The sequence below is a fragment of the Nocardioides sp. JCM 18999 genome (assembly GCF_055391175.1).
This window is the reverse complement of the sequence record NZ_AP043887.1, coordinates 454,946-567,379: the sequence shown is the minus strand read 5'-3', so window position 1 is coordinate 567,379 and position 112,434 is coordinate 454,946. Positions and strand designations below refer to the sequence as shown.

The following is a 112,434-nucleotide window of genomic DNA, read 5'->3' as shown; positions in this document are numbered from 1 at the left end:
GTCTCGAGGGTGTACTCCCCCTCGACCAGGGCGAGGCCGCCCGCGGTCACGACACCGGCGGCGTCGACGGACCAGTCACCGGACTTGGAGCCCTTGATCGCCAGCTGGACGTCCTTGCCCAGTCGCGGACCCGCGGCGCGGGCGTTGACGTTGAGCTTCTGCTCCACGCCGTACGCCGCCGCCTCGGGTGCGTCGGCATCGAGCAGCCGGACGGCCTTGACGTTGACCTCGTCGGCCACGATCTCGGCGAACCCGGCACCCTCGACCAGCGCGGTGCCGACCAGGGTGAGGCCGCCGAGCGGCAGCCGGTTGCGCAGACGGCGGGCCTTGCGCAGCGACGACGTGGTCGAGCAGACCTCGCGCACCGCGTCCATCGCCGCGACCAGGACGTCGTCGCCGGGCAGCTCCTCGACCTTCGGCAGGTCGGCCAGGTGCACCGACCGGCCGCCCGTCAGCCCGCGCCAGATCTCCTCGGCCACCAGCGGCAGCAGCGGCGCGATCGTCCGGGTGGTCACCTCGAGCACCGTGTACAGCGTGTTGAACGCGTCGCGGTCCTCGCTCCAGAACCGCTCGCGCGAACGCCGGATGTACCAGTTGGTCAGCAGGTCGACGAACTCACCGGTGGCCTCGCAGGCCTCGGCGATGGCGTAGGAGTCCATCGCCGCGGTGTAGGTGCCGACGAACTCGCGGGCCTTGGCCAGGATGTAGCGGTCGAGCTGGTCCTCGCTCGCCGTCGACCACTCGGCCTCGATGCCGGCGGCGTTGGCGTACAGGCTGAAGAAGTACCAGCTGTTCCACAGCGGGATCATCACCTGGCGCACCGAGTCGCGGATGCCCTGCTCGGTGACGACCAGGTTGCCGCCGCGCAGGATCGGGGAGGCCATCAGGAACCAGCGCATCGCGTCGGCGCCGTCGCGGTCGAGGACCTCGGAGACGTCGGGGTAGTTGCGCAGGGACTTGGACATCTTGTTGCCGTCCGAGCCCAGCACGATGCCGTGCGAGATGCAGGACTGGAACGCGGGCCGGTCGAAGAGCGCCGTGGCCAGGATGTGCAGGGTGTAGAACCAGCCGCGGGTCTGGCCGATGTACTCGACGATGAAGTCGGCCGGGAAGTGGTGCTCGAACCACTCGGCGTTCTCGAACGGCACGTGGTTCTGGGCGAACGACATCGACCCGGAGTCGAACCAGACGTCGAGCACGTCGGTGACGCGGCGCATCGTGGACCGACCCGTCGGGTCGTCCGGGTTGGGCCGGGTGAGGTCGTCGATGAACGGGCGGTGCAGGTCGGGCTCGCCGTCCTTGTTCAGCGGCAGCCGACCGAAGTCGCGCTCGATCTCGGCGAACGAGCCGTAGACGTCGATCCGCGGGTAGTCCTCGTCGTCGGACTTCCACACCGGCACCGGGGAGCCCCAGAACCGGTTGCGGGTGATCGACCAGTCGCGGGCGTTGTCGACCCACTTGCCGAACTGGCCGTCCTTGATGTGTTCGGGGGTCCAGGTGATCTCCTGGTTGAGCTCGGCCATCCGCGCCTTGATCGCGGTGACCTCGACGAACCAGCTCGAGACGCCCTTGTAGATCAGCGGCTGGCGGCAGCGCCAGCAGTGCGGGTAGGAGTGCTCGTAGGACTCGTGCCGGACCAGCACGGTGCCGGGCGTGACGGCGCCGCCGGCCTCGCCGCGGGTGACGGCGCGCAGGTCGGCGAGGATCGGCTTGTTGGCGTCGAAGACCAGCTGGCCCTTGTACTCGGCCACCGGCGCGGTGAACTTGCCGTCCTTGCCGACCGGCATCACCGCCTCGATGCCCTCGCGGTCGATGACCTCCTTGTCGACCTCACCGAAGGCGCCGGCGGTGTGCACCAGGCCGGAACCGGAGTCGGTGGTGACGGCGTCGTTGGCCTCGACGACGCGGAAGGCGTTCTCGTGGTCGACGTAGTAGCCGAACGGCGGCGTGTAGGTCAGGCCGAGCAGCTCGGCACCCGGACCGCGCCAGGTGATCGTGGGCTCCTCGGCGTCGGGGAAGAGCTCCTTCTTGTACGCCGGCACCCGGGCCGCGGCCAGGATGTAGCGCTCCGGCGTGCCGGTGGGGGTCGCGGACTCCACGGCGACGTACTCGATCTCCTCGCCGACCATGACGGCGAGGTTGCTCGGCAGGGTCCACGGCGTGGTGGTCCAGATGACCAGCTTCGCGCCGTGGAACTCACCCTCGGTGGTGATGTCGTAGCCGACCGTGACGGCGGGGTCCTGACGCATCTTGTAGACGTCGTCGTCCATCCGCAGCTCGTGGTTCGACAGCGGGGTCTCGTCGTTCCAGCAGTAGGGCAGGACGCGGAAGCCCTCGTAGACGTAGCCCTTGTCGAAGAGCTGCTTGAACGCCCAGATCACCGACTCCATGAACTCGGGGTTCATCGTCTTGTAGTCGTTGTCGAAGTCGACCCAGCGGGCCTGACGGGTGACGTAGTCGCGCCAGACGTCGGTGTACTTGAGCACCGACGAGCGGCAGGCGTCGTTGAAGACGTCGATGCCCATCTCGGCGATCTCGTCGGTGGTGGTGATGCCGAGCTGCTTCATCGCCTCGAGCTCGGCGGGCAGGCCGTGGGTGTCCCAGCCGAAGCGGCGCTCGACGCGCTTGCCCTTCATCGTCTGGTAGCGCGGGACGATGTCCTTGACGTAGCCGGTGAGCAGGTGGCCGTAGTGCGGCAGGCCGTTGGCGAACGGCGGGCCGTCGTAGAAGACGAACTCGTTGGAGCCGTTGTCACCGGCCGGGCGGTTCTCGATCGAGGCCGCGAAGGTCTTGTCGTCCTCCCAGTAGGCGAGGACGCGCTCCTCGATCGCCGGGAAGCGGGGGCTCGCCGGGACGGTGGCGTTCTCGGCGGACTGGTCGGTGCTGACCTTGGGGTAGGTCATGATCGGGCTCCTGCGGTCGTCGTCTGCTCGTGCTCCAATGACACGAGGACGACATCACTGCCGCGGTACCACCCCGCTTGGCCCCTGAAGGGACCCGCTCAAGACTGCTGTGACGGGCTTACCCGTGGGGTTCTACTCACCGGCTGGCCGATCCGGCTTTCTTCCCCAAGCTCGCCGCTGATCACGGCTCAGACGCTGGTGTGCAAAAGTCTAGGTCATGAGCGAGCTCGGGACCTATCGGGAATACCTCGACCACTTCCGCGGGACCCTGGATCGGCAGTGCGCCGACCTGACCCCGGACCAGCTGGCGCGGGCGGCGGTGCCGCCGAGCGACCTCAGTCTGCTCGGTCTGGTGCGCCACATGGCGCGGGTCGAGCACTACTGGTTCCGGATGGTGATCGACGTCCACCTCGACGAGGAGCGGCTGGACGCCGACGACCCGACGGGCGGCTTCCACCGGGTCGAGCCGACCCAGGAGTCCGTGGACGAGGCGTTCGCGCGGTGGCGGACCTGGACGTCGTACGGCGACGAGGCGCTCAGTCGGCTCGAGGCAGTCGATCTCGGGGAGCTGCGCACCGACCGGCACGGCGAGGAGGCCACGCTGCGCGACGTGCTGGTCCACCTGGTCGAGGAGTACGCCCGGCACTGCGGGCACGCCGACCTGCTGCGTGAGGTGGTCGACGGGCGAACGGGGCTGTAGCCGGGTAGGCGCAGACTGGGGGCATGAGTAACGCCTCCCCCGCCGGCTACGGCGGCTACTGGCTGCCACCCGAGGACGATCCGCGGGTCGATCCGCACCCGATCGGCGAGCTGGCGACGTACCGCGGCTACCTGCGCAACTACCGGCTCACGCTCGAGCTCAAGTGCCAGGACCTCACCCCGGAGCTGCTCGCGACGCGGTCGGTGCCGCCGAGCAACCTGTCGTTGATCGGCCTGGTGCGGCACATGGCCTACGTCGAGCACACCTGGTTCCAACGCGCCCTGCAAGGCCGGCTCGACGAACCCCGGCCGTTCACCGACCCCGACGACTCCGACATCGAGTTCACCGGCGCCGTCGGCACGGCGACCTGTGTGACCGAGGCGATGGCGGTGTGGCGCCGCGAGATCCGCCGCGCCGAGGACTGGCTCGAGACCCAGTCGGACGCGTCGATGGGCACGGAGCTGGTCTACAACAGCGACGGCGAGACGACCACGGTCCGCGACATCCTGGTGCACCTGGTCGAGGAGTACGCCCGGCACTGCGGCCACGCGGACCTGCTCCGCGAATGCCTCGACGGCCGCACCGGTCAGTGACTCCCCTAAACTCGGTCCACGTGACTGACGCCGTGACCCCCCGCACCGCCTGGGGCTTCGCCCTGGTGACCTACGCCGCCGACAACTCCGTCCTGGACGCCTGGTTCCCCACGCCGGCTCTCGGCGAGGCTCCTGAGGGCGCCAAGCCGGCCCCGGAGCTGCTCGGGCTGGGTGGTTCGGACGCGGTGCGCCGGGTGGAGAAGCACGTCGAGCTGGTCAGCATCGACCTCGACGCCGCGCCGACGACGACGCAGGACGTCTGGCTGCGCCTGCACCTGCTCTCCCACCGGCTCGTGGCCCCGCACACCGTCAACCTCGACGGCCAGTTCGGCCTGCTCACCAACGTCGCCTGGACGTCGGAGGGTCCGTGCGCCATCGACGGCTTCGAGCTCACCCGCGCCCGGCTCAAGGGCGCCGGCAAGGTCGTGGCGGTCTACGGCGTGGACAAGTTCCCGCGGATGACCGACTACGTGCTGCCCTCCGGCGTGCGGATCGCCGACGCCGACCGGGTCCGCCTCGGCGCGCACCTGGCCGAGGGCACGACGGTCATGCACGAGGGCTTCGTGAACTTCAACGCCGGCACCACCGGCACCTCGATGGTGGAGGGCCGGATCAGCGCCGGGGTCGTGGTCGGCAACGGCTCCGACATCGGTGGCGGCGCCTCGATCATGGGCACCCTGTCCGGGGGCGGCAAGCAGGTCATCTCCATCGGTGAGCGCTGCCTGCTCGGCGCGAACTCGGGTCTGGGCATCAGCCTGGGCAACGACTGCGTGGTCGAGGCCGGCACCTACGTCACCGCCGGCACCAAGGTCACCATGCCCGACGGTTCGACGATCAAGGCTCTGGAGCTCTCCGGCGCCTCCAACGTGCTGTTCCGGCGCAACTCGGTCACCGGCGCCATCGAGGCCGTCGCGTGGCAGGGCGAGGGCATCGTGCTCAACGAGGCCCTGCACGCCAACTAGTCCCGGCCGTCGGTCCGTCGATCAGAGCCATCGCCCGATTCCCGCCGCCGTTGATTAGAACGGCCGGATACCGTCGGGAAGAATGCTTGGGACATTCGCGCAGGAGCACTCTGCGCTCGGGACAGCGTGGAAGAGGTCAGCACCATGAGACGCCTGCTGACCGCCGTGGTGGTGGTCGCCGCCCTGGCGATCGCTGCGACGGTGGCGTGGGACCGCTTCAGCGAGCAGGCCGCCAAGCTCCTCCCCGACGAGTGCATCGCCGCCGTCGGGACCGGTGACGACCAGCTCAAGGCCCGGGTCAACCCGGAGCAGGCCCGCAACGCGTCGCTGATCTCGGCGATCGCCATCAAGCGAGGCCTCCCGGCCCGGGCGGCGACGATCGGCCTGGCGACCGCCTACCAGGAGTCGAAGCTGACCAACATCGACTACGGCGACCGGGACTCGCTCGGACTGTTCCAGCAGCGCCCCTCGCAGGGCTGGGGCTCACGCAAGCAGATCCTCAACCCGACGTACGCGATCAACGCCTTCTACGACGCCCTGGAGAAGGTCGACGGCTACGAGACGATGGAGATCACCGTCGCCGCGCAGAAGGTGCAGCGCAGTGCCTTCCCCGACGCGTACGCCGACCACGAGCCCGGCGCCCGCGCCCTCGCCTCCGCCCTGACCGGACAGAGCCCCGCCGCCTTCTCCTGCCGCTTCCGCTCCGTCGGGACGGGGACGGCGGCCACGACCGCCAAGCGCCTCACGGGCGCCTTCGGCACCAGCGCCGGCACCCCGGTCGTCGCCGGCCGCTCCGTCACGGTCAGCCCGACCGACTCGGAGACCCGCTGGGCGGTGGCCCACTGGGCGGTCGCCCACGCCAACCGCCTCGGCCTGGCCAGCGTCAAGGTCGACGGCCGGATCTGGACCGGCGACGAGGGCTGGGGGAAGGTCTCGACCGGCGACGGTCAGGTCGTGATCACCGTCAAGCAGTCCGAATCGCCGAGTTGAGGGTTGTTGCAGCCGAGTTGAGGGTTGTCACGCCGCAACCCTCAAGTCGACGCCCCGAAGCCTCAAGTCGGCTGCAGGAAGCCTCAAGTCGGCGAGGGGGTCAGAGGCGGGCCACGGCGGCGTCGACCCGCTCGTCGGTCGCGGTGAACGCGATCCGGACGTGCTGGGCTCCAGCCACGCCGTAGAAGGCGCCGGGGGCGGCGAGGATGCCGCGCTCGGCGAGCCAGGCGACCGTGTCCCAGCAGGACTCACCGCCCGCTTCTGAGGTACGCCGTGCCCAGAGGTACAGCGACGCCTCGGAGTGGTCGATCGTGAAGCCGGCGCCCTCGAACGCGGCGCGCAGCTTGGCCCGTCGTGCGCGGTAGCGCTCGGCCTGCTCGGCGGCGTGGGCGTCGTCGTTGAGCGCGGCGACCATGGCCACCTGCTGCGGGCCGGGCATCTGCAGGCCGAGGTTCTTGCGGACGGCGAGCAGCTCGTCGATGACACGCTGGTCGCCGGCGACGAAGGCGCACCGGTAGCCGGCGAGGTTGGAACGCTTGGACAGCGAGTGCACGGCGAGGATGCCGTCGAACGAGCCGCCGCAGACGTCGGGGTGCAGCACCGAGATCGGCTCGGCCTCCCAGGCGCACTCGATGTAGCACTCGTCGGAGATCAGCAGCGTGCCGCGCTCGCGGCACCACTCGACGACCTTCTTCAGGTGCTCGAGCGGCAGCACCTTGCCGGTCGGGTTCGACGGCGAGTTGATCCACAGGATCGCCGGCGTCGCCGGACCGATCGCGGTCAGCGAGTCACTGGCCAGCACGTCCGCGCCGACGAGTGCGGCCGAGACCTCGTACGTCGGGTAGGCGAACTCGGGGTAGACCACCAGGTCGCCCGCGCCGACACCGAGGTGCAGGGGCAGCGACGCGATCAGCTCCTTCGAGCCGATCACCGGCAGCACGGCCGAGGCGGCGAGCCCGGTGACACCGTGGTTGCGCGCCAGCCAGTCGACCGCCGCCTGCCGGACCTCGGGGGTGCCGACGGTGAGCGGGTAGCCCGGTGAGTCGGCGGCCGCGATCAGCGCGTCCTGCACCACCGCGGGCGTCGGGTCGACGGGCGTGCCGACCGAGAGGTCGACGATGCCGTCCGGGTGCGAGCGCGCGGTCGCGGCGTAGGAGGTCAGCTTGTCCCACGGGAAGTCGGGGAGCTGACCGGAGACCTCGAACATCAGCTGAGGATCAGAACGGACTCAGTGGTCCTGGTTCTGCGGCGGAAGAGCCTCGATGAACGCCTGGTCCTTGTCGATGACGCCCATCTTGGTGGCGCCGCCGGGCGAACCCAGGTCGTCGAAGAACTTCACGTTCGCGTCGTAGTACTCCTTCCACTCCGAGGGCGTGTCGTCCTCGTAGTAGATGGCCTCGACGGGGCAGACCGGCTCGCACGCACCGCAGTCGACGCACTCGTCGGGGTGGATGTAGAGCATCCGCTTGCCCTCGTAGATGCAGTCGACGGGGCATTCGTCGACGCAGGCACGGTCCTTGACGTCCACACAGGGCTGGGCAATGACGTAGGTCATGCGACCCAGCCTAATCTGTCTCCATGCCTTCCACGGCCCTGGGTCCACATGTCGTCGGAACCCGTGTCGTGGTGCGGCGCATCGTCCCCGGCGAGCTCGGCCCGACCGGCGGCCCCGCCTTCACCGACGTCCTCGGAGTCTGTACGTCGTGGGCCGACGGCTTCTGCACCGTGCAACCCGCCACGGGGCCAGCGGTGATGATCAACACCGACCTGATCGTGTCGGGCAAACCGGTCCCCGAACGCCCGTCGGTGCGGCACCGGGTCTCGGTGCGCGAGGCCGAGTCCCACGTGGCCCCGCTCTGGCCGACCCTGGTCGCCGCGCCGCTGGGCGAGTGGCTGCTGCGCACCGAGCCGCACCCCACCGGGCGGCTGCTCAAGCGCGCCAACTCCGTCCTTGCCGTGGGTGATCCGGGGATGGACCTGGCAACGGCAACTGTCCGCGTGTGCGAGTTCTACGAGGCACACGAGCGGCGCCCGCTGGCGCAGGTCGAGGTCGGGTCCGAGGTCGAGGCGGGACTTCTCGCAGCCGGATGGTCAGCGCTGGGCCATGGAGACTCCCACTTTCAACTGGGTTCGCTCTCGGGCGTACGCCGGGGTTGTGGAGCCCCACGGTCACATGCTGACCATGGCGCTCCTCAACTGACCACGCGGGACGCGCGCGCCCAGGTGACGATCGGCGATCGGGCGCGAGGTGAAGCGGCGTTCGACCGGGACTGGCTCGGGATCCACAACCTCTGGGTCGACCCGGAGCACCGCCGGACCGGCCTCGCCCGCACCGTTCTCAGCGAGCTCCTCGAGTGGGGTGCCGAGCAGGGCGCTCTCACGGTGTGGCTGCACGTCGAGACCGACAACGCCCCGGCGCTGGCGCTGTACGAGTCGATCGGGTTCCGCACGCACCACTCGATGCGCTACCTGGTCCCTGCGGGAACTTCCCGAGCCGACGGATCGTCGGAGCCAGCGTGAAAGTCACCGATCCCGGCGGTCAGGTCTGGCACGTGCACCGCCGTTGGCTTCCGTGGAACCCGGGGAAGTCGAAGGACCTTGCCCACGAGGTGAACCTGAACCCCCTCAGCATGGTCGAGGGTGCCGACGACCCGGTCGGCTGTCTCGTTCTGCTCGTGATCGGGATCGTGCTGGCCATCCTGGCCCCGCTGATCTTCCTCGTGCTGTTCACCGGCATCGAGTTCCTGGTCCTGCTGGTGATCCTGCCGTTCGCGATCGCGGGTCGCGTCCTGTTCGGTCGCCGCTGGTGGATCCAGATCCGCCGTGGCCGCACGCTTGTGCGCGAGGAGATGGTCGGCGACTGGGCCGCGAGCGGTCGCCGCGTCCGCGAGGCCGCCGAGCAGATCCGGGTGACGCCGCCGGAGCTCCCGCCCTACCCGCTGCCGGTCACGGACGTGACGCCCTAGTTCGGGTGCTTGACCTCGCCCGTGCAGGTGACCTCGTCCTGCGGGATGTAGGTGGTGTGGAAGTTCTCGGTCTTCGCCACCGCTGAGCTGCCGGGCTTGTGGAAGTAGCGCTTCACGTTGATCTGGAAGCCCTTGGCGCCGACGGTGTCCTCGCAGTTGGAGCTGTCGATCTTGCGCTTGGCGAAGTCGGTGTAGGCGTACCGGGCGCCGGTCGAGGTGGTGACGTCCCAGACCTTGGTCGACCACATCGAGACCGTCAGCGCACCCTGGCGCGACCCCGTCGCCGGCGAGAGCGCGGCCTTGATCAGGACGCCGTACGGGGTGTTGTTCTTGAACCGGAGGTCCTTGGCGCCCCACGCGACGGTGGCCTCACGGCCGACCGGGTAGCGCGAGATGTAGAGCGAGTGCGGGTGGTGCTCGACGTCCTGGAGGCCGGCGAAGAACATCGCGTTGAACGTGGTGGTCGCCATCTGGGAGACGCCGCCGCCGAGGTCGGCCTTGAAGACGCCGTCCTGGATGGTCCAGCCCTCGGTGAAGCCGTTGGCACGGGTGCGCTCCCCGACGATGTCGTTGAGGCTGAACGTCTCGCCGGGGGCGAGGACGGTGCCGTCGACGATCTCGGCCGCGCGACCGATGTTGGTGTTGCGGTAGGCGGCGTAGGGGAAGTTCGTGGTGAACCGCGAGACCCGCTCGGTGATCTTCCACGCGGTCGCGTCGGCCGTCGAGATCTTCGGCTCGGCGACCGTCGACTCGATCGTCGCGGTGCGGGCGTCGCCGGACTGGGTGAGCAGCCCCTGGAAGACGGTCTGCGCCTGGACCGGGTCGAAGGTGACGCCGGGCTTGGCCGGGATGACGGTCGGCTTGCCCTTCACCAGGTCGACGGTGGCGTCGACGGGGGCGTCCTTGCGCTCCGCCGTCGCGTCGGTGAGCAGCGCGGTGAAGGCGGCCTTCTTGACCGTCGGGACGAGCTCGCCGTCGGTCGGCTTGAGCGCGATCACGCCGGCGATCTGAGCCGGGCTGAAGGTCACGGGCGAGGCGCCGAACATCAGCGTCACCGAACCCGACATGGCCGGGTTGGCGAAGCTGGTGACGGCCTTCTGGACGTCGCTCTGGTCGATCGCGGGGGCGTCCTCGACCAGCGGCAGCTCGACAGCGCGGTCGTCACCGGTGGCCAGCGCCGCGGTGGTCAGCGCGCTGCGGTAGTCGTCGGCGTCGAGGCCGCGACCAACCACGGCGTCGGTGACGTGCATGCCTTCGGCGTCGAACGTGACGGCGCCGTCGGTGGCCGGCGTGCCGAGCTTGGCGTTGACCTTGGCCAGCGAGTCGGAGAGCGCCGCCGGGTCGACCGTGACCTCGGGGTCGATCGTGGAGCCGCCGGTGTAGTGGTTCCACAGGTCGAGCGGGTTCCAGCTGCGGCCGACCCCGGCCGCCGCGACGGTCGCGTCGACGTCGACGCTGAGCCCGGCCTTGCTGGGGGTGACGGTGGCGCTCTTCGTGCTGCCTGCCGTCCCGGTGGTGATCGTGACGGGCTGGCCCTCGCGCCCGGCGAGGGTCTCCTTGAGGGTGGCGCGCGCCGCCTCCGGGGTGAGGTTGCCGATCTCGACCCCCGCGACCTCGGTGTTGCGCGGGAGCTTGTTGTCGGCGAAGAAGTAGGCCGCGGCCCAGACCCCGCCGATCAGCACGAGCAGACCGACGACGACGGCGATGAAGGCCCCGGCGCCGGAGCGTTCCCGCTTCTCGCCAGATCCGTCCTCCGGGGTCAGAGGGGCGCCGCCGGCCGCCACGGCCGGGCGCTCTGCAGTGTCGTCGGAGAAGAGGTCACCCACCCATCGAGGGTAACGGCGAGGTGGGCGCGTCCCACGAATCCGCGCCGCTCAGAGGCCGGCGAAGAGGTCGGTCTCGAACCCGTCGGCGTCCAGCGGGCCCGCGGTTCCTCCAGCGAGCCGGTAGCACTCCACCGCGAACGCGGAGGCGCCCTGGGCGTTCGTCATCGCGAAGAACGGGCCGTCGGCGGCGATCTGGGTCGGGTAGGCGCGCAGGGCGTCCATCTTGGTCTCGAAGAACTCCGGCGCGTCGATCCGGGCGGTGATGTCGGCGTCCTCCGAGGCGAACCACGGCGCGGGACCGTCGGGATCGATCTCCCCGAACGGCATCTCGACGCCTGCGGCCTTGGCCGAGCGGATGCCCTCGCGCATCAGCGACCACGACATCGTGTTCCAGTAGATCTTCGAGATCTCCCAAGGCTCGCCCAGCTCCCGCTTGTACGTCGGCACCGCAGCGAGCTGGGTGGCGTACATGGCCACCCGGTGGGCCTGGATGTGGTCGGGGTGGCCGTATCCGCCGAACTGGTCGTAGGTGACCAGCACCTGCGGCTGGACCTCGCGGATGATCGCGACCAGTCGGTCGGCGGCCTCGGTCAGGTCGGCCTTGGCGAAGGCGTTGGCGGGGGTGTCGGGGGCAGCGATCGCGTGGCCGTCCTCATGCCAGGCCATCCCGGAGTCGCGGTAGGTGCCGAAGCCTCCGAGGAAGCGGTAGTCGGTCACGCCGAGCGCCGCCATCGCTGCCTCGTACTCGCCGCGACGGTGCTCGCCGAGGGCGTCGTCCCGGTCGGCGGCGAGGTGCTCGAGCTCGGGGACAAGGACCTCGCCGAGCTCCCCCGCGTTGCTGGTCACCACCGTCACGCCGCGACCTTCGGCGACGTACCGGGCCATGGTTGCGCCGTTGCCGATCGATTCGTCGTCGGGGTGGGCGTGGACGAGCAGCAGGCGCTGAGCGGGTCGAGTCACGGGCTCAATCGTGTCAGACCGGGGGTCGCTTGAGTCGCTTCGGTTCGGTCGGCAGGTTGAGCGGCGGCAGGTTCAGCGGCGGCGCCGCCGGCGCCGTGCCGGCATCGAGCCAGCCGTCGTACTCCTCGACCACGAGCTCGAGGACGACGTCGGGGGCGTCGGTGGTCAGGATCCACGGCTGGTCCTCGTCGTCGTCCTCCCCCTGGAAGCGGCCGCGGACGAGGTCGGCCTCCCAGCCCTGCGTCTTCAGCCGCGACCAGGCCGCGCGGGCCTCGTCCTCGTCGAAGAAGACGCCGCGGGGACCGTGTGGGGAACCGTGCGAGGGCTGCGAGCCTGACGACATGCCGGAGGACATGGTGGTGAGATTAGTCCCGTGGCGTTGCACCTCCGTCGGTCCCGGGACCAGGACACCGAGATCGACCGGCTCGCCGCGCGTCTCGACTCCCTCGGTGGCGGCCGGGTCGGCGTCTCCGGGGTGCTGACCGACCTCGATCGGCAGGCGCGGCGCCGGATCCTCGCTCCCGGCTTGGCCGTACGTCGGGCCTGGCAGTGGGACCGCGCGGACCGGGACGATCCCTCCTGGTTCCCGCAGGGGGTCGCGCACTCGTGGCGCACCGGAGCGGTCGACGACATCGGGCCGGGAGTGCTGCTGGTCAGCTGGTACTCCAAGGCCGGCGAGGGATCGCGGATCTCGGTGCTGGACCTGGCCACCGGCCACTACCGGCACGTGCTCCTGGTGGAGGCCGTGGCCGAGGCCGACGGCGGGATGCGACCGGTCCCGGTCCACGCCGGCGGCCTGACCTGGCACGACCGCAAGCTGCACGTCGCCGCCACCCGGCGGGGCCTGCTGACCTTCGACACCGACGACCTGATGGTCGACCCCAGCCTGACGCTGGGCTACCGCTACGTGCTGCCGCTCCGGATCCGGCACGAGGCCGGGGCCGGGACGGACGAGGACGTGCTGCGGCACTCCTTCCTGTCGCTGGACCGCAGCCACGGCCAGGTCGCGCTGCTGGTCGGCGAGTACGGACGCCCCGGCGACATCACCCGGCTGGCCCGGTTCGTGGTCGACGACTCCGGGGAGCTCGTCGTCGGCGACGACGGCTGCGCGGTCCCCGCCGAGCTGGGCGACGGGCTGGTCCAGATGCAGGGCGCGGTGATCATCGACGGCGTCTACTACGTCTCGATCTCCCACGGTCGACGCACGTGGGGCGAGATGGCGGTCGGGCGTCCCGGCGCCTGGCGACGCCGGCGATGGGTGTTGCCGCCGGGACCGGAGGACCTGACGTTCCACCCGCCGACCGACCTGATCTGGTCGGTCTCGGAGCACCCGCGGCGACGGTGGGTGGTCGGGGTCCGGCGCTCCTGGTTCGACTGAGCCTGGTGGCGCTGGCTGGGTCAGCGGGGCAGTCGGGCGAGCTGTCGGCTCTGCGCGACGAGTCGACCGGCGGAGTCCCAGACCTCGCAGTCCTCCTCGAACATGCCGCCGGCGACGTTGCGGGTGGCGTGGTGCAACACCAGCCAGCCCGGAGCGGGGATCGCGCGGACGTGCACGGTGAGCTCGAGCGTCGGGGCCCAGCCCGGCAGGCCGAGGTCGAAGGTGACCGGCGGCAGCAGGTCGCAGATGGTGACCAGCGAGAGGGTGTCGGCCGGGCGGTCGTCGCGGAACCGGAACCAGGCGGTGAACGAACCCTCGCCGCGGTGCTCCCCGACCGTCCAACCGATCTGGTCAGGGTGGAAGCGGAACTCGAACCGGCTGTAGAACGGCACCATCGCCTGGAACTCGGCCGGCGCCAGGTCGCCGCTGATGCACTCCTCCACGGGCGGGATGGAGGGCTGCGTGGCCGTCGTACGGACGTCGGCTCCGGCCGAGAGCTTCGCCAGGTCGCCGAAGGTCGCGAGCGCGGTGATCTTCGGGGCACCGTCCTGGACCAGGTCGGCGGTGACCACCGCGAGCGAGCCGCCGTCGCGGCGGACCGACGTGTGCACGGTGGCCGGCCCGGGGACGCCGGGGCCGAGGTACGAGGCGCTGATCGTGATCGGGTCGGGCTTCGCCGCGCCGAGCTCGGCGCGGATGGCGTTGGCGAGCACGGAGAGCTGGAAGCCGCCGTTGATCCCACCACCGACGGTCCACCCCTGCGGAAGCTCACCGGCGTAGGCGCCCTCACCGAGCGGGGTCAGGGCGACATCACGATCGAACTGCGGCATGTCTCCGATATTACTCATGAGTAACTCTCTGCGGGACGGGACCCCGAGGAGCGCCGACCACTAGCCTCGGTCCGTGACCGAGGAGCCGAAGCATCGCGGACCGCACTCGGTCTACGGGCAGGGGACGGAACCGGACGCCCGCTTCAGCCTGGCCAACGAGCGCACCTTCCTGGCCTGGATCAGGACGAGCCTGGGCCTGATCGCCGGCGCGGTCGCGATGCACTCCCTCGAGGTCCCCGGCACCGTCTGGGTGCGCAGCACCCTGGTCGCCCTGGTGCTGCTCGCTGCCGCCGGGGCGGCGCTCAACGCGGCTCGCCGCTGGGCGGCGACCGAACGCGCGATGCGGGAAGGACTGCCGCTGCCAGGCTTCGGCGAGACCCGGTACATCGCCGCGGGCATCGCCGGACTCGCCCTGGCCCTCATCGTCGCGTTCGCGCTGATCTGACCGATGAGCACCGAGCAGAGGACGCACGCCGCGCAGACCGCGCCCTCCGCTCCGTCTGCCGCGGCCGTCAACGCAGGCGGCCTGATCGAGGCGTTCTGGGCCTACGAGCGCGCGGTGACGTCCCACGACACCGCCGCCCTCGACCGACTCCTCGCTCCCGGGCCGGCCACGCTCGCCGGGGACGCCGACGGCCTGCGGGTGGGGCACGAGCAGATCAGCTCGACCTGGTCAGCAGCGTCGACCGCATCGGTCGCCTCCGCCCCTCAGCGTCAGATCGTGCGGACCCACGTCCAGGCGATCGACGCCGAGCACGCCCTGATCGTGGCGGTCACCGAGCACGCCGGTGGCGGCCGGGGCCAGGAGACCCAGCTGTGGGCGCGGTTGTCGACGCCCGAGGGTCCCGCCTGGAAGCTGACCGCGATCCACACCGCGACGCCGGCACCGGCCCTCGACACCCGGATCTGGCGCACGGTCGGCAGCCCGCTCGTCGCCGGTCGCCCCGGCGGTCCGCTGACCGGGCAGAGCGTGGCGGTCAAGGACGTCCTCGCGGTCTCCGGCCAGCCGATCGGAGCCGGGAACCCCACCTGGCTCGCCTCCGCTCCCCCGCAGCCGCACCACGCCTGGGCCGTCGAGCGTCTCCTCGAGGCCGGCGCCGACGTCGCCGGGATCGCTCGCAGCGACGAGTTCGCCTACTCCCTCGCCGGCACCAACGCGCACTACGGCACCCCGCCGAACCCGAAGGCACCGTTCCGGATCTCCGGCGGGTCGACCTCAGGACCCGCCAGCGCCGTCAGCCTCGGACACGCCAGCATCGGGCTCGGCACCGACACCGCCGGCTCGATCCGGGTGCCGGCGGCCTACCAGGGCCTCTACGGCATCCGGACCACCCACGGCGCGATCCCGGTCGACGGCGTGATGCCGCTCGCGCCCCGGTTCGACACCGTCGGCTGGCTCACCCGCTCGGCCACGATGCTGGCCACGGTCGGCGAGGCCCTGCTGCCGTCGGCTCCCGACGACCATCGCTACGAGGCCACGGACCTGGTCGCCGTACCGGCGTTGGACCGGTTGGCCGTGCCGACCGTCACCACCGCCATCAAGGCATGGCTCAAGGCCGGTACGACGCCGCTGGACTGGTCTCCGGACCTGGCCACCTGGCGCCTCGCCTTCACCACCGTGCAGGCGGCGCAGGCCTGGCGGGTGCACGGCGACTGGCTCGCCGACCGGCTCGACACGCTCGGCCCCGACGTCCGCACCCGCTTCGAGGTGGCGCGGGACCTCTGGCCCCCCGATGTCGAACGGGCCGTCGAGATGGCGGCGTCCGCGTCCGCCGAGATCCGGGACGCCATCGGCGACCGGGTCCTGGTGCTGCCCAGCGCCTCGTCCTCGGCACCGCTCCCGGGCGAGGACATCGAGGTGATCCGGGAGGCGACGCTGCGGTTGAACTGCCTCGCCAGCCTGGGCGGCCTGCCGGCGATCACGATCCCGTTGACCGCCAGCGACGGACTCCCCTGCGGCGTCAGCCTGGTCGCCGCCCCGGGCCGCGACCGCGCGCTCCTGGACCTGGCGCTGCTCCTCACCCGCTGATCGGCAGCGTTACTTTCCCCCGGTTCACCGGGGATCGAGCGTTACTTTCCCCAGGTTCACGCGGCGGTGGGCGTCTCCGACGACGGTGACGGCGCCGATCAGGACACCGGCGAGCAGCAGCCCGGCACCGAGGTGCACCTTGAGCAGCAGCGCGCCGACGGCGGCGCCGACCAGGATCAGGGCCACGGCGGAGAACCGCCGAGCGGAGCCGCCGCCCTTGCCCGAGCCGAGGAACGAGTCGGCCGCGAGGCCGGTCAGGGTCGAGGTGACGACGACCGTGGTGACGTCCTTGACCGCGATGTGGCGGGCGACGGCGGCCTGGAGGCCCATCGCCAGCGACGCTGCGGTCGTGACCGTCACCTGCACCGGGCGGGCCGGGTCGTCACCCACCACGAACAGCACGACGGCGAGCAGCACCATCACCGCGGAGACGACGGCGAACATCGCCGTCGTCACGCCGGTCCAGGCCTCGGTGACCCCACGCAGTGCCCGCCCACCGAGGGCTGCACCGGCCAGGAACCCGAGCAGCGCCAACGCCGGCCCGAGGATGGGCAGCCCACTGCCGGGGACCAGCGCCATGCCGAGGATGACGACGTTGCCGGTCATGTTCCCGGTGAAGACCTTGTCCAGGCCGAGGTAGCCGATCGCGTCGTTGATCCCGGTGGTGAAGGTCAGCACCAGCATCAACCACAGGTGCAGCGTGGCCGCCGGGATCGCGGCGAGTCGGGTCGTCACCCGAGAAGGTTAGAGGCCAACATCTCCGCCGCGGCGGCAAGGTCGTCGACACCCTGGGTCAGCTCGGCCGGGAAGTCGGTGGCCAGGTCGAGCTGGAAACCGAAGAGGGCCGAGTCGATCAGCGTCACGATCCGGGCCGCCCGGTCCGGTGGGGCACCGCAGCGGACGACGTACGCCCGGAGCGCGCGCGCCCAGTGCTCGTTGACCTCGCGGACCAGGGTTCGGTACGGCTCCTGGCCGATCAGCCCGGTCGCGGCCGCCTGCACGTAGATGTCGAGGCAGCGGTGCAGGGCCGGGGCCTGGTAGGCCCGCCAGAGCGCGTTCACCCCGGCGCGCACCCCGTCGGCGGCGGGCAGCGCCTCGACCGCGGCGATGGAGCGTTCCTCGGTCCGGGTCACGACCGCGGCGACCAGCTCGTCCCGCGAGCCGAAGTGGTAGACGAGCATCCGGTCGCTGGTGCCGATCGCCGCCGCCACCGGACGCAGGGTCAACCCGATCAGTCCGTGCTCGAGGACGTGGTCGGTGACCTGGTCGAGCAGCTCGTCACGCCGGGACATGCCCCGAACTGTAGCAAGTGCTACAGTTGTCGAAGAATGTAGCGACCGCTACATCGAGATCGGAAGTGTCACCCATCATGTACGCCGTCCTGCTGCTGTTCAGCGCGATCGGGGTCGAGGTCGCCGCGACCCTCTCCCTGCCCCGCGCCCGCGGGTTCCACGACCCGCTGTGGACCGGGATCGTGCTGGCCGGCTACATCCTGTCGATCTGGCTGCTCACCCTGGTGGTGAAGGAGATGCCCGTCTCGATCGCCTACGCGATCTGGGCAGGCGTCGGCACCGCCGCGACCGCCGTCATCGCGGCGATCTTCATGGGTGAGTCGATGGACTGGATCAAGGCCGTCTGCCTCGGTCTGATCATCATCGGCGTCGTCGGCCTCAACATGTTCGGCGGCGCGCACGCCTGACCGACGGCTCGTCGCGCCGACTCAGGCGATGTCGGCGGCGGCCGCGCGCCCGGCCTGACGCCCGGAGAACAGGCACCCGCCGAGGAACGTCCCCTCGAGCGCGTTGTAGCCCATCATCCCGCCGCCACCGAAGCCGCTGACCTCACCGGCCGCGTAGAGCCCGGGCAGCGGGATCCCGGCGCTGGTCAGGCAGCGCCCGGACAGGTCGGTCTCCAGACCGCCGAGGGTCTTGCGCGAGAGGATGTGCAGCTTCACCGCGATCAACGGGCCGTGCTCGGGGTCGAGGATCCGGTGCGGCTTGGCCACCCGGATCAGCTTGTCGCCGCGGTAGTGCCGGGCGCTGTAGACGGCCGTGAGCTGGGCGTCCTTGGTGTACAGGTTGTCGGTCTCGCGGTCGCGCGCCTCGAGCAGCGTGCGCAGCGAGCCCTCGTCGATCCGCGGTCCCTCGGGCTCACGCGTCGCGAGCTCGTTCATCCCGGCCACCAACTCGGTCAACGTCTCGGCGACGATGAAGTCCTCGCCGTGGTCCATGAACGCCTTGACCGGCGCCTGTCCCTTCCGAGCCCGGTCGATCACCGCGCGCACCGACTTCCCGGTCAGGTCGGGGTTCTGCTCCGAGCCCGAGAGCGCGAACTCCTTGTCGATGATCGACTGGGTCAGCACGAACCAGGAGTAGTCGTAGCCGGTCGAGCGCAGGTGCTTGAGCGTGCCGAGGGTGTCGAAGCCGGGGAAGTACGGCGCCGGCAGGCGGTTCCCCGCGGCGTCGAGCCAGATCGACGACGGCCCGGGCAGGATCCGGATGCCGTGGTTGTCCCAGATCGGGTTCCAGTTCCGGATGCCCTCGACGTAGTGCCACATCCGGTCGCGGTTGATCACCCGAGCCCCGGTGGACTCGGTGATCCCGATCATCCGGCCGTCCACGTGCGCGGGCACACCGGCGACCATCGTCGCCGGCGGCGTCCCGAGCCGCTCGGGCCACGAGGCGCGGACGAGGTCGTGGTTGCCGCCGATCCCACCGCTGGTCACGACCACGGCCGAGGAGCGCAGCTCGAACTCGCCGATCTCGACCCGGCTCGAGGGGTGGCCCCGCTCGATGTCACTGGCTTCCAGTACGGCGCCCCGGACTCCGACCGCGGCTCCGCCCTCGATGATCAGCTCGTCGACGCGGTGCCGGAACGCGAACCGGATCCGGCCGGAGGCGGCGTGCTCACGCACCCGGCGCTCGAACGGCTCGACGATCCCGGGGCCGGTGCCCCAGGTGATGTGGAAGCGGGGCACGGAATTGCCGTGACCGTCGGCGCGACCGTCGCCGCGCTCGGCCCACCCGACGACCGGGAACACCCGGTGGCCCATCTCGCGCAGCCAGGAGCGCTTCTCCCCCGCCGCGAAGTCGACATACGCCTCGGCCCAGCGGCGCGGCCACAGGTCCTCGTCGCGGTCGAACTGGGCCGAGCCCATCCAGTCCTGCAGCGCGAGCTCAGGTGAGTCCTTGATCCCCATCCGGCGCTGCTCGGGCGAGTCGACGAAGAAGAGGCCGCCGAGGCTCCAGAACGCCTGACCGCCGAGGCTCTGCTCGGGCTCCTGGTCGACCAGCAGCACCGAGCGGCCGGCGTCGGCCGCCTCGGCAGCGGCGACCAGACCCGCGAGTCCGTGTCCCACGACGATGATGTCGGCAGCAGCGCTCATGGGCGCGAGCCTACCGGCGAGTAGTGAGACCTGGGCCACACCCCCGCCCGGCGCCCGATCAGCGCCCGATCAGCGTCCGGTCACGGCGCGGTCAGCGCCCGATCGCCTCCTGCATCCCCAGCGTGGCCAGCTGATCGGCGCGTTCGTTGTCCTCGATCCCGGCATGCCCCTTGACCCAGAACCACTCCACCTGGTGCCGCTCGCAGGCCTCCTCGAGCCGCTGCCACAGGTCGACGTTCTTGACCGGCTGCTTGGCCGAGGTCTTCCAGCCGTTGCGCTTCCAGCTGGCCAGCCAGGAGGTGATCCCGTTCCGGACGTAGGAGCTGTCGGTGTAGATGTGCACCACCGCCGGCCGATTGAGCGTCTCCAGCGCCACGATCGGGGCGGTCAGCTCCATCCGGTTGTTGGTGGTGGTGTCGGGCTCACCGCCGTGGAGCTCACGGACGTGGTCGCCGTACCGCAGGACCGCGCCCCACCCGCCCGGACCGGGGTTCGGGGTGCAGCCCCCGTCGGTGTGGATCACGACGATCGGGTCGGAGGACGGGTCGCTCGGGATCTCAGGCACGGGCGTCAGCCTAGGAGGCGAGGCACGGCGGCCCGGAAATCATGGTCAGAAGTCCTCGGCCGGATCGTCGGACTCGGTCGTTCCCCAGCGCCATCGTGGGCGCGGCCCGGTGCGCACGGCGAGCCCGATGAAGATCGCGACCACGAGGGCGACGTACGCCAGGTAGAGCACCGCCCGGGGGCCGTCGTCGGTGAGCCAGAACGCCGGGACGATGACGAGGAGGATCATCACCACCACGGAGGCCCAGCCCTGCCAGGACACGGGCGTGAAACCCCAGCCGTAACGGCGCCGCTTGAACCAGTACGCCGTGCGGTCGCTGGGACCCGGATCGCCCTGTGACACAGCCCCCAACCTAGTCCTCACTGCGATAGGTTGCCGAACATGATCCGTCTGCTGATCGGTTTCGGAATTCAGCTTCTCGCCAACGCGCTCGGTCTGATCGTGGCTGCGAGCCTCCTCGATGACGTGACGATCACGGGCTCGGCGTTCCTCGTCGCCGTGCTGATCTTCACCGTCGTCTACGCGATCGCCCAGCCCTTCTTCACCCAGATGGCGGTCAGCAAGGTGCCGGCGCTGCGCGGCGGCGTCGCCCTGATCGCCACCTTGGTGGGCCTGATCATCACGGCCTGGGTGAGCGACGGGCTCTCGATCTCCGGGGCGTCGACCTGGCTGCTGGCCACGCTCATCGTCTGGGTGATCTCACTCCTCGGCGTGCTGCTGCTGCCGCTGATCCTGGTCAAGAAGCGCGTCGAAGAGAAGCGGTCCTGATCCATGGCTGACGCGAAGCAGCCCGAGGCCACGCCCGAGCAGGTCGAGATCGAGCGGCTCAAGGCCGAGGTCGAGGCCCTGAAGGCGGCCCCTCCGGCTCCGCCGACCGTCGCCCTGCCGACCGCTCGGAAGGGCGGCTGGTGGCGCGGCCCCGTGGTGACGGTGATGATCCTGATCGCCGCGATCCTCGCGCCGCTGTCGGTGGTCTCGAACTGGACCAACGACATGGTTCGCGACACCGATCGGTACGTCGACACCGTCGCTCCGCTCGCGGAGAACCCGGCCGTGCAGAAGGCGATCGCGCGGCGCGTGACCAACGAGATCGTCGATCGGATCAACATCGACGCGGTCACCGACGAAGCCGCTGCGGCACTCGCGGACCGCGGTCTCAACCCGGCGCTGGCCCAGAGCCTCACCCTGCTGGCGGCTCCGCTGTCCGACGGCATCGCGAACTTCATCAACAAGCAGGTCACCAAGGTCGTGCAGAGCGACTCCTTCGCCGACGCCTGGGAAGCGGCCAATCGCGAGGCGCACACCCAGCTCGTCACCGTCCTGACCGGCAAGGACTCCGACACCGTCAAGGTCGACAAGGGCACGGTCACGATCGACCTGGCCGCGATCATCGGCACCGTGCAGCAGACGCTGGTCGACCAGGGCTTCGAGCTGGCGGCGAAGCTTCCGACCGTGCACGCCGAGTTCCCGATCGTGCAGTCCGACGACCTCTCCACGGCCCAGACCGCGGTCCGGTTGCTCAACTCCCTGGCCAAGGTGCTGCCCTGGCTCGTGCTGGCACTCTTCATCGGCGCCATCGCCCTGTCCCGGCGCCGCCACCGGACCGCCGTGGCCGGCGCCCTGGCGATCGCGGCCAGCATGGTGCTGCTCGGCGTGGCTCTCAACATCGGCCGCGGCTACTACCTCGACGCGCTGCCCAGCGACGTCAACCCGAGCGTCGCCGGGATCGCCTTCGACCAGCTGGTGCTCTTCATCCGCCAGGCCCTGCGCGCCGTCCTGTTCCTGGCACTCGTGATCGCGCTGATCGCCTGGCTGACCGGGCCGAGCCCGTCCGCAGCCGGCGTACGCCGGGGAAGCAACTCGGCGCTGGACTCGATCCGCGGTCGACGCGACGATGCCGGGATCAACACCGGAGCGTTCGGCGCCTGGGCGTTCGCCTACCGGGTCCCGATCCGGGTCGGAGTGCTCGGTGCGGCGTTCCTGATCTACCTGCTCGCCGACCACCCCACCGCGGGGCTGGTGATCTGGCTCGCCGTCATCGCCGTCATCGTGCTGCTGGTGGTGGAGCTGATCGCCCGTCCACCCGCCGTTGCCACCGCCTCTTCTGAGGAGCATGCGCCGGAAGGTGTCGCCTGACGCCATCCGGAAGGCCGTCCGCACCGAATACACGGTGGGGAGGCAGCAGCCGCCCCGTCACCGATCGGGACGGACGTCGCCATGCTCACCCTCGCTCTCCTCGGACTCGTCGGAGGACTGATCACGGGGGTCTCGCCGTGCGTGCTCCCGATGCTGCCGATCATCTTCTTCGCCAGCGGCTCGACCGTCGCCACCCCGACCCCCGCAGTGAGGAAGGACGACCGGGAGGTCGCTGAGGCTGCCGCCGGCGGAGGGACCGGCACCCTCGTCGCCGCCCCGGCAGGGTCTACGACGAAGGAGCCTCGCGACCTCCGGCCGTTCCTGATCATCGCCGGCCTGGTGACCAGCTTCAGCCTCTTCACCCTGCTGGGCTCGACGTTGCTCTCCGTCCTCGGCCTGCCCGACGACTTCCTGCGCTGGGCCGGCCTGATCGTCCTCGGCCTCGTCGGTCTGGGGTTGATCTTCCCGCCGCTGGGCCACTGGATCGAGAAGCCGTTCTACCGGCTGCCCAAGGTCAGCAACAGCGATGCCGGTCCTTTCGTCCTCGGTCTCGGGCTCGGCACCCTCTACGTCCCGTGCGCCGGACCGATCCTGGCGGCGATCACCGTGGCCGGGGCGACCGGTGACGTCGGCCTGCGCACGGTGGTGCTGACCGTCTCCTTCGCGATCGGGGCGGCCCTCCCCCTGCTGCTCTTCGCGATGGCCGGATCCAACATCCGCAAGCGGATCGACTCCTACCGGGCACGCGCCACCGGGTTCCGGATCGGCGGCGGGATCGTGATGCTCGTCCTGGCCGTCGCGCTCGCGTTCAACCTGACCGACGTCGTCCAGCGCGCGCTGCCCAACTACACCAGCGGGATCGAGAAGAAGCTCGCCGAGAACGACACCGTCCAGGGCGCGCTGACTCCGTTCGAGACCGCGGAGAACAAGGGCCTGTCGAAGTGCACGCCGGGCGCCGCCGAGCTCGACTCGTGCGGGCAGGCGCCGGCGTTGCGGGGCACGCAGCGCTGGTTCAACACCGACGGTGACGCTCCGGTCAGCCTGGACCAGCTGAGCGGCAAGGTGGTGCTGCTCGACTTCTTCGCCTACTCCTGCATCAACTGCCAGCGCGACCAGCCCTACATCGAGCGCTGGTACGAGACCTACCACTCGCTCGGGCTCGAGGTGATCGGGATCCACTCCCCCGAGTTCGCCTTCGAGAAGGACGCGGGGAACCTGGCCTCGAGCCTGCGCAAGGAGGGGACGACGTACCCCGTCGTGCAGGACAACGACCTGAAGACCTGGACCGCCTACCGCAACCGGTACTGGCCGGCGAAGTACCTGATCGACGGCACCGGCACGGTCCGGGCGATCAAGTTCGGGGAGGGCGGCTACGAGCAGACGGAGTCCTTGATCCGCTCGCTCCTCACCGCCAACCAGCCGGACGTGGCCCTGCCCGCCCCGGTGACCAAGGTCGACGCGGGCCCCGACCTGGCCGGCCTCACCCCGGAGACCTTCCTGGCACCGAACAGGTCCGGGTACGCCGGCACGCCGACGTACCTGAGCCGGACGGCGAGCGACTACACGCTCACCTCGTCCCAGCCGGCCAACACGTTCAGCCTGGGCGGTCGGTGGAAGGTCACCCAGGAGTCGATCACCTCGACCGGCGGCGAGTCGCGCGTCCGACTGCACTACGTCGCGCGCAACGTCTTCCACGTGCTGTCCGGTGAGGGCACCGTGACGATCTCGGTCCTGGGCGAACCCGATCGCACCATCCAGGTCTCGGGGACGCCGAACCTCTATCCGATCGTCGAGGGTGGAACCAGGCGTGAACAGACGGTGACGTTGACCTACAGTCCCGGGATCAGTGCCTTCACGTTCAGCTTCGGCTAGGGCACAGTGAGGCCATGGGAGCCCTGAGCACCGATGACCTCGCCGCCCTCGACGCGTGGTGGCGCGCGTCGAACTACCTCTCCGTCGGGCAGATCTACCTGCTCGACAACGCCCTGCTGGAGCGCGACCTCGTCCCCGACGACGTCAAACCCCGGCTGCTGGGTCACTGGGGCACCACGCCCGGCCTCAACCTGATCTACACCCACCTCAACCGGCTGATCCGCGAGCGCGACGTCGACGCGATCTTCATGGCCGGGCCCGGGCACGGTGGTCCGGCGGTCGTCGCGCAGTCGTGGCTGGAGGGCACCTACTCCGAGATCTACCCCGAGGTCACCTACGACGGCCCCGGCATCCACCGGCTCTTCCGCCAGTTCTCCTTCCCCGGCGGGATCCCGTCGCACGCGGCGCCGGAGACGCCCGGGTCGATCCACGAGGGCGGGGAGCTCGGCTACGTCCTCTCGCACGCGTACGGCGCCGCGCTGGACAACCCCGACCTCGTGGTCGCTGCGGTGGTCGGTGACGGTGAGTTCGAGACCGGACCGCTGGCGACGTCGTGGCACTCGAACAAGTTCCTCGACCCGGTCAACGACGGCGCGGTGCTGCCGATCCTGCACCTCAACGGCTACAAGATCGCCAACCCGACGATCCCGGCGCGGATCCCGCGCGAGGAGCTGCTCAGCCTGCTGCGCGGCTACGGCCACGAGGTCCTCACCGTCGAGGGATCCGATCCGGCCGAGGTGCACCAGCAGATGGCGGCCGCGATGGATGCCGCCCACGACCGGATCCGCGAGATCCAGCGCGACGCCCGGGAGAACGGCGTCCGCGAGCGGCGGCCGTGGCCGATGATCCTGATGGTCACCCCCAAGGGCTGGACCGGGCCGCGCGAGGTCGACGGCAAGCAGGTCGAGGGCACCTGGCGGGCCCACCAGGTGCCGCTGTCGGAGACCCGCAGCAACGACCGGCACCGCGAGCAGCTGCAGGAGTGGTTGGCGTCGTACGTGCCGGGTGACCTGTTCGACGCCGACGGGATCCCGGTGGAGTCGATCCGGGCACTGGCGCCGACCGGCACCCGCCGGATGAGCGCCAACCCGCACGCCAACGGCGGTCTGCTGCGCCGACCGCTGCGACTGCCGGACTTCCGCACCCACGCCGTCGAGGTCCCCTCACCCGGCGCGACGGTGCACGAGGCGACCCGGGTCTTCGGCCAGTACCTGGTCGACGTGGTCCGCGACAACGCGGACAACTTCCGGATCTTCGGCCCCGACGAGACCGCGTCGAACCGGCTCGACGCCGTCTACGAGGTCACCGACAAGGTGTTCCAGGGCGAGATCCTCGACGTCGACGAGCACCTGGCCCGCTCGGGACGGGTGATGGAGATCCTGTCGGAGCACACCTGCCAGGGCTGGGCGGAGGGCTACCTGCTCACCGGGCGGCACGGCGTCTTCAGCTGCTACGAAGCCTTCATCCACCTCGTCGACTCGATGTTCAACCAGCATGCCAAGTGGCTCAAGACCACCCGGGAGATCGGGTGGCGCGCCGACATCTCGAGCCTCAACTACCTGCTCACCAGCCACGTCTGGCGTCAGGACCACAACGGCCTGAGCCACCAGGACCCCGGCTTCATCGACCACGTGGTCAACAAGAAGGCCGAGGTCGTCCGGGTCTACCTGCCGCCGGACACCAACACCCTGCTCTCGACGATGCAGCACTGCCTGGCCTCGAAGCACTACGTGAACGTGGTGGTGAGCGGCAAGCAGCCGGCCTTCGACTGGCTCACCGCCGATCAGGCCGACCTGCACTGCTCGCGCGGGGTCGGGATCTGGGACTGGGCCTCCACCGACGCCGGCGAGCCCGACGTCGTGATCGCCACCGCCGGCGACGTCCCGACCCTCGAGGGCCTGGCCGCGGTCAGCCTGCTGCGCGAGCACCTGCCCCAGCTGAAGATCCGGTTCGTCAACGTCGTCGACCTGATGCGGCTCCAGGACGACAGCGAGCACCCGCACGGGCTGCCCGGCGCCGAGTTCGACGGGATCTTCACCACCGACAAGCCGGTCGTCTTCGCCTACCACGGCTACCCGTGGCTGATCCACCGCCTGACCTACCGCCGCACCAACCACGCCAACCTGCACGTGCGCGGCTACAAGGAGGAGGGCACCACCACGACGCCGTTCGACATGGTGATGATGAACGACCTGGATCGCTACCACCTGGTGATGGACGTGATCGACCGGGTTCCCGGCCTGGGGCCGTCGGCCGCCGGCGTGCGTCAGCTGATGGTCGACACCCGTCGTCGGGCCCGGCAGTGGACCCGCGACCACGGCGAGGACCTGCCCGAGGTGCAGGAGTGGACCTGGAGCGGTACGGCGTCGCGGCACGCGGCCGCGGCGGACACCTCAGCCGACTTCTGAACCGGGCATCCCCAGCAGGGCGGCGGTCCGGCGCGCGATCTCCAGCTCCTCGTCGGTCGGGACGACGAGGAGCTGGACCGTCGAGCCGGGAGCGGAGATCACGCGGGGACCCTGACCGTGGGCGGCGTTGACCTCCGGGTCGACCACGATCCCGAAGCCGTCCAGCCCGGCCAGCGCATCGGCCCGGACCACGACCGCGTTCTCCCCGACCCCACCGGTGAAGACGATCTGGTCGACGCCACCGAGGATCGCGGCGTAGCCGCCGACGTACCTGCGCAGCCGGTGGACGTAGGCGTCGTAGGCCAGCCGGGCCGCCGGGTCCCCGCCGGCGCGGGCGGCGAGCAGGTCCCGCATGTCGTGGCGCCCCGCCAGCCCCTGCAGCCCGGACCGGTGCTGGAGCAGGTCCTCGAGCTCGTCGAGTCCCATCCCACCGCGCAGCAGGTGCAGCAGCACGCCCGGGTCGGTGTCACCGCCGCGGGTGCCCATCACGAGCCCTTCCAGGGGTGTCATCCCCATCGAGGTGTCGACCGGGCGACCGCCGTGGATCGCCGCGACCGAGGCGCCGTTGCCCAGGTGCAGCACGATCTGGCGCAGCTCGGTGGCGGGGACGGACGACCACGACGCCGCGAGCCCCGACACGTAGGCGTGAGAGGTGCCGTGGGCGCCGTACCGGCGCACGCCGTGGCTGACCGCGACCTCGGCATCGATCGCGTAGTGCGCAGCGGCGTCGGGCAGGTCGGCGAAGAAGGCGGTGTCGAAGACGGCCACGTGCGGCAGGTCCGGGAACTCCGCGCGCGCGGCCCGGATCGCGGTCAGGGCGGGCGGGTTGTGCAGCGGCGCGAACCGCGCCAGGTCGTCGATCGCCTCCTCGACGCCCGCATCGATCACCACCGGGTCGACGAACGTCGGCCCACCGTGCACGACCCGGTGGCCGACCGCGGCCAGGTGGCTGCGGTCCAGGCCCGCGGCGTGCAGCCGGGTCTCCAACTCGGCCAAGGCGGCGGCGAATCCGTGCTCGTCGATCCGCTCGACGACACCGGCCAGGTGCCGGGTGCCGTCGGGGTCGACGACCTGGTACTTCAGCGAGGACGACCCGGCGTTGAGCACCAGCACGGCAGGCATTCCCCCACGCTAGCCACCGACCTATCCTCGGTGCCATGGCCATCGCCCGGAATCCGTACGTCGTCCTGGACTGCCCCGACGTCGCCGTCGCGGCCCGGTTCTACGGCGCCCTGCTGGACTGGTCGGTCGAGGTCGACGACGACGGCTCCTGGGCCAACGTCCGCTCCCCCGAGGACCGGATGCGCAAGCTCGCCTTCCAGCGGGTCGAGGACTACCGCGCCCCGGAGTGGCCGGGCCAGGAGCATCCGCAGCAGCTGCACGTCGACGTCTGGGTCGACGACCTCGACACCGCCGAGGCGCAGACCCTCGCGCTCGGAGCGACCAAGCACGACCACCAGCCCGACGGGGCGGCGAGCACGAACTTCCGGGTCTTCCGCGACCCGGCCGGTCACCCGTTCTGCCTCTGCCAGGCCTGAGCTCACTCCTGCGGCGGGAACCCGCCGAGCCGGATCAGGTTGCCGTGCAGGTCGATCAGGTGGAACTCCACGGCACCCCAGGACTCGGACTGCGGGACGCTGAGCGTGGCGGGCTCGGGCACCTCGACCGACGCCCAGGCCGCGTGCTGGGCCAGCGCCTCCTCGGGCGAGCCGAAGCGGAGGTAGCAGGCCACGTCGTTGGTCCACCGGTCCACGGTCGGGTCGTCCCAGAAGTGCAGCTCGATCCCGAGCTCGGGGTGGCGGAGGATGAGGTACTCCTCCCAGCGACCGCGCTCGATGAAGCCGAACCGTGCGTAGAACCCGGTGCTGACGTCGAAATCGGCACTGGGCAGGATCGGGATGGTCTCGATCATCGGCTCATCCGGCGGTCGCGTCGTGGATCTCGCCGACCAGCACCTCGATCGCGTCCTCGAGGAAGAGCAGTCCGCGCACGGTGCCGGTCTCGTCGACGCAGCAGGCGACGTGTGATCCGTGCTGGCGCATCTGGGCCAGCACGTCCTCCAGCTCGGCGTTGACCGAGATCGCAACGAGACGACGTACCCGCTTGTCGGGCAGGGGCTCGGCGAACACCACGTCGTCGAGCTCCATCACGTCCTTCATGTGGACGTAGCCGACCGGGGTGCCGGCGGCGTCGGCGAGCACGTGCCGCGAGTGCCCGTGCCGGACGACCGCCTCCTGGACGTCGAGAGGCGTGGCGTCGGGCGGGAGCAGGTCGACGTCGGACAGCGGCACCAGGATGTCGGCGGCACGACGGTCGGTGAACTCGAAGGCGCCGGTCAACGGCCGGGTCGCCTCCAGCGTCCCCTCGCGTCCTGACTGCTCGACGATGCCGGCGACCTGCTCCCGCGTGTAGGTACTGGTCGCCTCGTCCTTGGGTTCGATCCCGACGAGCCGGACGAGCAGGTTGGCCGAGCCGTTGAGGAACCAGATCGCGGGGCGCAACAGCCGCGAGGTCAGCACCAGCGGCGGCGCCAGGAGCAGCGCGGCCCGGTCGGGCACGGAGAACGCCAGGTTCTTCGGCACCATCTCGCCGAAGACGACGTGCAGGAACGTGACCAGCGCGAGCGCGACCACGAACGCGGTCACGCTGATCGTCTCCGCCGACAGCGAGGTGACCCCCAGCGGGTACTCGAGCAGGTGGTGGATCGCCGGCTCGGAGACGTTGAGGATGAGCAGCGAGCAGATCGTGATCCCGAGCTGACTGGTGGCCAGCATCAGGGTCGCGTGCTCCATCGCCCACAGGGTCGTGGTCGCCGCCCGGCTGCCGGCGGCGGCGCGCGGCTCGATCTGGGAGCGGCGGGCGGAGATGACGGCGAACTCGGCGCCGACGAAGAAGGCGTTGCCCGCCAGCAGGACGACGAGCCAGATCAGCCCGGACCAGTACTCGCTCATGCCTGGCCCCCGATCGCAGCGTCGGTCGTGGTCTCGATCGTGGCGTCAGTGGGGAGGTCGGCCGGGACGAAGCGGATCCGGCTGACCCGCCGCCCCTCGGTGCGTTCGACCCGCAGGACACCGTCGGGCAGCTCGACCTCGTCGCCGATCTCGGGGATCTGGCCGAGGGCGGCCGCCAGATAGCCGGCGACCGTGTCCCAGTCGGGGCTCTCGGGGACCTCGACGCCGGTGCGGTCGCGCAGCTCGTCGGGACGCCAGAGCGCGTCGAAGACGATCGAGCGGCCCCGGCGGGTGAAGGCGACGTGGTAGCGGTCGTGCTCGTCCTCGAGCTCGCCGATGATCTCCTCGACCAGGTCCTCCAGGGTCACCACCCCGGCGGTGCCGCCGTGCTCGTCGGTGACGATGGCGAGCTGCATGCCGCCGCGGCGGAGCAGATCGAGCAGGGCGGGGGCGGCGAGGGTCTCGGGGACGCGGGTGACGTCGGTCATCAGGTCGGCCGCGGTCGTCGTACGACGCTCGGCCAGCGGCACCGCGAAGGCCTGCTTCACGTGGACCAGGCCGACGACCTCGTCCGGACCGGCGCCGACCACCGGCAGCCGTGAGTGCCCGCTGGGCGCGGCGATCGCGATCACGTCGGCCGCGGTGGCGGTCTGTGGCACCGACGTCATCCGGAAGCGCGGCGTCATCACGTCGGCGGCGTCGCGCTCGGCGAACCGGAGGGTCCGGCTGAGCAGGGCTGCGTCGTCGGACTCGAGCACGCCCTCGGAGGCGGAGTGCTGGATCAGGTAGGTGAGCTCATCGGCGCTGCGGGCGCTGCTGAGCTCCTCCTTGGGCTCGATCCCCATCGCACGGATCAGCGCGTTGGCGGTGTTGTTGAGCAGCAGCACCAGCGGCCGGAACGTGGTGGTGAAGGCGGCCTGGAAGGGCACGACCACCTTCGCGGTGGCGAGTGGGACGGCGAGCGCGAGGTTCTTGGGCACGAGCTCGCCGATCACCATCGACACGAGGGTGGCCAGCACCAGGCCCACCACCACCCCGACGGCAGGGACGGCCGAGTCCGGGACGCCGACGGCGGCCAGCGGATCCTCGAGCAGGGAGCTGACCGCCGGTTCGACGAGGTAACCGGTCAGCAGGGTGGTCAGGGTGATCCCCAGCTGGGCGCTGGACAGGTGCGTGGAGGTGATCCGCAGCGCCTTGATCGTGGGGCGGAGCCCCTTCTCCCCGGCAGCGTCCCTGGTTTCGAGCTCGTGCCGGTCGAGGTTGACCAGCGCGAACTCGGAGGCCACGAAGAGGCCCGTTCCCACCGTGAGGACCAGGCCGGCAGCGAGCATGATCCACTCGTTCATCGAACACACCCCCCGACCGTCCTGGTGGGCAGGACTACTGGGCCGGAGGGTCTCGGACTTCGAGGTCGATCATCCATGGTCCCTCGAGGATACCGAGCGGTGGATAGCGAGCCGGACCAGTCAGCCCTTCCTCCAGACGATCCGGGATCCGACCAGGCGCGGGCCGACGAGCCGGTGCTCCAGCCGGGTCGCGTCGCGCAGGAACGGCCGGGACAGGTACTGCCCGAGGATGACGCCCGCCGCCAACGCGATCGCGGTCGCCGCGGCGGAGATCAGCTGAGGGATCCCGTCCTGCCCGTCCGCCAGCAGCGTCAGGCCGCGGTAGATCGCCAGACCGGGCAGGAGCGGCACGATCGCGGGGACGACGACCACCAGCGGGGGCACCCGAAACCGACCGGCGACCGTGTGGCACACAGCACCCACCGCGATCGCGGCTCCCACGGAGGCGAAGGTGGACGCCAGCTCCGCCTGGTGCAGAACCACCCACACCCCCTGGCCGAGGGCGCCGACGAGTGCGACCGCCAGGACGGCGAAGATCGAGGCGTACGACGCGTAGGCGAACGCGGCCGCCGCGACGGCCGCGCCGATCAGCTGAGCCCCCACCGCGGCACTGCCGATCGTCCCCGGGTTGATCGCTCCCAGGTCCTGGCCGAACACCTTGCCCAGGCTGATCCCGGCGCTGACCCCGCCGACGATGCCGGTGGTGGCGAGCAGGGCGTCGAGGAGTCGGGCGCTTGCGGTGACCGGGTACTCGGTGATCGCGTCCTGAGTCGCTCCCATCACGCCGATCCCGGCGAGCAGCATCACGATCCCGGCGGTCACCACCCGCGACGGGTTCACGTCGAGGCCCACGGCGAGCGCGACGGCGGCGACCACTGTGGCCAGAGCGGCACCGGCGACCTGTTGGTAGAACGGCGGCAGCCGGTAGCGCGACATCAGTCGTTGGGTGCGGTGGATCGCGCCGGCGGTGAGGAAGGCGAGCGCGACGACCACGGGGCGACCGCCGAGCATGATCGCGACCCCGGCCCCCATCACGCCCCATCCGATCGTGACCGCCCACCGACTGCGGGGCGGGCCGGTCGACACGACCCGGGCCACCGCATCGCGGGCGTCGTCGCGGGTGATCTCCTTCTGCGCGAGGTCGTGCACGATCCGGTCGACCTGGGTGAGGACGCTGTAGTCCACCTCCCGACGCGTCACCCGGCGGACCTGGATCGTAGTCGGCTCTCCCGCGGTCAACTGCTGCCGCAGGGTGAGGTCGGTGTAGGTGACGTCGGCGGTGACACCGTTGATCCCGCAGGCCCGCGCCACCCCGACCATGGTCGCGACGACGTCGGCGGCACCGGCACCCGAGCACAGCAGGATCTCGCCGACGCGCAGTGCGAGGTCGAACGCCTTGTAGGTGTCGTCGTGCTCGGCCATGACTCGTTCCCGTCAGCTCCCGCCGGACGATCCACCCTGGGCTCCACGAGCCTGCTGAAGGCGCTGGATGGCCTCGTCGATGTCGAGGGCCCAGACGGCGTCACTCGTCGTCCCTGCGGCGATCCGGTCGACCCCCTCCACGGTGCCGCGGACGGCGTCGCGGACCTGGAGGACGCCGGCCTGCTCGTCCTCCTCAGCCGAGGCGGCGAGGGTGGTGAGCCGGTCCTCGAGCGCCACCACGCGGGGCCGGCTGGCCGTCCAGCCCTCAGCGACGCCGGCGAGCGTGGGCATGCCCGCGAGCCCGGGCAGGAGGTCGTGGGCGAGCCAGTCCGTCTCGGAGTCGGCGGCGTTCCGGGCAGCGAGCCAGCGCCCCTTCGCGCTCCGGCGGGTGGCGATGAAGACACCGGCCGCGCTCAGGGCGACGAGGATCGCGCCGAGGAGCCACCAGAGCCAGGTCGGGGCACCCTCGTCCGCGACCGGCGTCGTGTCGTCGTCGACCGGAGGCGCCGGCGTGGGGCTCGGGGTGGGTGTCGGAGTCGGCGTGGGGCTCGGCGTCGGAGTGGGCGTCGGCGTCGGCGTGGGAGTGGGCGTAGGAGTCGGGGTAGGCGTAGGAGTCGGGGTGGGCGTCGGAGTCGGCGTAGGAGTCGGGGTCGGGGTCGGCGTGGGCGTGGGCGTGGGCGTGGGCGTCACGCTCGCCGACTCGCTCGCGGTCTCGGTCGGTCGGGGTGACCGGGTCGGGGTCCGCGTCGGGGAGGGCTTCGGGAGGTTCGCCGTCGGCAACGCGACGCTCGGCGATGCACTCGAGGACGGATCCCGGTCGATCCGATCGCCGTCGCCGCAGCCGGTCATCGCGACCACCAGCGCCAGCGTTCCTGCACCCATCAGGACCTGCCGAACCGACGAATTCATCGGGCCTCCTTCGTTGCGGGGGCGCTCAATGCAGCCCCACCTTGAGCAATGTGACGAGCAGACCGAGACCGGCACCGGCGAGCGCGCTGAGGAGGCGGCCCCTCAGCGACAGTCCACCCCGGACACCGCCGATGTAGCTGTAGGTCGCGAGCAGGGCCACGCTCACCCACAGCGCGATCCAGGCCGAGGTGGCGAGCTCCGCCCCGAAGAGGCGGGTGACCAGGAGCACCAGGAGCGGCACCACCGATGCCGCGGCGAGAGGGATCGTCTCCACGAACGCGTGCCGCAGCGCGATCGTCGGGTGGTGCCCGTAGTTGAGGGACTTCCCGATCGTCATGGCGTGCAGGTGCGCGAGCCAGTAGACCCCGACGGTCGCCACGATGATCAGGCTCAGCTGAGCCGTCGAGTGCACGTGACCCGCGCTGTAGGCGATCGCCGAGGCACAGATCACGGTGCCGGTGATCGCGCCCTCACCGCCCGAGGCCAGGCCGAGGACGTCGGTGCGGGGCATGCGCGCGGGCTCGTGGGCCACGATCAGGGCTCCGATCTAGGAGATGACTGCGACGAGGCCGAGTCCCACGACGCTGAGGACGATCAAGTAGACCAGGATCGGCCAGACCCAGCGCAGATACGCCCCGTACGGGACGCGGGCGATCGCCAGACCACCCATCACGACCGCGGACGTCGGGACGAACAGGTTCATCACGCCCGACGCGCTCTGGAACGCGGTCACGACCAGTTCCGGGCTGACCCCGCTGAACGAGGCGAGCGGGCTCATGATCGGCATCGCCACGGTCGCCAGCCCCGACGTGGACGGGATCAGGAAGGAGAGCGGCAGGAAGAGGATGAACATCACGATCGCGAAGCCGCCCTGGCCGACGTCGCCGAGCGCCTGCTCGGCCCAGTTCAGCACGGTGTCGGTGATCTGGCCGTTGTTCATGATCACCGTGATGCCGCGGGCGATCCCGATGATCAGGGCGACCCCGAGCAGGTCGCGGGCGCCGTCCACGAACGAACCGGTCAGGTCCGTCTCGGAGAGGCCGCCAACGATCCCGATCAGGACGCTGAACAGGATGAACGACGCGGTCATCTCGGGGAACCACCACCACAGCGTGGGGAACGGCAGGTTGAGGTCCTCCCACGGGATGACGCCGTACATCATCACGCCGAAGGCGAGCCCGAACAGGCCGAGGATCACCTTCTGGCGACCCGTCATCGTGACATCGGCCTCGGCCGAACCGGCGCTGAAGTGCGCCTGGTTCGCCTCGCGCATGTCGGCGACGACGGACTTCGACGGGTCCTTCTTCACCCGGTCGGCGTAGCGGAGGACGAAGAAGATGCCACCGGCGAGACCGGCGACGAGGAGGACCAGACGCAGCACGAACCCGTCACTGATCGACGTCCCGGCGAAGCCGGAGGCGATCCCGGTCGCGAACGGGTTGATCGTGGAGCCGAACGTGCCGATGCCGCAGCCGAGCAGCACGACGGCGGCACCGGTCATGGCGTCGTACCCCGCGGCGATCATCACCGCGATGATCAGCGCGTAGAAGGCCAGGCTCTCCTCGGCCATGCCGTAGGTGGTGCCGCCGATCGCGAACACGATCATCAGGATCGGGATCATCCAGCGCTCGCGTCCGGCGAGCTTCTTGACCAGGCTGCCGATGCCGTTCTGGATCGCGCCGGTGCGCATCGTCACGCCGAGGAAGCCGCCGATGATGATGATGAACAACGCGACGTCGATCGCTCCGAAGAGCGTCCCGTCGTTGTAGTAGTTGATGTTGCCGTCGGCGTTCTCGATCCCGTACAGCCCGTTGATCGGCGCCGTGAGGGAGTCGATCAGGATCCGGGCCGGGTGCGAGTCCACCCCGTGGTAGGTCCCGGGGATCGGGCTGCCGTCTCCGTCGACGTCGTAGACGCCGGCGGGCACGATCCAGGTCGCGATCGCCATCAGCACGATCAGCGCGAACAGGATCGTGTACGCCGACGGGAGCCTGAATCCCTTCTTCGGCTCGACCGGCGTCTCCACCGATGAATCAGACATCCGTACCTCCTGAGGGTGAGGCCGTGGCCGTGACCGGTTGGTCCGGATCTCCCCACGGCTCGTCAGCGTTCGGGACCTTGAAACCGATGTATCCGTAGAGCACGTCCAGCAGCGGACTGAGGATGTTGAAGAAGCAGAACGGCAGGTAGGCGATCGTCGAGACGCCGAGCACGCCGGAGATGTAGGCGCCGCAGGTGTTCCACGGCACCAGCACCGAGGTGACCGTGCCCGAGTCCTCCACCGACCGGCTCAGCACCTCGGGGGCCAGACCCCGCTTGGCGAACTCGCCCCGGAACGTCCGGGCGGGTAGCACGTCGGCGACGTACTGGTCCCCGGCGATCACGTTGAGGCCGACCCCGCTGACCACGACGGAGCTGATCAGCGTGCCGCGCGAGTGGGCGGCGGCCACGACCGGCTGCAGCAGGCGTTGCAGGAAGCCGGCGCGCTCCATCACCGCGGCGAAGGAGAGCGCGCCCAGCACCAGCCAGATCGTGGTGAGCATGCTCGACATGCCGCCGCGGGAGAACAGCTCGTCGACGGGTGCAAAACCGGAGTCGCTGACGAACCCGGTCGCCATCGCGGCGTACCCCGCGTGGATCGCGGTGCCGACCGTGCCCAGGCTGGGGTCGTCGACGAAGGCGACCACGGCGTCCCACTGCAGGAACGGCGCGAGCACGGCGGCGAGCAGGGAGGAGCCGAGGATCGACAGGAACGGCGGCATCCGGAGCAGCGCGAGCACCACCAGCGCGAGCAGCGGGAGCAGGCACAGCGCCGAGATGGTGAAGGCCGAGCCCAGCGCCGCCCGCGCCTGCGCGACCGCGTCGCTGGAGTCGCCGGACGCGCTCCGGCCGAGGAAGAAGAAGATGATCAGGCTGACCACGAGGGCCGGCCCGGCGGTCCAGAGCATGTTCCTCACGTGCCGGCCGGTGGTGAGCCCACCGCCGACCAGCTTCGGCACGAGGATGGTCGTCTCCGAGAGCGGCGTCATCTTGTCGCCGAAGTACGCACCGCAGATCACCGCGCCGGCCGCGATCGCCTGGTCCAGGCCCAGCACGGTGCTCATCCCGACGAACGCGACCCCGAGGGTTCCGGCGGTCGTCCACGAGCTGCCGGTGACCATCCCCACCAGCGCGCACACGGCGGCGGCGGTGAAGTAGAACCAGGTCGGGCTGACGAAGCGGATGCCGATGTCGACGACGGTCGGGATGGTGCCCGCCATGTTCCAGGTGCCGATCAGGGCGCCGACCGCGAGCAGGATGAAGACCGCGCTCATCGCCGCCGTCACTCCCGAGACCGCCGCGTCCGCGACGCTCTCGACCGAGTGCCCGTTCTTGAAGGCGACCAGGCTGGCGAAGGCGGCGCTGAGCAGGAGCGCGACCTGGAGCGGGCCGTCGGTCGCACTGACCCCGAACAGGCCGATGGTCAGCGCCAGCAGCCCGATCAGGACGACGATCGGGGCGAGCGAGTCCAGCAGGCTGGGCTCCCGAGGTTCCTTCACCGGGCGACCTGAGCGATCGCACCCGTCTCGTCGCCCCGATGGTGCTCGTCCCCGTGCGCCTTGACCACCAGACCCACCAGGCAGGCGGCCGCGGCGATGATCAGGAGCCAGCGCCCGAGGCCCAGGGTGCTCACAGCGGGTCCCGCTCGATCGGGCAGGTCATGCAGTGCCCGCCACCTCGGCCCTTGCCGAGCTCGAAGCCCTCGATCGTGACGACCTCGATCCCGGCCTCGCGCATCTTCTTGATCGTGTGGGTGTTGCGTTCGTAGGCGACCACCACGCCCGGCTCGAGGGCCACCACGTTGTTGCCGTCGTCCCACTGCTCCCGTTCGGCCTGGTACTGGTCGCCCCCGGTCTCGACGACCCGGAGCTTGTCGACCCCGAGAGCGTCGGCGACGGCCGGCAGGAACCCCGGCTCCTCGGTGACGTGGAACGGTTTCCCGTTGACCCCCGGGCGCAGGCTGATCGCCCGGACGTTGTTCATCACCTTCGGGTACAGGGTGACGGCGTCGCGATCGAGCATGGTGAAGACGGTGTCGAGGTGCATGTGGGCGCGGTCCTTGGTCATCACGACCGCGATCACGCGCTCGGCGGCACCCTTCGCGAACAACGACTGCGCGACCTGCTCGATCATCCGGGCCTGGGAGCGCTCGCTCATCCCGATCAGGACGGTGCCGTTGCCGATCGGCTGGACGTCCCCACCCTCGAGCGAGGACCGGCCGAAGTCCTCGGCCCGGAACCTCTCGTCCTCGCCCAGGGTCGGGTACCAGAACTCGAAGTCGGCCTCGGCGAACATCGGGTGGTGCCGGTAGATGGTGGCGACGTTGAACGCCTCGAGGCGTCGGGCCGGCCAGTACATCGGGTTGATCGAGACGCCGCCGTAGATCCAGCACGAGGAGTCTCGAGTGAAGAGCGTGTTCGGCAGCGGCGGCAGCACGAAGGTGCCCTCGTCGTCGAGCGCGCTGGCGATCACCGACGAGGACTTCAGCGCGCCGACGTCGAGGCCCGACTCGGCGACGGTGAGGCCACCGATGACATGGGTGGCGAGCTGCTCGGGCGCCAGACCGCGGAGCGCGTCGCGGACCTGGTCGACCAGCGAGATGCCGACCGTCATCTCCGAGGCCACCACCTCGATCAGCCGCTCGCGTCCCGCCTCGCTGGCCGCGATGGCTTCGCCCAGCAGGTCCTGGAGCAGGAAGACCTCGACGCCGCGCTCCCGCATCCGGGCCACGAACTGGTCGTGCTCGTACTGGGCGCGCTCGACCCACAGCACGTCGTCGAAGAGCAGGTCGTCGTGGTTGGTCGGGGTGAGTCGCTTGAGGCTCAGATCCGGCCGGTGAACGATCACCTTGCGCAGCTTGCCGACCTCTGAATGCACTCCGAACGTCATCACTCCTCCATCCCGGACACGATCTGGGTGCCCGCCTTCTGTTCGAGAATCTCGGTGATCTGGCTCAGGGAGCCGATCGCTGCCCGGCCCCCGGTCGCCTCGACGAACCGACAGGCCGCCTCGACCTTCGGCCCCATCGAGCCGGCGGCGAACTCGGACCCGCGCAGCTCGGCAGGGGTGACCCGCGCCAGCGCCCGCTGCTCCGGGGTGCCCCAGTCGGCGTAGACCGCGTCCACGTCGGTGAGCATGATGAACAGGTCGGCCTCGACGTGCTGGGCCAGCAGCTGGCTGGCCAGGTCCTTGTCGATCACGGCCTCGACCCCGACGAGCGTGTCCGGGTCGGCGGGATCGAGCATCGTCGGGACGCCACCCCCGCCGGCACAGATCAGCACCACGCCCTGGTCGAGCAGCCAGTGGATGGGTCGGATCTCGAAGATCCGCTGAGGCTCCGGAGACGGCACCACCCGCCGCCAGCTGTCGCCGTCTGCCTTGAAGACCCAGCCCTTCTCGGCGGCCAACCGGTCGGCCTCGGCCCGGTCGTAGATCGGGCCGACGAACTTGGTCGGGTTGCCGAACGCCGGGTCGTTCGGGTCGACCTGCACCATCGTGAGGATGGTGGCCAGCGGCACCTCGCGCGGCAGGACGTTGCCCAGCTCCTGCTCGAGCATGTAGCCGATCATCCCCTGGGTCTGGGCCCCGAGGATGTCGAGCGGATAGGCCTCGACGTCCTTGTACGCCGCCGCCTGGAGCGCGAGCAGCCCGACCTGCGGTCCGTTGCCGTGGGAGAGGACCAGCTCGTGGTTCGCGGCGACCGCGGCCAGAGCCGGAGCCGCCGTACGGATGCTGGCGCGCTGGTTCTCCGCGGTCATCGCCTGACCGCGCTTGAGGAGCGCGTTGCCGCCCAGCGCCACCACGACCCGCATCGGGTCAGTCCCCGAGCGTGGCGACCATGATCGCCTTGATCGTGTGCAGCCGGTTCTCGGCCTGGTCGAAGACGATCGAGTGCTCGGACTCGAAGACCTCGTCGGTGACCTCGAGCGCTTCGAGACCGAACTCCTGGAAGATCTCCTCCCCCACCTTGGTCTCCCGGTTGTGGAAGGCCGGCAGGCAGTGCATGAACTTCACGTTCGGGTTCTTCGTCCGCGCCAGCACGTCGGAGTTGATCTGGTACGGCGTCAGCAGCCGGATCCGCTCGGCCCAGACACTGTGGTCCTCACCCATGGAGACCCACACGTCGGTGTAGAGGTAGTCGGCGCCGGCGACCCCCTCGTCGACGTCCTCGGTCAGCGTCAGCCGGGCACCGGTCTCGGCCGCGATCGCGCGGGCCTGGTCGATCAGCTCGTCGGCGGGCCACAGCTCGCGGGGCGCGCAGAGTCGGACGTCCATGCCGAACTTCACTCCGCCGATCATGAGGGAGTTCCCCATGTTGTTGCGGGCGTCGCCGAGGTAGCAGAACGCGATCTCGCTGAGGTGCTTCTCGGCGTGCTCGGTCATGGTCAGGACGTCGGCCAGGATCTGGGTGGGGTGGAACTCGTCGGTCAGCCCGTTCCACACCGGCACGCCGGCGTACTCCGCGAGGGTCTCCACGTTCGCCTGCGCCGAGCCGCGGTACTCGATCCCGTCGAAGGTCCGGCCCAGCACGCGGGCGGTGTCCTTCATCGACTCCTTGTGGCCGATCTGGGAGCCGCTCGGCTCCAGGTAGGTCACGTGCGCGCCCTGGTCCTTGGCGGCCGCCTCGAACGCGGTGCGGGTGCGGGTCGAGGTCTTCTCGAAGATCAACGCGATCTGCTTGCCGGTCAGGGTGGGCTGCTCGTAGCCGGCGTACTTGGCGGCCTTGAGGTCCGCGGAGAGCTTCAGCAGGAACTTCAGCTCGCCCGGGGTGAAGTCGAGCTCCTTGAGGAAGCTGCGGTTGCGCAGGTTGAACGACATGGGGAGTTCTCCTTGAGGACGTGGATCGCGGGCGGGCGGGTCAGGCGTGGGCGTGCTGGCGTCGGAGCACGAGCTTGATCAGCTCCTCGACCACGATGATCGAGGCGGCGATCCCGACGCAGATGCACCACTGGTCGAAGGTCAGGCCGGTCGTGCCGACGATCCGCTCGAGCAGGTCGAGGCCGGTGACCGCCACGATCGCGATCAACGAGATGCCGTAGAGCTTGAGCTGGCTGGCAGCCGGGATCGCGTCCCGGTCGAAGATGGTGCCGATCTGGTCCCGGCTGAGCAGGGCGCCGAACAGGTGGAAGAAGGCCAACGCGGTGAGCAGCATCGTCGAGGCGACGACGGCGTCGGCCTGGTGGTCGCCGATCTGGTAGGCCGCGAGCGCCCCGATCGTCATCACCGCTCCCTGGATGCACAGCCGGACCCAGTTCGCCGTGGAGAGCACGGGGGCTCCGACCTTGCGCGGGGGCAGCTTCATCAGACCCTGCGCCGGCCGGTCGAAGCCGAGCGCGATCGCGAGCGGCAGGTCGATGACCATGTTGAGCCACAGGATCTGCAGCGGGTTGAGCGGCGAGCCGTTGGCGATGTTGAGGATGCCGGCGCCGATGAACACCGCGATGTAGGCCACCAGGGTGGACATCTGGAAGCGCAGGTACTTGAGCAGGTTGTCGTAGAGAGCCCGTCCGTAGGAGACCGCGCCGACGATGGTGGCGAAGTTGTCGTCGGTGAGCACCATGACCGCGGCTTCCTTGGACACCTCCGTCCCGGTGATCCCCATCGCGACACCGATGTCGGCCTTCTTCAGCGCCGGAGCGTCGTTGACCCCGTCGCCGGTCATCGCGACGACGTTGCCCTTCTCCTGCAGCAGGCGGACCAGGCGCACCTTGTCCTCGGGAGCGACGCGGGCCACGACGCCGATCTCGTCGATCTGCGACAGGAGCTCGGGGTCACTCATCGCGGCGAACTCGGCGCCGGTGATGGCCCGTCCCTCGATGCCCAGCTCGGAGGCGATGGCGGCCGCGGTCGTGGCGTGGTCACCGGTGATCATCCGGACCTGGATCCCGGCCGAGTGGCACTCGGCGATGGCGACCTTGGCCTCGGGTCGCGGCGGGTCGACGATGCCGACCATGGCCAGCAGGGTCAGGTCGGTCACGAGCTCGAAGTTGTTGCCGTCGCGGACCACGTCGGCAGGTGCGAAGTCGCGCTGGGCGACGACCATGACGCGCTCACCCTTGGCGGCGATCTCGTCGTTGGCGGCGACCGCGAGCGGCCGGGTCTCGTCGGTGATCGGGACGATCGTGCCGTCCGGGTGCCGCAGCGAGGCGGACCGGGCGAGCAGCACGTCGGGGGCACCCTTGACGTAGCAGCGCACGACCGGCTGGCCGGAGTCGGAGACGGCGTCGTGGAAGGTCGCCATGAACTTGTAGTCGGAGTCGAACGGCACCTCGGCCACCCGGGGGTGGGCCGCCCGGGTCTCGGTGATGTCGAGCCCGCCCTTGGCGCCGAGGACGATCAGGGCGCCCTCGGTCGGGTCGCCGATCAGGTTCTCCCCGTCGAGCACCGCGTCGGCGCAGAGCACCATCGGGAGCAGGTAGGGGTCGAGGTCGTAGCGCTGGCCGCCGACGTGGCTGATCTGGCCGGCCGTGCTGTAGCCCTCACCGGAGACGGTGTAGCGGTTCTGCCCGGGGATCACGATCTCGCGGGCGGTCATCTTGTTCAGGGTGAGCGTGCCGGTCTTGTCCGAGCAGATCGCCGAGGTCGATCCCAGGGTCTCGACGGCCGGGAGCCGCTTGACGATGGCGTGCCGGGCGGCGATCTCGCGCGTCCCCATCGACAGCAGCGCCGTGACGACCGCGGGGAGACCGGTGGGGATGGCGGCGACGGCGAGCGCGACGCCGGTGATGAACAGGGTGTCGAACGACTCTCCCCGCGCCAGGCCGAGCAGGACCACGATGATCAGGGCGACGCCCGCGATCGAGGCGATGATCTTGGACAACGAGTCGAGCTGCTTCTGCAGCGGCGTCTTGTTGGCGGTGGTGTTGGCGAGCATGTGGGCGATGTGCCCGATCTCCGTGCTCATGCCGGTCGAGGTGACGATCAGCTCACCGCGCCCGCGCGTGACGGAGGTGTTCATGTAGGCCATGCACACCCGGTCGCCCAGCGGCACCTCGTCGCCGAGCACGGGGTCGATCGACTTCCCCACCGGGAGGCTCTCGCCGGTGAGGGCCGCCTCCTCGATCTCGAGCGTGGCAGCGACCACCACCCGAGCGTCGGCGGGAACGCGGTTGCCGGCCTCCACCAGGACGACGTCTCCGGGGACCAGCTCCTCGGCGTCGATCTCGATCGCCACGCCGTCGCGCCGCACCCGGGTGATCGTCTTCATCATCTGGGAGAGCGCCTTGACGCTGTTCTCGGCCTTGGACTCCTGCCGGAGGCCGACGACGGCGTTGAAGACGGTGAGACCGATCAGGACGACGGTCGTGCCAGTGTCACCGGTGACGATCTGGTTGATCACCGCGGCTGCGACGAGCACGAGCTGCATGAAGTCCTCGTACTGGCGGAGGAACGCCCGCCAGCCGGGCTCGTGCTTGCCCTCGGCGAGGCGGTTGTGGCCGTAGGTCTCGAGCCGGGCCGCCGCTTCGGTCGCGGAGAGTCCGCGTTCTGGATCGACGCCCAGGGAGACCGCGAGCTCACCCGCCCCCGACGAGACGGGATCGACCACGCCGCTTCCTGCGAGCTTCGAAGTCTCATTACTGGTCATGCGTTTCCTCCCCGAAGGGGCGCGATCCTCGCCCAAAGCGTCGTTGCTCGTCGATCGTGGAGAGGGGGCGGGTGGTCCGGCCTCACCCCTCGCAGGGTGGGGTTGGCGCTGGGGTCCTAGGACCTCTGACTCAGGCGGGTCATTCCGCTGCGGAGTTTTGGGGCGCCCGGCTACGGTCTGGATCCATCGAATCCCCCCCTTGCGCGGGTGGTGTGAGTCCGCAGAACGCGGTGGGAGCCTCGAATCGTTCTTGAAGTCCTACGCATGAGGGAGTCACCGATGACAGATGTTGGACCGATCGACTACTTGGCCGTGGAGTTCCCCGGCGCCAGGCTGGACGGTGAGGGACTCGCCGAGCTGCTGAACCTCGTCGACGCCGGCATCATCCGGATCCTCGACCTCCGGGTCGCGAAGGTCGAGCTGGACGGGACCTTCACGGCCGTCGCGATCGCCGACCTCGATGGCGACGGAGAGCTGGACCTCGCGGTCTTCTCAGGCATCGAGTCCGGCCTGATCGACGAGGACGACCTCGCCCAGAGCGCGAGCCTGATCGAGCCGGGCAACGCCGTCGGCGTCCTGATCTACGAGAACACGTGGGCCGGGCCGTTCGTCAGCGCGCTGCGGAACAACGGCGCCGAGGTCATCGCCAGCGGGCGCATCCCTGCCGACGAGGTCCTGGCCGCACTTGACGAACTGGAAGCCGGATCTCCGGCGGAATGAGAGGACTGACCCATGGGACTTGTTCGAGGAATGGCACGCACCGCGGTCGTCGCGGGAACGGCGACGGCCGTGTCCAACCGGGTGTCGCGACGCCAAGCCGGACGCTGGGAGCAGCAGTACCAGGCTGAGCAGTACCAGGCCCAGCAGGCCGCGCCGCCGCAGCAGCAGTACGCCCCGCCGCCGCCCGCCCCGGCCGCTCCGGCGGAGGACGACATCATCACCAAGCTGGAGAAGCTCGGCGACCTGCACGCCCGCGGCATCCTGACCGACGAGGAATTCACGGCCCAGAAGGCCGCGCTGCTCGCCTGATCCGGCGCTCGTACCCGAACAGGGGTGGGTCCTGAGGACCCACCCCTGTTCCACGCCCGCAGTTTCGACGATCCACAGTTCGTCCACGAGCGCAGGCCAACCGTTGACAGGGTGTCGTGCCCTTGCCCTAGCATCGATTCTCGCGTAGATCCCCGCCGGCCGCCGTCAGGAGACGGAACCTTGGTAGATCCGAGCAGTCCCTCTTACCCCTCCCGGGGTGGGCACGATTCACCGTTCTTCCGGTCACGCCTCCGGGTGCCCGCGAAGCCGCGGCACTTCGTGGCTCGAGTGCGCCTCAACGACCTCCTCACCAGCCTCTCCGACTATCCCGTCACGGCGTTGGTCGCCCCGGCAGGGGCGGGGAAGACCACCCTCGCCGCGGACTGGCTGCGCCGCCTACCCCGCACCGGTGCCTGGCTCACCCTGGACGAGGCGGACCGCGATCCGCGGCACCTGGTCGAGTCGCTGGCGGCAGTCCTCGACCGGGTCGTGCCCGGCATGGCCGAGGCCGTCGCCTCCGAGCTGACCCTGCTGCCCTCCCCCACCGGAGACGACAGCGTCCACATCCTGGTGAACGTGCTCGAGGATCTGTGGACCGAGCCCGTGATGCTGGTCCTCGACGACGTGCACCGGCTCGACGACGATCCCACTGCTGCTGCGGCGATCGCCGCCTTCGTCGAGCACAAGCCTGACTGGCTGGGCCTCCTGCTGATCAGCCGCCGTCGGCTACCGCTGCCGGTCGACCGGTTGCGCGCGGCCGGCACGTTGGCCGACGTCACGTTCGACGCGCTGAAGTTCACCGAGGCCGAGGCGACCGAGCTGCTCAGCGGCCTCTGCCCCGACGCCAGCCCGCAGGAGCTTCCCGATGTGACGGCCTGGGCTGGCGGGTGGGCCGCGGCGATCCAGCTGGCCGCCCTGGCAGTGCGGTCGCAGCGCGAGGCCCTGCACGGCCCCGATGCCGATCCCCACGAGACCCCGGTCGGCTCGGACGGCATCGTGATCGACTACCTCTGGCACGAGGTGCTGGGAGCTGAGCGCCCTCGGATGGTCGACCTCCTGCTCGACATCGCCGTCGTCGAGGAGGTGAGCTACCCGATCGCCGAAGCCCTGACGCTGCGGGCCGACACCGGCGACCTCCTGGCCGAGGCCGAGAACCGTGGCCTGTTCCTGACCAAGGTCGACGGTGGCTGGTTCGAGATGCACGGGCTGGTGCGCGGGCTCCTGCTCGACGAGTTGCAACGACGCTGGCCCGACCGAGTGCGTCGTCAGCACATCCGCGCAGCCGAATGGTTCGAAGGCGCAGGCGACCAACGCAGCGCCCTGGACCACTGGATGGCGTCCGGCATGTACAGCGACGCCGTACGGATCCTGGCGTCCCTGTCCTCGGAGCTGTTCGAGGCCGGCCAGTCGGAGGTGATCCGGGAGAAGCTGGACGAGATCGCGCCGCACCTCGTCGACGCCGATGCCACCGCCCTGATCGATCTGGCCTGGTGCCAGCTCTTCCTCGACAAGAACACGTTCGAGCTCGCCGTCTCCGCGGCGGAGGACGCCACGGCCGAGGCGGACCGGAGCAACGGACGCCTGATGACGCTGCGCTCGATGTCCGCGCTGATCGGCGGCGACTGGAACGAGTGCGAGCGCTACGCGCGCTCGGCCCTCGAGCTGGTGCAGGAGCCGGCCTGGCTCGACACCCTGGGCCAGTTCGGTTGGTCCCTGGTCGCCCACGGCATCGCGCTCGACGAACGCTGGGACGACGCCAGCCCCGATGTCACCCGGGCGAAGGCGGGCACCAGCCACCACCCGCAGCGCGCCATCGCCCTGGAGGGAACCCGCGCGATCGGCCTGGCCCTGTCGGGCAGCCCGTACGAGGCGCTGCGGACGACGACTGCGGGTCGACAGAGCCTGGCCGCGAGCGGTCTCAGCACGGTGCAGAGCGAGCTGACCCTCGGTGAGGCGGTCGCCGCGCGGGAGCTCGGCGACAAGTCCCAGGCACGCCGGTTGCTCGAGGAGCTGACGCGCCACCCGTCGTACCCCAACCCGTTCATCCAGCTGACGGCCCAGCTGGAGCTGGTGGCGCTGCACCTGTCCAACGGCGAGATCGACGAGGCGGACGGCGTCTTCCACGCCGCGTCCGAGGCCTGCGAGGCGACCCGGGCACGGAGGTCGGCGACCGATCGTCTGGCCCGCTCCGGGGTGATCCTGGAGACCGCCCGCGGTGATCTGGACGCCGCCGAGCGGTGGGCGCGACGGATCGAGGACCCGTTCTGGCGCCCGATCGGCGAGGTGCGGGTGGCCGCGGCCCGGCACGAGCACGGCCAGGCGGCGACCGCGCTCAAGTACGCGAAGCCGCGCTGCGCCCGGCACGAGGTGATCCGCCACCTGATGGCGGCCTCGACGTTGCGGCACGACGATCGTCCGCAGGCGGAGAAGTCGGTCCTGGCCGCCTGCGAGCTCGCCGCCGAGCGCGGGATGCTGGAGACGGTCGGCGCCGAGGGCCGCGAGGTCGCGGACCTCTTCGAGCTCGCCGCCTGGCGGGTCCCCGACGCGTGGATGCAGCGGCTGCGCTTGGTGATCACCAACGCCGAGATCTCCGCCCCCCACCAGCCCGAGTCCCGCTCGGACATCCTCACCGCCCGCGAGCGCGAGGTGCTCCGGCTGCTCCCGAGCCGCCTCACCCTGCACGAGGTCGCCTCGGAGCTCTTCGTCTCGCACAACACGCTCAAGTTCCACCTGCGCGTGATCTACCAGAAGCTCGGCGTGAACAGCCGCGCCGAAGCGGTCGACGCCGCCCGCCGGATCGGCCTCCTCCGCCGCGCCTGACCCTGCCTTCTTTCGCCGAGATGGCCCGTCTGGCCCGCCGAGATGGCCGGAATGGGCCGCCGAGATGGCCCGTCTGGTGCGCCAATGAGACCGGCCCGGCCGCTGCTTCCGCAGCGACCGGGCCGGTCTTCAGCAATCGTCAGGACAGGAGCTTCGCCTTGGCCTGCTGGAACTCGGCCTCGGTGATGCTGCCGCTCTTCTGCAGCTCGGCGAGCTGAGCGATCTCAGCAGCGGTGCTGGTGCCGCCGCCGGAGACGCTCTGGACGTACTGCCGCATCTGGTCGTCACGCCGCTGGGCGTCGCGCACGGCGTGCTCACCCATCTTCTTGCCACGGGCGATCAGGTAGACGAAGACACCGAGGTAGGGCAGGAAGATCACGAAGATCGTCCACAGTGCCTTGCCCCACCCGCCCAGGTCGTCGCTCCGGAAGATGTCGCTGAACACGGTGATGAGCAGCCAGATCCAGATGAAGAACAGGAAGAACCACAACATGGACAGGAAAACATCGCCGGGCGTGTACTCCAGAACCGAAACCATTTACGCCTCCTGAGCGCTTAGTAGTAGCCGGACCTGCTCCCAAAAAGGAGTCCGGCTTCGGCGACCATGCTGCCGGGTGGCGGGTCGGGTGACAACCCCCTTCAACCACCCCTCAGGGGGTAGGGAATGGCGAATTTCGGCCAGGACCTGGGGTTCGGCCCACCCCGGCTAGCCTGCAGGGAGACCGGGATCGGTCCGGAGGCCGCCAGAGGAGTACCGATGAAGCTCAAACAGGCGTGGTTGAGACTGATCGACCGCACCCTGAACAAGGCGACGACTCGTCTCGCTCGGACGGGACACGGGCCGATCTCCCTGGTCCGCCACCGCGGCCGCAAGTCTGGCACGATCTACGAGACCCCGATCATCGTCGCGCCGGTCGACGGCGGGTTCATGTGCGAGCTCACCTACGGCGACCAGGTCGCCTGGTACCGCAACCTCGTCGCGGCCGGCGAGGGTGATCTGTTGTTCCGCGGCACCTGGCACCACATCGAGGCGATCGAGACCGTCTCGGCCGAGGTCGGACGAGCCGCCTTCGCCGGTCCGGCCGGCATCATCCTGGCGGTGCTCCACCGTGAACAGTTCCGCTTCCTGCGCACGCAGGGCTGAGTCACCGCGAGCTACTCGCCGCTCTCCCCGGATCCACCGTGGTCGAGGAAGTGCTCGAGCCGTCGGGTGTCGGCTGGGGTCCACCCTGCGGGAGGGAGGACGGCCGCCCAGCCGTCGACGTACTCGCTGGCGTAGTCGTGCCCGAAGCCTGGAGGTGGACCGAGCTGGTGGATCTGATCGGCGACGGCCTGGACGGCGGAGACGATCGGGAACCACCGCGCCGCCGAGGGAACGTCGTAGCCACGCGGATGGTCCATCCACTCCGGTGGATCCCACAGCGCGTCGAGACCCCAGAACGGAACGGGGTCCGAGGGGTGCTGGAGGTACACCACCCGCGGCTCCGACGACGGTGGGACGGACTGCTGACGTGCTGGATCTCGGTTGAGGAACCGGACGGTCCGGCCTGCATCGAAGACGGGCTGCCAGACCGGCGAACCGCCGTCGCGCTCCGCGGTCACCTGGGACAGGACCGGGTTGCCGTGCTTGCCCCCGACGATCAGCGCTCCGTCGGTGCGTGCGGCGAGGTTGGCCACCGACGACGTGGCGTCGACCGCTCCGAACGGGGCCTCCACCCCGGCCGTACCGAGGCTCTTGCCGAAGATGAGGAGCTTCGGTCGTGAGTCAGCCGGAAGGCGGGACCAGCGCTCGGCGACGGTGCTGAACAGGATCGACCCGGCCTCCTCGGCGAGGCCGGCATCGAGGAACACCGCGAACAGGCTCGGCAGGTAGGAGTACTGGATCCCGACGATGGCGGTGTCCCCTGCGTGGAGCTGTTCCACCGCTTCGGCGGCCTCGGAGATCATCCAGCCCGATCCGGTGGGGATCCACACCACCAGGACGGACCGGTCGAAGCCCCCCGTGCGTTCCAGCTCCCGCACGGCGAGATCCGCGCGGGCCTGGAGCGTGTCGGCGGACCGTACGCCGACGTAGACCCGGACCGGCTCGGTGACGGGGGCAGCGGGTCCGTGGAAGCGTGCGAGGTCCGCGGCCGTGGTCGCCGTGGCAGTGAAGGTGCGACCTGTCCGCCCCAACGTGTTCCACGGGACCAACGACTCCGGGCTCCCCGACACGGCTGCCGAGGTCGGCGGGGTGATCCCGTCCTCGGTGATCTCGTTGTCGGCGCCGTAGTGGGATCCCGCCCAGCCGCTGACCCCGGCCACCAACCCTCCCCCGATCAGGACCATGCCCAGCGCCAGCAGACCGGCCGTGACCACCACGGCAGCGTTGCGGCTCGGAACCCGGCGCGCCACACGGCCGTGCAGGAGCGTGCCGCCGTGGACAGCCAGGCGGACGACGATGACGATCAGCACCGCCACCGCGAGCCCGGTCACCGTCGCCAGGACGGCGTCCCCACCACCGATGCTCGGCATGCCCATCACGTCCAGCTGATCGCGCTGCCACCGCAGCCAGAGCTCAGATCCGCCGAGCAGCGCAGCGATCCAGAGGGCACCCAGAGCAAGCCACGCACGTCGGCGCAGCTGAGGTGAGGGGACCTGGCGCCAGCGAGCGATGACGGCCCCGACAACGCGCCCGATCAGCACCCCGATCGCATAGCCGAGTGCCAGGCAGACACCGCTGACGAGGCTCTGGGTCAGCCACCCCCGCGGGATAAGCGTCGGGGTGAGCGAGGCGAACCAGAACACCAGGCCCGCGGCGGCACCGGACCACGACGGTTGCGCGAGCAGTCGGCTTCGCAGGCCCGGAGCGGTCATCCGGTGCCTCCCACCGCTTTCGCACTGGCCGCGCGACGTTTCGCCAGCTCCCAGGGCCAGGTGAAGGCGAGCGCCCAGATGGTCACGAGCACTCCTCCGGCTGCGAGGAGGTACCAGGGCCAGGGACCGAACCAGTCGAGCGGAGTCGCAGCAGCCGGCGTACGAACGAGGTAGCCGTAGTTGGTGTCCAGGACGAGGTTGAGGTTGTAGACGACGACCGCCCAGACCAGGACGGCCAGCACCGTGGTGCCGAGGTGGCGCCAGGTCGGTCGGTAGCCGAGACCCCAGACCAGGTAGATGGCCGCCCACACGACGAGGATGTGGCGGAGCCAGAACCCGAAGAAGCGAGGATCGGGGAAGGAGTACCCGAGCGACGGCGTGAGCAGTGCCATCAGGGTGAGGGTGAGGCCGACGTAGTAGGTGAAGGCGGACGAGCGCTGACCGCGGGTCCACAGCGCCACCACCGCGGTGTAGTCGGCGACGTCGGAGAGCTGCAACGGCCACGAGCTGCTCGCCGAACGATGCTCGGGGGTCAACCAGAACACCTGCATCACCAGCACGACCGTCAGGTTCACGGCGGCGAAGCAACGCCGGGCGACGAGCTCCCGCGCCGTCCCACGATGGCTGCGTCCCCAGAAGACGACGCCGACCGCGCCCACAGCGGTGATGACCAGCAGCAGCGCGTGCTGGCCTGAGAACGCCTGGAAGCTCTGCTGCGGCAGCAGGAGGTCCACCCGTCAAGGATGCAGCAGCGCTGCCGGGTCAGCCAGAGTCAGGCAGAGTCAGGCCAGGCCGACGAGCCGCAGGTAGCCGTCCCACAACGAGGCACCGGCGAACAGGCCGACCGCGGCACCGCTCAGCAGGAACGGACCGTGCGGCACCCGGGCACCGCGCTGATGGCGCCCGGACGCGATCAGCACCACGCCGACGACCGCTCCGATCACGAACCCCGAGGCCAGGCCGACGAGGCTGGCGCCCCAGCCCAGCCACCCGAGGGCCAGTCCGAGGACCGGGGCCAGGGCGACATCGCCGAGGCCCATGCCCCGGCCGGCGGTGACGAGCCAGATGCCGCCGTACACGGCGAGCCAGATCGCGGTGGAGGCGAGTGCCGTGGGGATCGACTCCGGCCCGCGTACGACGACGTCGACTCCGAGCGCCAGCACGGTGCCGACGGCCGCGGCGCCGGTGACCTTGAAGGGCAGCCGCAGGTGATCGAGGTCGATCATGAAGAGGGCGACGCCAGCGGCCATCACGACCAGCGCCGCCAGCGTGTACGGCGAGGCACCGAATCGCCAGCCGGTCAGCGCGAACAGCAACCCGGTCGTGAGCTCCACCATCGGGTACCGCACGGAGATGGGGGCGTCGCAGTCACGGCAGCCGCCACGCAGCAGCAGCCAGGAGAGGACCGGGACGTTGTCGCGCGGTCGGACCGGGTGGCCGCAGGCCGGGCAGGCCGAGGGAGGCGACACCAAGGACAGTCCGGCGGGCACCCGGTAGACGACGACGTTGAGGAACGAGCCGATCAGCAGCCCGAGCACACCGAGGAGAGCGGGCAGGAACGTCGGAGGCAGGGTGCCGAACGTGCCGACGTAGTCGGCCATCACGGCTCACCCGTGGACTCGAACGCTCGCCACAACGCCTCCATCTCGGCGGAGCCGACCAGGGCGATCAGCTCACGCCGCAGCGTCGAGAAACCTCCGCGCTCGGTAGCGCCGGCCCAGGTCTCGGGCCGAAGCTCGCGGGCGAGCTCCCACCGCAGGTCGACCGACGCCAACCGGTGATCGCCCGCGTGGATCGCAGCCGCGATCAGGTACGCCTCGAAGGTGGCCACGTCGGCCTGGTGGGACATCCGGTCCGCGGCTGTCGCCTCGCCCTCGACGTCCATCACCTCGCCGACACGGAAGCAGTCGGCGGCGGCCTGCCGCAGCTCGGCGACCATCTCCCCCGCCGACTGGGCGCCCGCCCGCTCGGCGCTGATCGGGGTCCCGCCGCGGGTCGCGGTCGGAGCCGTCGAAGTCGTCGGCGCGCAGGCGGCGAGGTGCTCGAGCGAGGGGAGGTGCTCGAACAGCACGTCGTGCACGGACCCGTCGAACGTCGTGACCATCGCCCGACGCGCGGCCTCCACCAGCGCGAGCGGCATGACGTCACCGGTGATGCCGTCGGCGAGCGCCTCCAGCGCGTCGGCGACGGACTCGCCCACGGCCGCCAGCTGCGCGACCGGGTCCGACACCTCGGTGAGGCCGTTCTCCCAGAGCAGCTTCTCGAGGACGTAGACGTCGGCCGCCCACGACGCCAGCTGCGCGCGGCGTACGTCGCCCTCGGCCGCGTACCGCGCAGCCAGCCGGATCATCCGGTCGGAGACGGTCAGCGGTTCCGGCGGCTCGGGCGGACCCGACAGATCGACGTCAGGGGTGAAGGTGGTCATCGCGTGAGCCTCGGACGATCAGTGCGAGCCACGGGACTGGCGGCGCCGCCGTCCGACGGTCGGTTCGGGGGTCGTGGGCGGAGGGACAGGCAGCACGCTGTTGGCCGGCCGACGGGTCAGGGGGTCCGCATCGTCCGGCGACACCCGCGCCGTTCCGTGCTCGGCCACGACCGCGACGGGCTCGTCCAGCCACGCGGCCGCGGCGGCAGCGAGCTGGTCCGCGGACAGCTCGGGGAGCGCAGGCTCCAGCGCGGCTGGTGGTGGACTCGACACCGCGGACGTCGGGACGCGCATCACCGGCACATCGACGACCGGCAGCGCACGCAGACCGGAGAAGACATCGGTGGTCGGGGAGGCCACCGGGTCCAGGGTGCCCTGCTCGTCGGCGCGGTGGCTGGGGCGCAGCCCCGCACCCGACCGCGAACCGCTCAGCGCGTTGTCGGCCGGGAGGATCGGTCGCTCGATCTCGTTCGGCACCCCGAGCCGCTCCACGGCTGCGGCCACGCGGGCGAACGTACGCCGGGGGCTCTCGTCGGCACTGGTGTGCTCGGCCAGGGCGCGAACCACGAGGGACACCTGCCGCAGGTAGTCCGGCGACTGCTCGTTCGGCTCGACCTTCGTCACCGCAGCGGAGGGGGCGATCGCGTCCCGCTCCTCGATGACCTGCTCCAGCGCACGGAGCTGCTCCCGCAGGACTCGCAGCTCAGCCTGGTCCACGCTCTCGGTCACGGCGACGCTCGACTCAGCCACTGTGGGCTCTTCCTGGGCGGGCTGTTCCCTGCGGGACCGACGGGCGAGCCGCCGCCGACCCTTCACGGGTGCCTGCTGAGGCGTCTCCACGGCGGGCTCCGGGTCGGCCGTGGCAACGTCGATCGCCGGCTCAGCCGGAGGTTCAGCTTCGACCTCGAGCTCGGATTCGACCTCGAGCTCGGGCTCGGGCTCGGGCTCGGGCTCGGTCTCGACCACCGCTGCCTCGGACCCGGGCGCGTCCAGCGCCTCGGCAGCCCGCTGCTCCCTGCGGCGGCCGACGGATCGGATCACCAGGAGGAGCAGCAGGAGAACCAGCAGCCCCGCAACCAGGGCAGCCTGTGTGGGTTCCATGGTCACACTCCGTCCATCAGTTCTGCGTGGTCTCGGCGTCGTCGGGGTCCGCGATCGGCGGCATCACGTACATGTGCCCGTCGATCGTGGTGGTGTACTCGCCGCCGTCCTTCTCCGAGCCGGACAGGGTGACCGACGTGATCAGGTAGGCGCGATCCATGTGCTCGAGGTTCTTGAGCAGGGCCGTGGTCTGGTCGTAGGACCCGGTCACCGAGACGGTGACGTCCTGGGTCGCCAGCGTGTTCGACACCGCACCCGCCTCTGCGGTGACGCCGCCGGTGGAGCTGCTGATGATCGGGGGCGTGGGAGCCAGCGTGGTGACACCCTTCGCACCGATCCCTGCGTCCACCGCGGCCTCGGTGACCTGGGCGAAGAGGCCCGGCTGGTCGGCCGTCGGGGGGAACTCGCCCGCGAGGTCGGCCGCCTCCCGACGGGTCTTCTGCAGAGCGGCCTTCTGCTGCTCGAGCTGGCTGAGCTGGCGCTGGAGCGTCGCGTTCTGCTGACGGACGGACTCGATCTGATCCCGGGTGTCCGACAACGAGCTGGTCGCCGGCCCGAGGACGAAGGTCCACCCGAGTCCGATCACAGCGAGCAGGCCGAGCGCTCCCAGGACCTTGCTCGCGGTGGGGCTGTTCAGTTCCATCAGGGAGTCCCTCCCGTCGCGCCGGCCGCCTTGTCCGCGGAGGCACCTGCCGCTGCGGCGGCCGGTGCCGGATCCGGGATCGGGCCGTAGCGACCGCTGAAAACCTTCGGCGAGAGGGCGACGGAACCGCTGAACGTCACTCCCGGAGAGTCACCGGTGGTCGTGGTGGAGATGAAGGGCTCGACGAACAGCTCCCGCTCGGCGAGCGCGGTGACCAGCTTCCCGACCTCGGCGCGGGAGTCCGCGGTGCCCGCGAGCGTCACGCACCCCACCACCAGCTCGGTCTGGAAGGGATCGGGCCCCGGGCAGACCGCGGCGCTGGCACCGCTCAGATCGGCCCCGACGGGAGCGAGGGTGACGGAGATCGACTGGAGCGAGGTGCCGCCCGGGCTGGCCTCGCGCACGCCGTTGAGGACACGGGAGATGTAGACCTCCTGCGCCATCGTCGTGGCCACGGTCCGCTTCTGCGCCTCCACGCCGGCGACGTACGCCTTGATCGCGGTCAGCTCCTGAGCCCGTTCACTGAGACGCGCGGTCTCGGCCTGCTCGGACGCGACGACGTCCTCAGCGGCGTTGATCCGCTGGTGCTGGACGAGCCAGCCGCAGCCGATCAGCACGACGAGCGCGAGAGCGGAGACGGCGAACCCCGTCCGAACCCCGCGAGCGGAGATGTGGTCGAGATCGGTCTGGGAGAGCAGGTTGACCTGGGGCAGGCCGGGCCGCGGGTGGTGGCCGCCACCCCGGCTCTTCATCGTCCCGCTCCTGCGCACAGGCCCGCGGCGATGGTGAGGGCGGACTCGTCGGTCGGGGTCAGCACGGAGCTACGGGATCCCTTCAGGAACGGCTTCACGTCGAGGTGGGTGACGGACGTGCCGAGCCGGCTCTCGAGCAGCTCGCGGAATCCGCCGAGCCGTGATCCGGCGCCGGTGAGGACGATCCGGACGACGTCCGCGTTCCTGTCCACACCCGCCCCGGCCTCGGCGGCCGATCCGCGGAAGAAGTCGAGGGTGGTGCTGATCTCCCCGACCAGCAGGTTCGCCGCGTCGACGACCGCCTTCTGGGCGGGGTGGTCGAGGTCGTCCACCGGACCGGTCGTCGCCTGACGCTGCTCGTCGTCCATCGATGCGTGACCGGGCAGGCCGACGAAGACCTTCGTGCGCTCGGCGTCGTCCCAGCTCCACCCGAACTCGTCCTGGATGGATCGGGTGATCACGCCCCCACCCAGGTCCGGGATGATACGAACGTAGCGTGGCGCGCCGCCGGTGTGCACGACCACGGTGACGACATCGGCCCCGATGTCCACGATCGCCTCGGTCTGCGCATCCGGCTCCAGTCCAGCGGGAGTGCGGGCTCGCACGAGCGCGAACGGCGCCAGGTCGATGCCCTCGGGACGGAGCCCGGCACGACGTACGGCGTCGACGAACGGGTCCACGACCTCACGGGCCGCAGCGACCAGGATGATCCGAACCATCCTGCGCGGGGCTGATCCGCCGTCGGCGACCTCGAACTCCTCGAGCAGGTGGTAGTCGAGGTTGGCGTCGTCGACGGCCATCGGGAGCGCGTCCTGGACCTGGTAGCGCAGCGCCTGGCGGAAGTCGTCCGGCGGCATCCAGTCGAGCACCATCTGGCGCACCAGCACGCTCGAGTTCGCCACCGCGAGGTGGACGTCCTTGGATCCGAACCGGCCGATCGACCAGAGCTCGCGCAGCGCCGCGGTCAGCGCATCGCCGTCGACGACGACGCCTCCGCGGACGACGTCCGGTCCGAGCGGCACCGACGCGAACCGACGCAGGGTCGCCCGGCGTCGACCCCGTACGAGCTCCGCGGCACGGACACCGGTGCTGCCGATGTCGAGACCGACCATGCTGCGTCCCATCGTGTCCTCACGTTGCTCGTCGCGAATCAGTGGTTCGCCAGTTCTTCGGCACCTGGAGGACGCGACTTGACGGCTGGCCCGATTTCCTCGGGATGCGCGCTTCTCGCCTGCCCCCAGGACCTACCCCAGGCCGAGCCCACGCCCTACCCCAGGCCGACCCCAGGCCGACCCCAGAAAGCTGCACTCTTTCGGCGTGTTACGCATGTGACCTGAGTTACTGGTGGTAAAAAAATCGCGCCGCGAGAGGGACCTACGGCCTAGTCGAGAGGATCCACCTGTGACGCTCCAGATCGCGCCCCTACTTCAAGCCGTCGTGGTCAACAACGGATCCGACCTCCATCTCAAGGTCGGAAGCCCGCCGAAGATTCGGATCTCCGGCACGCTGACTCCCCTCGACCTGCCGCCGCTCACGGCCGAGGGCGCGGAGTCCCTGATCCTGGAGACGATGTCGGCCGAGATCCGCCGACGTTACGAGTCGAGCAACGAGGCCGACTACGCCCTCTCGGTCCCCGGGATCGGCCGCTTCCGCACGAACGCGTTCCGCTCCCGTGGAGCGGTCGGCTGCGTGATGCGACTGGTGGGGATGAACGCACCGTCCCTGGAGGAGCTCGGTCTCCCCGACGTCGTACGGCGCCTGGCACTCGAGCCACGCGGACTCGTACTGGTGACGGGCCCGACCGGCTCCGGGAAGAGCACGACCCTGTCCGCCATGGTGGACGCGATCAACGCGACCCGCCCGGTGCACATCCTCACCATCGAGGATCCGATCGAGATCGTGCACCAGGACAAGAAGGCCAGCGTGACCCAGCGCGAGCTCGGGACGGACACGGCGGACTGGACGGTCGCGATGCGTGCGGCGATGCGTCAGGACCCCGACGTGATCCTGATCGGCGAGATGCGCGACGCCGAGACGGTGCGAGCCTGCCTGGCAGCGGCCGAGACCGGCCACTTCGTGATGTCGACCCTGCACACCACCGACGCGACCGAGACGATCAACCGGTTGATCGACTTCTTCCCACCGCACGAGCAGAAGCAGGTCCGGATCAGCCTCGCGACGTCGTTGCGCGGCATCGTCTGCCAGCGCCTGCTCCCCCGCGCCGACGGTGACGGCCGGACCGTGGCGATGGAGATCGCGGTCAACAACCCGCGACTGGCCGAGGCCGTCGCCGATCCGACCAAGACGGACACCATCACCGAGATCATCTCGGCGGGCGACTTCGACGGCGCCCACACCTTCGACCAGCACCTGGTCCGGATGGTCCTGGACGGCACCGTCTCGGTCGCAGACGCCAAGTTGTACAGCTCCAACACCCACGACATGTCAGTGATGCTCAAGCGTGCAGGAATCGCCCCTGTCCTCGTCGACCGGGTCGGCTGAGGAGATCCCATGACTCTCGCCCCGGACTTCGCTCCGCGATCGCGCTCGGCGCTGCGACCTGTCGACTCCGACGTCCATGCGAGCCTCGACCTCGAGCGGCTGCGCGCCTACCGGCGCGAGCTGGAGGCCGAGGAGGACCGGGTCGGCTACTGGCTACGCCTCGTGGGTGCTCACATCACCGTGGTCCAGGCGGAGTCCACGACGGGCAGCCGCCTCACGGTCGACCAGCTCGTCCGCGTGCTCAGCAACACCGGCTTCGGCCAGAGCCGGCAGGCCCTGACCAGCACCCCCGCCACGGATCCCTTGCCGAACCTGCCGATCCTCACCGAGATCTGGGAGATCCCGGTGGACCCCGACGATCCGGAGGGGATGGAGCAAGCGCTGGCCCGGCTGCACGAGGCCGAGGAGCAGCTCCTGCTCTACGCCCGTGCGCTGGACGATCGCATCGGTGACGTCACCAAGGAACTGATCCTTCGCTTCCGGGCGAACCCGTCGGCGGCCCTGTCCGTGATCCCCGAGGAGCGATCGTGATCCAGCACAGCGACCAGCAGACCGTCAACGCCCTCGTCTCCGTCGGGTTGGTGGCTCCCGCCGACCTGGACGAAGCCCGGCGGATCGCCGCCGACTCCGCCCGCAGCACGCTCGAGGTGTTGCTGGAGAACGGCGTCGTCAACCGCAACGACGTCCTTCGTACGGCGGCCGAGAGTGCTGGCCTGGAGTACGTCGACCTGACCGAGTACAGCGTCGACATGGCCGCAGCGGCGCTGCTGCCCGCGGAGTTCGCCCGGCACTCCCACGTGCTCCCCTTGCGGGTGGAGCACGGCGAGCTCGTGGTGGCGGTGACCGTCCGCCATGCCGGCAACATCGAGCTCAAGGACGACCTGAGCCGGATCACCAACTCCAGGGTGCGGTTCGCGATCGCGAACCGCAGCGACATCGACGTCAAGCTCAACCAGGTCTACCGGGCCGAGGGCGAGCTCAACACCCTCACCAGCGACCTGACCGCCGACGAGGAGACGACCGAGGACCTCTCCGGATTCACCGAGGTCTCCGACGAAGCGCCGGTGGTGCGCTTCGTGAACCTGTTGATCAGCCAGGCGATCTCGGACCGCGCCTCCGACATCCACATCGAGCCGACCGAGCGCGACCTGCGGGTGCGGTACCGCATCGACGGCGTGCTCAAGGACGCCCACCACTCGCCGAAGAACATCCAGAACGGCGTCGTGTCGCGGCTCAAGATCATGGCCGACATGAACATCGCCGAGCGCCGCGTCCCGCAGGACGGCCGGCTCTCCGTCAACCACCAGGGCCGCCGCATCGACCTGCGCGTGGCGACGCTGCCGACGGTGTGGGGCGAGAAGGTCGTCGCCCGGATCCTGGACAACTCCACGACCCAGCTCGACCTGAAGGACCTCGGCTTCAGCCCCCGGAACCTGCAGCGCTTCGAGGAGTCGTACACCAAGCCCTACGGGATGATCCTGGCGACGGGACCGACCGGATCCGGCAAGTCGACCACCCTGTACGCGACGCTCAACCAGCTGAACCGCCCCGACGTCAACGTGATCACGGTCGAGGACCCGGTCGAGTACCGGCTCGCCGGGATCAACCAGGTCCAGGTCAACGTCAAGGCGGGACTGACCTTCGCCTCGGCGCTGCGCTCCATCCTCCGGTCGGACCCCGACATCGTCCTGATCGGTGAGATCCGCGACCACGAGACCGCCCAGATCGCTGTGGAGGCGGCCCTGACCGGGCACCTCGTGCTCTCCACCCTGCACACCAACGACGCACCGTCGGCCGCGACCCGTCTGGTCGAGATGGGCATCGAGCCGTTCCTGGTCAGCTCGGCCCTCGACGTGGTCGTCGCCCAACGACTCTGCCGCTCGCTGTGCGAGCGCTGCAAGACCGCCTACCAGCCTGACCCGGAGGACCTGCTCCGGGTCGGCTACCCGTGGTCGGAGGGCGAGCCCCTCCCCACCCTCCACCGGCCGGCCGGGTGCACGACCTGCTCGCAGACCGGCTACCGCGGCCGGCTCGCGCTGCACGAGGTGATGACGATGACGGAGGACATCTCCCGCCTGACGGTCGCGCGTGCCTCGACCGACGACATCGCCCGCACCGCGATCGAGCAGGGCATGACCGAGCTGAAGCAGGACGGCTGGCTGAAGGTCTCGGAAGGGCGCACGTCCATCGAAGAGGTGCTCCGCGTCGTCGCCTGACGAATCCGGATTCAAGTCGACGTCCTCCGCGACCGAAGAACTGGATACCCCCGCTCTCGATCGCGGCCGCCCGGAGGAGAACCAGTGAACGACATCCTGAAGAACGGATTCGGTCTCACGTTCGGCACCGTGCCGGAACTGGCCGTGACCGAGCCGGAACCGGCGGTCTTCGTGGAGCCCGAGGTGCCCGTCGTACCCGTGGCGTCCGTCGCACCGGTGGAGCCCGTCGCGCCGGTGGCGCCCGTCCCGCCGCCCTCGTCGTCGTCCCCGAGCTCGTACTCGTCACCGGTCACGCAGCAGGTCACGCAGCCGGTCGCGCCACCGGTCTCAGCTCCGATCCAGCCGCCGGCGGCGTACGCCGGCGGACCGCAGGAGCTCATCCTCGACGACCTGCTGATCTCGGTGCTGCGACTGAACGGTTCGGACCTGCACCTGACCTCGGGTGCCCCGCCCACCGTCCGCGTCCGCGGCGACATGACGCCCCTGCCGGGCTACGCGGCACTGACCGGTCAGGAGCTGCGCCGCACGCTGTACAACGTGATGACCGAGCGGCAGCGCAAGGTCTTCGAGGAGGAGCTCGAGCTCGACTTCGCGTACGCCGTGCCGGGCCATGCGCGCTTCCGGGTCAACGTCTACCAGCAGCGCGAGAGCATCGGCGCGGTGATGCGCGTGATCCCGTGGGAGATCGTCCCGCTCGCCGACCTCGGCATGCCCGAGGTGATCGAGTCCTTCGCCGACCTGCCGCGCGGTCTCGTCCTCGTCACCGGTCCGACGGGGTCCGGGAAGTCGACCACCCTGGCCGCGATCATCGACCGGATCAACCGTTCCCGCCGCGGGCACATCATGACGGTCGAGGACCCGATCGAGTTCCTCCACACGCACCGCGGCTGCCTGGTCAACCAGCGAGAGGTCGGCGCCGACACCCACGGCTTCCGCTCAGCGCTCAAGCACGCCCTCCGCCAGGACCCGGACGTCATCCTGGTCGGTGAGCTCCGCGACCTCGAGACCATCTCCGTCGCGCTGACCGCCGCCGAGACCGGCCACCTGGTGCTCGCCACGCTGCACACCCAGTCGGCCCAGGACACGATCACCCGCGTCGTCGACGTCTTCCCGCCCGAGCAGCAGCAGCAGATCAGGACCCAGCTGGCCGCCACGCTCCAGGGTGTCGTCTGCCAGACGTTGGTGAAGACCGCCGACGGCGAGGGTCGGACGGCCGCCGTCGAGGTGATGGTCTGCACCACCGGCATCCGAGCGATGATCCGCGACAACAAGCTCCAGCAGATCCAGGGAGCTCTCCAGGCCGGCGCCCGCGAGGGGATGCAGACCCTCAACGCCCACCTCGCCACGTTGGTGAAGACCGGACGGATCGCGTACGCCGCCGGGCTCGAGGCCTGCACGGACCACACCGACTTCGAAACCCTGGCCGGCGGGGTCCCCCGCCGCCCGACGACCGTGACCGAGTGGCAGTGACCCAGTGGCAGTGACCCGGAGGAGACCCTCATGAGCACCACGACCTCGCAGTACGCCTACAAGGTCCGCGACGCCCAGGGAAAGCTGTCCGAGGGCAAGGTCGAGGCTGCCTCGGAGGCCGCTGTCGCCGACAAGCTCCGCGCCATGGGCTACGTCCCGCTCGAGGTCAAGCAGGCCAACGTCGGCATGCAGCGCGAGATCAGCTTCTCGGTCAAGAAGCGGGTCAAGATCAAGGACCTCGCGATCTTCTCCCGTCAGTTCGCCACGATGATCGACGCCGGCCTCACCCTCATCCGCGCCCTGGGCATCCTGGCGGAGCAGTCGGAGAACGAGGCGATGCGCACCGTGCTGCGTGCGGTGAAGCAGGACGTGGAGGCCGGCATGAGCCTGTCCGCCTCCTTCGCGAAGCACCCCGACTCCTTCCCGCCATTGATGATCTCGATGACCCGCGCGGGCGAGGCCGGCGGCTTCCTGGACCGAGCGATGCGTCAGATCGCCGACAACTTCGAGTCCGAGGTCAAGCTGCGCGGCAAGATCAAGGCCGCCCTGACCTACCCGGTCGTGGTGTTCTGCATGGCGATCCTGATGTGCATCGCGATGCTGATCTTCGTCGTCCCGGTCTTCCGCGACATGTTCGCGAACCTGGGCGGACAGCTCCCGCTGCCGACCCGCATCCTGGTGATGCTCTCGGACTCGATGAAGTACCTCATCCCGGCCGCACTCGTCATCGGCATCGCAGGGACCGTGTGGTGGCGCAAGTTCGGCCACACCGAGCAGGTCCGCAACGTCGTCGACCCGGCCAAGCTCCGGCTCCCGGTCTTCGGCAAGCTCTTCCAGAAGCTCGCGCTGACCCGCTTCTCCCGCAACCTCGGCACCCTGTTGTCCTCCGGCGTCCCGATCCTGCAGTCGATCGAGATCGTCTCGGAGACGACCGGCTCGGTGGTGATCTCCCACGCGCTCCGAGAGGTCCAGGAGTCGGTGCGGCGCGGCGAGTCGGTCGCCGCTCCCCTCGCCCAGCACGAGGTCTTCCCGCCGATGGTGGTGCAGATGATCGCCTCCGGCGAAGAGGCCGGCGCAATCGACCAGATGCTGATGAAGGTCGCCGACTTCTACGACAGTGAGGTCGAGGCGATGACCGAGTCGCTGACGGCCCTGATCGAGCCCCTGATGATCGCGTTCCTCGGCTTGGTCGTCGGCTCGATGATCGTCGCCCTGTACATGCCGATCTTCAAGGTCTTCGACATGATCGGCTGATCACCAGCTGATCAACCTCCCCGGGCCGCCGCCGGCTGGTCATCACCGCTAGTACGCCGCGGACCCCTCTCCGTACGCCTTGACGCCCCACGAGGAGCGGACGGGGTCGAGAAAGAACGGCGGCGGCGCGTACCGCAGCCGGGTGTCGTACTCGTAGTCCTTCACGTAGCCCGTCGACACGTTGCCGTTGTTGGACGTGCCGACCGGGCCACGGAACTTCTGCGCGAACGAGCCGAACAGGTGCAGCCCGCCCATGGTGGCGCCGCGGTTGTAGGACTGCACGGTGAAGCTGTGCTGGATCGTCAGGATCGACGCCTGCACGATCGGGTCCTGGAAGACGCTGCCCACGGGTCGGTTCAGGTTGGCCCACCCGTCGCACTGGCCGTTGTCAGTCGAGGTGCACTTCACGGGGTGGTAGATCTGCACCGAGTTCTGCGCGATCAGGCCCATCGAGTCCAGTCCGGTCTTGCCGTCGACATAGGTGGTGTCGCCGGTGATGACGATGTTGTTGTCGGCAGCGAACGTGACCCGGCCGTGCAGGGCACCCTCGAGGTAGAGGGTGCCGTAGCGGCAGTTCGCCTCGGCCAGGCTCTGGTTGATGTCGTTGCTCACGGGGATGCCGTCGCCGATAGCGCCGGTAGCGCACGCTCCTGAGGCCGGAGTGGACTGGGTGGAGGGCACGTCACGGACCATCACCACGTTGTTGTGCGGCAACGGCACGGTCTGCGGCCAGGAGGACTGGTAGTTGCCGCACCCCGTGTTCAGGGCGCTCTTGGACCACGGGCTCCAGACGGTCATCGTCGAGTAGGTGCCGGACGCGTTCGCGTTGAGCTTGATCCGGGTCGGCCCGGTGTACAGGCACCCCGGCGTCGTCGTCTGGGCCGGGTCGACGTTCTTCTTCAGGTCAGCGATGCCGGTGGGCAGAGGGATCTCGGCCCGGTAGGTGATGCCCTTGTCGAACTGGGGTGAGGCCGAGCCGCTCGCGTCGTAGCAGGAGGTCGCCGGCCGGGCTACACCGTTGATCGGCTGGCACGCGGGATCCGAGGTCGAGACCGTGCCCTGGAACCGGGGGCTTCCCGTCATCACCATGGTGTCGTTGGAGTGCACCGGCCCGTTGAACTTGTCGTTGTTGATGAAGAGGATGTTGCCGCAGTAGGACTGGTCACGGGGCTTGGAGACCCCGGTGACGGTGGGCTCCCAGGCGTAGTGCGTGCACTTGTCCTGCGCGGTCGCGTTGTTCAGCCCGTACTTCGCCTCGTTCGCCGGGTCGGTCGTCTCGTACATCGTGTAGTAGAGGAACTCGCCGAACCCGCCCTTGCGCAGCACGGTCGACACGGTGCGCTTGACCGACCCGACCCGGCCGGTCGAGGTGAGCTTGAGGGTGCCGTTCGTCGGCGTGCTCGTGGTGACGGCGTCGTAGTGGAACTGGGCGCGGGAGGCTCCCGGGACGTTGGCCCATCCCAGGGCCGTGGAGGCGGTCCAGCTGCACCGGCTGACGCTCGGCTTCTGCATGGCGACGTTGCTGCAGTCCGGGCTCGTCAACCAGTAGTTGTCGTCCTTGTTGAGCCGCGCGAGGTAGTCGTCCACGCCCGCCTCCGCCGCGACGAGCGCCTCGTTCCAGTCCGTCGAATGACGGGAGAACGTCGCGGTGCGCATCGACAGGGTGGCCACCGTCGTGACGATGATGGTCAGCACCATCATCATGCCGAGCACCATCAGCAGGGCGGAGCCCTCGTCCTTCTGAGTTCGCATGGGGCACCTCACGGAGTGGCCGTGCTCGTCGGAGCGAGCACGTTGATGTCGGAGTTGGGCAGCCGGATCCGCTTGATCAGCGTCGAGGCGGGATAGCGCGCCTGCCCCCGGACGGTCTGGACGGACAGGTTGAGCTCGACGCTCGCCACCGAGGCGAGGTCGGCGCTCGTCAGGGTGGTCGAGGTGATCTGCGCACCGGCGAAGTTGTAGTAGGAGAAGACGTTCGGGATCGGCGAGGCGAGCCCACGGGCCAGGACCCGGGTCTGGACCGTGCAGCCGGCGACCGTCGGGTTGCAGAACGTGTACTTCCCGCCACCGAGATCCGTCGGCGGTTGCAACGTCTGGACCAGCCGGCTCGAGGCCTGGGCGGCGCCGGTGTCGGCGACCACGCTCAACGTGACCAGGCTGGGTCCGACGTTGCTGCTCGCGCCGAGGTTGGCGTAGAACATCACCTGACTGCGCGTCGCCTGCACGATCGCGGTGTCGGCGCAGGAGGGGCAGGAGACCTCGGTCAGCTGGTCGGGCAGGATCGCCGTCCGCAGGATCTTGCTCGTGGCATCGATCGCGATCTGCCCCTGGGTGGCGTTGTCGGTCCGGTTGGTCAGATTCGCCGACACCTTGAGGCAGAGGATGGTCGTGACGGTGATCAGCAGCGTGAGCAGGGTGAACAGGCCCACCGCCACCACCACCTCGGAGAGCGAGAAGCCCCCGTCGCGAGGCTCCGTCGTCGACTCGGTCGTCGATGTGGTCACGGAACGGTCACCGACCTGGGCGAGTCCCCCGAGGCGACGGTGACGCTCTTGGTGGCGGACCCCGCCTTGATCGTCCACGTCCCGAACGGGACGCTCGTCTTGAGACGGCCACCCGTCGCGGTACCGAGCGGGATGGTCAGGCCCGAGGCACACGACGAGTCCGACGCGTGCACGGCGGTGATGGTGGCGCCCGCCGCCGCCTGGACGTCGATCGCGCCGAGCGGGATCGCGGCAGCGACCGTGCTGCCCGGGTCGGTCGTCAGGGGCAGGTCGCGGGTCTGGCCGGTGTACTCGGGATCGTTGTCGAGGCAGGAGCCAGCCCAGATCTGGTAGCCCGACGGATAGGGCCACAGGTTGGTCAACGTGCGGCTGTTGCCGGTGCCCGCGACGCTCTTCGATCCTCCGGGGAGGAGCGCGCTGTTGCCCAGCGAGATCGGGATCGTGTTCGTCGCCAACGGCAGCGCGTACCCGGAGGTGGTGGTGAAGGTCGCCGCGATCGTCGCCGCCTGGTCGTACTCGATGGTGGTGCGCCACAGCTGTCCTGACTGGACCTGGGCCGTAGCGGTGCCGGACGGGTCCCCGCTCCGGTTCACGTAGCCGGCGGCCTGCACCTTGACCTGGTAGGTCCCTGGCGTGAGGAAGGCGAAGAGGGCGCAGCCGTCGGACGCGGTGCTCTCGGTCCAGGTGCCCGCGGTGCCGGTCACGGTGACCGTCCTGCCCTCGAAGGGCGTGCCCGAGGCGTCGAGCACCTTGACCCCGATGTGGCCGGTGAGCGCGGAGTAGGTGCCCTTGGGGGGCGTCATCACCGTGTCCATCGTGACCGGGGGCCGATCGCCCAGGCCCGGCCAGGTCACCTCCACCTTCACCCGGAGGTAGGCCAGCTCGACCGACCCGCCCTTGTCGCAGGTCGAGGCCACCGTGGTGCCCATCTCCGACCACTGCGCGGTCCGGGTCACCGTGTAGGGGATGTTGTCCACCACCAGCGGCTGGCCGACGGTGCCGCCCGCAAGCGGGGACGGGTTGACCGCCTCGTTGGTGTCGATCGTCGTGGGGCCCCGGACGACGGAGGTGAACGCGTCCCGAGTGATCTCGAGCTCACGGCTGGCCAGGATCGTGGCCTCCATGTGGAACCGGTCGTCGCGGGTGAGCCGGATCGCGCCGCCGACCAGGGCGAGCAACGAGCCGGACACGACCGCAAACAGCGCGATCGCTACCACGACCTCGACCAGCGTCATCCCGGCATCGACGGGCGCGCTGCCCTGTCTCGTGGCAAGCGAACGCCGGTGCTCCGCGGCAGGCTTCAACGTCACCCTCCGTCACAACGACAAATCCGACCATCAAGGTTGTCGGTGCCTGAACGGCCGAACTTGACCCCCAGCCCGAACGAAAAAGCGTCCAAGGGAAGCGGGCAAAAATAAATGGACGCAAAACTCAAGTTCTCCGGTGGCGCGTCCCGACAACTCCGATACCGGGCGGTTCCGCGCTCGGCAATCGCTTCCCCGATTAGAGGAGAATCTCGTGCTCGCTCGCATGCAGAAGTCGTTGAAGGAGAAGGACCAGGGCTTCACCCTGATCGAGCTCCTCGTCGTCATCATCATCATCGGCATCCTGGCCGCCATCGCCATCCCGGTCTTCCTGAACCAGCGCAAGAAGGGCGTCGACGCGTCCCTCAAGTCCGACCTCAAGAACGCCGCCACATCGGCCGAGACGTACTCGACCGACTACCCGACCATGGCCGGGTTCTTCAACACCGGTGCCTCGCCGGCCGAGACCTCCGCCGCCACCAAGACGAACTTGGTCGCGTCCGGCTTCAAGTCGTCGCCCAACAACGTCGTCAAGATCACCGGCGGCCCTGCGGGCGGCTACAAGATCTGCGCCTACAACACGGGTGCCAGCAGTGCGACCGCCGCTGGCACGGCGCTGCAGTACGACAGCGCCGCCGGCGGCATGGTGACCGCGACCGTCGACTGCTCGGCGGCCACCTGGATCACCATCTCCTGATCACGCCCCACCCGACCAACACCCACACCCACTCTCACTAGGAGAACGCTGTGCTTGCTCGTCTGCAGAAGTCACTCAAGGAGAAGGACCAGGGCTTCACCCTGATCGAGCTCCTCGTCGTCATCATCATCATCGGCATCCTGGCCGCGATCGCGATCCCGGTCTTCCTCAACCAGCGCCAGAAGGGCGTCGACGCCGACATCAAGTCCGACCTCAAGAACGCCGCCACCGTGGCCGCGACCATCACCGTCGACGGACCGACGAGCACGACTCCCTTCGACCAGGCCGGGCTCGTGGCTGCTGGCTGGAAGTTCGACTCCACCAGCACCTTCACGATCACCGGCACCCCCGCCGGCGGCAACTTCTGCATCTCCGGCTACAACAGCGGAGCAACCGCCAACGCCACCACCAAGCAGTGGAAGTACGTCGAGAACGGTGGCGGCCTCCAGTCGACCACCGGCGCCGGCTGCAGCTGATCCACCGCACCTGAGCCTGGGGTCGGTGCTCGACCGAGCACCGACCCCAGCAGCTCATCGCTTCCCCAAGCTCCAAACCACTCCCACCGGGGGGATCAGGTCATGCGTGGACTTCTCCGCATCATCAACGTTCGCACCGTCCTGGTCGCGATCGCGATCGTCGCTGCGCTCCTCGCCATCGACGGCGGATCCGTGGTGCTCACCCGGATCTCCTCCCACGACGACCTTCAGCAGGCAGGCTACGAAGCCGCCGCTGTCGCCAAGCAGGGTCCGACGACCCGCGAGACCGCCTTGGCCGCCCTGGCAGCGGCCGAAGCCGACGCCGACGAACACGGAATCTCGGTGACCGGCCACGGGTTCACGATCTACCCGGACGGTCATGTGACCTTGACCGGGACGAAGATCGCACCCACCCTTCTGATGAGGCACCTGTCGATGCTGGCCCACCTGACCCGGGTGAGCACGACGATCTCGGTCGAGCCTCTCCCGTACGGCAACTGAGAGGGGTTGGCGATGACGGCAGCAGCCCACGGACCCGAACCCAAGCTCGAGACGAGCGCGGCGCGGGAGACCCTGCGCGAGATGGCGGCGGTGATCCGCACGGTCTTCGGCGCCCGAGTCCAGGCGTCGGACGAGGCCGCCCCCACTCCCCCGGCCGAAGCGCCAAGCGAGGTCGCCTTCGCGCCGGAGCCCCTGGCCCTCGCCGAGCCCGACCGGGCTAGACCACCTGTGGAACCGACGCCGCACGTCCCGGAAGCACCCGCAGCGCACAACGACGGGGTTCCCGCGCTCCGCTTGGTGCCGAATCCGTCAGACGACGTGCTTCCTGAGCATCGACACGCCGTACTCCGCGAGGTCGCATTCCTGGACGACTGACCTCGCTGGAAGTACTGTCGCGGCATCCTGGGTCGGAAATACCGGCACCACTGCCGAGTTTTCGGTACACACCCTTGGAGGAGTCCAGTTCCTTGAACGGCCGCACAACGGGAGGGCGACGTGGAGGATTCTGATTCGGTCGAAGAGCTGTGGGAGCGGTTCAAGACCACCGGCGATCGCGCTGATCGCGACAGCCTGATGCTGCACTACGCCAAGCTGGTGCGAGATGTCGCCGGCCGAGTCCGCGCCGGACTCCCCTCGTCGGTCGACCTGAGCGATCTGATCTCGGACGGCACCATCGGCCTCATCGATGCGATCGACAAGTTCGACCCCGACCGGGGGATCCAGTTCCAGACGTACGCCGCCACCCGGATCCGAGGCGCGATCGTGGACGGACTGCGGTCCACGGACTGGGTGCCGCGATCGGTGCGTGAACGGCTGCGCGACGTCGGCGCCGTGAAGGCCACGCTCGAGATGCGTCTCGGCCATCCTCCGGACGATCACCAGGTCGCGGAGGAGCTCTCGATCACGCTGAACGAGCTGCGCGCCATCTACGCCCACACCACCCGAAGCACCGTGCTCAGCTTCGACGCCGATGCGGGCGACGCGGAGACCCTGATCAGCACCGTCGACATGCCTGGCTCCGACGACGACATCCCACCGGGATTCCTCGCCGCGGTCCGGGAGCTGGCCGAGCGCGACCAGGTCGTCATCGCCCTCTACTACTGGGACCGGTTCACCCTCGCGGAGATCGGCCAGGTCCTCGGCGTCACCGAGTCACGGGTGAGCCAGCTGCACAGCCGCGCCACCATGACCCTTCGGCGGAAGCTGCTCGACGCTGCCGTGTGAGGCCACCGCCGTCTCAGTCGTCGGTGCGACGACCTCGCCATGCCACCCAGCCGACCTGGATCCCTCCGGCGACGAAGCCGAGCGCGTAGCCGCCGGTGAGGCCGACGCCGATGAGCACAAAGGCGAATCCGAGCGACGTGACCGGCTCGTCCCAGACATGAACCTTTCCGGAGTCGGAGACGACGCGCACGATCTCAACGACGTCGCCGACCTCGCTGCGATCACAGCCCTCCTCGTTCGAGAACTCCGCCGGCAGCCCAGGCGGCGGGTTCCGTGATGCCCAGGTCAGCGTGTAGACATCCGCCCAGCTGCTCTTTCCGCAGTGATCCTCATCGCCGGTCCTGACCGCCGCGACCACCTCCGCCTGCTCGACCGGCCAGCCCCGAACATGGCTCCACTCCCAGAGTGCGATGGTGCCGAAGATCGCACCGAAGCCGAGGGCGAAGAGCGGGGCTATCCCGACCGCAACCTGAAGGATCGGTCGCTGGTCCGACTTCCACTCGAGGAACCGGTCGAGCTGAGCGAGGCGAGCCTCGAGCCAGCTCGGAAGACCCCACATGGCCCTGGCCTTGGCTCGCCGCGCGAGCCGGACCGCCAACGGAGTGACCTGCGGCTCCGAGCTTCTCCTCGCGAGGTGATTCGCCGCCGACGCGATCGTCGCCTCTTGGACATCAGACGTTGAAGCGGAACTCCACGACGTCGCCGTCGACCATCACGTAGTCCTTGCCCTCCATGCGGACCTTGCCGACCTCACGCGCCTTGGCGACGGAGCCGGCGGCCATCAGGTCGTCGAAGGAGACGATCTCGGCCTTGATGAAGCCCTTCTGGAAGTCGGTGTGGATCACACCGGCGGCCTCAGGGGCGGTCGAGCCCTTCTTGATCTCCCACGCGCGGACCTCCTTGGGCCCGGCGGTCAGGTAGGTCTGCAGGCCGAGGGTGTCGAAGCCGACGCGGGCGAGCTGGTTGAGCCCGGACTCGGCGATGCCGAAGTCGGCCAGCATCTCGGCGGCCTCCTCGTCGGTCATCTCGATCAGCTCGGACTCGATCTTGGCGTCGAGGAAGATCGCCTCGGCCGGCGCGACGATCTCGCGCATCTTGGCCTTGAGGTCCTCGTCGGCGAGCTCGTCGGTGTCGCAGTTGAAGACGTAGATGAAGGGCTTCGCGGTGAGCAGGGTGAGCTCACGGATCAGCTCGGCCTCGATCTTCGTCGCCGAGATCGGGGTGCCGGCCTCCAGCGCAGCCTTGGCCTCCTGGACCGCGGCGAGCTTGGGCGCGGCCTCCTTCTTGATCCGCGCCTCCTTCTCCAGCCGCGGGATCGCCTTCTCGACGGTCTCCAGGTCGGCCAGGATCAGCTCGGTCTGGATGGTGGAGATGTCGGAGGCCGGGTTGACCTCACCGTCGACGTGGGTGACGTCGTCGTCGCGGAAGACGCGGGTGACCTGGCAGATCGCGTCGCCCTCACGGATGTTGGCCAGGAACTTGTTGCCCAGCCCCTCACCCTGCGAGGCGCCGCGGACGATGCCGGCGATGTCGACGAACTGCACCGTGGCAGGCAGCAGCTTCTCGGAGTTGTAGATGGTGGCGAGCTGGGCCAGCCGCGGGTCGGGCACGCCGACCACACCGACGTTGGGCTCGATCGTGGCGAACGGGTAGTTCGCAGCGAGCACGTTGTTCTTGGTCAGCGCGTTGAAGAGCGTCGACTTGCCTGCGTTCGGGAGACCGACGATGCCGATGGTGAGAGCCACGAGGAACGACTTTATAGGCTGCGCCGGTGACCACCGCACTCCGCGAGCCCGCACAACGAGTCTCCACCCGCGCGCCGCGCTTCTGGCGCCTGACCGCGCTGCTCGTCGCCGTACCCGTCTGGCTGGTCTGCGCCGCCGTCGCGGTCGGTGCCGCGGCGGCTGCCGAGGGCGGGTGGCGCTGGCTGCTCCTGGCCGGCTGCGCCGTGGTCGCACTGGCTCCGATCCCCTACCTGACGGTCGTGCCGCGGATCCGGTACGACGTCCACCGCTGGGACATCACCGACATCGCCGTGCACGTCCGGCACGGCTGGCTCGGCCGGGTCGACGAGATCGTGCCGCTCTCCCGCGTCCAGACCGTCGACTCCAGCCAGGGGCCGCTGATGCGCGCCTTCAAGCTGCGCACCGTCACCGTCTCGACCGCGTCCAAGCAGGACACCGTCGCGATCGCCTTCCTCGACGAGGACGTCGCCCACGCGACGGTCGCACGCCTGGTGACGATCACCGCCGCGACGCCGGAGGACGCGACGTGAGCGAGACGCTTGCGCAGGACGTCGCCTGGGAGCGGCTCGATCGCAAGTCCCTGCTGACCGGACCGGCCAAGGCGATCCGGCAGTTCGGATTCGCCGCCGTGGTGGCGATCATCGGGTTGACCTCCGCTGGCGGCATCGAGAGCGCGCTCCTCGTCCTCCTCGGCGGCATCGTCGTGCTCACGATCGTCGGGGTGCTCCCCTGGCTGACCACCAGCTACCGGGTCACCGCCACTCATCTCGAGGTCCGCTCGGGCCTGATCAACCGCAAGACCCTGACCGCACGCCTGGATCGGGTCCGCAGCGTCGACCTCGAGTCCCCGCTGATCCACCAGGCCCTCGGCATCGTCCGGGTCAAGGTCGGCACCGGCGTCGACGAGGGCCAGATCGAGCTCGACTCCCTCGCCCGAACGACGGCGGAGCAGCTGCGCGCCCGCCTCCTGCACGGGTCGCACCCGACCGCCGACCCGGACGCCCCGGCCGGGGCAGCGCCGATGCCGGGCACCCAGCTCGCGGCCTTGGAGTGGTCCTGGCTCCGCTTCGCCCCGCTCAACCTGGTCAACGCCGCCGTCGTGATCGGTGCGGTCTTCGCGATCGCCACCCAGACCGGCGACGTGATCGGCTCGGCCGTGGAGGAGGGCGCCGAGGACGCAGCACGGAAGCTCGGCATCCTGGTCCTGCTGCTCGTGGTCCTGGCGGTCGCCCTGGTGCTGTGGGTCGCCTTCTCCTGCCTCGGCTACGCCCTGCGCTGGTTCAACCTCACGGTGACCCGGGAGGAGGGCAAGGACGGGACGACCCTGCACCAGAGCGCCGGCCTGCTGACCACCCGCTCGACCACGGTCGAGGAAGCCAAGGTGCGTGGGGTCAAGATGCGCCGCCAGCTGCTGATCGCGGCCGCCGGTGGCGCCGAGCTGTCGCTGCTCACCATCGGCCTGGAGGACAACACCCCCGCTGTCCTGCCCGCCGCCCCGATGGCGACGGTCGGGCGGATCGGTCACGAGGTGCTCGGCGAAGACACCGCCCTCACGACGCCGGTCATCGGCCACGGGCGCGTGGTCCTCTATCGCTACCTGCGCCGCGCCCTGTGGTGGACCCTCGGCGCCGCGGCACTTCTGGTCGCCGGCGCCCTGCTGGCGGTCCTTGACGACGCCGAGTGGCTGCCGTGGTGGGCCAGCGTGGCCATCGGTGCGCTGGTCGCGGTCGTCGGTGTCTGCGCCGCCGTGCTGACCTATCGCAACCTAGGCCACGCGCTGACCCCCGGCTACCTGGTCTCCCAGACCGGCGCCCTCACCCGGGAGCGGCTCGTGCTGGAGACCGACGGCATCGTCGGTTGGCAGATCAAGCAGTCCTACTTCGACCGTCGACTGGGGCTGGCCCAGCTGATGGCGACCACGGCGGCCGGCGACGAGCACGTCACCGTCAAGGACATCCCGCTGGATCAGGCGGTGGCGCTGACCCAGGCGGCGACGCCGCACGTCGTCAGCGAGTTCATCGCCTGATCAGGGAGCCGGCCAGACGACCTTGCCGTCAGCGCCGACGACACCCTGGAGGTACTCGCTGGCGAACCACGAGGTCGCCTGGGACGGCTTGATGTTCGTGCCGAGGTAGGTGTTGATGTCGGCGGTCAACGACTCGACGTTGGCCTTGTCGACCGAGCCCCAGGTGCCGGGCACCGGGTTGTCGGCGACCTGCTGCGACTCGGTCGTCCAGACCGCGGTCTGGTGGTCGGAGTCGTCGGTCGGGCTGTCGGCCTGCTTCTGCTGGAAGTCGATGCACTCCTCGACGTGCGCCTCGTCGGCGCAGTACTGGAACGCCTTGAACGTCGCGCGCATGAAGTCCGCGACCGCATCCGGGTTCTTCTGCGCCCAGTCGGAGTTCACCGCGAAGGCACCCGTCGATCCGGCGACGCCGTACTCCCAGGGCTTCCAGACCGTGACCTCGGTGCCAGCGTCCTTGAGCAGGTTGGGCTCGTTGGAGACGAAGCCGGTCAGGGCGTCGACCTGGCCGCGAGGCAGGATCGTCGGGTCGTAGCCGACCTTGATCGTCTTGACCTTGGTCCGGTCCACCCCGGCCTTGCCGAGCATCGCGGTGACCGAGAGCGGCAGGTAGCCCTTGATCCCGATCGACTTGCCCTCGAGCTGGGTCAGCGCGGTGATGTCGGGCATCGTCATCAGGATGTCGAGGCCGGCGTTGGAGTACGAGGAGATCCCCAGGATCTTGGGCGTCCCGCCGGCGGCGACGGTCGCGGCGTTGGAGGTGATGATGTCCTGCTCCGAGAGCGGACCGACCTGCACCTGGCCGGCCTGGACCAGCTTCGCGTTGACGGTGGTGTCACCCTGCCCGGGCTGGAGGTTGACGTCGAGGCACAGGTCCTTGAAGTAGCCGAGCCGGTCGGCGGCGATCACCTCGAGGATCGAGGCCGAGGCCTGCCAGTAGTAGCCCGACAGGTAGTTGATCTCCCCCGTCGCCTTGTTCCGCTCGCAGCGCTTGGCGGAGATGGCGTTCGGGTCGCCCTTGGTCGAGGAGGTCTCGTCGCTCCCGCAGGCGGCCAGCGACCCGAGCAGTACGACGCCCGCGACGGCGGCCGCGGCGCGGGACAGGGCGGGACGGGGGTGGGTGGCGACCATGACGGCTCTCCTTGTTCGACGTTCAGTATCGGGTCTGCGTGGATTCGTGCCAGTGCAGGACCCTGCGCTCGACGACGGTGACGAGCAGGAGCAGCAACGACCCCATGGCTGCCAGGACGAAGATAGCCGCCCACACGACCGCGAGCTGGTTCATGGAGGAGGCGACCTGGATGGTGGTGCCGAGACCGTCGCTGGAGCCGGCGGCGTTGAGCTCGGCCACGACGGCACCGATCACCGACAGCGGGAAGACGATCTGCAGGGCGGCGAAGACGAACGGCAGGCTGTTGGGCACCCGCAAGAACCGGAGCATCTCGAGCCGCGAGGCGTGCACGGTCTCGAAGACCTGAAGCACCGGGCGCGGCACGGTGCGCAGCCCGATCGAGGTGTTGATCAGGATCGGGAAGAAGCAGATCAGGCTGGTCAGGATCAGCTTGGGGCCGGGGCCGAAGCCGAACGCGACCACCAGCGCCGGGGCGATCGCCACCAGCGGGGTCACGTTGAGCACCACCGCGATCGGCATGATCGCGCGGCGTGCGATCGGGATCTCGCTGATCACGATCGCCAGAGCGAACGCGACCACGAAGGCGATCCCCAGGCCGAGCAGGGCCTCGCGCAGCGTCACCCAGGCCTGCTCGAGGAAGAAGTCGGGCTTGTCGCTCAGGACCTGCCAGATGTCGCCCAGCGGGGCGAGCAGGTAGGGCCAGCGCTCGACAGCCCACTGCCACAGCAGTCCGAGCACCAGGACCGTGATGACGGCGGGCGCCCACCAGCGCGGGTGCAAGTAGGTCGTTACCTTCTTCACGCGGCTCATCGCTCGGCCCCGCCTTCGAAGGCGAACCGCAGCCGCTCGCGGATCTGCAGCTCGTAGGCGTGGAACTCCGCCGAGGTGAGGATCTCCGCCGACCGCGGTCGGGGCAGGTCGATGTCGATCGAGTCGACGATCCGGCCCGGTCCGGGCGCCATCACGATCACCCGGTCCGACATCCGCACCGCCTCGCTGATCGAGTGCGTGACGAACAGGACGGTGGACCCGGTCTCGGCCCACAGGTCGAGCAGCTGCCCCTGCAGGGACTCCCGGGTGAACTCGTCGAGGGCGGAGAACGGCTCGTCGAGCAGCAGCACGTCGGGGCGCAGCCCGAAGGCGCGCACGATCGCGGCCCGCTGCCGCTGGCCGCCGGAGATCTGGTGCGGGAGCTGGTGCATCACGTCGCCCAGACCGGCACGGCGGAGCAGCTCCTCCATGTCCGGCAGGGGCATCCGGTTGTGCTTCCGGTTCACCCGGGCGGGCAGGCTCACGTTCTTGAGCACGCTCAGCCACGGCAGCAGCGCCTCACCTTGGGGCACCAGACCGAGCGCCTTGCCCTCGGCGGCCGCGGCCGGCGTACGACCGCCGATGTCGACCCGGCCCCGGTCGGCGGGCTCCAACCCCGCGACCAGCCGCAGCAGGGTCGACTTCCCGCAGCCGCTCGGGCCGATGATGCTGACGAAGCTGCCCTGCGGGACGGCCAGGTCGACCTCGTGCAACGCGATCGTCGTGGTGTCGTCGACGTTGCGGTACGCGCGGCAGGCACCCTCGACGAGGATCGCGGGCGCGGAGGTCATGCACCCATTCTCGTGGACTGCTCACAGGAATGGGGCGCCGGGTAGCCTCTGCGGGTGCGCATCGCTACCTGGAACGTGAACTCGCTCCGCACCCGGATCGACCGTGTCGAGGCCTTCCTCGACAAGCACGAGATCGACGTGCTCGCTCTCCAGGAGATCAAGGCGAAGCCCGACCAGATCCCGACGATGGGTCTGGAGGCGCGTGGCTACGAGATGGCCGCGGTCGGCTACAGCCAGTGGAACGGCGTCGCGATCCTCAGCCGCGTCGGCCTCGAGGACGTCCAGGTCGGCTTCGACTCGATGCCGCAGTTCAAGGAGGAGGACGAGGCGCGCGCCCTGTTCGCCACCTGTGGCGGGGTCCGGGTCGGTTCGCTCTACGTGCCGAACGGCCGCAAGCCCGACGACCCGCACTACGCCTACAAGCTGGACTGGCTGGCCCGTCTGCGCGAGGCCGCGCAGGCGTGGAAGGACACCCCGACCGCGCTGGTCGGCGACTGGAACGTCTGCCCCTTCGACGAGGACTGCTTCGACCCCAAGCAGTTCAAGAACGCCACCCACCTCACCCCGGCCGAGCGCGAGGCGTACTTCGCGATCGAGTCCGACTTCACCGACGTGGTGCGTCCGCACGCTCCCGGGCCCGAGGTCTACACCTACTGGGACTACTACCGGCAGCGGTTCGAGCGGAACCGTGGACTGCGGATCGACTTCATCCTCGGCTCCCCCGCCTTCGCCGGCCGGGTGAAGAACGCCTGGATCGACACCGACGCCCGCGATCCCGCGCAGGGTGAGGGTGCCCCCTCCGACCACGCCCCCGTGGTCGTCGACATCGCCGACTGACCTCTCACGGGGCTGCGGGCCGGGTCAGTGGACGATGCTGACCAGGAACCACCAGACCACCGCGGCCACCACTGGCGCGACAAGCGTGGCGAGCAGCAACCGGCTGGCCAGCGTCGGCCGTCCACGTCGTTCGGCGCGCAGCGCGCCCCACGCCAGCCCGATCAGGCCCGTGCAGAAGCCGAGCAGCAGCAGGATCCGCCAGCCCGCCTCCCAGGAGAGCACCGGCTGGTCGGCGCACTCGTCGATGCAGAGGTCCACGATCAGCGCAATCGCCAAGGACCCGACGAGGGCGCCCAGCACCGCGATCGTCATCACCAACGTTGCACCGAGCTCGATCCGTCGACGCCCCATCGTCTCCATGCTCGGACGCTACAACCTCGCAGCCGTCGCGGCCCCCGGATGCACGGCTATCGAATCGGACAGGCGGATCGGTGGCCCGCTTCCTACAATCAGCGCATGGGTCTCCTCACGCCGCTCGCGATCAAGATCGGCGCCCAGCCCTGGGTGCCGAGGTTCAACAAGCAGATGGTGGCGTTCGACCGGTTCCTGCACCGGATCAGCAAGGGCCGGTGGTCGACCCTCCGGATCATCAGCCTGCCCGGCCTGATGCTCACCGCCCCCGGTCGCAAGAGCGGCGTCGAGCACTCGGTGCCGCTGCTGTGCGTGCCGGGTCCCGAGGGCTACCTGGTCGCCGGGTCGTTCTGGGGCGGGCCGAAGCAGCCCGCCTGGGTGGTCAACATCGAGGCGGTCGAGGCCGCGGGCGGCACCGTGCTGGTCGGGTTCGACGGCGTCGACCGACGCTGCACGGTGCGGCGGCTGAGCGGCGAGGAGCGCGAGGCGGGTTGGAAGGCGATGGTCGCCGTCTGGCCCAACTACGAGAAGTACCAGGAGCGCACCGAGCGCACGATCAAGCTCTTCCGACTCCTCCCCGTGCCGAGCGCCGCCTGATGCCCGACCTCGCCCACCTGCTCACGTTCTCCCTCGCGGCGTTCATCCTGATCGTCATCCCGGGCCCGAGCGTGCTGTTCTCCGTCGGCCGCGCGATCTCCTACGGCCGCACCGCCGGCGTGGTCAGCGTCGCCGGGAACACGATCGGCTCGTTCCTGCTCGTCTGCGCGGTCGCCTTCGGCGTCGGCGCCCTGATCGCCGCCTCGGCCGTGGCCTTCACCATCATCAAGGTGCTCGGTGTCGGCTACCTGCTCTACCTCGGGGTGAGCGCGATCCGGGACCGGGACACCCACCACCTCGACGTGGAGACCGGGTCCGTCTCGCTGCGCCGGATCTTCGGCCAGGCCGTCATCGTGGGCGCGACCAACCCGAAGTCGCTGGCCTTCTTCGTCGCCGTACTCCCCCAGTTCGTCGACGACTCGCGCGGCTCGGCGACGGTCCAGATCCTCGTGTACGGCCTGGTCTTCGCCGTGATCGCGTTCTGCTCCGACAGCATCTGGGCGCTCGCCGCCGGCTCGGCCCGGGACTGGCTCGGCCGCAGCCCGCAACGACTCAGCCGCCTCTCCACGGCCGGCGGGGCGATGATGATCGGCCTCGCCGGGGTGCTCGCGTTCGCGCGCCGGACCGCCTGAGCATGATCGACCTCCGCCCCGCGACGCACGACGACGTGCCGGCCCTGATCGAGCTGTGGCTGCTGGCCGCCGAGAACGACTCCCGCCCCACCGACACGCCGCGGATGGTCGAGGCGCTGCTCGACCGGGACGCGGCGGCCTGCCTGGTCGCGGTGTCCGAGGACACGATCGTCGGCTCGATCATCGCCGGCTGGGACGGCTGGCGCGCCCACCTCTACCGACTGGCGGTCCACCCCGACGTACGACGCCAAGGAGTCGGCACCCGCCTGCTCGCGGCGGCGGAGCAGCGACTGATCGACCTCGGCGCACCCCGGCTCGACGCGATGGTGCTCGACGGCAACTCACTCGGCGCCTCCATCTGGGCTGCGGCCGGCTATGCGCGACAGCCCGAGTGGAGCCGGTGGGTCAAGCCGGCCTGAGCATGCAGGCGCCAGGCACTCGGTGCCTTAACATCCCGGCCATGAAGACCCGGATCCCGGCGGTTGTCGCCGCCCTCGCCGCCACCCTGCTCCTGACCGTCGGGACCCCGACCGCTGAGGCTGCGAGCCCGCAGGCCTCGCTGAAGAAGGCCGTCAAGACCTACACCACCTCCCTGCTCACCGGCCACGGCGCGAAGGCCTACGGCTACCTCGCCCCGCGCTGCAAGAAGCAGGTCACCAAGGCCGACTTCGTCGCCCTGGGCACCTACCTCAAGCAGACCTACGGCAACCCGCCGATGAAGTCCTACTCGGCGAAGATCAAGGGCTCCAAGGCCCGAGTCAACTACGCCTACGGCAACCCCGACCTCGACACCAAGAACGAGAGCTGGGTCAAGAAGTCCGGCCACTGGAAGTTCAACGGCTGCTGAGCCAACCCGCGGCGCGCCCGCAACGTCCCCACATTTGTTCAATGACGCCCCGCGGCCTGGACGGCCTGCGGGGTGTCGTCAAACAAATGTGGGAAAAAGGCGACCGTCAGGCCAGGCCCACGTCGTGCGTGTGGTGCACGAGGTCGTGCAGGAAGTACGCCGAGAGTGACTCGACGGTGAACCGCGACCCGTTGGAGCGGCGCCCGGTCCGACCCAGTGCGGCGTCGGGGACGATCTCGATCGCCCGGGCCATCGCCGCGCCCGCGGCCTTGAGGTCGACGGCGGTCTGCGACCGGTCGGCGTGGGCGTAGTCGGCCAGCACGGCGGTCTCGTCCTGGTCCCAGTTGAGGAACTCGGGGTCCTCCAGCACCAGCATCAGGTTGAGCCGGGCGAGCATGATCCGCAGCACGTCACGGATGTGGACGGCGTACTCCAGCGGTGACCAGGTCGTGGCGTCCGGACGGTCCGAGACCGAGCCGGGGCTGAGCATCAGCTCGACCCACAGCTCGACCAGCTCGCGGGTCGTGTCCGGGATCTCGCGGAACTGGGTCGATGCCGGGTCGAATCCGCACTCAGGGCAGGCGCGCTCGAGCACCCACGTCCAGTCCTTGTCGTCAGGGGTGAGGGTCACTCGAGCGATTCTGGCAGCCTCACCGATGCCGCGCCGAGGCCTTTCCTGCCAACGTGGCGGAGGTTGCTGCCACGGTCGCGACGTAGCGCGTGACCCGGCGACCGTTGCGGTCGCGGATCCGTCGCACGGCCACACCCTGGCGTCCGAGCTTCGCGGTGCCGACCAGGTGGCGGTGGCCGTCGTGCAGCCGGTAGAGCCGGACGTCGGTCCCCCGCGGTGCCGCCGCAACCACCCGGAGGACGTCGTAGCGACCACTGCTGCGCACGGTCAGCCTCGGGTGCACGGCGCGCGGCTCGGCGCGCACCGGCAGGGGTGCGAGTGAGTTGCCCTCGGGGATCGAGCCACAGTTCGGGGTGGCAGGCAGGCCGGCCATCTGAGCCAGCAACCACACCTGCCCGGTGACGAAGAAGGCGATGCCCGCGTTGGTGTGGTCCGCGTTCGGCACCTCGGTGTACTGGACCGACGCGCCCTGGGCGCAGTACTGCCGCGCCAGCGCGGCGACGTCCTTGACGATCATCACGTTGTCGCCGGTGCCGTCGTTGTTGCCGACCAGCATGAACATCGGCATCCTCGGGCGACCCGGGGTCGAGCCCATGATCAGCGAGTTCACGATCCGAGCCACCGGCGGGATCGCCAGGAAGTCGGCGTACTGCGGCTTCATCATCTGCGCGACCGTCAGGCCCGGGTAGTTGCCGTTGAACCCGCCGATGCACTCGTCGGCCACCTCGGCGGTGACCTTCTTGCCATAGGCGGACATGTACGGCGCCAGGTCGATGCCGAACGCGCGGCTCAGCGCCACGATCGCGGCCGGGATGACCCCGGACCAGGTCTGCGACCCGTTGACGTAGCGCAGGTTGTGGGCGAGGTGGACCGGGATCCCACCGATCGCGGTGGCCACGATGTTGAACTCGGGGGCGTACGTCGGCGCCAGCTCGGCGGCCCACTCGCCGGCGATCGATCCGCCCGAGTAGCCGAACATGCCGACCTTCGTCGACGCCGGCAGGTTGAGGAACGACTCGGTGGCGCGGATCGAGTCCAGCGTGCTCCACCCGGACTCGTGACCGGCGACCCAGTGCAGCTCCGTGCCCTCGAAGTCGGGCACCGTGACGGCGTACCCCTGCGCCACGAGGGCGGCGATCAGCGCCGACTCCTCCTGGGCGAGGGACTGGTTCTCCTCGCCCGGGTCACCGCCGCGCAGGGTGTAGCTCGGGGAGCACTTGTCGCCGAGCGCGTCGTAGAAGCTGAGGTAGGACACCACGCCGAGGATCGGCGCGCCGAGCGGGGCGATCACGGTGGTCACCGTGGCCGCGGGCGCGCCCTGCTCGTCGACGGTCCGGTAGAGCAGCTGGGTGGCCGAGATCGGCGCGGTGTTGGCGACCAGGGCCGTGATCGCGCGCTGCCCGAGCACCGCACCGGCCTTCTGCTGCGCCAGCGGCTTCGAGCCTGCGTAGGCGTAGAAGGGGTCGTTGTGCGGCAGCGGGATCGGGTCGGCCGCCGCGGCGGGGCGTGGGACCACGAGGCCGAGGCCAGCCGCCAGGACGATGCAGATCGAGACCGCGAAGACACGCATGTCTGGACCAACGAGAAGGTGTGAGCGGGGTTACATCCCGGCTACGGCGGTGGCGTCCAGGTCGTCATCGGTGTGGATCGTCGGGACCAGCCCGACCGCGCTCATCGCGGCGGCGGTCAGCGCCGACTGCTCCCGACCGGTCTCGATCAGGACGACGCCGCCGGGGGCCAGCCACCGACCGACCTCGGCCAGCACCTCACGGTGCCGCTCGACGCCATCGGCGCCCCCGTCCAGCGCCGTGCGGGGTTCGGACACGCGCGCCTCGGGCGGCATCAGCGCGATCCGGTCCGTGGGCACGTACGGCGCGTTCGCCACGATCACGTCGAACCCGCCCTGCAACGCCGCCGGCAGCGGCTCGAACCAGCTGCCCTCCAGCACCCGCGCCGCGGGCAGGCTCAGTCGAGCGCACGCCACCGCCGCCGGGTCCAGGTCGGTCGCCCACACCTCGAGCCCCGGCACCCGCGCCTGTACGGCGACCCCGACCGCTCCCGTGCCGCAGCCGAGGTCGAGCAGTCGGCCCGAGGTGAGGCCGCTGGCGTGCTGGGCCGCGAGTCGCACCAGCAGCTCGCTGCGTCGCCGCGGCACGAAGACCCCCGGGCGCACCGGGATCCGGAGCCCGTCGAACGCCGCCCAGCCGAGCACCACCTCGAGCGGTTCACCACCGACCCGGCGACGTACCAGCTCCTCGAGAGCGTCCCCGGACGCAGCCTCGACGAGCAGCGCCGCCTCCTCCTCGGCGAAGACGCACCCCGCGGCGCGCAGCCGCGCGATGATCTCGTTCACCCGCCCAGCCTAGGAGTCGGCCGGAACATCGGGCTCGGCTCATCCGTTGAACAGGACGTGCACAACCATTACAACGGCCTCAAGACCGCGATGCTCTTCGGCGGCATGTGGGCGATCGTTCTGGCCTTCTGGGCCCTGCTCGGCGCGAGCGCCAGCACGCTGTGGATCTTCGTGGCGATCGGCCTGGCGATGAACTTCTACGGCTACTGGAACTCCGCGCGCAGCGCGATCCGCGCGATGCGGGCCTACCCGGTCACCGAGGAGCAGCAGCCGGCGATGTACCGGATCGTGCGGGAGCTCTCGGCCAAGGCCAACCAGCCGATGCCGGAGCTCTACGTCTCCCCCACCAACGCCCCGAACGCGTTCGCGACCGGCCGCAACCCGCAGAACGCCGCGGTGTGCTGCACCGAGGGCATCCTCCAGCTGCTCGACGAGCGCGAGCTGCGCGGCGTCCTCGGCCACGAGCTGATGCACGTCTACAACCGCGACATCCTGACCGCCTCCATCGCGGGCGCGATGGCCGGTCTGATCACGTCGCTGGCCCAGTTCTTCATCTTCTTCGGCGGCAGCCGCGACGAGGACGGCGAGGGCGTCAACCCGCTGGTCGCGATCGCGATGGCGCTGCTCGCCCCGATCGCCGCCGCCGTGGTGCAGATGGCGATCTCCCGCACCCGGGAGTACGACGCCGACGAGGACGGCGCGAAGCTGACGGGTGACCCGTTGGCCCTCGCCAGCGCGCTCAAGAAGCTCGAGCTGGGCACCGCCGCGGCGCCGCTGCCTCCCGAGCCCAAGGTCGAGGCGGTGTCGTCGATGATGATCGCCAACCCGTTCAACTTCGAGGGTGCGCGCAAGCTGTTCTCCACCCACCCGCCCATGGAGGACCGGATCGCCCGCCTCACCGCGATGGCCGGCGGCAAGTACGGCCGCTGACCCATTCGTCGAGTGAGTGTCAGCCCCGCTCAGAGGGGGTCACCAGACACTCACTCGACGGTCAGGCGAAGCGGTCCGGATCCCCGGCGCCCACGCGGACGACCTCCGGGGCACCCTCGGACCAGTCGATCACGGTGGTCGGCTCGGCGGGTGAGTCGACGCCGGTCTCCACGACCACGTCGACGACGTGATCGAGCGTCTCCTTGACGTCCCACCCGCTGGTCCGCGCCTCGGTCTCGCCGGGCATGATCAGCGTCGAGGTCAGGATCGGCTCGCCGAGCTCCTCCAGGATCGCCTGGACGACGACGTGGTCGGGAATCCGCACACCGACGGTCTTCTTCTTCGGGTGCAGCAGCCGCCGCGGCACCTCGGGCGTGCCCGGCAGGATGAACGTGTAGGGCCCCGGCGTCGCGGACTTGATCGCCCGGAACGAGCTGTTGTCGACGTGCACCATCTGGCCGAGCTGGCTGAAGTCGCGACACACCAGCGTGAAGTGGTGCTTGTCGTCGAGCTCACGGATCGCGAGGATCCGGTCGCGGCCGTCCTTGGACCCGATCCGCGCGCCCAGCGCGTAGCCGGAGTCGGTCGGGTAGGCGATCACCTGGTCGCCCCGGAGGGCTTCGACGATCTGGGTGATGAGGCGCGGCTGGGGGTTGTCCGGGTGGATGTCCAGGTACCGCGCCATCAGTTCACTCCTCCAGCAGCAGCCGCAGCGGCTGCCTTCATGTCTCGACGTAGTTCCTTGGGCAGCGCGAAGACCAGCGACTCCTCGGCGGTCGTGACGGCGCGGGCGTCGGGATAGCCCCGGGCCGACAACCAAGCGAGCACGTCCTCGACCAGCGACTCGGGCACGCTCGCCCCGCTGGTCACGCTCACGGTGGCGACGCCGTCGAGCCAGGCCTCGTCGATCTCGGTGGCGTCGTCGACGCGGTACGCCGCCTTGGCACCGGTCTCGAGGGCCACGTCGACCAGCCGCAGGGTGTTCGAGGAGTTCTTCGAGCCGACCACGATCACCAGGTCGACGTCGGAGATCTCCTTGATCGCGACCTGCCGGTTCTGGGTGGCGTAACAGATGTCGTCGCTCGGCGGGTCGATCAGGCCGGGGAACTTGGCCTTCAACGCGCGGACCGTCTCCATGGTCTCGTCGACGCTGAGCGTGGTCTGGGAGAGCCAGACGATCTTGTCCGGATCCTTGACGGTCAGCGCCTCGACGTCGGCCGGGCCCTGGACCAGCTGGATGTGGTCGGGCGCCTCGCCCATCGTGCCCTCGACCTCTTCGTGGCCCTCGTGGCCGACCAGGATGATGTCGTAGCCCTCGTTGGCGAACCGGACCGCCTCGTAGTGCACCTTCGTCACCAGCGGGCAGGTCGCGTCGATCGTCTTCAGCTCGCGCACCGCCGCGTCGGCGTGCACGGCCGGGCTGACCCCGTGCGCGGAGAAGACCACGGTCTCGCCCGGCGGCACCTGGTCGAGCTCGTCGACGAAGATCGCGCCACGGCGACGCAGGTCATCGACGACGTGCTTGTTGTGCACGATCTCCTTGCGGACGTAGACCGGGGCGCCGTACAGGTCGAGGGCCTTCTCCACGGTGATGACGGCTCGATCGACACCCGCGCAGTAGCCCCGCGGGGAGGCCAGCAGCACCTGCTTCTCGGTGTCGCTGAGGATGCGCGGCGTTGCGAGGTCGACCATGTGGTTGAGTCTACGTGTGGCGATGGAGACCAGCCCCGAGCAGCCGGCACCGGTCCGCCAGATCGCCACCGCGATCGGCGGCTGGATCGACCGGCTCGGTGCCGTGTGGGTGGAGGGGCAGGTCACCCAGATCAGCCGCCGCCCCGGGATGGCGACCGTCTTCCTCACCCTGCGCGACTCCGTGGCCGACATCTCGATCTCGGTCACCGCGCCCCGCCACCTGATCGACTCCCTCGCGACGCCGCTGATCGAGGGCGCCTCGATCCTGCTGCACGCGAAGCCGTCGTTCTACCCCAACCGCGGCACCCTGTCGCTCGCCGCCCGCGAGATCCGCCCCGTCGGGCTCGGCGCCCTGCTGGCCCGGCTCGAGCAGCGCCGCCAGCTGCTGGCCGCCGAGGGGCTCTTCGCCGCCGAGCTCAAGCGGCCGCTGCCGTTCCTGCCGACCACCATCGGGTTGATCACCGCCGCGAACTCCGCCGCCGAGCGCGACGTCACCGAGAACGTACGTCGCCGCTGGGCTGCGGCCTCGCTCCGGATCGTCCACACCTCGATGCAGGGGACGCGCTGCGTCCCCGAGGTGATCGACGCCCTCGGACGACTCGAGGCTGATCCCTCGGTCGATGTCATCGTGATCGCCCGCGGTGGCGGCTCGGTCGAGGATCTGCTGCCGTTCTCCGACGAGGCGCTCATCCGGGCCGTGGCCGCGCTGCGCACCCCGGTGGTCAGCGCGATCGGGCACGAACCCGACACCCCGCTGCTCGACCTGGTCGCCGACCTGCGCGCCTCCACCCCGACCGATGCGGCCAAGCGGGTCGTCCCGGACGTGGCCGAGGAGCTCGCGCTCGTCGGCGGTGCCCGGGGCCGGCTGCGCTCACTGGTCGGGCACTGGATCGACCGGGAGCAGGCGGGCCTGGACGGGCTGCGCTCGCGGCCGGTGATGGCCGACCCGCGCGGCCTGATCGCCGACCGCGCCGACGAGGTCACCTCGCTGCAGGCGCGGGCCCGCCGGGTGATCTCACACCAGCTCGACCGGGCCGCCGACGACATCGGCCACCAGCGCGCCCGAGCCCGAGCACTGTCACCGTTGGCGACGCTGCAGCGCGGCTATGCCGTGCTGCAGGATTCCGACGGCCACGTCCTGACCTCCATCACCGCGGCAGCCGCCGGCGACCGGATCATGGTCCGGGTCGCCGATGGCCGCCTCCACGCCGACGTACAGAAGATCGAGGAGATCGATGGCACCGCCGAGTAAGAAGAAAGAGGCCGCAGCCGAGGAGCCGCAGCTCTCCTACGAGGAGGCGCGAGGTGAGCTGATCGAGGTCGTCCGCGCCCTCGAGACCGGCGGGCTCACGCTCGAGGAGTCGCTCGCGCTCTGGGAGCGCGGGGAGGCGCTGGCGACGCTGTGCCAGACCTGGCTCGACGGCGCTCGGGAGCGGCTCGACGCCGTCATCGCCGCCGACGACGAGTAGAACCCGAGACTCGACGCCCCAGAACCCGGGACTCGACGCCCCAGAACCCGGGATTCGGCGATTAGCTCAGCGGCGTGGTGACCAGGGAGGCGGCGAGCGCCGTGAGGTCGGCGACGGAGGCGGAGCCGTAGACCAGGAGGGTCTGCTCCTCACCGTCGACGGTGACGGTGGTGGCGAAGCCGTGGTCGCCGCCGGAGTCGCTCCAGGTGGTCCAGGTGGTCGCGATCCCGGCGGCAGCGGCCGCGTCGACGGGCGTGATCGTCACGTCCTCACCCTGACGCGCCGCCTTGTCGACGTACGTGTCGAGGAGGGTGTCGAGGTCGGCGTCCTCCTGCTCGACCCCGGCGTAGGCACCGGCGCCGGCACGGGCGCTGGTGAGCATGCCCAGGCCCCAGACCGGACGGTCGCCGGGGGTGAAGCGCACCGAGGTCGCCAGCCAGCCCTTCGGCAGGGTCGGCGGGTAGGCGACCGTGTAACCGCCGTCCTGGACCGCGGCAACCGTCTCGAGATACGGCACGGCCTCGGGCTTGATCTCCGGACGGTCGTGGGTCAGCGCCTGGATCCCCCAGAACGCGAGGACCGCGATGACCAGCACGATCATGGACCCGATCAGTCCCCCGAACGTGCGGGGATAGCGCCGCGCACCCTGCTGGGGTTCGGGCGTGGACTGCTGCGTCTGGGTCACTCGACCATTGTCGCCGCCAGGCACCACAGCAGAAATTCGGGATATGGATCGTTCAAGCGACGTAGGTCTCTTTCCCGGGTCTCCGCAGGGCCATCCGCGACGGATAAGGTTCGGCCCATGACGATGCCTGAGTCCCTGGATGTCCCGACTGTTTCGCCGGATCGCAACCTGGCCCTCGAGCTCGTTCGCGTCACCGAAGCCGCCGCCATGTCGGCCGCCCGCTGGGTCGGTCGTGGCGACAAGAACGGTGCCGACGGGGTCGCGGTCAACGCGATGCGCGTGATGATCTCGACCGTCGCGATGAACGGCACCGTCGTCATCGGCGAGGGCGAGAAGGACAACGCCCCGATGCTCTACAACGGCGAGCAGGTCGGTGACGGCACCGGCCCCGAGTGCGACGTCGCGGTCGACCCGATCGACGGCACCACCCTGACCGCCAAGGGCATGAGCAACGCCGTCGCCGTCATGGCCGTCGCCCCGCGGGGATCGATGTACGACCCGAGCGCCGTGTTCTACATGGAGAAGCTCGTCACCGGCCCCGAGGCCGCCGACGTGGTCGACATCCGCCTGCCCGTCGCGGAGAACATCCACCAGGTCGCCAAGGCCAAGGGCTCCCACCCCTCCGACATCACCGTGATCGTGCTCGACCGCCCGCGTCACGCCCAGCTCGTCGACGACATCCGCGCCACCGGCGCCCGGATCAAGTTCATCGTCGACGGCGACGTCGCCGGCGCGATCTCCGCGGCCAGCGCCGGGTCCGGCGCCGACCTGCTGCTCGGCATCGGCGGCACCCCCGAGGGCATCGTCGCCGCCTGCGCGATGAAGGCCATGGGCGGCACCATCCAGGGCCGGCTCTGGCCCCAGGACGACGCCGAGCGCCAGCGCGCCCTCGACGCCGGCCACAACCTCGACCCCGACTTCGTGCTGCACACCAACGACCTGGTCACCGGCGACGACTGCTTCTTCGTCGCCACCGGCATCACCGACGGCGACCTGATGAAGGGCGTCCACTTCGGTCGCGGCGGCTCGGTCATCACCGACTCCCTCGTCATGCGCAGCCGCTCCGGCACGATCCGCAAGGTCACCAGCGAGCACCAGCTGTCGAAGCTCCAGGCCTACTCGGCCATCGACTTCGGCCAGTGACCCTCGGCCAGTGATCGCTGACCTCGGCGACGGCCGCACGTTCGCCTACGAGACCTTCGGCGACGCGTCAGCGGAGCCGCTGCTGCTGGTGATGGGCCTCGGCGGCCCGATGATCTGGTGGAACGAGGACTTCTGCGAGCAGCTCGCGGCGCGGGGGTTCCACGTGATCCGGTTCGACAACCGCGACGCCGGGCACTCCTTCCGCGCCGAGGGACGGGTCCGGACCACGGACATCGTCCGGGCGTTCCTCGGTCGTCCGGTCGCGCGCCCCTACGGCCTCGAGGACCTGGCCGCCGACGCGTTCGACCTGCTCGACCACCTCGACATCGACACGGCCCACCTGGTCGGGATGTCGATGGGCGGGATGATCGCCCAGACGATGGCGATCGCGCACCCGGAGCGGGTCAGGTCGCTGACCTCGATCATGTCGACCACCGGCGGCCGCACGGTCGGCTGGCAGGACCCGCGGATCCTGCCGATCCTGCTCAAGCCGTCGTCCGGCGTGGACTCCTACGTGCGCAACGCACTCGCGCTGTGGCGCAAGATCCAGTCCCCCGCCTACCCGTTGTCGGAGACCGTGATCAACGAACGGTCGCTGCGCACCTGGGAGTACGGCGTCTCGGCGGCCGGGACCGGCCGGCAGATGCTGGCGATCCTGACCCAGCCCGACCGCGTCCCCGCGCTGCGCACCCTCGCGGTGCCGACGCTCGTCATCCACGGCCTGGCCGACCGGATGGTGCACGTCTCCGGCGGACGGGCGACCGCCATGGCGGTCCCCGGTGCCGAGCTGCTCGTGATCAAGGGCATGGGACACGACCTGCCGGAACAGCTCTGGCCGACGTACCTCGCGGCGATCCGTCGCACCGCTGACCGCGCGATCAAGACCGAGAGTTAGGCTAAGTAGCCGTGGCGAACGCACCTGAGTTCCTGTATTCCGACCTCCTGCCGGCCCACCACGACGACACCCCGTACCGGTTGGTGACGACCGAGGGCGTCTCGACCGTGGAGGTGGAGGGCCAGACCTTCCTCAAGGTCGACCCGGAGGCCATCCGTCGCCTGTCCTACGAGGCGATCCACGACATCCAGCACTACCTGCGCCCGGCCCACCTGGCCCAGCTGCGCAAGATCATCGACGACCCCGAGTCGAGCGGCAACGACCGGTTCGTCGCGCTCGACCTGCTCAAGAACGTCAACATCTCCGCCGGCGGGATCCTGCCGATGTGCCAGGACACCGGCACCGCGATCGTGATGGGCAAGAAGTCCGAGGGCGTCCTCACCGGCGTCGACGACGCCGAGGTCGTCGCCCAGGGCATCTTCGACGCGTACACGAAGCTCAACCTGCGCTACTCCCAGATGGCGCCGATCACGACGTACGAGGAGCGCCCGACCGGCAACAACCTGCCGGCCCAGATCGAGCTCTACGCGACGCCCGCCAAGGACGGGAAGGGCCCGGAGTACCACTTCCTCTTCATGGCCAAGGGCGGCGGCAGCGCCAACAAGTCGTTCCTGTACCAGGAGACGAAGGCGATCCTGAACCCCGACCGCCTGCTCACCTTCCTCGACGAGAAGCTCAAGAGCCTGGGTACGGCGGCGTGCCCGCCGTACCACCTGGCCGTGGTGATCGGCGGCACCAGCGCCGAGCACGCGCTCAAGACCGCCAAGCTGGCCTCGGCGCACTACCTGGACCACCTGCCGACCGAGGGCTCCCTGGCCGGGCACGGCATCCGTGACCCGAAGCTGGAGGAGGAGATCTTCGCCCTCACCCAGTCCTTCGGGATCGGTGCCCAGTTCGGCGGCAAGTACTTCTGCCACGACGTCCGCGTCGTGCGTCTCCCCCGCCACGGCGCCTCGCTGCCGGTCGCGATCGCGGTCTCCTGCTCGGCCGACCGGCAGGCGCTGGGCAAGATCACGGCCGAGGGCGTCTTCCTCGAGCAGCTCGAGACCGACCCGGCGCACTACCTGCCCGACACCACCGAGCAGCAGCTGATCGAGGGCGGCGAGGTCGTCGAGATCGACCTCAACCAGCCGATGTCGGAGATCCTCGCGGAGCTGTCGAAGCACCCGGTCAAGACCCGGCTCTCGCTGACCGGACCGCTGGTCGTGGCCCGCGACATCGCGCACGCCAAGATCAAGGAGCGGCTCGACGCGGGCGAGGAGATGCCGCAGTACCTCAAGGACCACCCGGTCTACTACGCCGGTCCGGCCAAGACCCCGGACGGGATGGCGTCGGGCTCCTTCGGGCCGACCACCGCGGGCCGGATGGACTCCTACGTCGCCGAGTTCCAGGCGGCGGGCGGCTCCCAGGTGATGCTGGCCAAGGGCAACCGGTCCAAGGTCGTCACCGAGGCCTGTCACGCCCACGGCGGCTTCTACCTCGGCTCGATCGGTGGCCCCGCGGCACGCCTGGCGCAGGACTGCATCACCTCGGTCGAGGTGCTCGAGTACCCCGAGCTCGGCATGGAGGCGATCTGGAAGATCGAGGTGGAGAACTTCCCCGCCTTCATCGTGGTCGACGACAAGGGGAACGACTTCTTCACCGACCCGTCGGGCACGACCACCATCCCGATGACCGGGATCCGGGTGCGTTCAGCCCAGTAGCGACCCGTCACGGCACCTTCCCGTCGCCTGAACTTCGCCCGGAATTTGGGTCGTTCGGGGGGCGACGACTGGGGCTGCCTCGGTTTACCTTTCTTAACCTACGGAAAGGGGACCCCGTGGAAGGGCTGCAGTTCGCGACCGACGACGGCGCGCCACCGCCGTGGGTCGGCCGCGTTCCGCACGTGGCCGGGTTGGTCGCGCTGCTCATCGGCGTGACCGTGCTGCTCGGCTGGGCCAGCGGCACCGAGCTGCTGCAGACCTTCGGTGGCCCCAACGAGTGCCCGATCGTCGCCGCGGTCGTCGTCGTCCTGACCGGGCTGTCCCTGATGGTCACCGACGAACCGGTCGGCCGCCGGCCCCCGGTGGGGTCGTTCCTGGTCGGCTCGATCAGCGTGCTCGGCGTCGTGATGGTCGTCCAGGCCGCGACCGACTGGTTCCCGGACGAGGACAACTCGTGGTTCCCGAGCCTGCCGAACGCCGTGCTGATCCTGCTCTTCTCCCTGTCCCAGCTCGGACCGAGGGCGGCCTGGGCGTCGCGGGCCCGGGCGATCTCACTGACCCTGTTCGTGGTCCTCGGGATCGGGTTCTGCCTGGTCGCGGTCTACCGCGCGCACGAGCTGGTCGCGATCGACGGCGGCGCTCGGCCCTCCCTCCCGGGAGCGTTGGCCTTCCTCGCCGCCGTGGTCGGACTGACCGCGGCACGCTCGACGCACCAGCCGATCAGCTGGCTCTGGCCCAACACCCTGACCGGCGCGTTCTCCCGCCGGCTCTTCCCCACCGCGGTCTTCGTCCCGATGGCGCTCGGCGGCGTGTCCTACCTGGGCTACAAGGTCGGCTGGTACTCGATGCCGTTCGCCCTCACCCTGCTGACCGTCTCGGTGACCACGGCGACGGTCGCGGTCGTCACGGTCACGGCCAACGTGATCTCCCGGGCCGAGAACCGGATCAACCGGGCGACCGCCCGCTTCCAGGCGCTGATGTACGCCGCCCCCTACGCCACCTTGCTGGTGGACCGCTCCGGGGTGATCCGGTTCGCCAACCACCCCGCCGAGATCCTCCTCGGCTACCCCCCGGAGGATCTCGTGGGGCAGCCGATCGAGATCCTGATCCCCGTGCTCCAACGCGCCGGCCACGCCCAGCTGCGCGCCGACTTCGTCGCCCCGCCCAACGGCGGCGACGGAGGCCACCCGGCCGACCTGCACGCGTTGCACCGGCTCGGTCACCACGTGCCGATCGAGATCAGCCTGAGCCAGGTCACCTTCGCCGACGGCCTCAACACCGTCGTCGCGCTGCGCGACGTGAGCGAGAAGCGCGCCGCCGAGATCGCCCTGCGTGAGGCCAACGAGCGCTTCCGCCTCCTCGCCGAGCACGACGAGCTCACCGGCCTGCCCAACCGTCGCCAGCTGGAGAACCAGCTCGAGCACCACTTCGACTCCTACCCGGTCCGCAACGGCGGGCTGCTCTTCATCGACCTCGACCACTTCAAGGAGGTCAACGACACCCTCGGGCACCGCGCCGGTGACGCCCTCCTGGCCGAGGTCGCGCACGCGATGAGCGCGCGGATCTCCGGCAGCACCCTGCTGGCACGGCAGGGCGGCGACGAGTTCCTGGTGCTGGTGCGCCATGGCGGCGTCGAGGAAGCACTGAGTGTGGCGAAGGAGATGCAGGACGCCGTACGGGAGGCGAGCAGTGACTTCGAGGGCGGTGACTTCCTGGTGACAGCCTCGGTCGGGATCGTCGCACTGGACCAGGTCCCGTCCACGGACTCCCCGAGCACGGCGGCGCTGATCTGCGCCGACATCGCGCTCTACATCGCCAAGAATGCCGGCGGCGACCAGATCGCGGTCTTCGACGAGGCCTGAATAGCGACACAGCGTGCGATTTTCACGCCCACTGTAATTCGCTGCAATCCCCCACGAATTCGAAAGATCACACTTACTGTGGCCGATGGGGACCATTAGTTGGAGGGCTTGGGGAGGCCTCGATGTATCGCTCGGCGTCCATTTCCGGACCGCCGGCGTGGGCACGCGTACTACCTGTATCTGCCGGCGCCGTGGTGGTCCTGGTCGGCTTTGTCGTGCTCGCGGGCTGGCACAGCGGGCAGATGACGCTCACGCACTGGTCCGGCTACGGCGCCTCGATGAAGGCCAACACCGCGGTCCTCGCCGTGCTCTGCGGAGTCTGGCTGCTCATCCCCGCCGACCGGTGGCGGGTCTGGTCGAGCCTGGCCCTCGGGCTCCCGATCCTCCTGACCGCCTCCCTCACGGCCGCCGAGTGGTTCACCGGCGCCTCGCTCGGCATCGACGACCTGTTCAGCCCGATCCTCGGCCTCGGTGCCCCGTCCGGGCGGATGAGCCTGCCGATGGCCGGGGCTTTCGTCTTCTTCTCGCTGGTGATCCTCACCGGACCGATCCACCAGGGCCACTTCCTGCGCCGTCTCCCCACTTCGATGGGGATGGTCTATCTCTTCTACGCCCTGGCGCTCGAGCTCTTCATCTTCTACAACGCGCGCGACCTTGACACCCAGTCCCAGGACTCCGGGATCGCCGTGGCCAGCTCGGTCGTGCTGATGTCGCTCGCCGTCGGGGTCTTCGGTCGGCACGCCACCCGACGACCGCACCGCTGGCTCTGGGAGAGCGGTCTGGCGGGATCCTTCAGCCGGCGGATGGTGCCGGTCTCCCTGTTCGTCCCGGTGGTGCTCTGCACGATCGAGCTCGTCCTGATCGACGCCGGCGTGCTCGAGTTCCGCGCTGCGCTCGCCCTCATCGCCGCCCTGATCTCGTTCGCCCTCCTGCTGGTCATCGCCGACACGATCCGGGTCGTCACCCGGGCAGAGCAGGAGCGCGATCAGGTCACGCTGGAGCTGGCCGCGATCTTCGACTCGGTGCCCGCCGTGATCGCGGTGCGCGACCTCGACGGCAAGATCCTGCGCGCCAACAGCGTGCTCGCCGAGGCCCGGGGCGCGCACCCGTCGGCGATGGTCGGGCGGACGATCGACGACTTCTATCCGCCCGAGGTGGTGCAGGTCCTCGAGGAGCAGGTCGAACGGATCCGGCTCTCGGCCCGCGCGGAGACGATCGATCTCCAGACCAACCCGGCGCAGGGCGGCGTGCGGATGACCGAGCTGACCCAGTTCCCGGTCACCGACCCCGACGGCACCGTCATCGGCATGGGCGCGATCGGCATCGACGTCACCAAGCGGCACGAGGCCCAGGAGGCCGCCGACCAGGCGACGGCCCGACTCAAGGCGTTCCTCGACTCGGCCCCCGACGCCACCATCGTGGTCGACTCGCTCGGCACCATCACGTTCGCCAACGAGCAGACCACCCTGCTGCTCGGCTACTCGAGTGAGGAGCTCGTCGGGGCCAGCGTCGACCTGCTCGTGCCGATGTCGGTGCGCGACCGGCACGCCGGCCTGCGGCACCGGTACACCGACAAGCCCGGACGCCGCGCGATGGGCGCCAACATCGCCCTGTCGGCCCTGCACAAGGACGGCCACGAGATCCCGGTCGAGATCAGCCTCGGGCCGCTCGAGACCGACGGCGAGGCCGTCACAGTGGCCTCCATCCGCGACGTCACCGAGAAGCGCGCCGCCCAGGAGATCGCCAACCGCGCGACCGCCCGGTTCAAGGCCGTGCTGGACTCCGCCCCCGACTCCACGATCGTGGTCGACTCGGCGGGGAAGATCACGTTCGTCAACGAGCAGACCACCCGACTGCTGGGCTACACCTCGAAGGAGCTGGTCGGGGCCAGCGTCGACCTGCTCGTGCCGCTGTCGGTGCGCGATCGGCACGCCGGGCTGCGCGACGGCTACGCGACCAACGCCGGTCGCCGCGAGATGGGCGCCGACATCGCCCTGTCGGCCCTGCACAAGGACGGCCACGAGATCCCGGTCGAGATCAGCCTCGGGCCGCTGGAGATCGACGGGGAGATCGTCACCGTCGCCTCCATCCGCGACGTCACCGAGAAGCGCGCCGCCCAGGAGGCGCTGCAGGCGGCCGAGGAGCACTACCGCTACCTCTCCGAGCACGACCCCCTGACCGGGCTGCCCAACCGGCGCCGGTTCACCGACGCGCTGGAGACGATGGTCGAGACCACCCCCGACTCCGGCGCCCTGCTCGCGATCGACCTCGACCGCTTCAAGACGGTCAACGACGCCTACGGGCACGAGGCCGGGGACCGACTGCTCGTCGTCGTGGCGGCCGCACTCGCGGCGTCGATCCGTGCCGAGGACGTGCTCGCCCGCGTCGGCGGCGACGAGTTCCTGGTGCTCTGCCCCGGCTGCTCGGCCGAGGACGCGTTGGGGTTGGCCAACCGCATCGTCGGCGTCGTCCAGGAGGTCGCCGACCGGTTCGGCGAGGCCGGCCGGTACGTCGGCGCCTCGGTGGGCGTGGTGAACATGATCGACCTCGAACCGATCGACCGGACCCCCAAGGTGGCCCTGCTCCGCGCCGACCTCGCGCTCTACGGCGCGAAGTCCGAAGGACGCGGCCGCTCCCAGGTCTACGTCCCCACCCCCCGGTCCGGGGAACAGAGTCGGGACCACGAGCGCTCTTGATGATGTGACTGAGTTTCGCATCGAGCACGACTCCCTGGGCGAGGTCCAGGTCCCCGCCGCCGCCCTCTGGCAGGCCCAGACCCAACGCGCCGTCGAGAACTTCCCGATCTCCGGCACCCCGCTCGAGCCGGCGTTGATCCATGCGCTCGGGGTGATCAAGGCCGCGGCTGCGGCGGTGAACGTGTCGTTGGGCGTGGTGGAGGCCGACGTGGGGGCTGCCGTGCAGGCTGCGGCCTCGGCCGTCGCCCGCGGCGAGTACGACGACCAGTTCCCGATCGACGTCTTCCAGACCGGCTCCGGCACGTCCTCGAACATGAACGCCAACGAGGTGATCGCCACCGTCGCGACGCGTGACGGCGGCGTGGCGGTGCATCCCAACGACCACGTGAACGCCTCGCAGTCGAGCAACGACGTCTTCCCCAGCGCGATCCACATCGCGGCGGTGCTGGCGGTGCGCGACGACCTGCTGCCTGCTCTGTCGGTGTTGGCTGAGTCGCTGTCGACGCAGTCCGAGGCGTTCGCGGGCCTGGTCAAGAGCGGCCGGACGCACCTGATGGACGCGACCCCGGTCACCCTGGGTCAGGAGTTCGGCGGCTATGCGGCCACGGTCCGGCTCGCGGCCGAGCGCCTCGGCGACGTACTGGTGCGAGTGCGGGAGCTGCCCCTGGGCGGGACCGCGGTCGGGACCGGGATCAACACGCCTGCCGGGTTCGCGCCGGCGGTGATCGCGGAGGTGAACGCGGCGACCGGCGAGGCCTTCACGGAGGCGCGCAACCACTTCGAGGCCCAGGGCACCCGCGACTCCCTCGTCGAACTGTCCGGGGTGCTCAAGACGCTGGCCGTCGGGCTGATCAAGATCGTCAACGACCTGCGCTGGATGGCGTCGGGGCCGACGGCGGGGCTCGCGGAGATCCACCTCCCCGACCTCCAGCCCGGCTCCTCGATCATGCCCGGCAAGGTGAACCCCGTGATCCCCGAGGCGGTGGCGATGGTCGGGTTCCAGGTGATCGGCAACGATGCGGCTGTGGCTGTTGCTGGAGCCTCCGGCGCGTTCGAGCTCAACGTCGCGATGCCCGTGATGGCGCGCAACGTGCTGGAGTCGATCCGCCTGCTCTCGTCATCAATGCGGTTGCTGGCGACGCGGGTGGTGGACGGGATCACGCCGAACGTCGAGCGGATGCGGGCGTACGCGGAGTCCTCCCCCTCCATCGTGACGCCGCTCAACCGGGTGCTGGGCTACGAGGCCGCCGCAGCGATCGCCCAGCGCGCTCTGCGCGACGGGATCACGGTGCGTGCTGCCGTGATCGCCCAGGGGCACGTCGAGCGCGGAGAGATCACGCTGGCGGACCTGGACGCGCTGCTGGATGTCGCCTCGATGACCCGGCCACCGGAGATCTGACCGTTCTTGCAGAAGTTTGAGCCGACACGCCGGACCTACCGGCGTGTTGGTCTCAGCAGGCGCAGGAACGGGCCAGGTCGGCGGTCGCCCGGATGATGGCGATGACGGATTCGGGCTGAAACATCACCTCGAACCACGTGAAGCGGAGCACTCGCCATCCCAGAGCGGTCATCAGCGAGTAGCACTGGCAGTCCCGATTGAACTCGGCACGCCGACGCCCGTGGAACTCCCACGACTCGGCCTCGATGGCGATCCCGACGATCGGGTTGGCCAGATCGGGGTGGACGACCAGGTCACCGAGCTCCATCCGGAACTGCGGCACCACCTCGAGCCCGGCCTCGATCGCACAGGCACGCAGCGCCGACTCGAACGGGTTCGCAGCCCGTCCGTCGGCGTACCGCGCCACCCGCTGAGCTCGCCGACCCCGCTCGCCGGGGATCGCCGCCGCCCCGTCCACGATCGCTTCCTGGGTGACGTCGTGGTGCCGCAGCGCCGAGTCGGCGATCGCCAGCGCGTCGGGGAACGGAAGGTCGGCAGCGCTCATGAGGACGGTCTGCAGCTGGGTGGTGGCCCATCCGTCCACGTCGTCGCGATGGAGGTCGAGGCGCACCGCGTCCTCGGTGGGCGGACGCCCCCTCGGTACGGCGACGCGCGGTCGCTCAGGCGGCATCCTGACCTCCCAGCCCCAGTGCAGAGCCGCGCTCTCATGGATCAGGTAGCCGTTGACCTCCTGCGCGACCCGGAGGGCTGCATCGGTGATCGGAAGCGCATACCGATCGCGACCTACATGGACCAGTTCGCCCGCCTTCAGCGCGCGGCGGATGCCTTTGCGCCCGACGTTGGCGTGCAGCGTTCCGGCGTCAACGATGCCGCCCAAGGTGAGCGCGAGTCCGACCGCATGCACCCGCCGAGCATCGCCGATCGGGGTCGAGGTCGTCAGAGGTCATCCACAGGGACACCTCGGCGGAGGAGAGGTCAGTACCAGCCGTGGGACTGGCTGTGACCCCAGGCGCCGCAGGGGCTGCCGTAGCGGCCCTGGATGTAGCCCAGGCCCCACTTGATCTGGGTGACCGGGTTGGTCTGCCAGTTCGGGCCGGCCGAGGCCATCTTGGAGCCGGGCAGGGCCTGCGGGATGCCGTAGGCCGACGAGTTCGGGTTGTCCGCACGCGGGTTCCAGTGGGACTCGCGCGTCCAGAGCTTGTCGAGGCAGCCGAACTGCGAGGCGTCCCAGCCGTACTCGGAGAGCAGCGCGGAGGCGATCGCCTTCGGGTCGCCGTCCTCGGCGCGGACGGTCTGGGTGACCGCCTTCACCTCGCCCTCGGCCGCGGCGGCCAGCGAGGCGGCCTTGGCGGGGTCGGCGGCGGCACGGCGGTCGGTCGAGCGCGACAGCGTCTCGCGGTCGGCGAGGAGCTTGGTCACGTCGGCGGAGGTGACGGCGGCGACGTCGGCCTGGCCGGCCTCACCCGAGCCGGCTCCGACGGCGAACGCGGTCCCGGTCGCCAGGGCGGCGACGCCACCGATCACGACACCAGCGGCGAGAGTACGGCGGCGCGGAGCCGTCGTACGGACCGCGCGACGTGCTCCACCGCGCGCAGCGACGACGGGTGCGGCGTCGGCGACGGGAGTCACATCGGTTGCGCGCGTGCGCCGAGGCGCGGCGTGCTTGCCCACTCAGGTCCCCTTAGACAGCCGTACAAGTCGGGCCCCACCCTGCCCGAGCAGGGAGGGTGCCCGCAAAACAATGCACAGAATATTTGTCACTCTGTTCCCAGCAACCACGTGAGTCACATCAGTCACGTGGAACCTGGGGTCAACCGAGAGTTACTGGACGTAGTTCTCCAGCATCTCGGTGACCAGGGCCGCGATCGGCGAGCGCTCCGACCGGGTCAGGGTGACGTGCGCGAACAAGGGGTGGCCCTTGAGCTTCTCGATCACCGCGACGACACCGTCGTGGCGGCCCACTCGCAGGTTGTCACGCTGGGCGACGTCGTGGGTGAGCACGACCTTGGAATTGGCGCCGATTCGCGACAGCACTGTGAGCAGCACGTTGCGCTCCAGCGACTGCGCCTCGTCGACGATCACGTAGGCGTCGTGCAGCGAGCGGCCACGGATGTGGGTCAGCGGCAGCACCTCGAGCATGCCGCGGTCGACGATCTCGTCGATCACGTCCTGTGATGCCATCGCGCCGAGGGTGTCGTAGACCGCCTGGCCCCACGGCCCCATCTTCTCGGCCTCTGAGCCGGGCAGGTAGCCGAGCTCCTGGCCGCCGACCGCGAAGAGCGGGCGGAAGATGATCACCTTCTTGTGCTGGCGGCGCTCCATCACGGCCTCGAGGCCGGCGCACAGCGCCATCGCCGACTTGCCGGTGCCGGCGCGCCCGCCGAGGGAGACGATGCCGACCTCGGGGTCGAGCAGGATCTCCAGGGCGATCCGCTGCTCGGCGGAGCGGCCGTGGATGCCGAACGCCTCGCGGTCGCCGCGGACGAGGTGGACCTGCTTGTCGGGTCCGACCCGACCGAGCGCGGTGCCGCGGTCCGACAGCAGGACGAGTCCGGTGTGGCAGGGCAGGTCGCGGGCCTCGGCGAGGGCGAGCACGCCGTCGTCGTACAGCTCGTCGAGGTCGGCGGAGCTGACCTCGAGCTCGGCCATGCCGGAGTAGCCGGTGTCGGAGGCGGAGATCGCCTCGGCGCGGTACTCCTCGGCCTCGAGGCCGACCGCGGACGCCTTGATCCGCAGCGGCAGGTCCTTGGAGACCAGGACGACGTCGCAGCCCTCGTCGGCGAGGTTCTTCGCCACGGCAAGGATGCGGGTGTCGTTGTCGCCGAGCCGGAAGCCCGACGGCAGTGCGTCCGGGGAGGTGTGGTTGAGCTCGACCCGCAGGGAGCCGCCCTCGTCGCCGATCGGAACCGGTGCGTCGAGGCGTCCGTGCTCGATCCGCAGGTCGTCGAGCGTGCGCAGGGCTGTCCGGGCGAAGAAGCCCAGCTCGGGGTGGTGGCGCTTTCCTTCGAGCTCGGTCACCACCACGACCGGCAGGACGACCTCATGCTCAGCGAAGCGTTTGAGAGCACCTGGGTCGGCCAGCAGGACGCTGGTGTCGAGGACGTAGGTCTTGACGTTCGCCTGCTGCTGTCCCGAGTTCTGAACTGCCTTGGCCACGGCGTTTCACCTCAAACAGGCCGCGGCGCACACCCCTCGCCCGGCCTCAGATCACACAGTTGGACCGGGTCACCCGAAGGCCGGGGCGGCGGCCTCCCTCGACTCGACGCGCGTCTGCGAGCCGAATCTGTAGGTCGTGAGCAATCACGAACGGGCCTCCTGGTTCAGCAGGCTTCCCCACCTGCTGTTACTTCAGAAAGTACGTCGGGCAGCCGCATCACCAGCGCAACACGCCGGGATTCCGCGGTGAACAGTTTGTTTCGAGACCGAGTGACTCAAACGACCTGGGATCAACGTCCCAGGCGACGCTCGCGCTTGGCGTAATCACGCAGCGCGCGGAGGAAGTCGACCCGCCGGAAGTCCGGCCAGAGCGCTTCGCAGAAGTAGAACTCCGACTTCGCCGACTGCCACAGCAGGAACCCGCCGAGGCGCTGCTCCCCCGACGTACGGATGACGAGATCCGGGTCGGGCTGACCCTTGGTGTAGAGGTGATCGGCGATGTGCTCGACGTCGATGATCTGCGCGAGCTCCTCGAGGGAGGTGCCCTTCTCGGCGGCCTCGGCCAGCAGGGAGCGGACCGCGTCGGCGATCTCGCGGCGCCCGCCGTAGCCGACGGCGATGTTGACCAGGAGCCCGTCGACGTCGCGGGTGCCCTCCTCGGCCGCCTTGAGCCGCGCCGCGGTGGCGGCCGGCAGCAGGTCGAGAGCGCCGACCATGTGGAGGCGCCAGCGCTTCTGGTCGGCGAGGGAGTCGACGGCTTCCTCGATGATCTCCAGCAGCGGGAGCAGCTCGGACTCGGGGCGCTCCAGGTTGTCGGTCGAGAGCAGCCACAACGTGACCACCTGGATCCCGACCTCCTCGCACCAGGTGAGCATCGGCTCGATGTTGGCCGCACCCGCGCGGTGACCGTGGGCAGTGTCGCGTCCGACCGCCTTGGCCCAGCGCCGGTTGCCGTCGAGCATCACCCCGATGTGCTGCGGGAGAGTGGCGGGATCGAGGCGGCGGAGCATCCGCGCCTCATACGCCGGATAGACCGCTCGGCGAACGCCGTCCTTCCAATCTGCCACGACGCTCAGGGTAGTCCCACTCCTCCGATCGGTCAGGGATCAGGACGACCGGTGCGGTTCATTGGTTGGTCCTCAGGAAGGACGGGTACCGTCATTCCATGAACAGCGCACGCACCGGTGACTTCCGGGACCGGGTCGAGGCCGTCGTCACCGACGCGGCTGAAACCGTCAGCGAGCGCATCGCCGAGCTCAAGCCGAAGCTCCGTGGCTGGATCCACGCCGGCAGCGTCCCGCTGATCCTGGCCGCCAGCATCGTCCTGATCGTGCTCGCCCCCGAGGGCAAGGCGAAGATCGGCGCGATCGTGTTCAGCCTGTCCGCGCTGATGCTGTTCGGGGTCTCGGCGACCTACCACCGCGGCCACTGGCGCCCGAGTTCGCACGCGTTCCTGCGGCGCTGGGACCACGCGAACATCTTCCTGCTGATCGCCGGCTCGTACACGCCGTTCTCGCTCATCCTGCTCGACGGCGCCGCCCGGGTGACGCTGCTCTCCGTGGTCTGGTCGGGCGCGATCCTCGGCGTCTTCTTCCGGATCTTCTGGACCGACGCCCCGCGCTGGCTCTACGTCCCGATCTACGTCGCCCTGGGCTGGGCGGCGGTCTTCTTCATCCCCGCCTTCTTCGACGGCGCGACCGCGCTCGGCGTGGGCATCGGGATCGCGATCTTCACGATGATCTGCGTCGGCGGCGGCCTCTACACCGTTGGCGGTGTCGTCTACGGCTTCAAGCGCCCCAACCCCTGGCCGCGCTGGTTCGGCTTCCACGAGGTGTTCCACGTCTTCACGATCCTGGCGTTCGTCGCGCACTACACCGGGATCTCGATGGCGACCTACGCCCTGCGCTGAGTCAGACCTGACTCAGCGCCTCCGGATCCGTGACCGGGGCCTGACAGACGAAACCCCGACAGACGTACGCCGTCGGCTTCCCGTCCCGCATCGGCCGGTCGGCCAGCAGCGGAATCTCCGAGGTGGCCTCCTCAGCAACGGCGACGATCCCTCCAGGCCGCGCCATCGCGGCATGGAGCAATGCATCTCGCTCGGCACCAGCCGGGCCGATGATCGCGATCTCCTCCGGCCCAGCGTTCAGGATCGTGGCGACGGTGAGTGCGTGCCCGGCGAACCGGGGAGCCTTCTCGACGACCTCGGCCATGGCAGCGAGCGCCTGCTCGGCCCGCTCCCGGTAGCGGTGCTCCCCCGTCAGGACATGCGCGGTCAACAGCGCCTGTGCCATCGCGCTGGTGCCGCACGGGCTTGCGTTGTCGCTGAGCTCCCGCGGGCGAGCGATCAGGTCGGTCGCGTCGTGCGGAGTGTCATCGAACGCCCCGTCGGCTGCTGTGAAGAGCTCGAGCGCGGTGTCGAGCAGCGTGGTCGCCCGAGTGAGCCAGGTCGGGTCTGCGGTGGCACGAGCCAAGGCGAGGAACCCCTCGGCGACACAGCCGTAGTCCTCGAGCACGCCCGCGTGCGCCCCGACCACCCCGTCGCGGGACACCCGCCGGAGTCGACCGTCGACCAGGTGGAGGTCCCACAGCAGGGTGCCCGCGGCGATCGCGGCGTCGAGGAGGTCAGCGCGCCCGAGCCGGAGTGAGGCGTCAACCAGGCCGCTGATCGCCAGACCGTTCCAGGCGGCGACGACCTTGTCGTCCCGCGCCGGGTACACCCGAGCGGAACGCGCCTCGACGAGCCGAGCCTTGATCTCGGCCAGGCGGCGCAGGTCGGTCGGATCGGCGGGTCGGTGCCGCAGCTGCAGGGTCGACGTCCCGTGCTCGAACGTGCCGGCCTCGGTGACCTCGAAGAGGCTCGCCGCCCAAGCCCCACGCTCCACCCCGAGCGCTTCGGTGAGCTGGGCAGGGGTCCAGGCGTAGAACTTGCCCTCCTCCCCCTCGGTGTCGGCGTCCAGCGCGCTGGCAAAGCCACCCTCGGGGGTGCGCAGCTCGCGGATCAGGAAGTCGGCCGTCTCGCCGGCGATCCGGTCCCCGAGCTCCGTGCCCAGCCGGGCGTAGAGCCCGAGCAACAGACCGTTGTCGTAGAGCATCTTCTCGAAGTGCGGCACCACCCACCCGCGGTCGACGGCGTAGCGCGCGAAGCCCCCACCGATCTGGTCGTAAATCCCCGACCCCGCCATCGCCGCGACGGTCCGGTTGAGCATCATCCGGGCTTGGTCGCCGGGGGCGCGGCGCAGAAACTCCAACACCATCGACGGCGGGAACTTGGGCGCTCCCCCAAACCCTCCGGCCATCGGATCGAACTGCTCGGCCAACGCCGTCACCGCAGCGTCGAGATCCCAGGCTGCAGGCGTCCCTCCCACCGGAGCCTGCTCACGGCGCAAATGCTCGCTGACGTTGGCGGCGATGGAGGCAACCTCCTCCCGCTGCGTCTCCCAGGCCTGACTCAACGCCTGAAGCACCTGCGTGAACGCGGGTTGCCCATGCCGCGGCTGGTCGGGGAAGTACGTGCCGGCGAAGAAGGGCGCCCCCTCGTGGTCAAGCACCGCCGTCATTGGCCACCCGCCCTGACCGGTCATCGCGGTGACCGCAGACATGTAAACCGCGTCGACATCGGGCCGTTCTTCCCGGTCGACCTTGATGTTCACGAAGTGCTCGTTCATGTACGCCGCCGTCGCGGCGTCCTCGAACGACTCGTGCGCCATCACGTGGCACCAGTGACAGGCTGAGTATCCGACACTCAACAGGATGGGCACGTCACGACGCTTCGCCTCGGCGAATGCTTCGGAGCTCCATTCCCACCAATCTACGGGCTGACCTGCATGATCTTGCAGATATGGGCTCGTCGAGTTGGCCAGTCGGTTCGCCATTCTCAGCACTTCCAGTCGTCGTCATCGGGGGTCATCAACGGTCGTTGATGCAAACTCGTGATGCAAACTCGAGGCCGAATGGGCGTAGAATGAGATCCATCCGGGTCCTGTTGAACCCCAGCCTAGGAGGCGCGTCGATGGCATCTCGCAAGAAGACGACCCTCCTCGCCCAAGGCAAAGAGCGCCGCCTCGGCGGTAGTCGCCAGGTCTGGCGGGTACGCCTCTACGCCAACAGCGACGGCTCCGGCTTCCAGGTCTTCTTCAAAGCACCGGCCGGTGAAGGCGAACAGTGGAAACGCGTCCTGCGTCGAGCAGCGACCGAGGACGAAGCCCGCGCGATCTTCGCCCAGGCCGAAGCCGCCCTCGACACCGACCGGCCCACACCGACCAGCACCCGGGAGCAGGCGGCCCAGACCATCGCCGTTCTCGCGGCCGAGTACATCGAGGACAGCCGTGCGCGAGGCAAGGGGGTGCGGACGATCGAGAATCGACTCTCCCGACTCAACGCCCACATCCTCCCGACCATCGGCACCCTGCCGGTCTCGAAGTGGCGCCTCGAGCACAGCCGCAAGGTGATGGAGAAAGGGATGAAGACGATCCACTCCGCCCGCGGCAAGGAGAACCTCCGCACCGAGCTGGCCGCGCTGCGCAAGCTGGCCTGGCGTCTCGGCTGGCTCGACCGCTCGATCGACCCCCTCGACGGTCTCGAGATCGGCAGGACGACGGTGTTCCAAGGCGCGACCGCGCACTACGTCGACCCGCGTCTGCGGCCGGAGACCCGCCAGGTCGAAGCGATGGCCGCCGGCGCCGACGCCCTCTGCGGCCCCGCCGGGCGGGATCCCCTGATGACCCGGCTGCCGCTGTTCGGCACCAAGATCCGCGTCGCAGCGTACGGCGGGCTTCGACTCAGTGAGCAGAACGGACTGCGCGCGGTCGACGTCTTCTTCGACCGCGGCTACGTCCAGGTCAACGGCAGCTGGATCGCACCTCGTCACGCACCCGGCTTCCGTGGGCCGGTGAAGAACCATGTCATCCACGAGGTCCCCCTCCCCCGCTCCCTGATGATCGAGCAGCTTCTGCCGCGAGTGAAGGAGCTCCTCGGCCTCCCCGAAACCGCCGCCATGCAGCAGGTCCTCAACCGCCAGGAGGAGGAACGCGACCGCCGCGCCAAGCTCGCGCTGCGCGATGGCGACTCCACCCTCACCTGGTGGAACTACCCGATCGATCCGCACGAGGAGCAGTGGCTCTTCATCGATACGGTCACCGACCTGCCGGTGAAGCCCGAGATGCACAACGATCGCTGGCACCGCGTCCGCCGCTGGGTCGAGGAGAACGACCCGGACAACGCCTGGCCGCGGACGATCGTCTACCGCAACCTCCGCCACCACGCCGCCACACGGTGGTTCCACGAGGAACTCGGGGAGCCGTGGGAGGTCGTCGCCCAGTACCTCGGCGACAAACTCACCACCGTGCTGAACCACTACGTCCGCGCCGGCGAGGACGCCCTGCGCAGCTCGGTCGAGAAGCTCGCGACTCGGTGACCATCGACCACCCCACCTGGACCATTTCGCCCAGAATGACGCGCCCTGACCCGCACATGCGTGAAAACCAGAACTCGCCTGCCATTCGGGCCGCGTCGCCGATGAAGCGGCTGATCGGCGCCGCCGGCGCGGCATCGGCCATCTGCATCACTAGGAAAACTGCCATCCGCAGCCGAAGCGACGGACTTGCCTACTAGCGTCAGGGATCGTCGCACTGCGGGCGCGCGCCAAATTCAGTCAACGAGCCAGGACGAGAAATGAAGCTATGTCACTTGCGTCTGAAGAACTTTCAGTCGTTTGGACCGACTCCAACCGAAATCGAGCTGAACAGGCTCACCTTCGTACTTGGCCCCAACGGTTCGGGAAAGACCGCAGTACTGCAGGCGTTAGCACGCCTCTTCAGCCCGGTCCCGTCCATGCGCCGGGTGCAGCCTTCCGACTTTCATGTCGCTTTCGGAACGGCTCCCGACGACACCGACAATGAGTTGTGGCTGGAAGCCGACATCGAGTTCGAAGAGACCGCCGACGACGACGGCAACTTCCCCTCGATTCCGCCCTTCTTCACGCACATGGCGTTGGAGACCGCTGACGGCGTTCCGCGTATCCGGGTCCGCCTCACCGCCACGCTCGAGATCGACGGCTACATCGACGAGAAGATCGAGTACGTCACGCAGACCGACCAAGACGGCCAGCCAACTCGACTGTCGGAGATGTCTCGGCACGATCGCGCGGCGATCGAGGTGCACTACCTGCCTGCGCGTCGAGACCCCGTTGACCACGTCGCTTTCACAGCCGCGTCCCTTCTAGCAAGGATGTTGCGCGCCGCCGACTGGACTGACGAGCGGGTCGAGATGGTTCGCCTTGCGGACGAACTCTCCGCGTCCATGGTCGCCAACCCTGCCGTCGCCGGAATCGGAGCGGAAGTACAGGCCGCGTGGTCGACGCTTCACAAAGGAAGCTTCTTCAAGGACCCGTCGATCGCGTTTGGCCGTGGCGAGCTCGACGGCGTCCTCCGTCAACTCACGATGACATTCGCTCCAGGTCCCGGGGGAGGAACCGTTGACTTCGACCGACTGAGCGATGGCCAGAAGTCGCTCCTCTACATCACGCTCGTTCTCGCCTGGCGAGGCATAGCTCGGAATGTACTTAGCGGCGCCGAGACATCGTTCGACGCGGACAAGTTGCGACCTCCGGTCCACGTGATCCTGGCACTGGAGGAACCCGAGAACAGCCTGGCGCCCCAGCATCTGGGCAGGATCCTTCGCCAGCTTCGGACGGTCTGCTCCGACGAAGACGTCCAAGGGCTCGTTGCGACTCACGCGCCGGCGCTTCTTCACCGAGTTGAACCGGAGAACATCCGGTTCCTTCGGCTGGGCAACGACCGCACGACACAGGTTCGTACCGTACTGATGCCTGACGATGGCAACGATGCCGCGAAGTACGTCCGCGAGGCAGTTCGCGCGTACCCGGAGCTGTACTTCGCCCGCCTCGTCATCCTCGGCGAAGGTGACAGCGAGCAGATCGTCTTGCCTCGAACGCTCGCCGCCGCAGGCATGGCGGACGACGACGTGGCCGTGAGCGTGGTCCCTCTCGGTGGTCGCCACGTGCACCACTTCTGGCGGCTGCTCGAACGCCTCGAGATTCCCTACCTCACCCTGCTGGACCTGGACAGCGGGCGCTACCACGGCGGCTGGGGCAGGATTCGCTACGCCGCCAACCAGCTGAATCTTCACACCGCTGCTGCAGTTCCGCAGGACAAGATCGACGACTTGCACCCATGGGACGCCGACCGGGCATTTCCCGTGTATGAGGAGCGCAAGGGCTGGATCGCCTGGCTTGAGAGCAAAGGAGTGTTCTTCTCCCACCCCCTCGACCTGGACCTGATGATGCTGGAGGCGTACCCCGACGCCTATTGCGCAACTGACACCGCCCCGCCGGGCCATTCGACAAAGGTTGCGGTACTCGGCAAGAGCCATGTCAATACGCGCCACTACTCGGCCGAGCAGCTCAACCTGTTTCGCGAGTACCAGAAGCAGTTCAAGCTCGGAAGCAAACCGGCGAGCCACCTGGCTGCCATGGCAACCTTCGACGGACAGGACGAGTTGCTCGTCGATGCCCTTCCAGATCCACTCGCACGACTACTCGACGCTGTCCGCAAGCGCCTCGAGTCAACGCCCGAATGATCTCCGCGGAGACCTGGGAACCGGCGGACGGGATCACCCTCGAGAAGAACGCGCTCCTGGCAGCGCGGGAGCAAGTTACTGACGTCGTGGTGTCGGCCGGGCCCGGTGCGGGCAAGACCGAACTACTAGCCCAGCGAGCCGACTACCTCCTCACGACAGGCAGTTGCCCCTACCCAAGACGAATCCTGGCGATCTCGTTCAAGGTCGACGCAGCACGCAACATCCGTGAACGCGTGCGCCGACGCTGCGGCGAGCAGTTGGCAGCGCGGTTCGACAGCTTCACTTTCCACGCCTTCGCCAAACGAATAGTCGACAACTACCGCGTGCTGCTCACCGGAACCGACGCCCTTGATGCCGAGTACACCCTTCACGGAACTCAGCGCATCCAGCACGAGCAAATCACCTTCGATGACCTTGTTCGGCTCGCCGCCTTCATCCTCCGAACGAGCCCGCATGCGCGAAACGCCATCCGCCAGACGTACACCCATGTGTTCCTCGACGAGTTCCAGGACGCGACAGCGAAGCAGTACGAACTACTGAAGGAGGCGTTTCTCGACAGCAGCGCAGTTCTGACCGCGGTAGGCGACCCGAAGCAACGCATCATGAAGTTTGCGGGGGCGCTCGACGGCATCATGAAGACCTTCGCGGACGACTTCAGTGCAAGCTCTCTCACCCTCTACCAGAACTTCCGCTCGGCCCCGACGCTCCGCCGGATGCAAAACCGTATGGTGCTCGTGATGGACCCGCCGGCGGCCGTCGACCCAGAAGACATCCAAGGCGCCGACGGCAGCGTCGAGGTGCTTACCTTCGGCTCTGCCTCCGAGGAGGCGAAAGGTGTCGCGGACCGAATCGAAGGTTGGCTGAGCGCGGGTGTCGAACCGCACGAGATAGCGGTGCTTGTCCGACAACAGGCGCACCTCGTTTGCCACGAACTCATGACCGAACTTCATGCGCGTGATGTCCCGTCACGCAACGAGCAGGCGCGCCAAGATCTGACCGCAGAGCCCGTGGCCGCCCTGATCCTCGACCTGGTTCGGGTTCTCGCTGACGCCGGCCGCTCGGCGGCCTACGCGCACCTCATGCGGGTTGCGGCGACCCTCAGTCCGACAGAAGAAGTTGCTCTCAGGAACGCGCGGGCGTTGAGCAGCTTCTTGATGCTCAGACGACGGGACGTGCGCGAAGGCATCCCCGCCAGGTCAAGCATCGAGAAGTGGACGGCCCTCATCACCGACTTCGTCGAGCTGACGTCCGTGTCGGCCTTGGCGACACTCTCACCTGACTATCAGCGCGGTCAGCGCCTCGACGAGGTCATCTCGCAAACAGTCGACGCGTTCGGCTCGGAACTCGCAAAAGACGGCGATCCCCTCGCTGCTCTCAGACGCCTGTCTGAGGAGGATGCGGTTCGGATCCTCACCATCCACAAGTGCAAGGGTCTCGAGTTCGAAAAGGTCATCGTGCTCGGAGTTGAGCGTGAGTTGTTCTGGGGCGGGGAGGACGACAGCCGCGCTGAGTTCTTTGTAGCCGTGTCCAGAGCAAAGGAAGAACTGCTTCTCACGACTGCGGCCAATCGGGCGCGCCCGCCCGACGCCCCTCGTCGGTGGGACGAGACCAGGCACGCTCATCAAGAGTTCGTGGGTTACGCATCTGAGTAGAGCCGAAGCGGTCAAGCGTCTTGCACCGCATAGTCGCCGGCGCGGGATCAGAGGCGTGTGACAGTCCCTGGTTTCCGCGGCCGAGTTCGACCTCGTTCGTCAGTCGTCTCAACCGGGAACGCGATGATGCTGGCGTCGCGTTGCTCGACTGCCTCCCAACGCAGCCAAGACTCGAAGTACGAGCGTCCCAGTTCACTTCCATCCGCTGCAGACGCGACAGCGTCACCATCGGGGAACCTTTTCGCGAGCGCCTTCTCAAGCCAGATCGCGCGCTCGTTGAGCACTTCAACGGGCTCAGCCTTGTTCCAGGATCGCGCCGAAATCTGCTTGTAGAGGCTGCGCGCCTGGTCGACGTCGATGCGATGGAGGTTCTGAAGGCGAACGACCATCGCCTTGATAGCGACACCCCAATGTTCCTTCATCTGCGCGAGGGTGGCGAGGGTGACGCGTCCCCGCCCACGGGCCTCGAGGTCGTCGAGAAACGCATCCCCCGGCAGGAGGAACGCGCCAGCGAACCGATGTGCTTGTTTCTCGATGACCCTGGCCTGTTCGGTGGTCTCTGGCGGTGGGCAAGTCGAGTGCATGGTCAGGTGCCCCAACTCGTGCGCGACCGTAAACCGTTGTCGGTCGCCCGGGATGCCGCCGTCGCTGCTGGGACGGCTGGCGCGCAAAACCGGAACACCGTCGACGTGCATTGACATGCCCAAGTGCTTGCCCAGCTCATGATCCATCGGCAGAACGACGCACCCGAGCCGCTCGGCCGCGCGCGTGACGTTCGGCACCGCCACAGGTGAACCGACCTCGGCGGCGTCACGGACCTGTGCGGCGAACTCGTCGATGTCTTCGTCGTTGTTCGGATCGCCCGCGAACAGCGGCAGATGTTCCGGGATTCGCTTGAGGCGCAGTGACTCGAAGGCCTCGAGCGCCAGGACCGCGTCGGCGACGTTCTGGTCGACCGTCTTCTTCGGGGCATCGGCGTAGGCGCGCAGCCACGGGCGCGTGAAAAGGACATCGTTTGTCCCCCGGCGCAAAAGTGCCGGCGCGCAGTCGAGCTCTACGGCCAACCTGTTGGCTGCTTCATCATCGACGGCGAGGCTTCCGGTGAGCATGCGGGACAGCACGCTGGCGGGAACCTCGATGCTGTCTGCAAGCTCAGCTTGAGTCAGGCCGCGAGCGGTCCGGAGACGGTGGATTCGGCCATGGTCGAGGAAGGAGTTCATGACGGGTCGGTCCGTTCAACTGTCCCGCGCCATTGGGTGTCGACGCGGATTGGGGAAGGTAGTTGGGCGTCGAGCAGCATCTAGTGGCTACCCGAGTCCGGTCTCATCCTCGTCCTGGTCGTCCTGCTCTTTATCGAAGTCACCGAGGTCGTCCTCGTCGTCGGGAACGTAGGTACCGGGTGTCGGCGGGTTGTAAATGCTCTCGCCGAGCGGGATCACATCACCGAGCACGAGACGGGGAACGGTCTCGTCTGTAGTGTCCAGAACGCGCGCAGCGAAGATGTCGATGACCATGCCGGCGCCGTCGGTCGTGAGGGCGAAGACCCAGCGCTCGGTCGGGTACATCGACTCAGGTTCGGCGTCATCAATGACCATGAAGTTTTCAGACCCAGCCACGATCTCGTACTCACCGGTCTCCGGGTTGATGGCTGCCTTCCGCACACGGAACCGGCGGTCCGCGCCGTCGGTGACGTACCCGATGTCGTACGCGCCACCTCGAACCGGCCCGAATCCGAGACCCAGGCCGGACGCGGCGTGCTCAATGGCGTCGAGCACCAGGTCGCGGCTCAGGCTCGACTGCGAGCGGCGCGAACGGCTAAACGCGCGGTCGAGGCTGGTCGCCTTGTCCACCTTGTAGCCACGGTCCTCGAAAACCGCGCGGACCTCGTCGGCGAGGCGGTGCATCCTGTCCATATCGGAAGTGTGACATTTGTTGGAAACGATTTCAAGACAATGTCACATCGCGTGTCGCCCGACCACCTGCGCCGTCTGGCGCAGACCTGAGACCCTGGCCGCGCCGCGCAGATCTTGCGTCATACCGCCGCGAGCGCCCCTGGCCTCCAATTAGTGGCGTTCGCTCGCCGCGCCGTTCGCAGTTTCAACCACACCCATCGGCGCTCAGCCGTACTGTGCGTCGATAGGAATCGAGTAACAAGGAGCAGGCGATGCCCAAGAACAGCACTGAGCCGCCGGCTCAGGACTTCCCATCAGTCTTCTCAGCCCGCGTCGTCGAACGGGCGCTGGTTTGACGCGATGCTCAACTACACCGCGATCGACTTCGAGACCGCAAACTACTACCGAGGTTCACCCTGTTCAGTCGGCCTCGTTCGAGTTCGCGACGGGCGCGCCGTCGACGAGCGACATTATCTAATCCGCCCGCCCGAGGGCGCTGACTGGTTCGATGGCTGGAACATCGCCATCCACGGGATCACCGCCGAAATGGTGGCCGACGCACCGCGATGGAAGGACATCCTTCCCCACATCGTGGACTTCATCGGGAACGACGTAGTGGTTGCCCACAACGCGGGCTTCGACATCGGCGTAATCCGCTATGCCTGCGCCATCGACAACATCGAGTGGCCCGAAATGCGCTTCCTCTGCACTCTCGTCATGGCCCGGCGGTGCCTTGCCCTGCCGACCTACAGGCTTCCGTACGTCGCAGAGCACCTCGGCTTTCCCCTCGAAAACCACCACGACGCCCTCGCGGACGCCTACGCCGTCGTCGAAGTCATCCGCCGTCTCGCCGACAAGCAAGGTGTCACAGACCTCGACTCACTCGCTGAGTCCGTGAAGGTTCGAGTCGGGCTCATGAGCAGCGGCATCTACAGCGGTAGCGTTACCACGGCCAGCAGCAACGGCCACCTCGTGAGGCCGGACCTCAACCCGGACGCCGACCAGGGCGGCTACTTGTTCGGCCGGGTTGTCGTATTCACGGGCAAGCTGATGTCGATGACGCGGCAGATCGCATGGGAGGAGTGTTCCCGAGTCGGAGCACTTGCTGAGTCGGACACGACAAAGCGCACCAACGTTCTCGTCGTTGGCGACATCAATCCCGCTGTCCTCCGACCCGGCTCCAACCTCACCGGCAAAACACGCAAGGCATTTGATTTGCAAGACAAGGGTCAGGAGATCGAGGTGATGACTGAGGACGACTTCCTCCGGTGCCTCGACGGCAACCGTCTCGATGGCAATGAGGTGTTACTCAATCTTGCATGAAAGACGGACTGCGGTGTCCCGTAGGCCGCGCTATCTCGTTCAGTGGCCAACCCCACCCGAATGGCCAGGCTCTGTGGGAAACGGACTCGAGGTCGGGCATCTTCATGCCCCTGGCGGGTCGGCGTGCGACCGATCGTTCCGTCGAAGCAGGGTCCGTGGCGCCGAAACGCAGCCTCGAGCGAGCCGGCCTCGGTAGCATTCCCACATGTCTGCGACAAGGGCACTGACAGCGCTCCGGGAGTTTGTCGCCGAGCGCGACTGGGCCCAGTTTCACTCGCCAGCGAACCTCGCCAAGTCAATTGTCATCGAGGCCGGCGAGCTTCTCGAGCAGTTCCAGTGGACCGACGAATTCGACAACGACGCGGTCAAAGCCGAGCTCGCAGATGTTCTGACCTACGCCTACCTTCTCGCCGATCGCCTCAAGCTGTCCCCCGACGAGATCGTCCTCGAGAAGCTCGAGACCACCCGCGCGAAGTACCCCGTGGATCGATCCCGAGGCCGAAGCGAGCGGTATGACCAGCTTCCGGATTGAACGAGGCTCCTTCTCTCCCCAACAGATCGAGGCTTGGACTGCCCTCGAACCTCGCTTCCGCAACTGGCCAGTTGTCTACGCCCTCGACGGGGCAAATCAGATCTACATCGGAGAGTCGCTCAGCGTCGCCACGCGCTTTCGACAGCATCTCGCCTCCCCCGAAAAGCAGGTGCTGCGCGGGGCTCGAGTGGTCCTTGACCCAACGTTCAACAAGTCGGTGTGCCTCGACCTTGAGTCGTTCCTGATCCAGCGGATGTCAGGCGACGGAACGTACGAAGTCCTGAACCGGAACGTCGGGATCTCCGACCGTGACTACTTCGGGCGCGCCGACTATCAGAAGGTTTTCGCCGACATCTTCGAAGAGCTCCGCGCAGACGGGCTCTTCAACAGCACCCTCCAACAGATCGAAAACTCCGACCTCTTCAAGCTGTCCCCCTTCAAGGCGCTGACGGCGGACCAGGAGGCCGTCGTCCTGGACATCCTTGAAGGCCTGTTCGAGGACATCGAGGCAAGGGTCCCGAGCCAGA

At 69.3% G+C, this 112,434-nt stretch carries 110 protein-coding genes (2 of these 110 only partly in view); 53 read left to right on the top strand and 57 right to left on the bottom strand.

What is annotated here, in order from left to right; all coding sequences use genetic code 11:
- On the bottom strand, positions 1-2,903 hold the 5' portion of the coding sequence (gene ileS / locus ACZ5J1_RS02685) for an isoleucine--tRNA ligase (protein ID WP_464562264.1). Its footprint begins 352 nt before the window's first position; the window shows 2,903 of its 3,255 coding nt (coding positions 1-2,903); its start codon is at positions 2,901-2,903; the stop codon falls past the left edge of the window.
- Between the two features lie 217 nt (positions 2,904-3,120).
- Between ileS and ACZ5J1_RS02680 the strand changes: the two genes are divergently transcribed.
- From ACZ5J1_RS02680 to ACZ5J1_RS02665, 4 genes are all read left to right on the top strand, one after another.
- Complete coding sequence (locus ACZ5J1_RS02680; protein ID WP_464562262.1) at positions 3,121-3,603, top strand: DinB family protein; 483 nt, start codon at positions 3,121-3,123, stop codon at positions 3,601-3,603.
- Between the two features lie 23 nt (positions 3,604-3,626).
- Complete coding sequence (locus ACZ5J1_RS02675; protein ID WP_464562260.1) at positions 3,627-4,196, top strand: DinB family protein; 570 nt, start codon at positions 3,627-3,629, stop codon at positions 4,194-4,196.
- A gap of 20 nt (positions 4,197-4,216) precedes the next feature.
- Positions 4,217-5,158 carry a 2,3,4,5-tetrahydropyridine-2,6-dicarboxylate N-succinyltransferase gene (dapD, locus tag ACZ5J1_RS02670; RefSeq protein ID WP_464562258.1) on the top strand — a complete coding sequence of 314 codons (942 nt, stop codon included), beginning with the start codon at positions 4,217-4,219 and terminating at the stop codon, positions 5,156-5,158.
- Between the two features lie 144 nt (positions 5,159-5,302).
- Positions 5,303-6,148: a hypothetical protein gene (locus tag ACZ5J1_RS02665; protein WP_464562256.1), complete on the top strand. Its 846-nt coding sequence runs from the start codon at positions 5,303-5,305 to the stop codon at positions 6,146-6,148.
- Positions 6,149-6,248: 100 nt separating this feature from the next.
- Here the strand turns inward: ACZ5J1_RS02665 and dapC are convergent, their stop codons facing one another.
- On the bottom strand, positions 6,249-7,355 hold the full coding sequence (gene dapC, locus ACZ5J1_RS02660; protein WP_464562254.1) for a succinyldiaminopimelate transaminase: 1,107 nt from the start codon (positions 7,353-7,355) through the stop codon (positions 6,249-6,251).
- A 21-nt stretch (positions 7,356-7,376) separates the two neighbouring features.
- A complete protein-coding gene (gene fdxA / locus ACZ5J1_RS02655) occupies positions 7,377-7,703 on the bottom strand; it encodes a ferredoxin (RefSeq protein ID WP_464562252.1) in 327 nt (108 codons plus the stop codon).
- A 23-nt stretch (positions 7,704-7,726) separates the two neighbouring features.
- On the opposite strand from fdxA, the gene ACZ5J1_RS02650 reads away from it, so the two are divergent.
- Positions 7,727-8,668: a GNAT family N-acetyltransferase gene (locus ACZ5J1_RS02650; RefSeq protein ID WP_464562250.1), complete on the top strand. Its 942-nt coding sequence runs from the start codon at positions 7,727-7,729 to the stop codon at positions 8,666-8,668.
- Positions 8,665-9,114, top strand: coding sequence for a hypothetical protein (locus tag ACZ5J1_RS02645; RefSeq protein WP_464562248.1), 450 nt, complete (start codon positions 8,665-8,667; stop codon positions 9,112-9,114). The genes ACZ5J1_RS02650 and ACZ5J1_RS02645 overlap by 4 nt, the downstream gene beginning before the upstream one ends.
- Here ACZ5J1_RS02645 and ACZ5J1_RS02640 read toward each other — a convergent pair.
- From ACZ5J1_RS02640 to ACZ5J1_RS02630, 3 genes are read right to left on the bottom strand one after another with little or no spacing between them, the layout of a single operon-like run.
- On the bottom strand, positions 9,111-10,940 hold the full coding sequence (locus ACZ5J1_RS02640) for a VanW family protein (protein WP_464562246.1): 1,830 nt from the start codon (positions 10,938-10,940) through the stop codon (positions 9,111-9,113). The two genes, ACZ5J1_RS02645 and ACZ5J1_RS02640, sit on opposite strands and share 4 nt — an antisense overlap.
- 48 nt (positions 10,941-10,988) lie before the next feature.
- Positions 10,989-11,900, bottom strand: coding sequence for an N-acetyl-1-D-myo-inositol-2-amino-2-deoxy-alpha-D-glucopyranoside deacetylase (gene mshB / locus ACZ5J1_RS02635; protein ID WP_464562244.1), 912 nt, complete (start codon positions 11,898-11,900; stop codon positions 10,989-10,991).
- 13 nt (positions 11,901-11,913) lie between these two features.
- Positions 11,914-12,255 (bottom strand): hypothetical protein, encoded by a 342-nt coding sequence (locus tag ACZ5J1_RS02630; protein WP_464562242.1) that lies wholly within the window; start codon positions 12,253-12,255, stop codon positions 11,914-11,916.
- An 18-nt stretch (positions 12,256-12,273) separates the two neighbouring features.
- On the opposite strand from ACZ5J1_RS02630, the gene ACZ5J1_RS02625 reads away from it, so the two are divergent.
- The gene (locus ACZ5J1_RS02625; protein ID WP_464562240.1) at positions 12,274-13,278 is read left to right on the top strand and encodes a hypothetical protein; all 1,005 of its coding nucleotides are present in this window, start codon (positions 12,274-12,276) and stop codon (positions 13,276-13,278) included.
- A 20-nt stretch (positions 13,279-13,298) separates the two neighbouring features.
- Here ACZ5J1_RS02625 and ACZ5J1_RS02620 read toward each other — a convergent pair whose 3' ends face one another.
- Positions 13,299-14,108, bottom strand: coding sequence for a thioesterase family protein (locus ACZ5J1_RS02620; protein WP_464562238.1), 810 nt, complete (start codon positions 14,106-14,108; stop codon positions 13,299-13,301).
- A gap of 73 nt (positions 14,109-14,181) precedes the next feature.
- On the opposite strand from ACZ5J1_RS02620, the gene ACZ5J1_RS02615 reads away from it, so the two are divergent.
- On the top strand, positions 14,182-14,553 hold the full coding sequence (locus tag ACZ5J1_RS02615; protein ID WP_464562236.1) for a YidH family protein: 372 nt from the start codon (positions 14,182-14,184) through the stop codon (positions 14,551-14,553).
- A gap of 3 nt (positions 14,554-14,556) precedes the next feature.
- Positions 14,557-16,137: an AtzH-like domain-containing protein gene (locus tag ACZ5J1_RS02610; protein WP_464562234.1), complete on the top strand. Its 1,581-nt coding sequence runs from the start codon at positions 14,557-14,559 to the stop codon at positions 16,135-16,137.
- A gap of 24 nt (positions 16,138-16,161) precedes the next feature.
- Here ACZ5J1_RS02610 and ACZ5J1_RS02605 read toward each other — a convergent pair whose 3' ends face one another.
- Both ACZ5J1_RS02605 and ACZ5J1_RS02600 read right to left on the bottom strand, forming a co-directional pair.
- Positions 16,162-16,872, bottom strand: coding sequence for a YoaK family protein (locus ACZ5J1_RS02605; protein ID WP_464562231.1), 711 nt, complete (start codon positions 16,870-16,872; stop codon positions 16,162-16,164).
- Positions 16,869-17,429, bottom strand: coding sequence for a TetR/AcrR family transcriptional regulator (locus tag ACZ5J1_RS02600; RefSeq protein WP_464562229.1), 561 nt, complete (start codon positions 17,427-17,429; stop codon positions 16,869-16,871). Before ACZ5J1_RS02600 ends, ACZ5J1_RS02605 begins: the two co-directional genes overlap by 4 nt.
- A gap of 77 nt (positions 17,430-17,506) precedes the next feature.
- On the opposite strand from ACZ5J1_RS02600, the gene ACZ5J1_RS02595 reads away from it, so the two are divergent.
- On the top strand, positions 17,507-17,836 hold the full coding sequence (locus ACZ5J1_RS02595) for a DMT family transporter (protein WP_464562225.1): 330 nt from the start codon (positions 17,507-17,509) through the stop codon (positions 17,834-17,836).
- Between the two features lie 21 nt (positions 17,837-17,857).
- On the opposite strand, the gene ACZ5J1_RS02590 is transcribed toward ACZ5J1_RS02595, so the two are convergent.
- From ACZ5J1_RS02590 to ACZ5J1_RS02580, 3 genes are all read right to left on the bottom strand, one after another.
- Positions 17,858-19,522, bottom strand: a complete 1,665-nt coding sequence (locus ACZ5J1_RS02590; RefSeq protein ID WP_464562223.1) for an FAD-binding dehydrogenase — start codon at positions 19,520-19,522, stop codon at positions 17,858-17,860.
- A 91-nt stretch (positions 19,523-19,613) separates the two neighbouring features.
- Positions 19,614-20,087: a ribonuclease HI gene (gene rnhA / locus ACZ5J1_RS02585; RefSeq protein ID WP_464562221.1), complete on the bottom strand. Its 474-nt coding sequence runs from the start codon at positions 20,085-20,087 to the stop codon at positions 19,614-19,616.
- 45 nt (positions 20,088-20,132) lie between these two features.
- Positions 20,133-20,429, bottom strand: coding sequence for a hypothetical protein (locus tag ACZ5J1_RS02580; protein ID WP_464562219.1), 297 nt, complete (start codon positions 20,427-20,429; stop codon positions 20,133-20,135).
- A 39-nt stretch (positions 20,430-20,468) separates the two neighbouring features.
- Here ACZ5J1_RS02580 and ACZ5J1_RS02575 point away from each other — a divergent pair, with 39 nt between their 5' ends.
- The 4 genes from ACZ5J1_RS02575 to ACZ5J1_RS02560 all read left to right on the top strand — a co-directional run bounded on the left by ACZ5J1_RS02575 (position 20,469) and on the right by ACZ5J1_RS02560 (position 26,503).
- A complete protein-coding gene (locus ACZ5J1_RS02575; RefSeq protein ID WP_464562217.1) occupies positions 20,469-20,855 on the top strand; it encodes a phage holin family protein in 387 nt (128 codons plus the stop codon).
- Between the two features lie 3 nt (positions 20,856-20,858).
- Complete coding sequence (locus tag ACZ5J1_RS02570) at positions 20,859-22,223, top strand: hypothetical protein (protein ID WP_464562215.1); 1,365 nt, start codon at positions 20,859-20,861, stop codon at positions 22,221-22,223.
- An 81-nt stretch (positions 22,224-22,304) separates the two neighbouring features.
- Complete coding sequence (locus ACZ5J1_RS02565) at positions 22,305-24,095, top strand: cytochrome c biogenesis protein CcdA (protein ID WP_464562213.1); 1,791 nt, start codon at positions 22,305-22,307, stop codon at positions 24,093-24,095.
- A 14-nt stretch (positions 24,096-24,109) separates the two neighbouring features.
- Positions 24,110-26,503 carry a phosphoketolase family protein gene (locus ACZ5J1_RS02560; protein ID WP_464562211.1) on the top strand — a complete coding sequence of 798 codons (2,394 nt, stop codon included), beginning with the start codon at positions 24,110-24,112 and terminating at the stop codon, positions 26,501-26,503.
- On the opposite strand, the gene ACZ5J1_RS02555 is transcribed toward ACZ5J1_RS02560, so the two are convergent.
- A complete protein-coding gene (locus tag ACZ5J1_RS02555; RefSeq protein WP_464562209.1) occupies positions 26,489-27,625 on the bottom strand; it encodes an acetate/propionate family kinase in 1,137 nt (378 codons plus the stop codon). The genes ACZ5J1_RS02560 and ACZ5J1_RS02555 overlap by 15 nt on opposite strands.
- Before the next feature lie 35 nt (positions 27,626-27,660).
- On the opposite strand from ACZ5J1_RS02555, the gene ACZ5J1_RS02550 reads away from it, so the two are divergent.
- Positions 27,661-28,041, top strand: coding sequence for a VOC family protein (locus ACZ5J1_RS02550; RefSeq protein WP_464562207.1), 381 nt, complete (start codon positions 27,661-27,663; stop codon positions 28,039-28,041).
- Positions 28,042-28,043: 2 nt separating this feature from the next.
- Here ACZ5J1_RS02550 and ACZ5J1_RS02545 read toward each other — a convergent pair whose 3' ends face one another.
- The 13 genes from ACZ5J1_RS02545 to ACZ5J1_RS02485 all read right to left on the bottom strand — a co-directional run bounded on the left by ACZ5J1_RS02545 (position 28,044) and on the right by ACZ5J1_RS02485 (position 42,756).
- Positions 28,044-28,415 carry a VOC family protein gene (locus ACZ5J1_RS02545; protein ID WP_464562205.1) on the bottom strand — a complete coding sequence of 124 codons (372 nt, stop codon included), beginning with the start codon at positions 28,413-28,415 and terminating at the stop codon, positions 28,044-28,046.
- Positions 28,416-28,419: 4 nt separating this feature from the next.
- On the bottom strand, positions 28,420-29,454 hold the full coding sequence (locus ACZ5J1_RS02540; RefSeq protein ID WP_464562204.1) for a hemolysin family protein: 1,035 nt from the start codon (positions 29,452-29,454) through the stop codon (positions 28,420-28,422).
- A complete protein-coding gene (locus ACZ5J1_RS02535) occupies positions 29,451-30,800 on the bottom strand; it encodes a hemolysin family protein (protein ID WP_464562203.1) in 1,350 nt (449 codons plus the stop codon). The genes ACZ5J1_RS02540 and ACZ5J1_RS02535 overlap by 4 nt, the downstream gene beginning before the upstream one ends.
- Positions 30,801-30,920: 120 nt before the next feature.
- Positions 30,921-32,222, bottom strand: coding sequence for a threonine/serine exporter family protein (locus tag ACZ5J1_RS02530; protein ID WP_464562201.1), 1,302 nt, complete (start codon positions 32,220-32,222; stop codon positions 30,921-30,923).
- A gap of 12 nt (positions 32,223-32,234) precedes the next feature.
- Positions 32,235-33,131 carry a hypothetical protein gene (locus ACZ5J1_RS02525; RefSeq protein WP_464562199.1) on the bottom strand — a complete coding sequence of 299 codons (897 nt, stop codon included), beginning with the start codon at positions 33,129-33,131 and terminating at the stop codon, positions 32,235-32,237.
- A 25-nt stretch (positions 33,132-33,156) separates the two neighbouring features.
- Positions 33,157-33,642 (bottom strand): hypothetical protein, encoded by a 486-nt coding sequence (locus tag ACZ5J1_RS02520; protein ID WP_464562197.1) that lies wholly within the window; start codon positions 33,640-33,642, stop codon positions 33,157-33,159.
- Positions 33,643-33,678: 36 nt separating this feature from the next.
- Complete coding sequence (locus ACZ5J1_RS02515; protein ID WP_464562195.1) at positions 33,679-35,172, bottom strand: YfcC family protein; 1,494 nt, start codon at positions 35,170-35,172, stop codon at positions 33,679-33,681.
- On the bottom strand, positions 35,165-36,670 hold the full coding sequence (locus tag ACZ5J1_RS02510) for a Na+/H+ antiporter NhaC family protein (protein WP_464562193.1): 1,506 nt from the start codon (positions 36,668-36,670) through the stop codon (positions 35,165-35,167). The genes ACZ5J1_RS02515 and ACZ5J1_RS02510 overlap by 8 nt, the downstream gene beginning before the upstream one ends.
- Positions 36,667-36,804: a hypothetical protein gene (locus ACZ5J1_RS02505; RefSeq protein ID WP_464562191.1), complete on the bottom strand. Its 138-nt coding sequence runs from the start codon at positions 36,802-36,804 to the stop codon at positions 36,667-36,669. Before ACZ5J1_RS02505 ends, ACZ5J1_RS02510 begins: the two co-directional genes overlap by 4 nt.
- Positions 36,801-38,060 (bottom strand): arginine deiminase, encoded by a 1,260-nt coding sequence (locus ACZ5J1_RS02500; RefSeq protein ID WP_464562190.1) that lies wholly within the window; start codon positions 38,058-38,060, stop codon positions 36,801-36,803. The genes ACZ5J1_RS02505 and ACZ5J1_RS02500 overlap by 4 nt, the downstream gene beginning before the upstream one ends.
- On the bottom strand, positions 38,060-38,983 hold the full coding sequence (gene arcC / locus ACZ5J1_RS02495; RefSeq protein ID WP_464562188.1) for a carbamate kinase: 924 nt from the start codon (positions 38,981-38,983) through the stop codon (positions 38,060-38,062). Before arcC ends, ACZ5J1_RS02500 begins: the two co-directional genes overlap by 1 nt.
- Positions 38,984-38,987: 4 nt before the next feature.
- On the bottom strand, positions 38,988-39,989 hold the full coding sequence (argF, locus tag ACZ5J1_RS02490) for an ornithine carbamoyltransferase (RefSeq protein ID WP_464562186.1): 1,002 nt from the start codon (positions 39,987-39,989) through the stop codon (positions 38,988-38,990).
- 40 nt (positions 39,990-40,029) lie between these two features.
- Positions 40,030-42,756, bottom strand: a complete 2,727-nt coding sequence (locus ACZ5J1_RS02485; RefSeq protein ID WP_464562184.1) for a cation-translocating P-type ATPase — start codon at positions 42,754-42,756, stop codon at positions 40,030-40,032.
- Between the two features lie 279 nt (positions 42,757-43,035).
- Here ACZ5J1_RS02485 and ACZ5J1_RS02480 point away from each other — a divergent pair, with 279 nt between their 5' ends.
- From ACZ5J1_RS02480 to ACZ5J1_RS02470, 3 genes are all read left to right on the top strand, one after another.
- Positions 43,036-43,476 carry a DUF6325 family protein gene (locus ACZ5J1_RS02480; RefSeq protein WP_464562182.1) on the top strand — a complete coding sequence of 147 codons (441 nt, stop codon included), beginning with the start codon at positions 43,036-43,038 and terminating at the stop codon, positions 43,474-43,476.
- 12 nt (positions 43,477-43,488) lie between these two features.
- Positions 43,489-43,785: an SHOCT domain-containing protein gene (locus tag ACZ5J1_RS02475; RefSeq protein ID WP_464562180.1), complete on the top strand. Its 297-nt coding sequence runs from the start codon at positions 43,489-43,491 to the stop codon at positions 43,783-43,785.
- A 279-nt stretch (positions 43,786-44,064) separates the two neighbouring features.
- A complete protein-coding gene (locus ACZ5J1_RS02470) occupies positions 44,065-46,605 on the top strand; it encodes a LuxR C-terminal-related transcriptional regulator (RefSeq protein WP_464562178.1) in 2,541 nt (846 codons plus the stop codon).
- Positions 46,606-46,744: 139 nt separating this feature from the next.
- Here the strand turns inward: ACZ5J1_RS02470 and ACZ5J1_RS02465 are convergent, their stop codons facing one another.
- The gene (locus ACZ5J1_RS02465; protein WP_464562177.1) at positions 46,745-47,098 is read right to left on the bottom strand and encodes an SHOCT domain-containing protein; all 354 of its coding nucleotides are present in this window, start codon (positions 47,096-47,098) and stop codon (positions 46,745-46,747) included.
- Positions 47,099-47,362: 264 nt separating this feature from the next.
- Here ACZ5J1_RS02465 and ACZ5J1_RS02460 point away from each other — a divergent pair, with 264 nt between their 5' ends.
- Positions 47,363-47,749: a nitroreductase/quinone reductase family protein gene (locus tag ACZ5J1_RS02460; protein WP_464562175.1), complete on the top strand. Its 387-nt coding sequence runs from the start codon at positions 47,363-47,365 to the stop codon at positions 47,747-47,749.
- 11 nt (positions 47,750-47,760) lie between these two features.
- Here ACZ5J1_RS02460 and ACZ5J1_RS02455 read toward each other — a convergent pair whose 3' ends face one another.
- The 8 genes from ACZ5J1_RS02455 to pilM are packed head-to-tail and all read right to left on the bottom strand — an operon-like array spanning position 47,761 to position 55,506.
- Positions 47,761-49,461 (bottom strand): alpha/beta-hydrolase family protein, encoded by a 1,701-nt coding sequence (locus ACZ5J1_RS02455; RefSeq protein ID WP_464562174.1) that lies wholly within the window; start codon positions 49,459-49,461, stop codon positions 47,761-47,763.
- Entirely contained in the window at positions 49,458-50,195 is a 738-nt protein-coding gene (locus tag ACZ5J1_RS02450) for a YwaF family protein (protein WP_464562172.1), read from the bottom strand. The genes ACZ5J1_RS02455 and ACZ5J1_RS02450 overlap by 4 nt, the downstream gene beginning before the upstream one ends.
- A gap of 48 nt (positions 50,196-50,243) precedes the next feature.
- A complete protein-coding gene (locus tag ACZ5J1_RS02445; protein WP_464562170.1) occupies positions 50,244-51,062 on the bottom strand; it encodes a prepilin peptidase in 819 nt (272 codons plus the stop codon).
- Complete coding sequence (locus tag ACZ5J1_RS02440; RefSeq protein WP_464562169.1) at positions 51,062-51,886, bottom strand: hypothetical protein; 825 nt, start codon at positions 51,884-51,886, stop codon at positions 51,062-51,064. Before ACZ5J1_RS02440 ends, ACZ5J1_RS02445 begins: the two co-directional genes overlap by 1 nt.
- Positions 51,887-51,904: 18 nt before the next feature.
- Positions 51,905-52,987, bottom strand: coding sequence for a hypothetical protein (locus tag ACZ5J1_RS02435; RefSeq protein ID WP_464562167.1), 1,083 nt, complete (start codon positions 52,985-52,987; stop codon positions 51,905-51,907).
- 16 nt (positions 52,988-53,003) lie between these two features.
- Positions 53,004-53,630, bottom strand: a complete 627-nt coding sequence (locus ACZ5J1_RS02430; RefSeq protein ID WP_464562165.1) for a type IV pilus inner membrane component PilO — start codon at positions 53,628-53,630, stop codon at positions 53,004-53,006.
- On the bottom strand, positions 53,630-54,382 hold the full coding sequence (locus ACZ5J1_RS02425) for a PilN domain-containing protein (protein ID WP_464562163.1): 753 nt from the start codon (positions 54,380-54,382) through the stop codon (positions 53,630-53,632). The genes ACZ5J1_RS02430 and ACZ5J1_RS02425 overlap by 1 nt, the downstream gene beginning before the upstream one ends.
- Complete coding sequence (gene pilM / locus ACZ5J1_RS02420; RefSeq protein WP_464562161.1) at positions 54,379-55,506, bottom strand: type IV pilus assembly protein PilM; 1,128 nt, start codon at positions 55,504-55,506, stop codon at positions 54,379-54,381. Before pilM ends, ACZ5J1_RS02425 begins: the two co-directional genes overlap by 4 nt.
- 277 nt (positions 55,507-55,783) lie before the next feature.
- On the opposite strand from pilM, the gene ACZ5J1_RS02415 reads away from it, so the two are divergent.
- The 5 genes from ACZ5J1_RS02415 (at position 55,784) to ACZ5J1_RS02395 (ending at position 61,824) form a co-directional block, all read left to right on the top strand.
- Complete coding sequence (locus ACZ5J1_RS02415) at positions 55,784-56,884, top strand: type IV pilus twitching motility protein PilT (protein ID WP_464562160.1); 1,101 nt, start codon at positions 55,784-55,786, stop codon at positions 56,882-56,884.
- 9 nt (positions 56,885-56,893) lie between these two features.
- Positions 56,894-57,415 (top strand): RsiG family protein, encoded by a 522-nt coding sequence (locus tag ACZ5J1_RS02410; protein WP_464562158.1) that lies wholly within the window; start codon positions 56,894-56,896, stop codon positions 57,413-57,415.
- On the top strand, positions 57,412-59,100 hold the full coding sequence (locus tag ACZ5J1_RS02405; RefSeq protein ID WP_464562156.1) for a GspE/PulE family protein: 1,689 nt from the start codon (positions 57,412-57,414) through the stop codon (positions 59,098-59,100). Before ACZ5J1_RS02410 ends, ACZ5J1_RS02405 begins: the two co-directional genes overlap by 4 nt.
- A gap of 84 nt (positions 59,101-59,184) precedes the next feature.
- Entirely contained in the window at positions 59,185-60,570 is a 1,386-nt protein-coding gene (locus ACZ5J1_RS02400; RefSeq protein WP_464562154.1) for a type IV pilus twitching motility protein PilT, read from the top strand.
- Positions 60,571-60,600: 30 nt separating this feature from the next.
- Positions 60,601-61,824, top strand: a complete 1,224-nt coding sequence (locus ACZ5J1_RS02395) for a type II secretion system F family protein (protein ID WP_464562152.1) — start codon at positions 60,601-60,603, stop codon at positions 61,822-61,824.
- A gap of 48 nt (positions 61,825-61,872) precedes the next feature.
- On the opposite strand, the gene ACZ5J1_RS02390 is transcribed toward ACZ5J1_RS02395, so the two are convergent.
- From ACZ5J1_RS02390 to ACZ5J1_RS02380, 3 genes are read right to left on the bottom strand one after another with little or no spacing between them, the layout of a single operon-like run.
- Positions 61,873-63,576: a pilus assembly PilX family protein gene (locus ACZ5J1_RS02390; RefSeq protein WP_464562151.1), complete on the bottom strand. Its 1,704-nt coding sequence runs from the start codon at positions 63,574-63,576 to the stop codon at positions 61,873-61,875.
- An 8-nt stretch (positions 63,577-63,584) separates the two neighbouring features.
- Complete coding sequence (locus ACZ5J1_RS02385; RefSeq protein ID WP_464562149.1) at positions 63,585-64,328, bottom strand: hypothetical protein; 744 nt, start codon at positions 64,326-64,328, stop codon at positions 63,585-63,587.
- Complete coding sequence (locus ACZ5J1_RS02380; protein ID WP_464562148.1) at positions 64,325-65,563, bottom strand: type IV pilus modification PilV family protein; 1,239 nt, start codon at positions 65,561-65,563, stop codon at positions 64,325-64,327. Before ACZ5J1_RS02380 ends, ACZ5J1_RS02385 begins: the two co-directional genes overlap by 4 nt.
- Before the next feature lie 283 nt (positions 65,564-65,846).
- On the opposite strand from ACZ5J1_RS02380, the gene ACZ5J1_RS02375 reads away from it, so the two are divergent.
- From ACZ5J1_RS02375 to ACZ5J1_RS02355, 5 genes are all read left to right on the top strand, one after another.
- The gene (locus tag ACZ5J1_RS02375) at positions 65,847-66,329 is read left to right on the top strand and encodes a prepilin-type N-terminal cleavage/methylation domain-containing protein (RefSeq protein ID WP_464562146.1); all 483 of its coding nucleotides are present in this window, start codon (positions 65,847-65,849) and stop codon (positions 66,327-66,329) included.
- A gap of 50 nt (positions 66,330-66,379) precedes the next feature.
- Positions 66,380-66,805 (top strand): prepilin-type N-terminal cleavage/methylation domain-containing protein, encoded by a 426-nt coding sequence (locus ACZ5J1_RS02370; RefSeq protein WP_464562145.1) that lies wholly within the window; start codon positions 66,380-66,382, stop codon positions 66,803-66,805.
- 102 nt (positions 66,806-66,907) lie between these two features.
- Entirely contained in the window at positions 66,908-67,306 is a 399-nt protein-coding gene (locus tag ACZ5J1_RS02365) for a hypothetical protein (RefSeq protein ID WP_464562143.1), read from the top strand.
- 12 nt (positions 67,307-67,318) lie between these two features.
- Positions 67,319-67,681: a hypothetical protein gene (locus tag ACZ5J1_RS02360; protein ID WP_464562141.1), complete on the top strand. Its 363-nt coding sequence runs from the start codon at positions 67,319-67,321 to the stop codon at positions 67,679-67,681.
- A 120-nt stretch (positions 67,682-67,801) separates the two neighbouring features.
- Positions 67,802-68,530: a FliA/WhiG family RNA polymerase sigma factor gene (locus tag ACZ5J1_RS02355; protein ID WP_464562139.1), complete on the top strand. Its 729-nt coding sequence runs from the start codon at positions 67,802-67,804 to the stop codon at positions 68,528-68,530.
- Between the two features lie 13 nt (positions 68,531-68,543).
- Here the strand turns inward: ACZ5J1_RS02355 and ACZ5J1_RS02350 are convergent, their stop codons facing one another.
- Together ACZ5J1_RS02350 and ychF are read right to left on the bottom strand one after the other, a co-directional pair.
- Positions 68,544-69,089, bottom strand: coding sequence for a hypothetical protein (locus ACZ5J1_RS02350; protein WP_464562137.1), 546 nt, complete (start codon positions 69,087-69,089; stop codon positions 68,544-68,546).
- Between the two features lie 112 nt (positions 69,090-69,201).
- Positions 69,202-70,275, bottom strand: coding sequence for a redox-regulated ATPase YchF (gene ychF, locus ACZ5J1_RS02345; RefSeq protein ID WP_464562135.1), 1,074 nt, complete (start codon positions 70,273-70,275; stop codon positions 69,202-69,204).
- 26 nt (positions 70,276-70,301) lie between these two features.
- On the opposite strand from ychF, the gene ACZ5J1_RS02340 reads away from it, so the two are divergent.
- Positions 70,302-70,805, top strand: a complete 504-nt coding sequence (locus ACZ5J1_RS02340; RefSeq protein ID WP_464562133.1) for a PH domain-containing protein — start codon at positions 70,302-70,304, stop codon at positions 70,803-70,805.
- Positions 70,802-72,301 carry a PH domain-containing protein gene (locus ACZ5J1_RS02335; RefSeq protein WP_464562131.1) on the top strand — a complete coding sequence of 500 codons (1,500 nt, stop codon included), beginning with the start codon at positions 70,802-70,804 and terminating at the stop codon, positions 72,299-72,301. The genes ACZ5J1_RS02340 and ACZ5J1_RS02335 overlap by 4 nt, the downstream gene beginning before the upstream one ends.
- Here ACZ5J1_RS02335 and ACZ5J1_RS02330 read toward each other — a convergent pair whose 3' ends face one another.
- The 3 genes from ACZ5J1_RS02330 to ACZ5J1_RS02320 are packed head-to-tail and all read right to left on the bottom strand — an operon-like array spanning position 72,302 to position 75,031.
- The gene (locus ACZ5J1_RS02330; protein WP_464562129.1) at positions 72,302-73,429 is read right to left on the bottom strand and encodes an ABC transporter substrate-binding protein; all 1,128 of its coding nucleotides are present in this window, start codon (positions 73,427-73,429) and stop codon (positions 72,302-72,304) included.
- 22 nt (positions 73,430-73,451) lie between these two features.
- Entirely contained in the window at positions 73,452-74,240 is a 789-nt protein-coding gene (locus ACZ5J1_RS02325) for an ABC transporter permease (protein WP_464562127.1), read from the bottom strand.
- On the bottom strand, positions 74,237-75,031 hold the full coding sequence (locus tag ACZ5J1_RS02320) for an ABC transporter ATP-binding protein (RefSeq protein ID WP_464562125.1): 795 nt from the start codon (positions 75,029-75,031) through the stop codon (positions 74,237-74,239). Before ACZ5J1_RS02320 ends, ACZ5J1_RS02325 begins: the two co-directional genes overlap by 4 nt.
- 54 nt (positions 75,032-75,085) lie before the next feature.
- Here ACZ5J1_RS02320 and ACZ5J1_RS02315 point away from each other — a divergent pair, with 54 nt between their 5' ends.
- Positions 75,086-75,868, top strand: coding sequence for an exodeoxyribonuclease III (locus ACZ5J1_RS02315; protein WP_464562123.1), 783 nt, complete (start codon positions 75,086-75,088; stop codon positions 75,866-75,868).
- A 24-nt stretch (positions 75,869-75,892) separates the two neighbouring features.
- Here the strand turns inward: ACZ5J1_RS02315 and ACZ5J1_RS02310 are convergent, their stop codons facing one another.
- Positions 75,893-76,228: a hypothetical protein gene (locus ACZ5J1_RS02310; RefSeq protein ID WP_464562121.1), complete on the bottom strand. Its 336-nt coding sequence runs from the start codon at positions 76,226-76,228 to the stop codon at positions 75,893-75,895.
- Positions 76,229-76,324: 96 nt separating this feature from the next.
- Here ACZ5J1_RS02310 and ACZ5J1_RS02305 point away from each other — a divergent pair, with 96 nt between their 5' ends.
- From ACZ5J1_RS02305 to ACZ5J1_RS02290, 4 genes are read left to right on the top strand one after another with little or no spacing between them, the layout of a single operon-like run.
- On the top strand, positions 76,325-76,816 hold the full coding sequence (locus tag ACZ5J1_RS02305; RefSeq protein WP_464562119.1) for a nitroreductase family deazaflavin-dependent oxidoreductase: 492 nt from the start codon (positions 76,325-76,327) through the stop codon (positions 76,814-76,816).
- Entirely contained in the window at positions 76,816-77,448 is a 633-nt protein-coding gene (locus tag ACZ5J1_RS02300; RefSeq protein ID WP_464562117.1) for a LysE family translocator, read from the top strand. The genes ACZ5J1_RS02305 and ACZ5J1_RS02300 overlap by 1 nt, the downstream gene beginning before the upstream one ends.
- 2 nt (positions 77,449-77,450) lie before the next feature.
- Positions 77,451-77,867 (top strand): GNAT family N-acetyltransferase, encoded by a 417-nt coding sequence (locus ACZ5J1_RS02295; protein WP_464562115.1) that lies wholly within the window; start codon positions 77,451-77,453, stop codon positions 77,865-77,867.
- Between the two features lie 41 nt (positions 77,868-77,908).
- Positions 77,909-78,295: a hypothetical protein gene (locus ACZ5J1_RS02290; protein ID WP_464562113.1), complete on the top strand. Its 387-nt coding sequence runs from the start codon at positions 77,909-77,911 to the stop codon at positions 78,293-78,295.
- Between the two features lie 106 nt (positions 78,296-78,401).
- Here the strand turns inward: ACZ5J1_RS02290 and ACZ5J1_RS02285 are convergent, their stop codons facing one another.
- The 3 genes from ACZ5J1_RS02285 to ACZ5J1_RS02275 are packed head-to-tail and all read right to left on the bottom strand — an operon-like array spanning position 78,402 to position 81,279.
- Positions 78,402-78,926 carry a DinB family protein gene (locus ACZ5J1_RS02285; RefSeq protein ID WP_464562112.1) on the bottom strand — a complete coding sequence of 175 codons (525 nt, stop codon included), beginning with the start codon at positions 78,924-78,926 and terminating at the stop codon, positions 78,402-78,404.
- A 19-nt stretch (positions 78,927-78,945) separates the two neighbouring features.
- Positions 78,946-80,496: a lipase family protein gene (locus ACZ5J1_RS02280; RefSeq protein WP_464562110.1), complete on the bottom strand. Its 1,551-nt coding sequence runs from the start codon at positions 80,494-80,496 to the stop codon at positions 78,946-78,948.
- A gap of 30 nt (positions 80,497-80,526) precedes the next feature.
- Positions 80,527-81,279, bottom strand: coding sequence for a putative protein N(5)-glutamine methyltransferase (locus ACZ5J1_RS02275; protein ID WP_464562108.1), 753 nt, complete (start codon positions 81,277-81,279; stop codon positions 80,527-80,529).
- Positions 81,280-81,336: 57 nt separating this feature from the next.
- On the opposite strand from ACZ5J1_RS02275, the gene htpX reads away from it, so the two are divergent.
- Positions 81,337-82,209: a zinc metalloprotease HtpX gene (gene htpX / locus ACZ5J1_RS02270; protein WP_464562106.1), complete on the top strand. Its 873-nt coding sequence runs from the start codon at positions 81,337-81,339 to the stop codon at positions 82,207-82,209.
- A gap of 61 nt (positions 82,210-82,270) precedes the next feature.
- Here htpX and ACZ5J1_RS02265 read toward each other — a convergent pair whose 3' ends face one another.
- Together ACZ5J1_RS02265 and ACZ5J1_RS02260 are read right to left on the bottom strand one after the other, a co-directional pair.
- Positions 82,271-82,894, bottom strand: coding sequence for an L-threonylcarbamoyladenylate synthase (locus ACZ5J1_RS02265; protein WP_464562104.1), 624 nt, complete (start codon positions 82,892-82,894; stop codon positions 82,271-82,273).
- Positions 82,894-83,901 (bottom strand): 4-hydroxy-3-methylbut-2-enyl diphosphate reductase, encoded by a 1,008-nt coding sequence (locus tag ACZ5J1_RS02260; protein WP_464562102.1) that lies wholly within the window; start codon positions 83,899-83,901, stop codon positions 82,894-82,896. The genes ACZ5J1_RS02265 and ACZ5J1_RS02260 overlap by 1 nt, the downstream gene beginning before the upstream one ends.
- Before the next feature lie 16 nt (positions 83,902-83,917).
- On the opposite strand from ACZ5J1_RS02260, the gene xseA reads away from it, so the two are divergent.
- A complete protein-coding gene (gene xseA, locus ACZ5J1_RS02255) occupies positions 83,918-85,153 on the top strand; it encodes an exodeoxyribonuclease VII large subunit (RefSeq protein ID WP_464562101.1) in 1,236 nt (411 codons plus the stop codon).
- Positions 85,137-85,370 (top strand): exodeoxyribonuclease VII small subunit, encoded by a 234-nt coding sequence (locus ACZ5J1_RS02250; protein ID WP_464562099.1) that lies wholly within the window; start codon positions 85,137-85,139, stop codon positions 85,368-85,370. Before xseA ends, ACZ5J1_RS02250 begins: the two co-directional genes overlap by 17 nt.
- Positions 85,371-85,431: 61 nt before the next feature.
- Here the strand turns inward: ACZ5J1_RS02250 and ACZ5J1_RS02245 are convergent, their stop codons facing one another.
- Positions 85,432-86,055, bottom strand: a complete 624-nt coding sequence (locus ACZ5J1_RS02245; protein WP_464562097.1) for a DUF4245 family protein — start codon at positions 86,053-86,055, stop codon at positions 85,432-85,434.
- A gap of 117 nt (positions 86,056-86,172) precedes the next feature.
- Here ACZ5J1_RS02245 and glpX point away from each other — a divergent pair, with 117 nt between their 5' ends.
- The 6 genes from glpX (at position 86,173) to ACZ5J1_RS02215 (ending at position 95,753) form a co-directional block, all read left to right on the top strand.
- Positions 86,173-87,198, top strand: coding sequence for a class II fructose-bisphosphatase (gene glpX, locus ACZ5J1_RS02240; RefSeq protein WP_464562095.1), 1,026 nt, complete (start codon positions 86,173-86,175; stop codon positions 87,196-87,198).
- A 10-nt stretch (positions 87,199-87,208) separates the two neighbouring features.
- Positions 87,209-88,093: an alpha/beta fold hydrolase gene (locus ACZ5J1_RS02235; RefSeq protein ID WP_464562093.1), complete on the top strand. Its 885-nt coding sequence runs from the start codon at positions 87,209-87,211 to the stop codon at positions 88,091-88,093.
- Between the two features lie 11 nt (positions 88,094-88,104).
- Complete coding sequence (locus ACZ5J1_RS02230; RefSeq protein ID WP_464562091.1) at positions 88,105-89,796, top strand: fumarate hydratase; 1,692 nt, start codon at positions 88,105-88,107, stop codon at positions 89,794-89,796.
- Positions 89,797-89,912: 116 nt separating this feature from the next.
- The gene (locus ACZ5J1_RS02225; RefSeq protein ID WP_464562089.1) at positions 89,913-91,658 is read left to right on the top strand and encodes a diguanylate cyclase domain-containing protein; all 1,746 of its coding nucleotides are present in this window, start codon (positions 89,913-89,915) and stop codon (positions 91,656-91,658) included.
- Between the two features lie 242 nt (positions 91,659-91,900).
- On the top strand, positions 91,901-94,354 hold the full coding sequence (locus ACZ5J1_RS02220; protein WP_464562087.1) for a PAS domain S-box protein: 2,454 nt from the start codon (positions 91,901-91,903) through the stop codon (positions 94,352-94,354).
- 4 nt (positions 94,355-94,358) lie between these two features.
- Entirely contained in the window at positions 94,359-95,753 is a 1,395-nt protein-coding gene (locus ACZ5J1_RS02215) for a class II fumarate hydratase (RefSeq protein ID WP_464562086.1), read from the top strand.
- 52 nt (positions 95,754-95,805) lie between these two features.
- On the opposite strand, the gene ACZ5J1_RS02210 is transcribed toward ACZ5J1_RS02215, so the two are convergent.
- From ACZ5J1_RS02210 to ACZ5J1_RS02195, 4 genes are all read right to left on the bottom strand, one after another.
- A complete protein-coding gene (locus ACZ5J1_RS02210; protein WP_464562084.1) occupies positions 95,806-96,657 on the bottom strand; it encodes a hypothetical protein in 852 nt (283 codons plus the stop codon).
- A 71-nt stretch (positions 96,658-96,728) separates the two neighbouring features.
- Positions 96,729-97,424: an aggregation-promoting factor C-terminal-like domain-containing protein gene (locus tag ACZ5J1_RS02205; protein WP_464562082.1), complete on the bottom strand. Its 696-nt coding sequence runs from the start codon at positions 97,422-97,424 to the stop codon at positions 96,729-96,731.
- Between the two features lie 150 nt (positions 97,425-97,574).
- On the bottom strand, positions 97,575-98,909 hold the full coding sequence (locus tag ACZ5J1_RS02200) for a PhoH family protein (protein WP_464562081.1): 1,335 nt from the start codon (positions 98,907-98,909) through the stop codon (positions 97,575-97,577).
- Positions 98,910-99,199: 290 nt separating this feature from the next.
- The gene (locus ACZ5J1_RS02195; protein ID WP_464564685.1) at positions 99,200-99,919 is read right to left on the bottom strand and encodes an isoprenyl transferase; all 720 of its coding nucleotides are present in this window, start codon (positions 99,917-99,919) and stop codon (positions 99,200-99,202) included.
- A 155-nt stretch (positions 99,920-100,074) separates the two neighbouring features.
- Here ACZ5J1_RS02195 and trhA point away from each other — a divergent pair, with 155 nt between their 5' ends.
- Positions 100,075-100,818, top strand: coding sequence for a PAQR family membrane homeostasis protein TrhA (gene trhA / locus ACZ5J1_RS02190; protein WP_464562079.1), 744 nt, complete (start codon positions 100,075-100,077; stop codon positions 100,816-100,818).
- Between the two features lies 1 nt (position 100,819).
- Here the strand turns inward: trhA and ACZ5J1_RS02185 are convergent, their stop codons facing one another.
- On the bottom strand, positions 100,820-102,784 hold the full coding sequence (locus ACZ5J1_RS02185) for a thioredoxin domain-containing protein (RefSeq protein WP_464562077.1): 1,965 nt from the start codon (positions 102,782-102,784) through the stop codon (positions 100,820-100,822).
- A 137-nt stretch (positions 102,785-102,921) separates the two neighbouring features.
- On the opposite strand from ACZ5J1_RS02185, the gene ACZ5J1_RS02180 reads away from it, so the two are divergent.
- The 4 genes from ACZ5J1_RS02180 to ACZ5J1_RS02165 all read left to right on the top strand — a co-directional run bounded on the left by ACZ5J1_RS02180 (position 102,922) and on the right by ACZ5J1_RS02165 (position 108,160).
- Positions 102,922-104,325, top strand: coding sequence for a tyrosine-type recombinase/integrase (locus tag ACZ5J1_RS02180; RefSeq protein ID WP_464562075.1), 1,404 nt, complete (start codon positions 102,922-102,924; stop codon positions 104,323-104,325).
- On the top strand, positions 104,322-104,522 hold the full coding sequence (locus ACZ5J1_RS02175; protein WP_464562073.1) for a hypothetical protein: 201 nt from the start codon (positions 104,322-104,324) through the stop codon (positions 104,520-104,522). The genes ACZ5J1_RS02180 and ACZ5J1_RS02175 overlap by 4 nt, the downstream gene beginning before the upstream one ends.
- Positions 104,523-104,597: 75 nt before the next feature.
- Entirely contained in the window at positions 104,598-106,508 is a 1,911-nt protein-coding gene (locus ACZ5J1_RS02170) for an ATP-dependent nuclease (protein WP_464562071.1), read from the top strand.
- The gene (locus tag ACZ5J1_RS02165; protein ID WP_464562070.1) at positions 106,505-108,160 is read left to right on the top strand and encodes a UvrD-helicase domain-containing protein; all 1,656 of its coding nucleotides are present in this window, start codon (positions 106,505-106,507) and stop codon (positions 108,158-108,160) included. The genes ACZ5J1_RS02170 and ACZ5J1_RS02165 overlap by 4 nt, the downstream gene beginning before the upstream one ends.
- A 47-nt stretch (positions 108,161-108,207) precedes the next feature.
- Here ACZ5J1_RS02165 and ACZ5J1_RS02160 read toward each other — a convergent pair whose 3' ends face one another.
- Together ACZ5J1_RS02160 and ACZ5J1_RS02155 are read right to left on the bottom strand one after the other, a co-directional pair.
- Positions 108,208-109,380: a helix-turn-helix domain-containing protein gene (locus ACZ5J1_RS02160; RefSeq protein WP_464562068.1), complete on the bottom strand. Its 1,173-nt coding sequence runs from the start codon at positions 109,378-109,380 to the stop codon at positions 108,208-108,210.
- A gap of 87 nt (positions 109,381-109,467) precedes the next feature.
- Positions 109,468-110,073 (bottom strand): hypothetical protein, encoded by a 606-nt coding sequence (locus ACZ5J1_RS02155; protein WP_464562066.1) that lies wholly within the window; start codon positions 110,071-110,073, stop codon positions 109,468-109,470.
- Positions 110,074-110,412: 339 nt separating this feature from the next.
- On the opposite strand from ACZ5J1_RS02155, the gene ACZ5J1_RS02150 reads away from it, so the two are divergent.
- From ACZ5J1_RS02150 to ACZ5J1_RS02140, 3 genes are all read left to right on the top strand, one after another.
- Complete coding sequence (locus ACZ5J1_RS02150; RefSeq protein WP_464562064.1) at positions 110,413-111,375, top strand: exonuclease domain-containing protein; 963 nt, start codon at positions 110,413-110,415, stop codon at positions 111,373-111,375.
- 205 nt (positions 111,376-111,580) lie between these two features.
- Positions 111,581-111,907, top strand: coding sequence for a nucleotide pyrophosphohydrolase (locus ACZ5J1_RS02145; RefSeq protein ID WP_464562062.1), 327 nt, complete (start codon positions 111,581-111,583; stop codon positions 111,905-111,907).
- Positions 111,888-112,434, top strand: the 5' end (the start) of a protein-coding gene (locus ACZ5J1_RS02140; RefSeq protein WP_464562061.1) for a DNA/RNA helicase domain-containing protein. The gene runs 1,178 nt beyond the window's last position; 547 of the gene's 1,725 nt are visible here — the first part of the coding sequence; the start codon lies at positions 111,888-111,890; the stop codon falls past the right edge of the window. Before ACZ5J1_RS02145 ends, ACZ5J1_RS02140 begins: the two co-directional genes overlap by 20 nt.

Coding starts and splice junctions, on each gene's coding strand:
- ACZ5J1_RS02680 (WP_464562262.1), top strand. CDS start 3,121: ATGAGCGAGCTCGGGACCTATCGGGAATACCTCGACCACTTCCGCGGG.
- ACZ5J1_RS02675 (WP_464562260.1), top strand. CDS start 3,627: ATGAGTAACGCCTCCCCCGCCGGCTACGGCGGCTACTGGCTGCCACCC.
- ACZ5J1_RS02665 (WP_464562256.1), top strand. CDS start 5,303: ATGAGACGCCTGCTGACCGCCGTGGTGGTGGTCGCCGCCCTGGCGATC.
- dapC (WP_464562254.1), bottom strand. CDS start 7,355: ATGTTCGAGGTCTCCGGTCAGCTCCCCGACTTCCCGTGGGACAAGCTG.
- fdxA (WP_464562252.1), bottom strand. CDS start 7,703: ATGACCTACGTCATTGCCCAGCCCTGTGTGGACGTCAAGGACCGTGCC.
- ACZ5J1_RS02650 (WP_464562250.1), top strand. CDS start 7,727: ATGCCTTCCACGGCCCTGGGTCCACATGTCGTCGGAACCCGTGTCGTG.
- ACZ5J1_RS02630 (WP_464562242.1), bottom strand. CDS start 12,255: ATGTCCTCCGGCATGTCGTCAGGCTCGCAGCCCTCGCACGGTTCCCCA.
- ACZ5J1_RS02620 (WP_464562238.1), bottom strand. CDS start 14,108: ATGCCGCAGTTCGATCGTGATGTCGCCCTGACCCCGCTCGGTGAGGGC.
- ACZ5J1_RS02610 (WP_464562234.1), top strand. CDS start 14,557: ATGAGCACCGAGCAGAGGACGCACGCCGCGCAGACCGCGCCCTCCGCT.
- ACZ5J1_RS02600 (WP_464562229.1), bottom strand. CDS start 17,429: ATGTCCCGGCGTGACGAGCTGCTCGACCAGGTCACCGACCACGTCCTC.
- ACZ5J1_RS02595 (WP_464562225.1), top strand. CDS start 17,507: ATGTACGCCGTCCTGCTGCTGTTCAGCGCGATCGGGGTCGAGGTCGCC.
- ACZ5J1_RS02590 (WP_464562223.1), bottom strand. CDS start 19,522: ATGAGCGCTGCTGCCGACATCATCGTCGTGGGACACGGACTCGCGGGT.
- ACZ5J1_RS02575 (WP_464562217.1), top strand. CDS start 20,469: ATGATCCGTCTGCTGATCGGTTTCGGAATTCAGCTTCTCGCCAACGCG.
- ACZ5J1_RS02570 (WP_464562215.1), top strand. CDS start 20,859: ATGGCTGACGCGAAGCAGCCCGAGGCCACGCCCGAGCAGGTCGAGATC.
- ACZ5J1_RS02565 (WP_464562213.1), top strand. CDS start 22,305: ATGCTCACCCTCGCTCTCCTCGGACTCGTCGGAGGACTGATCACGGGG.
- ACZ5J1_RS02560 (WP_464562211.1), top strand. CDS start 24,110: ATGGGAGCCCTGAGCACCGATGACCTCGCCGCCCTCGACGCGTGGTGG.
- ACZ5J1_RS02555 (WP_464562209.1), bottom strand. CDS start 27,625: ATGCCTGCCGTGCTGGTGCTCAACGCCGGGTCGTCCTCGCTGAAGTAC.
- ACZ5J1_RS02550 (WP_464562207.1), top strand. CDS start 27,661: ATGGCCATCGCCCGGAATCCGTACGTCGTCCTGGACTGCCCCGACGTC.
- ACZ5J1_RS02545 (WP_464562205.1), bottom strand. CDS start 28,415: ATGATCGAGACCATCCCGATCCTGCCCAGTGCCGATTTCGACGTCAGC.
- ACZ5J1_RS02540 (WP_464562204.1), bottom strand. CDS start 29,454: ATGAGCGAGTACTGGTCCGGGCTGATCTGGCTCGTCGTCCTGCTGGCG.
- ACZ5J1_RS02535 (WP_464562203.1), bottom strand. CDS start 30,800: ATGAACGAGTGGATCATGCTCGCTGCCGGCCTGGTCCTCACGGTGGGA.
- ACZ5J1_RS02530 (WP_464562201.1), bottom strand. CDS start 32,222: ATGGCCGAGCACGACGACACCTACAAGGCGTTCGACCTCGCACTGCGC.
- ACZ5J1_RS02525 (WP_464562199.1), bottom strand. CDS start 33,131: ATGAATTCGTCGGTTCGGCAGGTCCTGATGGGTGCAGGAACGCTGGCG.
- ACZ5J1_RS02520 (WP_464562197.1), bottom strand. CDS start 33,642: ATGCCCCGCACCGACGTCCTCGGCCTGGCCTCGGGCGGTGAGGGCGCG.
- ACZ5J1_RS02515 (WP_464562195.1), bottom strand. CDS start 35,172: ATGTCTGATTCATCGGTGGAGACGCCGGTCGAGCCGAAGAAGGGATTC.
- ACZ5J1_RS02500 (WP_464562190.1), bottom strand. CDS start 38,060: ATGACGTTCGGAGTGCATTCAGAGGTCGGCAAGCTGCGCAAGGTGATC.
- arcC (WP_464562188.1), bottom strand. CDS start 38,983: ATGCGGGTCGTGGTGGCGCTGGGCGGCAACGCGCTCCTCAAGCGCGGT.
- argF (WP_464562186.1), bottom strand. CDS start 39,989: ATGTCGTTCAACCTGCGCAACCGCAGCTTCCTCAAGGAGCTCGACTTC.
- ACZ5J1_RS02485 (WP_464562184.1), bottom strand. CDS start 42,756: ATGACCAGTAATGAGACTTCGAAGCTCGCAGGAAGCGGCGTGGTCGAT.
- ACZ5J1_RS02480 (WP_464562182.1), top strand. CDS start 43,036: ATGACAGATGTTGGACCGATCGACTACTTGGCCGTGGAGTTCCCCGGC.
- ACZ5J1_RS02475 (WP_464562180.1), top strand. CDS start 43,489: ATGGGACTTGTTCGAGGAATGGCACGCACCGCGGTCGTCGCGGGAACG.
- ACZ5J1_RS02465 (WP_464562177.1), bottom strand. CDS start 47,098: ATGTTGTGGTTCTTCCTGTTCTTCATCTGGATCTGGCTGCTCATCACC.
- ACZ5J1_RS02460 (WP_464562175.1), top strand. CDS start 47,363: ATGAAGCTCAAACAGGCGTGGTTGAGACTGATCGACCGCACCCTGAAC.
- ACZ5J1_RS02455 (WP_464562174.1), bottom strand. CDS start 49,461: ATGACCGCTCCGGGCCTGCGAAGCCGACTGCTCGCGCAACCGTCGTGG.
- ACZ5J1_RS02445 (WP_464562170.1), bottom strand. CDS start 51,062: ATGGCCGACTACGTCGGCACGTTCGGCACCCTGCCTCCGACGTTCCTG.
- ACZ5J1_RS02440 (WP_464562169.1), bottom strand. CDS start 51,886: ATGACCACCTTCACCCCTGACGTCGATCTGTCGGGTCCGCCCGAGCCG.
- ACZ5J1_RS02435 (WP_464562167.1), bottom strand. CDS start 52,987: ATGGAACCCACACAGGCTGCCCTGGTTGCGGGGCTGCTGGTTCTCCTG.
- ACZ5J1_RS02430 (WP_464562165.1), bottom strand. CDS start 53,630: ATGGAACTGAACAGCCCCACCGCGAGCAAGGTCCTGGGAGCGCTCGGC.
- ACZ5J1_RS02425 (WP_464562163.1), bottom strand. CDS start 54,382: ATGAAGAGCCGGGGTGGCGGCCACCACCCGCGGCCCGGCCTGCCCCAG.
- pilM (WP_464562161.1), bottom strand. CDS start 55,506: ATGGGACGCAGCATGGTCGGTCTCGACATCGGCAGCACCGGTGTCCGT.
- ACZ5J1_RS02410 (WP_464562158.1), top strand. CDS start 56,894: ATGACTCTCGCCCCGGACTTCGCTCCGCGATCGCGCTCGGCGCTGCGA.
- ACZ5J1_RS02395 (WP_464562152.1), top strand. CDS start 60,601: ATGAGCACCACGACCTCGCAGTACGCCTACAAGGTCCGCGACGCCCAG.
- ACZ5J1_RS02390 (WP_464562151.1), bottom strand. CDS start 63,576: ATGCGAACTCAGAAGGACGAGGGCTCCGCCCTGCTGATGGTGCTCGGC.
- ACZ5J1_RS02380 (WP_464562148.1), bottom strand. CDS start 65,563: ATGACGCTGGTCGAGGTCGTGGTAGCGATCGCGCTGTTTGCGGTCGTG.
- ACZ5J1_RS02365 (WP_464562143.1), top strand. CDS start 66,908: ATGCGTGGACTTCTCCGCATCATCAACGTTCGCACCGTCCTGGTCGCG.
- ACZ5J1_RS02360 (WP_464562141.1), top strand. CDS start 67,319: ATGACGGCAGCAGCCCACGGACCCGAACCCAAGCTCGAGACGAGCGCG.
- ACZ5J1_RS02350 (WP_464562137.1), bottom strand. CDS start 69,089: ATGTGGGGTCTTCCGAGCTGGCTCGAGGCTCGCCTCGCTCAGCTCGAC.
- ACZ5J1_RS02330 (WP_464562129.1), bottom strand. CDS start 73,429: ATGGTCGCCACCCACCCCCGTCCCGCCCTGTCCCGCGCCGCGGCCGCC.
- ACZ5J1_RS02325 (WP_464562127.1), bottom strand. CDS start 74,240: ATGAGCCGCGTGAAGAAGGTAACGACCTACTTGCACCCGCGCTGGTGG.
- ACZ5J1_RS02320 (WP_464562125.1), bottom strand. CDS start 75,031: ATGACCTCCGCGCCCGCGATCCTCGTCGAGGGTGCCTGCCGCGCGTAC.
- ACZ5J1_RS02310 (WP_464562121.1), bottom strand. CDS start 76,228: ATGGAGACGATGGGGCGTCGACGGATCGAGCTCGGTGCAACGTTGGTG.
- ACZ5J1_RS02305 (WP_464562119.1), top strand. CDS start 76,325: ATGGGTCTCCTCACGCCGCTCGCGATCAAGATCGGCGCCCAGCCCTGG.
- ACZ5J1_RS02300 (WP_464562117.1), top strand. CDS start 76,816: ATGCCCGACCTCGCCCACCTGCTCACGTTCTCCCTCGCGGCGTTCATC.
- ACZ5J1_RS02295 (WP_464562115.1), top strand. CDS start 77,451: ATGATCGACCTCCGCCCCGCGACGCACGACGACGTGCCGGCCCTGATC.
- ACZ5J1_RS02290 (WP_464562113.1), top strand. CDS start 77,909: ATGAAGACCCGGATCCCGGCGGTTGTCGCCGCCCTCGCCGCCACCCTG.
- ACZ5J1_RS02280 (WP_464562110.1), bottom strand. CDS start 80,496: ATGCGTGTCTTCGCGGTCTCGATCTGCATCGTCCTGGCGGCTGGCCTC.
- ACZ5J1_RS02265 (WP_464562104.1), bottom strand. CDS start 82,894: ATGGCGCGGTACCTGGACATCCACCCGGACAACCCCCAGCCGCGCCTC.
- ACZ5J1_RS02260 (WP_464562102.1), bottom strand. CDS start 83,901: ATGGTCGACCTCGCAACGCCGCGCATCCTCAGCGACACCGAGAAGCAG.
- ACZ5J1_RS02250 (WP_464562099.1), top strand. CDS start 85,137: ATGGCACCGCCGAGTAAGAAGAAAGAGGCCGCAGCCGAGGAGCCGCAG.
- glpX (WP_464562095.1), top strand. CDS start 86,173: ATGACGATGCCTGAGTCCCTGGATGTCCCGACTGTTTCGCCGGATCGC.
- ACZ5J1_RS02220 (WP_464562087.1), top strand. CDS start 91,901: ATGACGCTCACGCACTGGTCCGGCTACGGCGCCTCGATGAAGGCCAAC.
- ACZ5J1_RS02195 (WP_464564685.1), bottom strand. CDS start 99,919: ATGCTCCGCCGCCTCGATCCCGCCACTCTCCCGCAGCACATCGGGGTG.
- trhA (WP_464562079.1), top strand. CDS start 100,075: ATGAACAGCGCACGCACCGGTGACTTCCGGGACCGGGTCGAGGCCGTC.
- ACZ5J1_RS02185 (WP_464562077.1), bottom strand. CDS start 102,784: ATGGCGAACCGACTGGCCAACTCGACGAGCCCATATCTGCAAGATCAT.
- ACZ5J1_RS02180 (WP_464562075.1), top strand. CDS start 102,922: ATGGCATCTCGCAAGAAGACGACCCTCCTCGCCCAAGGCAAAGAGCGC.
- ACZ5J1_RS02165 (WP_464562070.1), top strand. CDS start 106,505: ATGATCTCCGCGGAGACCTGGGAACCGGCGGACGGGATCACCCTCGAG.
- ACZ5J1_RS02160 (WP_464562068.1), bottom strand. CDS start 109,380: ATGAACTCCTTCCTCGACCATGGCCGAATCCACCGTCTCCGGACCGCT.
- ACZ5J1_RS02155 (WP_464562066.1), bottom strand. CDS start 110,073: ATGGACAGGATGCACCGCCTCGCCGACGAGGTCCGCGCGGTTTTCGAG.
- ACZ5J1_RS02150 (WP_464562064.1), top strand. CDS start 110,413: ATGCTCAACTACACCGCGATCGACTTCGAGACCGCAAACTACTACCGA.
- ACZ5J1_RS02145 (WP_464562062.1), top strand. CDS start 111,581: ATGTCTGCGACAAGGGCACTGACAGCGCTCCGGGAGTTTGTCGCCGAG.